Raw genomic sequence first — 86,328 nt, forward strand, 5'->3', positions numbered from 1 at the left:
TTTCGGAATACTTGGATAAATATCATTCGGTCTATATCAAAGGAGAGAACGAGCATACTGGCTCTGGAATCATAAAGGCATGGAAAACAGAAAATGGATATCGCTACGTTAAAGTTAAGGGTGAACCGGTTAACGTGAATTCAATCGAGAATCTATATGACATGCTCAGAGACGGAAGACCCGGAAAGTCGGTTCTCGTCCAAAGAACGATTGACTTGGCTACGATTGAAGGAAGGCCCTTCTCCATTCGCCTTATGCTGATGCGAGACGGGAAAGAAAAGTGGCAGCACGCGGGGATGCTGGCGAAAGTTGCAGGAGAAAACAGCGTAGTAACCAATGTTCGTCGCGGCGGAGGGTATGCCACCACAATTGATAATGCTTTAGCCAAATCATTAGGCTACGGTCACGATAGAATCGAGAGCGTAAAACGCGAGTTGATCGACGATGGTTTTAAACTGATTCGATATGCCACGAAAAGCGATTATCGTTCCCATGAGACGGGCATAGATTTCGGTATCGATCGCAAAGGAAAAATATGGGTTATTGAAGTGAACCTTGCGTATCCCTCATATGGATTGTTTAACAGATTAGAGGATAAAAAGTTTTACCGTAAGATCAAAAGTTTGGCGGCTGCCTACCGAAATAGATGAACGAAGTCCGGAAAAGGAACAATAAAAAGCTTTTGTCCTGCTTAGGGGCAAAAGCTTTTTATATTAATTCGCCCTATTTGCTTGCTATAAGACAAACACCTTGTTCGCTACCCTTCTAATCCGCATATGATACAGAACTTAAAGGAGAGTGAATATGAAGGCCATTGTAACCGGAGGAGCTGGTTTCATAGGCTCCCATCTCGTAGAAGCTCTTGTGCACCTAGGTATTCAAGTATCGGTTATGGACAATTTGGTATCCGGAGAGCAGCGCAGGATTCATCCGTCTGCCGCATTTAAGCGAATGGATATTCGAAGTAACGAGGCCAAAGAGCTTATTGTTCGTGAGAAGCCGGATGTTGTCTTTCACTTAGCTGCCCAAACGGATGTTCAGAAGTCGCTTCTCGATCCGAAATACGATGCGGATGTTAATGTTTGCGGTACGATCAACCTTCTTGAAGCCCTCCGCAAGACTGGGTGCGGGAAGCTAATCTTCGTCTCCACTTCCGCGGTATATGGAAATGTGCAAAGCGAACGCATATCGGAGAAGGACCCGGTCGCGCCCATTTCCTATTACGGCCTATCAAAGTGGTCAGGAGAGTCCTATATCCGCTTATTCTATCAGCTATACGACATTCCATATACCATCCTTCGTTTCAGCAACGTCTATGGGCCTGGACAAACGCCGAAAGGGGAAGGAGGCGTGATAGCTGTTTTTCTCGATCGGATTCATGCATGCAAATCCCTTAGCATTCATGGCGACGGCGAACAAACCCGGGATTTTATTTACGTGAAGGATGTCGTAGGGGCTATGCTTGCTGCTATTGAACGGGGGGACCAAGAAACCGCGCAAGTTAGCTCGTCGACCAAGACTTCAATCAACCATCTGGTATCCATACTGTCTCGTATTCATGGAGCGGATCTCGATGTTATCCATACACCGGCAAGAAGAGGCGACATCGCACACAGCTGCCTAGACAATAGAAAAGCTTCCCTGTTGTTGCATTGGCAGCCTCTCATAGATCTGCGGGACGGATTAACGGATACCTACGCTTATTGGAAAAAGTAAGATATCGCTAAAAAGGAGAAGTAGTCTATGAAGCTTCAAGAGCTCAAAGGAAAGTATGATGCCATTTTCAGTATCGGCGATCTTTGTCTTGCCTCCATTCAATTGAGACAAAACAACCTCAGACCGTTTGCCGGCGTTCTGGATTGGATGGGTTCGCCCATGCTGTCTTCAGTCAACCGGCTGTTGAAGTACCGGTTTTACGAGTTTATGGAATTTTCGAATTTACGTGTTATCGGTTATGCGGGGGATACCAACATCGCCGTATCAGACGATGCCTACCATATCGTGTCCAGTCACGATTTCATGGTGGGACCAAATACATTGACTCATTTGGGCAGTTATGCGGAGGTTAAGAAGAAGTTCGACCGCCGTATCCGTCGTTTTCTGGAGAAAGCCGATACTTGTCGGCGCATCCTTTTTGTCCGGACGGAAGGGGATTACGAGGATGTCGAGGCTCTTCAAACTGTCTTGCGCGGATTGGTAAGGCACGATTTTCGGGTGCTTGTCGTGAATCATACGGATGTTGGCGGGCTGGTTGAAGACAATTGGCCTCTGGACAAAGTCTGTGCCGTTCAGCTTCCTTCCATCAACAAATGGACCGATAACGATCATCTGTGGAGGAGAATATTCGAAGGGATTCAGCTCAGAAAATAACCATGTGGGGTGAAAAGAAATGTTCGAAGGGTCAGTCATCTTCGTGACCGGGGGAACCGGTTCATGGGGACAGGAATTGGTAAGGCAATTATTAAGTCAAAATCCGCAAAGAATTATCATCTTTTCGCGCAACGAGACCAGTCAGGTAAAAATGAAAAGAGAAATGGATGATCCTAGAATAAGCTTTTGCATCGGTGACGTTCGGGATCGCGAAGCGATGGTCGAAGCATGCCGCGGAGTGGATTACATTTTTCATTTAGCCGCTTTAAAGCACGTACCCATTTGTGAAGAACAGCCGTCCGAAGCGTTGAAAACGAATATAATCGGAACGCAAAATGTGATTGATGCCGCTATCGAGAACGGTGTCAAAAAAGTGGTCAACATTTCAACCGATAAGGCAGCGGACCCTGTCAATTTCTATGGCATGACGAAAGCGATCGGTGAAAAGCTGGTCGTCTACGCGAATCGCTCCCAGGTGAAGACGACGTTCATTAATGTAAGAGGCGGTAATATTCTTGGCTCGAACGGCAGCGTACTTAATCTGTTTATTGATCAATTGAACGCGAGAAGCCGGATCGGCATTACCGACAAGAAGATGGTCCGATTCTTTATGTCCGCACAGTCGGCATCCGAGCTCGTATTGACGGCCGCAAGAGAAGGGAAGGGCGGAGAAATATTCATCCCGATGCTGTCGGCATGCCGTATTCTGGACTTGGCGGAAGTTTTAATCGAAGCCTATGGCGCTGAGGATGCGGAAATCGTTGAAATTGGAAGCAGACCAGGAGAAAAGCTGAATGAGGTTCTGCTCTCCCAATATGAACGCCGCAATTCAGTCGTGTTGAACAACAAGTACTTCGTTGTTCTTCCGACAACCGAGATTCCGGCAATAAAGCAAGCTTATACTGCATTTCCTCCCGCACAAGCGGAATTGCACGGCGATAAGAAGTCTCTCATGACGAAAGCCGAAATCAAACAAATGCTGTTGGATGGCGGATTTATATTAGCAAAGGAGGGGAGTCAATGAAAATATTGCTTGCGACATATTGGCATATTCCGCATTTAGGCGGCGTGTGGACTTATATGGAGCAATTAAAAACAAAGCTGGAATCATTGGGACACGAGGTAGATTTACTTGGATATGGGGACGAGGCCGTCAGCTTTGTGCACTTTGTGAATACCAATCAGCAGATTCAAACCAATAAGCTGCTTCCCCTGCTTCAAACGATTTTAAATGAGAAAGATTACCCCATGATTCATAAAAATAGTCTCGTCAAATATACCGAATTCCGCCGTTATGCTTTTGAGCTCGCTGTCGCCTATTTGGGATTGGATTCCTATGACATCATTCATACGCAGGACGTCATTTCCACCGCATGCATCAACCGGATCAGACCAAGCAAGCCAGCCCTAGTCGCCTCTCTCCACGGATGCGTTGCCCATGATATCAGACTTCAGCTAAAGACCATACACAAATCCAATACTTCTCAGATGGCTCGGGAATATTTCGATCGTCAGGAATATATCGGCGCAACATCGGCGGAATATACGATTCTGGCAAATGAATGGATGAAAAATATATTGACCGATGAATTCAAGGTTCCCGGCGATAAATTGCAAGTCATTCATTATGGATATGATATTGAATCGTTTATGAAAAAAACGAAATTAAAATCCAAGGCGGTCCGTCCCCCCAATAAGAAAGTGATCCTCTATGCGGGGAGGCTGGTTGAGCTGAAAGGCATACAGTATTTGCTGGACGCACTCAAGCTGCTCAAGGATAAACGTAAGGATTGGGTGTGCTGGATTGTCGGAGACGGAAAACTGATGACGGAGCTACGCCTCCAAAGCAAGGTGCAGGGGCTTACAAATGAAGTCGTTTTTATGGGTAGACGGGACGATGTTCCCGCTCTTCTGTCACAAACCGATATCTTCGTCCTTCCAAGCCTTCACGATAATCAGCCTATGTCTATTATTGAAGCCCAACTCGCCGGAAAAGCTATCATCGCAAGCGAAGTAGGGGGGGTGCCGGAAATGGTAAAACATAGAGTTACCGGTTTATTAACGCCTGCAAGAGATTCGGAAAAGCTGATGAATCGTTTGCTCCAACTGTTGGAAAAGGACTCTCTCCGAAAAAAACTCGGTGACGAAGCCAAACAATGGGCTATGAATCATTGGTCGATGGATAGCTCGGTGGAGCGAATTCTGGATGTCTATCAAAATGCCATTACGGTGAGGAGCCGTCGTTCCGATGTTTGATAAGCTCATAAAAGCTGCCCGATTAAAAGCTGCATTACAAAGAGTTGCAAGTTACTTGAAAAAGAAGTTTAAACCGAAAAAGCATACCACTGAGGATCAAAACAAATCGGTGCCTGTCCATGTAGTTCAAGAATCCATTCAAGAACTCGTATCAGAAACCATTCCACAAGCTATTCCACAAGCCATTCCAAAAGTCCTTCGAGAACCCAATATACTGGATACTCCATATATTAACTTTCAACTTTGGACCAGGATTTCCAGCAATCTTCCTCCCGATTATATGCTCCCAAATCCCGAATCTGTCGATATTCTGTTCCCTAAGTCATCTGATTACTATAGGAGTCTGTTCACTATACCGTCCAACCATCAGCATGTGATGGTCGACGATCAGGTATGGAGACGGATCAAGGAAGCTCTGCCGAATGGTTATCAGATCCCTGACTCCAGATTGACATCAGATCTGAAATAGCGCGTATGGGTGTTTGGCGATTGTGGACGATTATTGGATTCCTTATTATTAACGGAAAGGCATTAGTATGAAGAGGAGGGTATGCATGAGAGCCCAGTCTCATAAGATGACGGTGTCGATCGACGAGCATACTTCGCATTTGATGCAATTAAGAGCGTTCTACAATCAACTGGATGAAGCAGGAATAACAATCGAAAAACTTTCCCGCGAGAAACGCGATGAATATCAACTGAAGGCAATTAACGTGACGCTCGAGCATATCTGGAACAATAATGCATTTTATCGAGCGGCACTTGAAGAAGCCGGATTTAAACAGCCGTCGATTGACAATCTCGGGCAATTGGCTTCCGTTCCGCTGTTGAAGAAAGACGTCATTCGCGGAGACAAATCGAAGCTGCTGTGCGTCGATCCTAAGGAGATCGGCCAGGTTCATCTCACAAGCGGAACATCCGGCAAGCCGATTTATACGTCTTACACGCTCGCTGACCAGTATGTTTACGATTTATTGCCTAAATATTTGGAGTTGTTTCCGGAGTCGGACAGCGATATCGCTGCGATTGCGCTTCCGTACGAATTTGCGCTTCCCGGTCTCGGTTTCCAACGATTGTTTCAATTCGCTTTCGGAACCGCGATTCTATCGCTTGGTAAAGGCGGATACATGGCGCCGATCGACAAATCGCTGGAGCTCATGAAGGAATATCAAGCGACCGTGCTTGTCACTACGCCTTCATATGCGGCGCTGTTGGCGGAAGAAAGCGGGCGGTTCGGCATCGAGCTTGGCCGGGATATTTGTCTGCGGAGAATAGTGCTTACCGGTGAAGGATGCTCCAACACCTTTCGCCAACGGTTGGAAAAATGGTGGGGGTGCGAAGTATCGTTCTTCTACGGATCGACAGAGTGCGGCGTTATAGCTGTCGAGTGCAAGGAGCATAAAGGTTATCACCTCATGGACGGTCATGTGAAAGTGGAAATCATAGATCCCCAGACAGAAGCCCCGCTTGGTTATAATGATACCGGCGAAATCGTCGTAACGACGCTGCTGCGCGAAGGAATGCCGATGGTGCGTTATCGGAGCGGTGACATCGGTTATTTGCAAAAATCTCAGTGCAGCTGTGGGATTACGATGGATGTATTGCATCTTCGAGGCAGAATGGAAAATATGCTGACCTTGGACGGCAATGAATACTCGCCGTTTTTATTAGAACATTTTCTGATGGAAATTCCGGAAGTGAGCTTATGGTATCACTTCATTGTGAATAACGACCGCTTGAAGATCGAAGCCGAGCCGTTTCGCACGGCATTAACCGATGAGCAATTGGCGGCTAAAGTTCGCAAGCATATGTTGGATCGCCTGGGAATCGATTGTGACGTTGAAATTAAACGCGCTTTGCCCCGTACTTTCGGCAAAGCCACCCGCATTTATATGCAATGACGAGCCGAGTTTTCCCTGTCGGCTCCCTGGCCAAGTTTGGGAACTTCATGCTGCCGATTTAAGTAAGAGGAGGTCCGTTATGGATGAAGTTTCAACCTCGGTAGCCCGATGGGCTGCAAAGGATCCGGAACGAGCCGCAGTTATAGACGAACATGCAACCCTTTCGTATGGAGTTCTGAATGAGCGCGCCAACCGTTGGGTTGGCGCTTTGCAGGCGGCCGGCGTTAGCCCAGGTGAAGGGATTCTGCTGATGCTTCCCAACCGTGTCGAGTTTATCGAAGTGTTGGTTGCAACGATACGAGCGGATGTCGTGCCGTATTTCATGAATTCTAATGTTACCTATTATATGGCCAATGAAGTTATCGATTTGGCGGCTGCCACGAGAGCTCGACTGTTGATTACAACTGGTGAATTCATGAGGGACTTGGCACTCCATAAGGAGGTTCCTTTCACGATATGGTGTGTAGATGAGGTTGATATCACCGCATACCCGAATACCGAAGCGCCCTTGACCAAGCGCGGTACCGACATGGTGTTCTTCACCTCGGGAACGACCGGAACTCCGAAAGGAATTATTGTCGCCAAATCCGTCTTTAATTTAAGATTGCCTATAAGCAGTCACATGATGGAACCGCGCCTTCATATGTTGATAAAACCGCTCTCTTTCCGGGGCAGTATGACGACAGCGTGCAACATCCTTCAAGAAGGCAATACAATCGTAGTAGCCAGGCAATCCATAGCAATTTGGATGAAACTGATTGAACGGTATAACATTTTTTTTATTAATCTGGGTCCGAGCGACCTCATGAGATGGTTGGATGATCTGGAACGGATCGGAGCCAAGTTTCCTTCGTCGGTGAAGCATATCATGACAATCGGCGAGCCGCTGACGAGCGCAATGAAATTGAGAATTAAAGAGCTGCCCATGCACTTGCAGGTTACCGATTTATACGGTACCAGCGAGTTAGGTGCGATTGCGATGATCAATGACAACGAATGGGCCAGCAAGGACGGTTCGTGTGGGCGGCCCGTCTTTTTCATCACTGTTAGGATTGTGGACGAGAATAATAGGGATCTGCCCGCCGAAGAGATTGGAGAAGTATGGGTCAAGACGCGCTACCGGATGAGGGCGTATTATGACGATCCGGACGCGACAAGCGAGGCTTGTGTAGACGATTTTATTAGGACCGGGGATATAGGTTTCCTCGACGAGCAAGGTTATTTGTATTTGTGCGGCCGGAAGCACGATATGATCAAGCGCAGCGGATTTCGGATCTTCCCCGGAGAAGTGGAGAACGTGCTACGGGAAGCTAGCGGTGTCGAGGATGCCGTTGTCATAGGCATCTATCATCTCGAACGAATACAGGAACCGATCGCTTTTATCCGCTTACGAGAACCAATGGATGCCGAAGCGGAAATGAAGAAAAGGCTTGAAATCCTTGCGTTCTGTGAAAGCCGTCTCGCTCGTTATAAAGTTCCTGCTGAGGTTTGGTTCGTTAATGAAATTCCACTGAATGCCGCGGGTAAGGCCGACCGCCTTGAGTTGGCTCGAAGATTGGTGCGGCCAAACGTAAACGGTTGACACACGTTAATCGTATAACGAGGGGAGAGTTATCTTGAATGTCTGAGACCCATATGGAGCAGGAGCGAAAATTTCAAAATTTGCTGATGCGTATCTCGAAATCACCTCTGTATAAAGAAAAATTGGCAGCGTACGACATAAGAAATATCCGATTGGATCAGATCATGTCGCTGCCGTTAACTTCGAAAGAGGAGCTTCGAAATGCCGGTTCCTTCGGCCACCTAGCTGTCGACATAAAGGAAACGGCTCAATACCACGAATCGTTCGGAACGACTGGAGAACCCTCCGCTGCTTGGTTTACCAAGGAAGACTTGGAAACCGGCGGAAAGCAGATGGGAGAATGCGGAGTACGATTAACCCCTAATGACATTGTACTCATTCGGTTTCCTTATGCGATGTCGCTTCCCGCGTTCCTGATGCAGCATGCTTCAAGGCAAGCCGGCTCAACTACCGTTCCGGCAAGCAGCCGCACAACGGTCACGCCTTACCCCCGGGTGCTGGAATTGATCAAGCGCCTTGGCGTCACCGTTATGGCTGGGCTTCCTCGGGAGATGGAGCTGTTGGCCGAGACAGCAAGGCTGCTTGGATTGGATATAAAATCGGATTTCCCTCATTTTCGAGCTATTTGTGCTGCCGGAGAATTGTTGAGCGAGCCTCGTCGGAAACATATCGAGCGGTTATGGGGCGTTCCCGTTTATAACCTATACGGTTCCACTGAAACCAGCAATATCGCTACCATGTGCGATCAGGGTGTCCTGCATGTCCTGGAACAAGATTTCATAATTGAAGTGTTGAATGAAGATGGTTCCGTACCTGCGGCCCAAGGGGATAGAGGATTCGCAGTATTAACGACGCTGACTCATCAAGCGTCTCCGTTGCTGCGATATTTCAACGAGGACATCATTACCATCGAACCCTGCCAATGTATATGCGGCCACAGCGGAGGCAGTCTGGTCCATTTCGGCCGGTTAAAGGAACGGATGCGATTCGGAGCGTTGGTATTAGACAGCAGCGATATTCAATTTGCCGTATACACATTATCTCCCGTGCCTGACGCTTGGAAGGTCATCGAGCAGGAGGACGGACTTCACTTCATTCTGGATTCGCATCGATCTTCGGAGTGGACCAAAAAGGATGTTACGGCCCATTTGTCTAAGCAGTTGGGCGTGCCTGTCACCGTAGAGTTCGCCGATGACGGCGTGCTGCTGAACCGCGCTGAGCTTGTTCAGAATGCCCCTTCGAAGAAGCCGGTTTATATCCAGAAACTCCAACCCAGTGTTAAGACGGCTTCCATCGATCTGCTGCGCGATTTGCTTGACCAAGGGCGCCGAAAAATGGCGGACCGCGATTTTCATGCAGCCCGGACATTGTTTGAGAAAGCAGTGGCATTAGATGCCAACAGCGCGGATGCGCATGCTTGGCTCGCTGCGGCTTATGGCCGATTAATTGAAGCGGGGATCATATTGGAGAAAATGAGACTGCTTCCGTTTCTGGAAAACGAGATTAAAGCGGCTCTTCGAATCGATTCGAAGCTTCCTTTTGCAAGAAGAATCAACGGGGCAAGATTGTTAAACACGCCCGATACACTTGGAGGGGACCCAGCTGCGGCTGCGAAGGAATTTCAATATTGTATTGAACAAGGGATGGATGAAGCTGATCTATGGGTGTCGCTCGGTGAGTGTTATATCAAGTTGGAGAATCCACAAAAGGCAAAGTATGCATTAAAGGAAGCATTAGCTCGTGAGCCCAAGCATGAACAAGCAAAAGAATTACTGGAGCAATTAGACGGCGGGCATTAAATATAATGAGCAAAGACCCTAAGCCGATGACCGGTCTAGGGCCTTTTATTTCTTCTGTGCATGAATTATTTGGGAGCTTTAAATGTCTTCATCAGGTGAACGAAATCATCTACCGCCGTCTTCATTTTTTCATTTGCATAATTCGTTCCCCCTTTAACCGCTTCCTCCAATTTCTTCGCGTCGATCGGAGTCGATATCGCGGATTCCTCCAGCGCAATCATCATTTTATCACCGACCTTTTTTGCTCCGTCTTTAACGGCATCGGCGAATATATGAACCAATTTGGAGGAGGGTTGAACCAATCCCTCTACAGCCCTCAACACTTGCTCACGCTCCCCCTTTATTACGGCAGTTGACAATTTCTCGGCAAGAATGGAAGACGGTTCAATAAATTCATCTACCGCCTCTATTATTTTTTCACTGGAATGATAAGCACTCTCTTTAACTGCATCTGCGAATTTTTCGGATAAGGCTGCGAACTCAAGTACTAGATGAACCTTAAATTTGGAAAACTCTTTCTTAAAATTCAGCATGCGCTTCACCTCCTCTCGTTGTAGGGGGATCTGCCGTTCACATCTTCTGACGGATAAGATCGTGGTACTTCGGATCCGTCGTTTGCTTTAACAGCCTGCTCCAGCAGATCTTGGCCTCTTGCAGCCGGTCAATGCGGTGGTATGCCTCACCAAGCTCATAGATCAGCTTCTCATACGTATCTCTGGAAATGCTGCCAGGGTTGCGAAGTTCCCCATCGATGAGGAAGAGATAATCTTCGATCGCCGTTTCTGTCCGGTGGAAAAACTGCTCCGGCAGCCGATAAGCGATGCTGCCGCGCAGCATTCTAATCCTGATGTCCGACGGTGCGGAGGCTACCGACTCGTCAAGGAGCTTCAGTCCACGGCTCGCCCATTGAAAACGTGTTATCGGACTTGATTCATCGCGTGCGATCAACGTCATAATGCTGCCGTGAAATGCAGCTGCAATCGGCTGGTCAGGAAAATCCTTACACAATTTCTCGAGCTTGCTGTCGGCTTTCCAAACAGCTTTCGTGTCCCCGCCAAGACCCTCATTATGCAGATCGATCGCCTCGGCTAACCGCCGCTCGAACACGGCCTGATTCGACTCGTTCAGGATCTGTTTCGATCCCTCATTTTCCTGCATTGACGATTTATTTGCCATACAGAAGCACCTTCCTTTGCCTTATGTTTTTCCAAGATCGTGCGGTTAGCTCTCTTTAGGCACGTGCTTTGCTGCTAGAGGGGTATCTGAGTTTGTTGGCACGCCTTTATCGTTAAGATTGTTCGGTTCAACCGGCCACACTTCGGATGAAGGGGGATTTTTCGCGTCAGTCGCTTTATCCGGCGTTGATTGCAACAGTGAAAGCAGCGATCCGCCTTTTCTATATGCTTTTACGATCGTTATAACCGTTGCGATAATAACAAACAACAAAATAAACACTGCAAAGGATATACCAAAAACGAACAATAACGTTTCAGTTTTGCTCGTTTCTTTCTTCTTCATTTTCATCTCTCCCTTAAGGTTCACAGTCGGAATGCCTATCATTTTGCGAAACTAGTTCCAAACTGCTTCACCTCCCAAAATTCGATAGCGTATTTCTCATTGTATGGTGAACAGGCATTTGAAGTGTTGGGCAACTGTAATGAACTGCTAAAGATGTATCTATAACCGCATAATTTGATGAACGTCTTATATAGGTTGTGACACAATATACCGATTCGGACAGAAGTTCCGCTTCTGTTTGTTTCAAAGAAGTATGCTCTGTAATAACATGTACAAGGGAAATACCTAAACGGCGGGGAGGTACACTTGTGAACGATATTCGTATCGAATCGTTGGATGAGGAAGAAATGATATGGAGGCAATTCATTCAGCTCGAACTAAACAAAATACGGCCGGATGATCCTGACAGCGAGCCAAGGACCGACCTTGTACTCGACCGGCCGCCGAACGCTTCCGATGAGGTTGCGAATGTCGAAGAAGGTACGCTTGCCGGATCACAAACTGCTCCGATTACGGAGTCATTAATGGATGAAGAAGAGATAAGCTGGCGGGAATTTATCCAGCATGAACTAAACAAAATACAGCTTAAGGACGCGGATAAATCACCGATTCATGCCATCGCTCCGGAGCTGGTTCAATTCGTTTTTCGTCATGCAGCGTCGTCCTTGCTTACTCGATTGAGGAAAGCTATAGAACCTTCGAAAGGCGAAACCTCAATCGAATCGAGACACGATAAGGAAGTTAAGAGAAATGCGGCCAAGCGAACTTCAATTATTGCCCCTCTGCCGTATAGGCCGAATAGAAGCAAGAAAAGTTCCGTGTCCGGTGAGTATGTGAGGAGGCGGAGGCGGAGTCGGAGTCGGAGAAAAGAAGCGGTGAGAGGGAGTGTCAAGCGAAGACCAAAACCTATTGTCAGGCGTGTAGTCCGAGATTTGAAGAAATCCGTGGCGAAGCCTAGCAACAAGAAGACCATTGTCCGCGGCAAGAGCAGCCGGACAAGACAGAAATCCATACCGTTGAAGCCTATCAAAAAGACTAGCAATAAGAAGATCATTGTCCGAGGCAAGAGCAGCCGGACAAGACAGACATTCATACCGGCGAAGCCTAGCAATAAGAAGATCATTGTCCGCGGCAAAAGCAAGAGTAGCGGAGCAAGACAGAAATCCACACCGGCGAAGCCTATCCTCTTCATCGGACGAACAGTTCATTGATCTAAATTCTGAGTTTTTTGCAGCATGCTAAATAATTCCGTCAGAAGGGAGCCTATTTCCATGAATGCCGGAAAGAATCACAAAATCGTTGACTGCACGATACGCGACGGCGGTCTTGTCAACAATTGGGATTTCAGCGTCGATTTCGTTCAGCACCTCTATAAATGCTTAAACGCAGCCGGTGTAGATTATATGGAGATCGGCTACAAAAACTCGCCCAAGCTGCTCAAAGGCTCCGAATCTTCCGGTCCTTGGCGCTTCCTGAAGGATGAGTTTCTGCAAGATGTGATCGAAGAGAAACAGACCACCAAGCTATCGGCATTGGTTGATATCGGTCGGGTTGACGTAAACGATATTCTTCCGCGCGAGAAAAGCTTGCTTGATCTGATCCGTGTCGCCTGCTATATCAAGGATGTCGATGAAGCGCTTGAATTGGTGCAATTGTTCCATGAGCGCGGCTACGAATCGACACTTAACATAATGGCGCTTTCCAATGTCAAAGAGAACCAGCTAATCGAAGCGTTCAAGATGATCTCGCACAGCGTCGTAGACGTTGTATATATCGTGGATTCTTACGGCAGTTTAGTGCCGAAGGACATCCAGTATTTGGTGAAGATGTTTCAGAAGCACCTTCCGGGTAAGCGTCTAGGTGCACATATGCACAACAACTTGCAGCTAGCCTTTGCCAACACGCTGGCAGCTGCGGACCACGGTGTTGAGCTGCTGGATTCTTCCGTATATGGCATGGGCCGTGCTGCAGGCAACTGTCCGACGGAATTGTTGGTTGGACTCTTGAAGAATTCAAATTACAGTCTTCGCCCCATCCTGGATATGATTGAGAAATATATGATTCCTCTTCGCGACATAGAAGAATGGGGTTACCTTATTCCGTATATGATCACAGGATTGCTCGATGAGCATCCTCGTTCCGCAATGGCATTTCGCAACTCACCTGATAGAGATATGGCTCTTCAATTCTATGACATGCTGAGCGTACCCGACGTTAAATCGTAATCGGATATTGGTCAGGCACCAGGCCCCTTGAATCGGAAAACGGAAACCCCTAGGTTTGCGAATCCGTACCAAGCGGGTCTTTATACGGCTTATCTTGAGGCTTAAATTGAAGGCGAAAATCTATCTTTTCTAACCTATAGGTATATGTTGTTGTTGTCCGATAGTTTCCAAACATATCATAATCCAAGCATACGGATTTGTTTTTATGGAGGGGATCGAATGACGAGAAAGGAAATCACGGACATCGACTCAGGGTTCGACTTCTTGCACAAGCTGCTATTCAATATATTGCTGATAACTGACGGGAGGACAACCGATATTCTTGAAACCTTGATGGACGAAACCGTGTCTCTTCAAGTAATCCGGCAGGAACGATTAAATGAAGAACAAACTGCTCATCTTGGCGAAGCTATAGACGCTCCTTACTATGTGAGAGAATCCATTCTGATAGGCTCCAAGAGTCAGTTCGTTATATCTCACAATATTGCTCTTGTATGTTCGGAATACTTACCGCCTCTTATGTTTGAAACGATTGTCGCCAAACAAGAAGGAATCGGGAAGACCATCAGTACTTTCGGACTGCAAACCTCTCGCAAGGTGGTCGATTCGGGATGGAGTAACGATACAGAAACCGTCGACTTATTTTACAAGCCGATGCAGCTTCGTTTTTCTCCTACTAAAAGCAGGATACCTTATAAAAAATACTCGATTGACTTTGGCTCTCAGCCAGGTATCTATTTACTCGAATATTTTAATCCGAACATGATTCTCCACCGTTGGAAACAAGTACGTAACGAAAATCAGCGATAAGCTGCAGGACTACAGACCGACCTTATGCATAGGAGGTATTCCATGACACGTATAGGTATGGCTTGTACCATATGCGGCAAGCATCAAGCCTTTTCATATGATCAAGTTACATGTATCTGCGGAGGTACCCTTCTCGTGCAATACGATATGGAGCTTGCTGCAAAAACAATGACGAAGCAGGCCATTCAAAGCCGCTCAGCCTCTATGTGGCGTTATAAAGAACTCTTGCCCGTTTCCTCACCCGAAGGAATCGTCACTCTTGGCGAAGGCTGGACTCCTCTAACTCGCATCAACATTCAGGAAATTGGACTGCCTATCAGTCATGTATGGATCAAAAGAGAGGAATTGAATCCGACCGGGAGTTTTAAGGCGAGGGGGATGTCAGTTGCCGTTTCCCTGCTTAAGGAACGCGGGGTACAGTGTGCGGCTATTTCTTCAAACGGTAATGCAGCGAGTGCCTTGGCCGCCTATGCTGGTTGTGCTGGCATCGAAGCTTTCGTATTCTTGCCTGAAGATTGCCCTCCGTTGATCGTGCATGAGTGCTTGTCCTATGGCGCACGTACCTTTCGCGTACAAGGATTAATTCAGGATGCAAGCCAGTGGGTAGAGGTTGGGAAACAATTGCGTGGGTGGTCATCTGTTGCAACATTGAAGGAGCCCGGTAGAGTCGAAGGTAAAAAAACAATGGGGTTCGAGCTGGCCGAGCAATGGGGCTGGAAGCTACCCAGTGTCATTATTTATCCAACGGGTGGCGGTTCAGGGCTTATCGGTATGTGGAAAGCATTTCATGAACTGAAGCAATTGGGAATGATATCCGATCCAATGCCGCGAATGGTAAGTGTCCAGGATGCAGGGTGTTCTCCTCTTGTCTCCGCCATGGGCAAACCTGTACCCGTTCTGGATGCTCCGGCCGCTACAGGTATGCGTGTTCCATGGCCACCGGATCTTGATCTGCTTGTACGTATCCTGAAAGAATCTGGTGGAACGGCTGTAGCTGTCAGACAAGTTGAAATTGACGAAGCCCAGCGTAATCTGGGTTATAGAGGTGTTTCCTCCTCTCCGGAGGGAGCCGCTACATTGGCGGGGCTTCTGAAGCTTTGTGAGGAAGGATGGATCAGACCGGATGATAGCGTGGTGCTTTTCAATACATGTCACGGGCTGAAATATGGGAAAAGCCTGGACTTAAAAGGCAATCCTTTACTTACGAATTTGAACGAATTATTTAATAAAAATTGTTAGGGAAGCTAGCGCTTGGCAGCGTTGGGAAGAACATCTCTATAAATGCATCGACGAAGCAAGCGTAGACTTACAATTTTTTCGATATACTGACCGCGCCCAACGTTAAATCGTAATCGGAAATAGGTCAGGCCTGAGACGCTAAAATAGATGACTTTTGGTAAAGCCAAAAGTCATCTTGTAATTAAATTGAAAGACAGGGGAGCGTCATCGGTTAGGCCGATTAACTTTCGGCTTTCTTGCTCCCCTTCTCGGCCTCCTTGGAGGCTTTCCGGACAGCTTTTTCGACCTTCTTGGCTGCCTCCTCGGCCTTCTTGGCCGCTTTCTCGGCTTCCTTCTCTGCTTTCTGGATGTCTTTCTTGGCCTGTTTTTTGGTATCCGCCGTTTCTTTTACAGAACTCATAGTATCACCTCCTCAAATCTGGATGAAGCTTCCGATCGCTGCGCAACATCCCTGGAGGGAAGCATTCCTTTGCAATGTATGCTTGTTCAAAATAAAATGTTATTGGTTTACTAGAAATCCATTGAACACCTATATTCGCAGCTCTATCCTGATGACGGATGGGAGGACAACCGATTTTCTAGAAACCTTGATGGACGAAACCATATCTCTCCAAGTCAGAGAATCATTCTGATAGGCACAAAGAGTCATCTCGTCATATCACACAATATTGCGCTTTTATGTTCGAAATACGTACCGCCCTCATGTTCAAAGCGATTGCCGCCACCGTCGACTTATTTCGCAAACAGATGCAACTTCGTTTTTCTCCTCCGACACCGTGACGGGAAGAATTGACACATAAATTGCATTTTCGACAGTTTCTGGTTGACGAATATTATCTATTGTTCATATAATGAATTATCCAAAAACAGGATAACAGCATAAATAACGCGAGGAAGCACCCGCAGACGTTTAACCGATGTCGGCCGTGCTTTCTCTTTTTTATGCCTTTTTATTAACTTTAGCGCGTCAGACAATCCTGATACTCCGCATTCTATTCATTTAACCGATGTGTGGCAGGCATTGCCGGTCGTGGGGCGCGCGAAGGCTCAAAAAGTACCTTGAATGCGGCAGTATTGTCGGACGTGAGGTACGAAGGCCAAAAAAGTACCTTGAATGCGGCAGTATTGTCGGACGTGAGGTGGCGAAGGCAAAAAAAGTACCTTGAATGCGGTGGTATTGCTGGATGTGGGTGCGAAGGCCAAAAAAGTACCTTGAATGCGGCGGTATTGTCGGACGTGAGGTACGAAGGCCAAAAAAGTGCCTTGAATGCGGTGGTATTGCTGGATGTGAGGTGCGAAGGCCAAAAAAGGGCCTTGAATGCGGCAGTATTGTCGGACGTGAGTTACGAAGGCCAAAAAAGTACCTTGAATGCGGCAAACATTGCCGGGTGGGAGGTATGAAGGCTAAAAAAGTGTCTTGAATGCGGCAGTATTGCTGGATGTGAGGCACGAAGGCCAAAAAAGTACCTTGAATGCGGCAGTATTGTCGGATGTGAGGCACGAAGGCCAAAAAAGTACCTTGAATGCGGTGGTATTGTCGGACGTGAGGTGGCGAAGGCCAAAAAAGTACCTTGAATGCGGCAGTATTGTCGGATGTGAGGTGGCGAAGGCCAAAAAAGTACCTTGAATGCGGCAGTATTGTCGGACGTGAGTTACGAAGGCCAAAAAAGTACCTTGAATGCGGTGGTATTGCTGGATGTGAGGTGCGAAGGCCAAAAAAGTACCTTGAATGCGGCAGTATTGCTGGATGTGAGGCACGAAGGCCCAAAAAGTGTTTTGAATCTATCAAATTCTAAATGAGCTAGGGGGAAGAATGATGAAAAAGGGTACAGTATTTATCCTTGTTATGGTAATGGTATTGCTTACGGTTGGACATGCAGGTGCGGCGACATCTTCTAAACCAGACGTTAAGTTTGTTATTGATGGAAAGGCATTTCAAACTCCAAAAGGTGAACCAGAGCCATATGTTAATAAGGATAAGCGGACAATGGTTTCTATTCGGTTCTTCTCAAGCGCGATCGGTATGGCCAGTAAGGACGTGAAGTGGAACAACAAGACTCAGACGGCTACCTTGAAACGGAATGGCACCGAAGCCACAATTATGCTTGGCAGCCCTATTATGAAGGTCAACGGAACGAGCGTAACAATGGACACGAAAGCGGAAATGAATGGCGGACGCCTATTCATTCCAGTTCGTTACGCAGCTATTGCTCTTGGAGTTTACTTCGAGTGGGATGGTGATCGGAAGGTTATTACGATTGATAGCAAGGAAGAGGTTGAGTCTATTCCAGCGTTTAAGTATGTGCTTCCGGGGGACGAGGTTTTTGATTATCCGAAGATTGAGGACATGATGAACATGTACTCGGCTAAACCGGATAAGAATAAGCTTTTATTTCGCTTTGGTCGAAATGGTGAGGATACGAATTACACGTTGAAAAATACACTTAATCCGAAAATCAATGAACAGATATTTAGTGTCACGAAAGTATTACTTGATGAAAATCACTTTGTGAATGCATTGTATAATGAAGCAGATGATACTTTCGGAGGAAGTGTATTTCTAACATTTGCTCGAAACGCTGCTTTTGCCCAAAGAGGTGGACATTACTTTAAGTTTAGCTTTGAGGAAGAAAAGCCGTACAATATGCGTGAGGATTGGAATTATGCAAAGTTCTCGGATAAGGTTTCAATTTCTTTGGAGCTAAGAGACTTATGGGAAGATGCAACACCTGGAGTTTGGTCGGTTCCGTTCTATGAGCACAAATTACGTTCTTCCCTCATTGCGATTTTCGGTGAAACGGAAGGGGTTCCAATCGGCGATTATGTAGTAGCTCATTATTTGAAAAAAAGAACTCAAGGCCAGGCAACCTACAAAGGAGTACATGAGTCAAAGCAATTCGGAAAAACACAAGTGGACTTTGCCGACGACGGAAGTAATGCAATTCTAAACTTTGAATTCTCGGGCAAATGGTGATCCGAATGAAAAAACAGTTCATACTCCTGATTATTGTTGCGATTCTGGCGGGGATTCTCCCCGCCTCAATTGTTCAGGCATATCCCGATGATCAAATAGAATTCATCGAATGGCTATCTAATAGAGGGGAACGCACAAGTAATAGCGGGTTACTCCCTGCAGAATATCAGACCTACAAAAAATATGGTCTAATTGTGTATGGAAAGCCGTGGGGAGAACTTTCAGATAGTAGTATTTGTTCAGATAAGCCTGGACAACAACATAGGTATCTTGGCTACGATATTAATAATAATTTCTATACAAATTCGTGTTTTCCTAAAGATTCACCCATCAATGGTGCTCCAGAAAGTTGGATAGAATATTTAAAACTATCAGGAGCAGATAAATCGTGGAGAGAACTAGAACCTTCTCAACGTACGTTTATGCGAACAGCAACGCTAACAGGAAATGGTGCGGAAAGTACAAATTACAACGTAAATTTTATTGCTAGTAAGATGGGCGGTTCGTACGATCAATACACTAAAGTGCAGAGTGGTTCAAAGTGGCGAACGAAAGGGAGCGTCTATATTGAGCATTATGGGGCTAATAAAAAGGTTTGGTATGCGTCCTTTGTTACTCCCGAGATGGTGGGAGACACTATTGTTAAAGGTGTAATAGAAACACCTGAAGACACCTATAGAATGACAAGAGGTGTTGACAGTTTAGAAATCCCTTATAAGGTAGTTGCAAGTGCCAACGTTGCTAATGCCGCGTATCTAACAGATATACTTACCTTACGTGCTAGTTCAGGAAATACTGATGCTTCGGTTGCACGAAAAGGAACAGTCACATTAAATGATCAGAAGTATCCTGTTAAGAGATCGGATCATCCTGAAAGTAACACAGATTTAGTCGTGTCGATTAAACTTAAAGGAAAAGCATTTATTGAAAATGTATTCAAAGAAAAGCAAGAGATTGATGTATTTAAGACTGTAACAGTCATCATAGAACCCAATAACGATGATCCAGCAATTAGAGCCACAGCAAAGACGACTCCCAACTCCGTCAAATATAATAACTCCGATGTCCGAGTAAAGCTTGATGTTACCGGTGAGCTGTATAATTACGATAACGCCAGTAACGTCCAGGAGTGGAAGTTTTATGCGAAAGAAAAAGATGACACCACGAATGCCACTCTCCAAAGCAAAACGATCTCTGGTAATGTACTTTCTCAGAAAACAAGCTTTAACTTTACGATTCCTAAGTCAAAATTGACCGGCTCCAATTACACGCAAGTCTATACCGTTACCGCTGTTGCCGTATTTAAAAAAGCTGTCGCAGGAAAGACGAGCCTACAAGCACCAGCAGAGGCAGCTACATATGTATACAAAGAAGCGACGCCTCCACCGCCCAAGGAACCTGATCCGAACATTCCGCCCGTAGCGGTCATTGGAGGGCCGACCGAGGTGGATGCCGGGTCACAATTTACATTGGATGGCTCAAGCTCTTATGATCCGGATGGAACAATTATCGATTACAAATGGGGCAGACCCAGTGGATGCGGGAATTCAGAAGATAAAAGGGAATTGCAGAAATTCGTTTGCAGTTATCCGGGAACTTACACTTTCGGGTTAACCGTTATAGATAACAAGGGGGCGGCATCGCGAGATACTTATCATACGGTGGTGGTGAAAGCACCTCTACCAAAAGCGTTTATAAAAGTGGATGGAACGCTGAAGCAAAATAGAAAGGTGGTTATTAATGGATCGAAGAGCTATGAACCGCCAGGGTATCCTATCAACAAATACGAATGGGATATCACTGCGGTTAGCGGAGGAACGCAGGCAGACGTTAAATTTGTCGGATCGGTAAATGATGTCAGTAAAGATGTGTTATTGAAGCAAGAAGGTACTTACCGAGTAAAACTGACGGTATGGAATCAATGGGGATCGGATACCGCAGAAAGAGTCATTACGATCAAACCCGATTTACCTCCTATTATGGAGTCTAGCAGCATTACACCTGTTTATCGTCAAAGCTATTACGAGAACAAAGCACTCATAGAACTAGAAGACTTCTCGTATTCCGGAGACGGAGACTATATTAACGCACGAACGGTCGCGGTTGCCTTCGATGCGAACAACGATGGGACATGTGCGAATGATGCTTATACGACTCTATCCAGCACGGCAGGTAAGAGATATGCGTATTTTGCATCGCAAGTTGGCAATTACTGCTTCAAGATTAGCGCGACGGAGACGTTCGGAGAACCGACGATTCCGCAATTCATCACACCTGCCGACTACCGTAGCGGTGTATCCGAGGTTAAGGTTAATGTAGATAATTATGCGCCGAGTACTTCTTTTGGAATACTCAGGAAGAAATTCGTTGATATCAATTTTAATCTTGGCGAAAGTAATTACGCCTCTCTCGATGAGTTAAAGACGAAAGTAAATACGCTTGTCTTGCCTGAGCTGGCAGCAAACGGGATTGATGCAAAGATAACCTACGGCGATGCCAGACCAGCTGCGTCGAAGTTGTTCTATTACTACACGATTAAAAATAATGAATATTACACAATCAAACCATACATCTATAATCCGGATACCGGAATAACGAAAGAGATTGATCAGAGACATGCTTCTGGGGTCGTCATGCCTGACGATACAATTATTTACTTAGACGCAACGGGGACACTACAAAAATACGATGTTGCGACCGGAACGAATACTAAGTTTTACACGCCTCCAGAACACTATATTTCTTCCTTTGCGATAAATAAGCTAGGCAACGTATTCTACACGAGTATGTGGGTTGTCGGGCATAGTGGGTATATGCAAGTAGGTGTTTTCATGTATGACCCAGTGACAAGAATAACGAAACAAATTCATCAAAGCAATGCTAACGGAAATGGTCTCTATGGCTACTCTAACCTGCAAGCAAATTTTAATGGAAATGTATCCGTTCAATATGCGGATTCCGGATCAATCTGGTATAAGACGCATGCAAATTTCTCTCCGACAGGGACTTTTCTTGGTGACTCTGACAATTATCCAAATGGAATATTTGGTACGGATGGATACCTTTACGGATCGGGTGGAGTATATGGTAAATTCAACGACACTTATAGTGGTACCGTATTAAATGTAACAAGTAGCAGATCCAAACCTTATATGTACTACAATGCGAGCTGGAAGCCTTTTTCGTGGGATACTCGAACTGCATCCGACTCAGGGTTAATGCGGTTAGACCTGACAACACGAGCAGAGGAACAGATCGACCCTAGTTATTCTCAGATTGCAGGCATGACATATGATGAAAAATTGTACTACCGAATGAACAATAAAATGTACGTTTATGATCCCGATAAAAATAGCAAAGAGTTTGTATTTAACACAAGTACTGATTCCGATATTGGCTACGCACCTCTAAATCTGTTACCGACAACTGATGTTGTCAATATGCCGCCATCGGACAAAAATTTGAAAAGTTTGACATGGCGAGATCCGACGAATAAGTTTTTTGTGGACATTACCAATAAGAATCGTGCGGACATGAGTTCACCGCAAACACAAAGCAGCATGCTGAAAGAACTGCTTGTAAATGACGTTTCCTACAATCTGCTTGGCTCTACGGCAAATGAGGCGCAAACTAATGCGCTTATCGCCCTGAATAATGGAAAAGGCAAGTACTACGACAATAGTGATCCAGATGCAGCCTTAACCAATTTCACGAACGATCTAATAACACGTGTTAACCAGGATGCAGTACTTGACCATTATCTTCTACTCGGGGAATCACTGGATTATATGACGAGTTACCTCGATCCGGAAGGTGATCCGGAACGGGATGCCAGATGGCGTTTCGACCATGATCCATCCGTCTTCGAGAACAATCAAGGATCGATAGATAACAACGGAGGCTTTATACCGGGAGCAATCATTACACCGCCGAAGGTAGGAAAGTACGAGGTTCAATATCAAGCTCAGGACAATCCGACGACGAATCCGAATTATTTCTCGTATAGGAAATGGAGCGAGGGGCCGGGGGATACGCTGACTTTCTATGTCCACCGTGCGCCGTTTGCCTTGTTCACGGCCAGTGCGAATCTAATCAGCAATCAATATCATGTGGCCATCCGGGAATATTCCTACGACCTAGATCATCAAACCGCGACGGGCAAAGGCATTGCTCAGAAAGTGTGGCGCTGGAAAAACATCAAAGATGCGGGCTGGACACTGGGGTTGCCTCCGACGATATTGGGCGAGAACGAACAATATGTCGTATCGCTCAAGGTTAAGGATGTGGAAGGCGCTTGGTCGGATGAGAACGTGCAGATCATCGGTTCAACCGGAAATCTGCCACCAGTCGCATTATTTACGGCTGAACCGGCGCGAATATCCCAAGCGGATAACTTAACGATTACGGACCTGTCCTACGATCCTAACAATGATCCCATCGTTGAACGCAAATGGGATGCGACTAAAGATGGCGTGCAGATCTATGCTGGGGCAACACCTCCAACGGCGAACCAACTTAAATCTGGAGCTACGGCTAAAGGTAAACTTGCGATTGGAACGTACACGCTATCGCTTCAAGTTAGGGACGAGCCTCCAGTCGGAGTCTCGATGTGGAGTAACATCTATAAGCAGGACATACGGATCTTAAACGTGCCTCCCGAAGCCATTATGCAGATTCCAAATGGGACAAAGGATAACCCGACGGTATTCTCTTCGAAAAGGCCTGTCTTCAGATGGGTGCAAACGGACGCGGATCCGGGTACGGTGTTCAAGAAATATCAAATCCAGATCATCAATGAATACAACAGTAATTTCATCGCGGATTCAGGTGAGTTGAATCAGAACACGTCTGCGACTACGGCAACCTGGACGATGACAACTGACCTTCCGACGGGGAAAAAGATGCAAATTAGAGTACGCGTAAACGACGGTATTGAGTGGTCGAATTGGTCGCCGAGGACGTGGTTTATGATCAATTCCCCGCCGATTGCGGACTTCGATTGGTCGCCTAAGCCATTGTGGGAAGGAGATCTCATTTCATTAATCAATCAGTCTACGGATCCAGATGGAGATATCCTCGCTTATCGTTGGGACATTACGGGGCCTAATGGTTATATGCGCACGAGTACCGATATCCATCCGACCCTACCGGATACGGCGAATCGTCCCGGTATCTATAACGTCACGCTAACGGCCAAGGATCCCAGCGGAGAATCGGCAACGATGACTAAACCCATTGTAGTCGGAGAGCTAATCTTGAATGGCAGGGTAAAGCATACGCCGCAGTGGGAGGAGAACCGATTGAATTGGAACTCCAAGAATCCTAAGAAAACCCGTGCGGAAAATGTTTTTTGGGCGGGAGAAGCTTTCGTGCTGGAAGCAACGGTAACGGATACGGGCACTTCCGAGACGCATGCGTTATCCGTTCATGCTATGGCTTCGATTGAGTTGCAGAAGAGCTTAATGGAAACGGCGCCGCGATCGGAGTTATGGACAGCGATGCTGCTTCAAGGGGATACGAACATCTCCTTCGAAGATTTGCCTAACGGTCCGTACGTGTTCGTGTTTACTGTTAATTACAGCAACGGAGTTACGAAGACGTCCGCCGTTCCGATTGAAATTCGCAATACGGTTGACGAGTATGTTCAAGTCCATCGAATTCAATAGCTTTATTTTCAGTAGAAAGGCGCCCGTTCTCTCGTGCAAGAGAGAGAAAGGGCGCTTTTTGTATCCAAGATCTGAAGTTATAGCGTCCAACGGAGAAGCAACCCCGACTGGGTCAGCCCGGATCCGAAACCGTATAAAGCCAATATTTGCCCCGAGACAAGCTTGCCTTCAGAGTAGGCGGCATCTAAGGCCAGAGGAATGGATGCTGCCGAAGTATTGCCATTACGGATAACGCTTTGCAAAGCTTTCTCTGAAGGCAGTTCCAGTCTTTCGCAAATGGCTTCAATCATCCTGAGGTTAGCGCTATGCGGGATAAACCAATCAAGTTCCTCAAGCGTTAATCCAGCTTTGCCAAGAAGATCCCTTACTCCGTCCGGAACGGTGGATAGTGCCCATTTGTACACTTCTCTCCCGTTTTGGACGATCTTGTTGTCCGCGTTGCAGTAAACCTGCATGCCGCCAGTACCATCCGTATTGGCATTTGAGGCAAGGAAAGCCCCGACGTCCGTGGCTTCGACTAATACGGCGCCTGCTCCATCGCCGAACAGGATACAAGTCGAACGATCGGTATAATCGGTTATTTTCGTTAAATTTTCCGCTCCGATCACCAGTACTTTGCGATATACTCCCGACAAAATGAATCCATTCGCTGCATGAAGCGCCGAAACGAAACCGGCGCATGCGGCGCTTAGGTCGAAGGCAAGGCATTTCGTTGCCCCGATGGCCTGTTGAACTTGCGAGGCGACGGAAGGGAAAGGCATATCCGGGGTCGAGGTCGCTATTATGATCGCATCGATTGTAGTTGCATCGACGGAGGGGAATCGGGCTAACATATCATGAACGGCGGCAATGGCCAGATGGCTTGTCGTCTGATCGGGATTCGTTTGATGACGCTGCTCGATTCCGGTTCGCCTAACAATCCACTCGTGGTTGGTATCGACCATTTTTTCCAGATCGGAATTCGTAATGACTTGTTCGGGTACATAACTTCCGATCGCTGTAATATGGGCTCTGGAATTCAATACGGCCCTATCCAAATGCGTGCTCATGTTGATTCCCTCCGTTTTTCATTTTTTTATATTTAGTATTAAGTATTAGTACCAGGTATTAATAACTTGATAGTAGTACCAATGAGCTAAGTTGTCAAGGGTTGGTGTCAGCATTGTTGAGAATGGAGAAACGGAAGATGAAGAAATTTCGAAAGGCGGCAATTGTAGCTACTGGAACTGTCCTTTTGGCTTCGTTGTCGGGCGCACGACAACGAAGCCAGGGCTCTGTCGATTCGCCGTGAGCAAATTATAGAACTTCCAGGTAGGAGTAGTGGATAGAGGGGCAGGCCAAGATTCGCAAATGTTAACCAATTAAATAAAGAGCGCTCCGCGAGGGGCGCCTTTAAATGTTGCATTATATACCACCGTATACCGAAATCATTTGCCTTGAATACGGTATGATCTCGGGGTTAGTCCAGTCACTCCTTTAAAAGTCTGATAAAAATGTCGCATACCCTGGAAGCCACAGGCTAGTGCTATCGTTTCGATGTTGTCATCCGATGAGAGAAGCAATTCCTTTGCTAGGACGATTCGTTTGGTGTTCACGTAATCGGTCACATTCATGCCAGTGAGTTGCTTGAAGACTCGCGAAAAGTGGGCGGAACTGATGCAAGCTTTGTCAGACATATCCGAGAGTCCGCCGCATCCGACAGGGTCGCGGTCAATGTCAAGCAAAGCGTTCCGGATCCATTGGGGACCGATTCCGGTGATAGGCGAGGACGTTTCTTTCGTGAACGGATGTCGGCTTAACTCTATCAATAATTGCTGCAATTGAAGCCGTTGCACATGACGATAACCGAGTTCTTTTGCTTTGTGTTCGCTAATCATTGCGTTGATTGCAGCTTCGAATTTTAGCCGGACCGGTTCGGATAAATCGATTTTATATTGTTTCTTTTTTCGTGCAATTTCAAAGCATCTGAGAGGTTCGTATCCATCGCCAAGCGAGTCCGTTTGGACGAAAGACGGCGCGAAAAATATAGCGGATGAAACGATAGGTTCGGCTGCTGAAGGAAATGCACGGTGAACAGTATTGCCAGGAATGAGGAAGAAGTCGCCCGGTCCTTTTTCGTATAAGGCGTTGTCGATAAAGAACAGGCCTTTACCCTCGTGAATGTACACCAGTTCAAACAAGTCGTGCAAGTGATCCGGAAGCTCATTCTCGGAGTAGCGAATACCTTTGAAGACTAAATCGAACGGAAAGATCGGATCGAGCAAAAACGTCTTACGAATCGGTTGCACGAGGTCAGCCTCCTAAACAGCATCTTTGCAACAATAATAACATCAAAATCGGATATAAAGCCGCAATTGTTTGACATATAAAACTTCCTATTTGATATGTAAAATAAGTTTCAATACGAGAGGCGAGGACTTCATTAGAATTGATGCCCACCGGCATTACTGGTCGATGTCTCGTAAGGATTACGGATGGATTACCCGGCAACTTCCGGTATTGTTTAGAGACTATTTACGCCAGCATATTTAAAAAAATTATGCTCAAATGCTAGGGAGACTTAAAAAATGAAAGGACTCTCAAAATATCTCAGTGGGATCTCCATCAAAAATAAACTCTTTACTACAAATATTTTGATCATTGTCATATCCGTTTCAACACTTGCTTTTTTCGCCAATCGTGTCTCACAGAACGTCATTATCAAGAAAGCGATGAATGATTCGTCGAGAGAACTTATTTTGATTGACAATAATTTAGGAACGTTAATATCGACAGTGGAGGATTATTCGAAAATATTGGCGACGGATTATAGATTGCAGAACGAACTGTACAACGATCTGTTGGCGCATAAAGACTTCTCTGAACAAGGAAAAGTTAAGGGATTGGATAGTTTATCCACGAAGAAGACATTCTCTGAAGTGATCAGTAACATCGTAGAGCCAAATACGAATATCAAAGGGGCAAGTATTCTCACTGCCAATCATCAATGGATCGATGTAGGAAACGCTGATAGCGAGTTTGTATCTAAAATATTCGGTAACAGTCCTACAAGCGATACACATTTCAATAGGCCCTTTTGGACAGGACTGATTAATTTCAAATTTATTTATGAAGGAGATGACAATGTTTTTGCCGTGTCTAAAACGGTGGTCCATAAAGATACCGGCAAAATCATAGGTTTGGTTGTTTTATATGTGAAGGAATCGGTTATTTCCTCTATTTACGAAAAGAAACCTAAATACAAGGGCGGCGAGTTTTTCATTCTCGATCGATACGGGAAGATCGTTTCCAGTCAAAATAAAGAAATATTGTATCGGGATTTCAACCAGGTAACCTCTATCTCGATTCCCGATTCGCAGGATGGGGATACCAGCTACATTAGAGATGTTGGGAGCCAAAAGATGCTGGTATCGATTAATCGTTATGAACCGTTGCAATGGTCGATTGTAAGTGTTGTACCGCTTGATGAAATAACCGTGGAGCGGAAAGAAATAAATAAATATATTATGCTTATCGGCATTATATGTTTACTGCTCGCGCTTATTTTCTCCTTCCTGCTCTCGCGTTCTATCACAAGGCCTATCTTCCAACTGTCCAAGACAATGAGACATGTTCGGAGTGGAATGTTGGACGTCAGAAGTTCGTACCAATCGAAGGATGAGATCGGATATTTAAGCGACGGCTTCAATAATTTAATGGACCGTATTGAAGCGCTGATGGCTGAGAATGTAGAGAAGCAGAGGACAAAGTCGGAAGTTGAGTTCAAATTGCTGCAATCCCAGGTTAAGCCTCATTTTTTGTACAATACGGTTGAAACGATCATATCGCTTATCAAGTTGGGTATGAGAACGGAAGCCATTGCTGCGGCGAAATATATGGCTGATTTTTATAAAATTTCGTTAAGCAAAGGCAACGATTTTATTTCGATAAAAGAAGAGATACAGTTAACGGAAAGTTATTTGGAAATCCAACAATTGCGGTATGTGGAATATATGGAATATACGATGGCTATCGATGATGAGATTCTGAAATGCTCCATCCCGAAGCTTACGCTGCAGCCGATCGTTGAAAATGCTATTTACCACGGATTGAAGCGAAAAACGGAAAAGGGTTTGCTGCGAATAACCGGAAGTCGTTGCGGTGATGACGTGATCATTGTCATTTGCGATAACGGTGTGGGGATGGAAGATGCGCAAATCAAGAGAATAGTATTGGAGTCCGACAGATCCCAGGAAAGCGTGAGCTTTGGAGCTAAAAGCGTTCATAATCGAATTCGGATGCTTTACGGAGACAGATACGGATTAAAGGCCGAAAGCATTCTAGGTTCTTATACTAAGGTTATGATCCGTCTGCCGTTCATGCAAACCCAGGAGGAATGACATGTACAAAGTACTGGTTGTGGACGATGAATATTATTTCAGACAAGCATTGAAAGTTACGCTGCCTTGGGAGGAGTTGGGTTTTCAAATCGCGGGTGAGGCGAAGAATGGAGAAGAAGCGCTTGCTCGAATGTCTGAAATTGAGCCAGACGTTGTCTTGGTAGATATCAATATGCCCATTATGGACGGTATGGAGTTTATTCAGAATGCCATTCGAAGTGAGCGAGACGCTAAATTTATCGTACTGACCGGACAAAGCGAATTTGCATATGCCAAACAGGCTGTGCAACTCGGAGTGTTTAATTACGTGCTTAAGCCGATAGACGAGAAGGAGCTTCAAGACTCTTTACTTGAAATAAAAGATCTGATCCAAAAGGAGCGATCCGTAAGGCTAGAGTTGAACACACTGAAAAAGCAGGCAAAAGAGAATATACCTGTTTTGAAGGATCGATTGCTAAATGAATGGCTGCAAGGCCCTAACGTCAAAATTCCCTCCTATACCACGGAAAGGTTACATTATTTGGGCATTCACTTGAAAGCCCTTAGCTATCTAGTAGTCGTAGTCGACATTGATTCAATAGAAAATTTTGTTTCCGAAGAGGACAAGCAGATTTACAAGTTAGCCGTTCAGGATATAGCTCAAGAATTTATTACGGTCGATTATCAGTTTACCAGCTGTTATGATACGAACGATCGGTTCGTGATGATTATTGGTACTGAAGAGGGACTTTGCGACAAAATGGAGTTGCTATGCGAATCAATTCGAAAATCGGTCCAAAAGAATTTAGCTTGCACGGTAACAATCGGTATCGGCAATAGGTATTTTGATCTTGAGTCGATAAGCGTTTCTTACAAAGAAGCGATCTATGCCCTGAGACATCGGTTCTTATTGGGAGGGAATCAGGTCATTTCTCATTCCATGATCTCTGAGTCAGGGATGAAAGCCAGTCTATTCTCCTTAGAAAGGAGAAGTAGTCTATTAATGTGTTTGCGGGTCGGGAATCTGTCCGAGACAGAGGGATGGATCACAGAATTTTTCCAGGACGCGATTTCCAAGAATGCCTCAATGGAAATGTTTCTTGTTTCTGGTCTTGAAATGGTGTCCACTTGTCTGGAATTTTTAGATGAAATGTCGCAAAGCTTTTACCGGATCTTCCAGGATACGGCACGACCGGATATTTTTCATATATTCCAAAATATGGACTCCTATAGCCAACTAGAGAGTTGGATTCGTTCCTTTATTCTGAAAGTGTTGGCTCATGTTCATGACAAGAAACAATCCAGGGCGGTCAAAGTGGTGGAAGAGGTAAAGTTGTATATTCAAGGCCATTACGGAAACGAGGAACTGCGAATCGAGGATATCGCAAAGAATGTGCATATGAATTACAATCACCTTTGCTATGTGTTCAAAAGGGAAACCTTCGTCACGATCAACGAATATTTGACCGAACTACGCATCACCAAAGCGAAGGAAATGCTCGACCAAGGCATACAAAGTGTTCAATACGTCGCGAGCCAGGTCGGTTACGCAGATGCTAATTATTTTAGCAAATGCTTTAAAAAGTACATAGGGGTCGCACCCAGCCAGTATATAAAAAATATCCAATAGCATAATCCCGTTAAACGGGGCTTGGAGACTCGTAATCTGAGAGGCTTCATGCGTCGTTTTTTAGTTGTGACCGACAATATTCCTTGCATACTGAGAATATTCTCTGTAATCGGAAAAGGAAAGTCCGTACTATTAAATCAAGGTTGAATACGCTTACAAAGCTGAAGTCTACCTTAAAAACAGTTACTTGATCAGGGAGGTCAATCAATGAAAAAGAAAGCGAAAGTATTAAGCGTTACATCAATGGCAGTCACAATGCTTCTTAGTTTAGCGGCTTGCGGATCGGATAACGACAATCCGTCGGCAAGCAATACGGCAAGCCCGACGGAACAGAGTTCAAGCAACACAGGGAACGGAGAGAAAGTGAAGCTTAGAATCGTAACGCTTACGACGGATGAAAATCGCAATAACATCATGGAGCAGTATATCAAACCCAACGTTGCCAAGGCGCTTCCGAATGTGGAAGTGGAATTCGAACCTGGCGGCGGCGGCGAAGACATGGCGAACAAATTGAAAACGTACAACTCTTCCGGTGATATGCCAGACGTATTCTGGGATGATGCGGGGTTCTTCATTCCGTTGAACAATACGGGCAGCATTATGGATTTGACCCCATACATTACCAAGGACGGATTCTTGGATAAGTACGACGTGCCCGGCGCGTTGAAGCATATCGACGGCAAGATTTACAGCTTGTCCTCCGGATCTGACACCTACTTTACGCCTGTTATCTTCTATCATAAAGATATGTTCGAGAAGGCGGGGGTGAAAGTTCCGACAACGTTCGACGAATTGCTCGAGGCATCGAAGAAACTTAACGCAAATGACATGGTGCCGGCGGTTACTCCTGGTAAGGGAGGCTGGGGACCGCAACTTTTCTTGCTTCAACAAATGGTTCAAATCGGCGACCCTCAAGCGATGGAAGACCTTGTGAGCAATAAAACGGACTTTAACAATCCGTCCGTTAAGGCCGGCGCATCCCGTATTGAGCAATTGGTTAAGGCGGACTTCTTCCCGAAAGGCATTGCCAATCTTGACTACGGTCCGGCCATGGAGATGTTTACCTCGAAGAAAGCGGCCATGCTGATGATGTTTACTTGGGAACTGCCGAATCTGGCGAAAGACGATACGGTTGATTTCTTCCCGTTCCCAAGCGCCAGCGATAAGTACGATTCTGCAAAACACGTACAGTACTGGGGTTCTCCTTTGAACGGATACGCGGTCAACGCGAAGACCAAACATCCGGAGGAGGCGGTCAAGCTAGCTGAATTCCTTGCGATGATGGATGCGAAATATTTTGAATCCAAAGGTGCGCCGGTGTCATTGAACACGGGCGATGCGGCGCCGGAGCCAGGTCCGCTTATGAAGAAATTCATTGACTGGTACAATCCTATTCCTACGAAAATTCCTTCTCTTGCACTAAACTCGTTGGACGCGAAGGTATCTGCAGAGTTGGGATCGCAAGGAGCAAGCTTGTTGACAGGCGAATATTCTACTGATCAATTTATTGAGGCGATGCAGAAGGTATGGAGTCAAAATACGTGGTTTAATCAATAAGAAATAGGCGTTTAATGGTGGAATAGCTCATGCCCCTCAATACCTTGGGGGCATGAGTATTAAATAAATGGTGGAGAGCGCTATGAACAAGTATTACAGTACCAAGATGTCCATATTCGTGTTTGCTGCACCGGCATTGCTGTTATTCACCGTTTTTTGCGTATATCCTCTGTTTCCGGAAATATGGATGAGCTTGCATAATCATGACGGCTTCCGAAATTTGGGGTTTGTCGGACTAGACAACTACAAGGATATGCTATCTTCTTCGTCATTCTGGCTTGCCCATAAGAATACGTACCTTATTGTTGGAATTTCGGTATTGATTGGGCTGCCTCTTTCCTTGATGCTGGCCCTGTTCATGGATGTACAGAATCCGAGGTTTCGGCGCATCTTCAAAACGTCGGCCATGTTTCCCGCCATTTTGTCGGTAACGGTCGTCTCGCAGATTTGGGTGTCCTTTTATGATCCTAACTGGGGACTATTCAATACTATTCTGAAATCAATTGGTCTTGAGTCCTGGACCCATTCATGGTTAACGGAACGTAAAACGGTGATGCCCAGTATCGGACTGAGCTTCCTATGGCAATACATTGGATTGAACGCCATGCTATTCTATGCGGGAATTAAGACCATTCCCAAAAATTACTATGAAGCGGCATTAATTGACGGTGCTAACTTTGTTCAAGTATGCATTCGAATTACGATTCCGTTGCTACAAGATATAACCAAATACGTATTGATCCTGTCCACGTTAGGTTCCATGGCCTTTTACGCGCAAGTCCGAGTTATGACTGCCGGAGGCCCAGGCGACACGTCTAGAACGGTCGTCTATCAAATGTATTACACAGCCTTTGGAACGTCTGAATTCGGTAAAGGAACGGCCATAGCGGTTATCTTTATCCTGGAATGCCTCTTGATCTCCTTTCTCATTCAGCGATTCGTTGCAAGAGAAAAATTAGAGTTCTAGGGGGAGAGTTATGAAAACTATAAGCCGCGTCTTTTGGCTTCTCATAAGTTGCACGTTTTTGTTTCCTTTATATTGGATGATCACGATGTCGTTTAAGTCTAAAGCCGAAGCTTATAGTAATCCGTACGGCATCCCTCATAATTGGGATTGGGGAAACTTCGGGGATGCGTTGTCACAGTATCATTTCTTTAAGTACCTCCAAAACAGCTTCATTTATACCATAGGAACGATAGTCGTTACGTTGGCGGCAGGCAGCATGCTCGCCTATTGCTTAAGCCGAATGCAGTGGCGATTTAGCGCGATGACGCTGTTTTATGTTTCCTTGGGTTTGATCGTTCCCATTGAAGTCGTCTTAATTCCACTATTTCAATTGGTGAAACTGTTGCATATCAAGGATAGCTACTTGGGTCTCGTTTTGCCGTATTCCGGGTTCGCGATCGCATCCTGCGTTCTGATGCTATACGCTTTTCTCCGTTCCCTGCCCAAAGAGCTGGAAGAAGCTGCGTGCATGGATGGCGCGAACGTATATCAAACATTCCAGAAAATCATTCTCCCGATTATCATGCCTGCGTTGGTGACGCAATGCGTTCTGCTTTTCATGCGTATTTGGAACGAGTTCCCGCTGGCCTTCGTCATTGCTTCCAAAGACGACTTCCGCCCGTTAACCGTCGGTTTGCTTGATTTTTTCGTTAGCGTCGGCGTTTCGGACTGGGGGCTTATCGGAGCATCCATGCTTCTATCGAGTTTACCAACGATCATCGTATATATGCTCGGAAATGAAAAAATTGAGAACGCGTTGACGGCAGGCGCTATTTTGAAGTGAACATTCAGTCAAGCTTGCGCATCTCGAATAATTCCAATCCACAAGGTGCACCCTATGGCATAGCGGATAACGCTTATCCATTCCTAATTTAAGGGGGCATTATACTCGTGCGTAAAGGAATGATTGTCACTTCCGTCCTATTGTCATCCGTGATCGCTTTGACGGGATGCATGGGAAAGACGGGAGATTTAGGTAACAAGAACATTCGACCTAATTCCGTCCGAGGTTACAATAACGTAACGGGTAACGGGATTAACAACAAAATGCGTTTTGCCAACGATCAAGACAATGCGCAGAACCGGATGTACGGGGAAAGGAAAATAAATAACAATGTGATCGGCATGCATGGGAATTCACGCATAGAGATGAGCGATAAAATCGCCGACAAGATCGCGGCGATACCAGGCATCTCCTCGGCTTACGTGATGATGACCGATCATAACGCCTATGTTGCCGTTAAGGAAGAAGACAAAGCGAATACGGGCCATTCCGCGGTAACGGATGCCGTGAAGGACAAGATCGCGGACCATGTCAAGTCGTTGTCGCCTTCGGTAGGGAACGTCTACGTCTCCGCCAATCCGGATTTTACCGGGCGGATGGAAGGTTATGCGCACGACGTAAAAGCAGGTCATCCGATTCAAGGTTTAATAGTCGAGTTCAACGCGCTTGTAGAGCGGATCTTCCCTGCTCACTCGGGCACGAGACACCGTTAATTCGGTTACCGATTGAACGAAAGCCGAGATCAAAGCAGCGACTTTGATCTCGGCTTTTTGCTGTCGAAATCCGCTGATCCATCCGCTATCCGGTTCAACGAATGCAGACTGCCGGCAACTTGCCATGGGTCGATTCTTTATTCTACCGAAGCAAGATAGGTTCGAAACACATTCGCATACAAATTGTCTGCGCTTTCATAGTTGAAATCGCCGGTATGTTGAAACAATGCAATTATCTTTACTTTTTTAACCGGACAATACAAAATGTATTTTACATTCACCGATCATAATGAAGCACTCTCTAGGAGGAAGGCAGATGCATAAGGTACTGATCGTCGATGACGAGATTTTCGTACGCAAAGGGTTAATTAACCTGCTTGATTGGTCGTCGCTGCAATTTGAGATATGCGGCGAAGCTGAGAACGGCGTTGAAGCATTGAACCTCATTAAGCAATTAACCCCGGATCTCGTGATCGTAGATATACGAATGCCTGTGCTTGATGGCCTGGAGCTCATCCGCCAAGTCAATGAACAGGGAGAGCATCAGCCGGTATTTATCATTTTAAGCGGGTATCCCGATTTTTCTTACGCGCAGCAAGCGTTCCGTTACAATGTGTCGGACTATATTCTGAAACCGGTCAATGAACAGGAGCTTACCTCTACCTTGAAGCATATCGCGGTTACGCTGAATCAGCAGCAGCTCCTATCGATGACAAGGGAAAAACCGCTTGTCGAGATGATCATCGAAAGCTTGATCCAGGCCGAACCCGACGAGCAGGTGATGACCCTCATTGCGAAAACGCTTGAGCTTCCCATCGCCTCCTCTTATATCTATATCATTGCTGAAGTACAGGATAAGCTGGCACATCATGAAGTAGACTACATGCCCCAATTACTAACGCTTCTCAAGCGGTATTACCGACTAGAAGAACAACCGCTTCTCATTCATGTACGCGAACACAATCAATATGGATTTATCGTCCCCGCGCAAAAGCATGAGGAGCGAATCGATGATCAGCGGATAGGCTGCATGAGGCTGCATCAATATCTGGAGAGAGGGCTTGCCACGAAAGTCGCTTTGTTCGCAGGCCATAAGGTCGATCACTTGGGTAAGATCGTTCATTCCCGAGTCAGCGCTGACGAATGCTTGAATTATCGTTTTGCCGCAGGCTTTAACGGCGTATTCATGGCAACGGTGCTGCTAGAGCTGCCCTTATACTATTTCGATGTTGATGAAGAACTGCACAGCAAGCTGATGTACGGGATTGAGAGCTATCACAAGGAAGGTTACACAAGCGGGATTGACGCCATTTTCACTGCTTTTCAGGAGCGGTATTTCGCTCCGGGCGCAGTTGCGAATACCGTACGTCGAATTATGATCGCGACGATCAATATGATCCGCCAACTGGCAGGAGATGAGAAGGAGCTGGCCTCCTTGGAGGAGTTGCTCAACTGGCAGACCAAATACCGTAATCTCGACCAGCTGAAGCAGGTATTCCTGAATTTCCTGGAGGAAGCTGCCGAGTATATTGCGGAGAAACGAGGAGAGAAAGGCGAAGGCAATATTGAAAAAGTGAAAAAATATATCGACGGCCACTATAGAGAAAACATCTATCTGAAGGGCATCGCCGCCGATTTCCAGATGAACCCGATCTATCTTGGACAGCTGTTCCGCAAAAAATACGGTATGTACTTCAATGAATACCTGCTCTCGCTGCGGATTGAAGAGGCCAAGCGGCTGCTGCGGCAAACCAAAAAGCGCATGTATGAGATCGCGGAGCAGGTCGGATTCCAGAACGCGGATTATTTTGCCGCACAATTTGAGAAGCTTGAGAAGATGACGCCTACCGAATATCGGAATCGGATGATCGAACAATGAGGAGGGCCGTCATGCTTACCTTTGGATTTAACAACTTGAAGCTGCGAAGCAAGCTCATTCTGATCTATGTCATCTGTGTGTTCTTGCCGATTGTGCTGACCAACGTGACGTTCTATCATGTAACAACAATCAACATTAAGAACCAGAAGACGGCCGATGCAGAAGAAGCGATTACGCTATTGCAATCCAAAATCGGAGCTTTGATTGACGATGCTGCAGGCATTGCTTATCTGTATTCGATTGACAGTCAGCTTAACAATCACCTGAATATCGAACATACATCGAATGAAAACTACGTAGCGTCGCTTAAGAGCATATCGAGTATATTCAATCGCGGTGAAATGGAAGACAAAACGATCAGCTCCATTACGATCATGAGCGATAATCCGACCATTCTAGCCTCGAGTCATATTATCAAACTCGAAGATGAAATACGAAACACGGACTGGTATCGACAAAGTAAAAATTACAGCCGTACATATCCCCATCTGTATGTGACGCACGACAGGATCAGCGTAATTCAAAAGCTGTCGGATCCACGTTATGAGGCTTACGAGAATGTGGTCAAAATCGACCTGAACACGAACTATATTAATCAGGTTATAAACTTGTCTGCCTTTACAGGCGATTTCTACCTGATCGATCCCGATGATCAAGCGCGCTATGGTCGTCTGGCGAACGGTCAACCCAGCGAGGGGATCACTGCTGACCAGACGCTGGCGCTCCATGATATTCCGAAACCCGACAAGCCGATCGTGATTACCAAGCCCTATCAATCGAGTCGTTATTTGGGAAACTGGAAAGTATACGGCGTTCTTGATGAAGAGAAAATCTTGTACGACGTCAGGCAATCCGGTCAGTTCATCCTGTGGTTCGCCGGGATTAACTTCCTGGTTCCGACAATTGTCATCCTCATACTCTCGCGTTCGATCCATTCGCGCATTCAGAATATTCTCCGGCACATGAAATCGATTAAGGGCAAAGACTTCGAACGAATTCCATATCATCGGGAACGAGATGAAGTAGGCGAGCTTGCCGTCGAATTCAATCGCATGAGCTCGCGGATCGAGAACTTAATCAATGATGTCTATGTGGTAGAAATTCAGAAGAAGGAGCTGGAGCTGCGGCAGAGACAAGCCCAGCTGCATGCGCTACATAGTCAGATCAACCCTCATTTCTTGTTTAATTCACTCGAGACGATCCGGATGCGTAGTCAGATGAAGGGTGAATCTCAGACAGCCAAGACGATTCAGAATATGGCGACAATCTTCCGGAAGTCTATCCTATGGAAGCGAAGTTTCGTGACGATTCGCGAGGAACTGGAGTTAATCGAGTGCTTCCTGGAAATACAGAAGTATCGGTTCGACAGCAAGCTCGAGTATCATATCGAGGTTGCTCAATCCGTCATGGACATTGAAATTCCTAAGATGGCATTCTTGCCCTTCGTGGAAAATGCGAGTATTCACGGCATCGAGAACATACCTGGCATTGGTTATATTACGATTCAAATTGCGCAAGAGCAGGATGAGATTGTGTTCATCATCTCGGACAATGGCGTGGGCATCGAACAAGAGAAGATCGATGAGCTTTACCGCTACTTCGAAGAAGATGCAGCCATGGGCGACTCCATAGGCATGAAAAATGTCATTACCCGTCTCAAAATCTGTTACGGTGAATCGTTCAGCTTCGCAATCGCCAGCGAACGACATAAAGGAACGCGGATTACGCTCCGGTTGCCGATCGTTCAAAAAAAAGAAGTATTCTAAGTCAAATCTCAACTATTCAAAGACGAATCTAAGGTTTGACATATAACAATGACAAGGCCTTTCTTCTATACTCAAGATGCTTAACAACTTAGGAAAGAGAAGGGGGATTTAACAGTGGTCAGAAAAAAGTGGCTGCTAACCAGCCTCGCCGTAGTCACGGCGGCAACACTCGTTCTAGCTGGTTGCTCGTCGAAAAAGGACGAAGGAGGAAAGAATGCAACCCCGGGTACTAACCCAAGTAATAGCACGACAACCGAAAGCAAGGCGCCAGAGGCAAACAAGGATCCGGTTACGTTCACGTACTACGGATTCGGAACGAACATTGACGTCCTTGCAAGCGAAACGACAATAGGCAAAATCCTTCGGGACCAAACAGGCGTCGATTGGAAAATGGAATATGTTGTCGGAGATACGAGCACCAAGGCTGGCGTCATGATTGCCGGCGGCAAATATCCCGACGTCATTTCTCCTGTGGACCAGCTTCCCAAGCTGTTGGATGCAGAGGCATTTATCCCGCTGAATGATCTGATCGAGAAATATGGCCCTAACATTAAGCGAGTGTACGGTCCTTATATGGACAAGATCACTAATGAGGATGGCAACATCTACATCCTTCCGTTCACAGCCAATATCGGGGGCTACTTGATGGATCCTGACGCGGGCAGCAACTTCTACATTCAACGCAGAGTGTTGAAAGAATTCGGCTACCCGCAAGTGAAAACGCTTGATCAATACATGGAACTCATCGAGAAGTATCAAGCGAAATATCCGACCGTAGACGGCAAAGACACGACTGGGTTCCTGACCTTCGCTGGCGAACCGGGTCAGTTCTATACGATCACCAACGCTCCGATGCACTTGGCCGGATATCCGAACGACGGCAACGTATTGGTCGATCTGGAGACTCATGAAGCCAAGCTCTATATGGGCACCGAATATGAGAAGAAATGGCTCCAAAAATTGAACGACATGTACCAGAAAGGCCTGGTCGATCCGGAATCCTTCACGGCGAACGGGGACCAATTCAAGGCAAAGCTGACTTCCGGCCGCGTGCTCGGTTTCGTCGGTTACATCTGGCAGATGGCTGATGCCATGAATAACCTGAAGACGGCCGGAAATGACGATCTTCGTTATGTATCGCTTCCGATCGTGTTCGACGAAAGTATTACCGATGCTTATATGGATCCTCCTTCCTTCGTTAACAATCGCGGGCTTGGCATTAGCGTAAGCGCTAAAGATCCTGTACGTATCATTCAATATTGGGACAACCTGCTCAAGGAAGAGAATCAGAAGCTTGTGATGTGGGGAGAGGAAGGCGTTACGTACTCCAAGAATGAACAAGGTCGGTTTGTCATGAGCAAAGAGCAATTGGTAAATCGCAACGACAATGACTTCAAACGCAAGTACGGCTTTGCTTACTTTGAATATGAATGGCCGCGTTACGGCGACAACTCGGTATACGAGGACGGCAATGCGCAGAAACCATTCAGCCAGCCTGAGGTAGCAGACGTCAATTATACGGATGGCGATCGTACACTACTTAAGGCTTACAATATCGATACCTTCTCCGGCTTCTTCGCGAAACCAGTGGAAAGACCATGGTATCCTGCGTGGAGCATCGAGAAGGCGGAAGGTTCTCCCGAACAGATCTTCAATCAGAAAGCCGGAGATCTTCAGCAGAAGTACTTTCCAAAGCTTGTGCTCTCCAAAGCGGGTCAGTTCGATTCCGTGTGGAATGATTACATGAAGGACTTCGGCAAGTTGAATGCTGCCGGCTTCGAAGCGTACATGACCGGCAAGGTGAAGGATCGTGTCGCAGGTAAATGGTAATCAGCGCAGCAAAATAGGAAATCTAGACGGGAAAAGTGAAGTCATTCACTTTTCCCATCTAAATTCTTAGGTCATACAAGATGATAGAGAAGGGAGACGAACCGAGTGGAGAAACATGCTGTGCAACTAACAGGATCAACTTCTGACGATTCGCGCCTAAGAGCTTTTTTTAGATCATTATCCAGACAAAAGATGTTGATGCTGATGTCTATCCCTTTTCTTGTATGGCTGATTGTATTCAAGTACGTTCCTCTCTGGGGATGGATGATCGCCTTCCAGAAATTTAGACTGAGTAAAGATATATTCGACCAGACCTGGGTTGGATGGGACAACTTCAAATTACTGTTCAAAGAAGAACAGTTTTACCTCGTCTTGCGCAATACGCTCGTCATGAGCTCGATTAATCTCGTACTCGGATTTATAACCGCGATTGTATTGGCTCTACTCCTGAATGAGCTCCGCAAAGTTTTCTTCAAGAGAATCGTACAGACGATCAGTTATTTGCCGCACTTTATCTCGTGGGTTGTTGCCGCGAATATCGTTCAGGCGGCGCTTGCGCCGGAAGGTATTGTCAATATTCTGCTGCTTAAATTACATCTGATCGATAAGCCGGTCTTGTGGATCGGCATCGGAGAATATTTCTGGGGTATTCTTGGCGTGACGGAAGTATGGAAGAACGTAGGCTGGAATACGATTATCTACCTGGCTGCCATTACGATGATTGACCCTACTCAGTATGAAGCAGCCGAGATGGACGGAGCGTCACGCCTTAGACGGATATGGCATATTACGCTGCCAAGCATGAAGCCCGTCATTGTCATCTTGCTCATCATGAATTTGGGCAATATCCTGGAGTCCGGATTCGAGCCGCAATACTTGCTTGGCAATGGCATGAATATCGAATATTCGGAAAATCTTGATATATTCGTGCTGAAATACGGTATACAGATGAATAACTTCGGCTTGGCGACAGCCGCCGGTATATTCAAGACCGTAGTCAGCTTCATCTTCCTTATCGCTGCCAATAACCTGGCTAAACGGCTTGGTGAGAGCAGATTGTACTAAATGAAAGGCGGCGATATGCCATGATAACCAGAACCTTTCGAAACTCTTCGATGAGCGATCGGATATTCGATATTTGCAATTACATCTTCATGAGCTTGCTGATTATCGTTACGTTGTATCCGTTCGTGAATATGTTCGCCTTGTCGTTCAACGATGCCAACGACTCGATTCGCGGCGATATCTACTTATGGCCGCGAGAATGGACGCTCAGTAACTATGAGTATGTATTCGGTCAAGCCGACATCTTCTTCGCCACATTCATCTCCGCGGCGCGGACGATCATCGGAACGATCTTATCCGTAATCTGCACGGCGATGCTGGCGTATACGATTAGCCGCCCGGAATACAAATTGAAGAAATTCATATCCATTAGCTTCATCTTCACGATGTACTTCAGCGGCGGCTTGATTCCCAACTATCTGCTCATTAAAGAGCTCAGCATGCTGAATAGCTTCTGGGTATACATCATTCCCGGCATCATCGGCGTGTTCAATATGATTGTCATTCGTTCCTTCATTGAAGGCTTGCCGGATAGTATTATGGAATCTGCCAAAATCGACGGAGCAGGAGACTTCACCACTTTCTTCCGCATCGTGCTTCCGCTGACCGTACCGGCTCTTGCCACCGTATCTCTGTTCGTGGCTGTCTATCAATGGAACTCCTGGTTCGACGTATTCCTGTACAATTCTTCGAGCCCTAAGTTAAGTACGCTGCAATATGAATTGATGAAGTTACTCGCCTCGTCCAACACGACAGCCGGAAGCGGCTCTGCAGCAGACCACTATGCTGCCGCATTGGGCGGCCATACGCAGATCGTTACGCCTACTTCGGTTCGCGCCACCATGACGATCGTGGCGAGCCTGCCGATTATTATGGTCTATCCGTTCCTGCAGAAGTACTTCGTCAAAGGTATGGTTGTAGGCGGAGTTAAGGGGTAAGACGGGAAGTATTGGAGGTGCTTCGATTCTCTCCTGGTGCCGTTTCGATACTTTAAGTATCGAGGCGGCATTTGCATTGTAGCGCTCGATGACGCTGCATCCGAATTACATCAGCAGTCTGTTCAAGAAAGAGACGGGCGACACGTTCGTCAATTACTTGCTAAGGTATTCAAGAAGTATACGGGCATGACCCCGAGCGCTTATCGGGAAGCGGAGCAGAAGTAGGAGGACAGAATGCGGATGCGAGAACCAATCTATGATTACGAGGACAAGTTAATGTACCGCTCTCCTGCACGGGAGTGGAATGAGGCGCTGCCGATCGGCAACGGTCGCCTGGGCGCGATGATCTTCGGCGATCCTGGCGCGGAGCGCTTGCAGTTGAACGAGGATTCCTTATGGTACGGAGGACCGAGGGATCGGCATAACCCCGATGCCCTGGCGCATCTGTCGGAGATACGGGAATTGATCCTCGAAGGCAAGCTGCGGGAGGCCGAGCGTCTCGCTTCGCTGGCGCTGACCGCCATTCCCGAGACGCAGCGCCATTACGTTCCGCTCGGCGATCTGTTCCTGAACTTCGAGCATGCGTCGGACATTACGGATTATGAGCGGCGGCTCGATCTATCGGAAGCGGTCGTACGTATCTCGTATACGGCGGGCGGGGTAACGTTCAGCCGCGAGCTGTTCGCGAGCTATCCGGACGGGGCGATCGCGATCCGGTTGACGGCGGACGTCCCCGGCCAACTATCGTTCACCGCCAGAATGGGTCGGGCGTATTTCCGTTATGTCGACCGTATTCACGCGGAGGACGGCAATACGATCGTGATGAGCGGCAACAGCGGCGGCGATGGCGTCCGATATTGCGGTGCGCTCGTCTGCAAGCAGGAGGGCGGGCAGTCGCGTACGATCGGGGAGCACCTCGTCGTCACGAATGCCGATGCCGTGCTGCTGATCGTGACGGCGGCGACGGATTATCGCGAGCCGGACCCGGAGGAGGCAGCTCTCGGCAATGCCAGGCGCGTCGCCGAGAAGCCGTACCCGGAGCTGCTCGCCGCGCATATCGCGGATTATCGGACGCTGTTCGACCGGACGAAGCTGCGGATCGGCCTAGAGCCGCGCTTGCGGGTTGAGGACACCTCGAAGCGCCTTGAAAGGTTACAGGCAGGGGGCGACGATCTGGGGGTCGCAGCGCTGTACTTCCATTACGGCAGGTACCTGCTGATTGCCTCCAGCCGGCCTGGATCATTGCCCGCGAACTTGCAGGGTATCTGGAACAAGGACATGCTGCCCGCATGGGACAGCAAATACACGATCAACATTAACGCGCAGATGAATTATTGGCACGCCGAGAGTTGTTATCTATCGGAGTGCCACCTCCCGCTCTTCGATCTTATCGAGCGCATGGTTCCGAACGGGCGCATCACCGCGCAGGCGATGTACGGGTGCCGGGGGAGCGCGGCTCATCACAACACGGACATCTGGGCGGACACGGCGCCGCAGGATCTATGGCTGCCGTCTACGTATTGGCCGCTTGGGCTCGCATGGTTGTCTCTCCACCTGTGGGAGCACTACCGGTTCGGGGGAGACAGGGACTTCCTGCAGCGGGTCTACCCGATGATGAAGGAGGCGGCGGTCTTCCTGCTCGATTACATGGTCGAGCTGCCTGGCGGAGAGCTGGTTACCTGTCCTTCCGTATCGCCGGAGAATACCTATCGGCTGCCGAACGGGGAGACGGGCGTGCTCTGTTACGGACCGTCCATGGACAGCCAGATCGCGCGCGAGCTGTTCCGGGCATGCGTGGCTGCGGGAGAGCTGCTGCAGACTGACGACGATTGGCTGGGCGAGCTGCGGCAAGCGATCGACAAGCTTCCGCCGCACCGTATCGGTCGTCATGGTCAATTGCAGGAATGGTTCGAGGACTACGAGGAGATCGAGCTCGGACATCGCCATATCTCGCATCTGTTCGCCTTGCACCCGGGCACCGAGATTACGCCCGACGAGACGCCCGAGCTGAGCGCCGCTGCGCGCCGCACGCTGGAGCGACGCCTCGCCCACGGTGGCGGCCATACCGGGTGGAGCCGAGCCTGGATCATTAACTTCTGGGCCAGACTGCAGGACGCGGAAGCCGCCTACGATAACGTAACGGCGCTCCTGACTCATTCGACGCTGCCGAATCTGCTCGATAACCATCCTCCGTTCCAGATCGACGGCAACTTCGGCGGAACGGCGGGCATTGCCGAGATGCTGCTGCAGAGCCATCGGGAGACGATTCATCTGCTACCGGCTCTTCCGAAGGCATGGCCGAACGGCGAGGTGCGGGGACTACGGGCGCGCGGCGGGGTTACGGTGGACATCGCGTGGAAGGAAGGACGTATTCATGAAGCAGTGTTGCGACCGGATCGCGCAGGGACGTACCGCATTCGCTGCGACCACTTCGCGCGATGGTCGGTTGAATGCGCGACCGGCGAGCGGAGTACGTATGAAGGGAACATGGTGTCGATCGACGGGGAGGCCGGCGTCTCGATCGTGCTTCGGGCTTGTCCGGAAGCGGAGCAAGACACACTGTACATACCTGAGAATAAGGAGCGAATGTCGTGAACAAGAAGAAGCAAGGGTACAACCCCTATCTGCCGTCTTGGGAGTACACTCCGGACGGAGAACCCTATGTATTCGGCGGACGCGTATACGTGTATGGCTCGCATGACCGTTTCAACGGACACGCGTACTGCTTGAACGATTACGTCTGTTGGTCGGCGCCCGAGGAGGATTTGACGGATTGGCGATACGAGGGCGTCATCTATCGGAAGACGGATGATCCGCTTAATCCGGATGGAAGCATGTGCCTGTACGCGCCGGACGTGACGGTCGGTCCGGACGGACGGTATTACCTGTACTACGTGCTGGACAAAGTTCCCGTCGTATCGGTCGCCGTCTGCGACGAACCGGCCGGCAAGTACGCGTTCTACGGCTATGTCAAGCATGCCGACGGCACCCGTCTGGGGGAACGGGAGGGGGACGAGCCGCAGTTCGATCCGGGCGTACTGACGGAAGGCGGCGTTACGTATTTGTATACCGGCTTCTGCGCGATCGGAGACTGGTCCAGAAGCGGCGCGTGGGCCACGACGCTCGGCCCGGATATGCTGACCATCGTGGCGGACCCGGTCGTCGTTGCGCCAAGCGAGCCTTACAGCCAGGGCAGCGGTTTCGAAGGGCATGCGTTCTTCGAAGCGCCTTCCATCCGGAAGCGGGGAGACACGTATTACTTGATCTACTCCTCGGTCGTCATGCACGAGCTCTGCTATGCGACGAGCCGATCGCCGACCCGGGATTTCGTCTATCGCGGCGTCATTGTCAGCAATAACGATCTCCATATCGACTCCTACAAGCCGGCGGGCAAGCCGATGTATTACGGCGGCAACAACCACGGCAGCATCGTGGAGATCGACGGGGTCTGGCATATCTTCTATCACCGGCACACGAACGGAACCAACTTCAGTCGGCAAGGCTGCCTCGAGCCGATCGGCTTCCTTGAGGACGGGACGATTCCCCAGACGGAGATGACCTCCTGCGGTCCGAACGGCGGGCCGCTGGAGGGACGCGGCGAGTATGCGGCCTATCTCGCCTGCAATCTGTTCTGCAAGGAAGAGGCGCTCTACACGGGGGCGCCGGGAGAATGGATGGACAGCCGTTTTCCGAAGATTACCCAAGACGGCAAGGACGGGGACGAGGAAATCGGGTATATTGCCAATATGCGAGACTCGGCCACGGCGGGCTATAAATATTTTCGGTGCTCCGGTATTCGTACGGTCAAGATTAAAGTGCGAGGATACTGCCGCGGCGCCTTCGAGGTCAGAACGTCGTGGAACGGTCCGGCGCTCGGCCGCATTTCCGTCGGCTTCACGAACGTGTGGAAGGAATACGCCGCCGATATCGTCATTCCGGACGGCATACAGGCATTATACTTCACGTATACGGGCGAGGGCGGAGCAGGGTTGGCATCCTTCGCTCTGGAATGATCTAATGCCTGAGGCCGAACGCGAGCGCTTGCTCCAAGGCTATTCCTACGTCACGCATTCGCCGAATACGATAGCGGCATGAGTGTTCGTGCCGCTATTCTTCACGCTATTATACGAGAACGTAGTTTTGTATTATCAAACAAATTTAGGGGTCGGTTTTTCGCGTCGAAGCGCGCTTTTCTCTCCACGAATCGATCGCCCATTTTCTCCGACCTCCGCACCACTAGAAAAACCCTTTCATATGATAAAGTTGACTGTATCCCTATACCTTGTAATCACACATTCCCGGGCAAGGAGGGGTGACAAACGTTGAAAGGCAGCGACCATAAAAGCAAATTCCTACTCACCAATCGGGAACGCGAAGTCTTTGAACTGTTAGTGCAGGATAAGACGACCCGCGACATTGCGCAGCAGTTGTTTATCAGCGAGAAAACGGTTCGCAACCACATCTCGAACGTGATGCAAAAGCTGAATGTCAAAGGTCGTTCGCAAGCGGTTGTCGAGCTTATTAAGCTCGGGGAGCTAAAGATTTAAAGCAGCTAGTGGCAACTTCATTGTCGCTGAAACATCGGCGCAAGCCTTCTTTTTCGCTACCGGTCGGGTTGCGGGGGAGAAGGCTTTTTGATGTTCGCTCGGTTGTGTCAATATTGTTACGGTGTGAGACATATCACAGATGGTAAACTTCGCCGGTATTATGATGTGCTTGATCAAGATGATACCGATGGAGGGAGTTAGTCATATGAAAAAATGGATGGCGTTAAGCGGGTTGTTATTGGCGGTAATGTTAATTGCTGCGGGTTGCGGAGGCAAGAACAAGGAGGAAGCCAGCTCGTCTCCGGCAACGGAAGCAGGAGCGGCGGGCGGAACGAAAGCGATCACGATCGATGCCACGAACTTCAAATTCGACCAGAATGAAATCAAGGTGAAGAAGGGCGAGGAAGTCAGCATCACGCTCAAAAATAGCCAAGGAAACCATGCCATCAAAATCGAAGGCTATGATAAAGAAGTCAAAGGGAATGCCACAGTTACTTTCGTCGCGGACAAATCGGGAGAATTCAAATTTATTTGTTCCGTGTTCTGCGGTAAAGGTCATAACGAGATGACCGGCAAGCTGATCGTGGAATAAACGTAAGAGATGAAGTCCCATCAACCCCCATCAATGGTTCGCCGTTGATGGGGGTTTTAGATGGCGGTGCTACCAATCGGAGATGCCTGTTCAATTGCCCGGGAGGAGCGGTCGGCAGGTGCTGTCGCTGCCCATGTAACAATTCGTCCACAAGTGGGGACGAAGTCCCGTGATAATTGTCACAGTGCGGAGCGTCGATTGTTCTTACAATGAAAACAACTTGAGATCAGGAGGAATCCGGAATGCGTGATGATCGGACGGCAGCGAAGCCGCAGGATACAAGCTCAGCGCCTGAAACGAAAGAGCAATCGCTTAAAGGGACTTTCGTGTCGGTATTGCTGCTGGGAGCCTTTTTGGCGCTTGTCTGGATCGGTATTTTCGTTTTATTTATCGCACGAGATTAGAAGGGGGAAGACGCATTATGCACATGCATAAATTGGAGAAAATGTGGCTCGGCATCGGAGTATCCATGCTGGCCGTATTCTTGGTCGTGCTTGGAGTCATGACATTCTCGCAGGGGATCGCACCGCCCAACGAGCACGTTCATCATATCGACCCTACGAAAGTGAACGAAACGGCGCCGTTCGACAAGCCCGAATTGAAGCAAATCGGAGACAACGAATACGAGGCGGTCATGGTCGCATACGCGTTCGGCTACGATCCAATGGAACCGATGGAGGTGCCGGCAGGCGCTACGGTCCACTTCAAAGTAACTTCGTCGGATGTCGTGCACGGGTTCGAAATTCCCGGTACGAACGTGAACGTTATGGTTACACCGGGCGAAGTGAGCCAAGTAACCCATACGTTCAACAAACCGGGCGAATATTTGATCCTATGCAACGAGTATTGCGGGATTGCCCATGAAATGATGAAAACCACCCTCGTGGTGAAATAGGAGGCCGCATCCCATGACTACGACTCAAACTAAACCATTCGACCGGAAGGACGGCCAACTGGTACTTGCCCATATTCTGTTTGCATTCGGAGCGCTCCTAATCGGAGGCATCGCAGGAATGCTGCAGGGGATGGTCAAAGGCGGCACGATCACTTTGCCGGCCAATATCGGGTATTACGAGCTGCTAACCGCGCATGGCGTATTGATGGCGCTCATCTTCACGACCTACTTTATCGTCGGATTCCTTTATTCGGGAGTTTCACAGACGTTAGGGGGCAAGTTGCTTCCCTTAACTAAGAAGCTTGGATGGATCGGATACGTCCTCATGTCCGTCGGGACGCTTATCGGCGTCGTCGTTATCCTACTAGGCAAAGCTAGCGTGCTCTATACGTTCTATGCGCCAATGAAAGCATCGCCGTATTTCTATATTGCTCTTGCTTTAGTCGTCATCGGCAGTTGGTTAAGCGGTTTTGGCATTTTCTATCAATACATTCAATGGAAGAAAAGCAACAAGGGAAAGTTGTCCCCGCTATTCGGTTATATGTCCGTAATCACCATGCTGTTGTGGCAGATTGCCACGATCGGGGTTGCGCTAGAAGTAGTGGTTCAGCTCATTCCATGGTCTTTCGGATGGGTGGAAACGGTTAACGTGGTGCTGAGCCGTACGTTATTCTGGTTTTTCGGTCACCCGCTTGTCTACTTCTGGCTGCTTCCGGCTTATATTTGCTGGTATGTCATCATTCCGAAAATTATCGGCGGCAAAATATTCAGCGACTCGCTTGCCCGTATGTCCTTCGTATTGTTCTTGTTGTTCTCGATTCCGGTTGGCTTCCACCATCAATTGATGGAGCCGGGCATTAGCCACTTCTGGAAATACCTGCAGGTCGTCCTGACTTTCATGGTCGTAATTCCGTCCCTGATGACGGCATTCTCCTTATTCGCGACCTTCGAGCTTAACGGAAGATCGAAAGGCGCTAAAGGGTTGTTCGGATGGGTAAAGGTGCTGCCATGGAAAGACGTCAGGTTCTTCGCTCCGTTCATGGGGATGTTGATCTTTATCCCGGCGGGCGCGGGCGGGTTAGTAAATGCCAGTAACCAAATGAACGCTGTCGTTCATAATACGCTTTGGGTTACCGGACACTTCCATCTTACGGTTGCGACAAGCGTCGCGCTTACGTTCTTCGGTATCGTTTACTGGCTTATTCCCGTCGTTACGGGGCGCGTGCTTACGCCGCGAATGAACCGGCTGGGCATTATTCAGACTTTAATCTGGTGCATTGGGATGTTCTTCATGTCGGGCTCGATGCACACCGTCGGCTTACTGGGTTCTCCTAGACGTACGGCATACAATACTTACGACGATCATCCGGACGCAGTTCTATGGATGCCGTATCATGTCGCAATGGCAATCGGGGGCATCATTCTGTTCGTCGGAGTCGTGCTGATCATCTACAATATCATTTCATTGATGCGCGCTCCGAAGGGGGAGACGGAGTATCCGATCGGCGAGGTGTCCGAAGGTTCCGAACCGACGCCGCGTTTCTTAGAAAATTGGAAGCTGTGGATTACGCTTACCGTCATCTTGATCGTAATCGCTTATTCGATTCCGATCATCGACTTGATCGGCAATACGACCCCGGGATCTCCGGGTTACGTAACCTGGTAATTCGAAACGGGATGGAGAGGGGATAAACCTTCTCCATCCCGTTTTTTTGCATAAGCCTGCCTAACGGAGCGTCGAACGCTAGCCGTGAGGCAGGCTTTCCGCGTTCCGATGGAGAACTAGAGCATTGTGTCTTATACTTGATTTCTAGATCACGATACATAGGAGGAATAAGGATGGACAAAGTCGCTTGCGTAACGGGCACGGATTACGGACTGGGGTTAGCGTTAACCGCCGGTTTGCTGAATAAAGGGTATAAGGTATTCGCGGGACGGTACAATACCGAGGACACCGTGGGATTAGCGGAATTAAAAGGCCGTTATGCGGATAAGCTCATGACCGTGCATATGGATGTATCCCAAGATAAGAGCGTACGGGCAGCAGCCGCTTGGATCGGCGAGCGGACGGGTAAGATCGATCTATTAATCAACAATGCTGCAAGGCTCGGCGATATTGAGAGCACGATCTATGACGAGCTGCAATTCCAAGAGATGCTCGATGTCTACAATGTGAACGCGATCGGCTCGCTACGGGTGACGCAGGCCCATCTGGAGCTCGTTCTCCGATCGGAAGGGAAAACGATTCTGAACATTTCGTCGGAAGCGGGCAGCATCGGTCAATGTTATCGGACGAATTGGTTTGCGTACAGCATGTCCAAGGCCGCGCTTAACATGCAGACGGCATTGCTCCGCAACCAGCTCCAGCCGCAAGGCGTGCATCTTCTGTCCGTTCATCCGGGATGGGTTCAGACTCATATGCAGGGTAAACTCGACGCGGATGCGACTTATACGCCGGAGCAGGCGGCAGCTCATATTCTGGCGCTGGCGGATGACCCTGAGCTTATCGGCCGCGATACGCAGGCTTACGTGGATTTGCTGGGGAATCCTCTTCCATGGTGATGGGATAACACAATAAAGCACAATAAAAAAGCTATCCGCGGGGATTTACAAGGATGCGGAAATGAACGAAAATGAAGTTCATAAACGCGCGTTCAGAGGAGAGTGCATTTTGCAACCCGTAGTCACCAACAGGGGTGAGCCCCATTCATATGGTTTTGAGCATTTATTGAACGATGATTCCCTGACCGAGCGCAAGCCGCTCCGGTTGTTGTTTTTGTTGTACAGACCGCACTGGAAGAAGCTTCTGCTGTCTATCCTGTTTTTCTTGATTAAGCATTCGCCGACCTATATTCTTCCGATCGTAACCGCGAATCTCATTAACATGGTGTCCAATCCTGACAAATACGGGATGGAGACGCTCTGGTGGAACATTATTATTTTATCGATCGTCATCATTCAGAACATACCGACGCAAGTGCTGCATATCGGCTATATGAGCAAAGCGATCCGATTCGTCGAAGCGGGACTGAGAAGCACGCTCGTTCGCAAGCTGCAGCGATTGTCCATGTCGGCGCACGGCGAGCTTGCCGCGGGCAAGCTCCAAGCTAAGGTGCTGCGCGACGTCGAGGCGATCGAGTTTCTGTCCAAACAATTCATGCTGTCGGTATTTCCGGCTATTCTTAGCGTTATCGTCGCCATATCCATTACGGCTTCGCGGAACTTGACGGTAATGGGCTTCTTCGCTCTCACGATCCCGACCGCGCTGTTCGTCATCTCCTTCTTCCGTAGGAAGATCAGGCGCTCGAATATGGAGTTTCGCAAACAGATCGAGACGATGTCCGGGCAAGTATCCGAGATGGTTGGAATGATGCCGGTCACGAGAGCCCACGGGCTTGAGCAAACCGAGATTAAGAAGATCGACAACACGTTAAGCAACTTGCGAACCAAGGGGTATAAGCTGGATATCGTCGAAGCTTATTTCGGATCTTCCGCATGGGTAACCTTTCAGCTGTTCCAGGTGTTATGTCTGGGGTTCACGGTCTGGCTAGCGATGAAGGGAAAAATTCCTGTCGGAGACGTTGTGCTATACCAATCGTTCTTCGGCATGATCTTGAACTCGATTACGCAGCTGATCAACGTCTACCCGAACATCGCCAAAGGCTTCGAGTCGATCTATTCGGTAACCGAGATTCTTCTCTCTAAGGATACGGAAGCCTATCAGGGGAAGAAAAAGGTCGAATCGGTGAAAGGAAGCTTCGATTTCGATAATATCCAATTCGGATATCCCAATTCGGAACGGCATATTTTGTCGAACTTCAGCCTCAACGTCAAAGCCGGCGAAAGTATTGCCTTAGTCGGAGCTTCGGGAGCTGGGAAGTCGACGGTGCTAAACCTGGTCATCGGGTTTAACCGTCCGCTGAAGGGACAGGTGAGAATCGACGGAATACCGATGGACGAGTTGGACATGACGGCTTATCGTAAGCATATCGCCGTCGTACATCAGAGTACGGTACTGTTCTCCGGCACGATTCGCGAGAATATTACATACGGCTTACCTACGGTCAGCGACCATCAGTTGGCGGAAGTTGTCCGCATGACCCATCTGGAAGACGTGATCGCGCAATTGCCGGAAGGGCTGGATACGCCGGTTGGCGAACACGGCGGAAAGTTATCGGGCGGACAACGGCAACGGATTGCCATTGCAAGGGCGTTAATACGCAACCCTAAAGTGATCTTGTTGGATGAAGCGACATCGGCTCTCGATAACGAATCAGAGTACCACGTCCAGCAAGCGATGCAAACATTGATCGAAGGGCGTACAACTTTTATCGTCGCCCATCGGTTATCCACGATTCGGGATGCCGACCGCATCGTCGTCATGAAACAAGGGCAATGCGTGGAGATCGGTACTTATGAGGAACTAATGGCGTTGAAGGGCGAGTTCTATCAATTGAAAATGTTACAGAATTAGAGGAATATGAGATTTCTCGTCGAACAAGTGAATTTAGGTAAATTATTCCTAATTGTTCCGAGGAGGAAAATTCGACATGTCTGACCAGGATTCGAATCAACCGAAATTACACAAAGCGGATATACAGGAACAAGGCGAGCTTCAAACGGCGGCTTCGGCTACCGAGAGATCGCCATTGCCGCCAGTGGCAGCTCCTGCAACCCCATCGTCCAATGCGGGAAATTCGACGCAGAGCTCTCCAGTGGGCGGGATCGATGTACAGAAGCTGTTAGCGTTATTGAAAAATCCATCATCGGCATTGAAGCTTCAGCCCCTTACGGAATGGATATACGGGGCGATCGGCGCCGGGGTAGGGGTCATCGGATTTTTCTTCTGGATTTGGTCCATCCAAGAGGAGCTTAAGAACGATTTCTTCGGGGCCATCGGCAATCTCGTTTTCTTAAGCCTGCTCGGCTTCACGACACCAGGCAAATATCTGGTCATTGGAATTTTCTCTATCGCCCTGTTGGTCGGCTCGCTAACGTTGGTCGGCAATTGGATCGGCGGAAGGAAAAGAAGCTGGATGGAGGCCATCACGTTCCAAGGGAGCACGCAGTTGCTGTTCGGGGCAGGTTGGATCGTCTCCGGCATCGTCGCGTTCTTATCCTTGCAATTGTCCATGCTGATCGGCGTCATCTTGTTGCTCATCAACTTGATCTTAGCCGTAACTCAAGCCGAAGACCTGCATGAAGTTAGCAGAGACCGCAGGTTTCTGTACATCGTCTATTCTATAGCGGCTTATATGTTCCTGCTGTTCCTGGTTTACAAGATCATCACATAATATAACAACAATTAAAGGCTGTACCGGTCCTTTGTCCTTTGAAGGAACCGGATACAGCCTTTATCTATGGGTACGGGCATGAACCTCTTAGCGATGAGGCAAGGAAACGAGAATAGTAGTACCCGACTCGGCGGAAGAATGGATGTGGAGAAGCCCTTTGTAAAATTGCACTCTTTCGTGAACGATAGCCAGCCCGAGACCGGAGTGACCGGCTTGCTTGGTCGTATAACCGGGAAGAATAATCATCATCTTGTCCTGCTCGGTCAATAACCTGCCCTGATTGCGGACTTCGATAGCCAGCTTTCCTTCGGCTATACAGATGGATAGATGGACCAGTCTTCGTTCTATCGGCAAAGTATCGCTCTCATCGAATGCATTGTCTACCAGATTGCCCATAATCTTAATGAGATCGATGGACTTGATCGAGGATTCGATATCGAGTAGATCGGGAATTTGATACGTAAAGTTTATGTTTCGCGTAATCGCCATTTCCATCTTCGCCTGAATGAAGGCAGCGAGCGCGGGCGTTGGATGCGAGACGATCGTGCTGACGGCATGCGCTTCTTTGACGAGATCGTCCATGTAACTTTTTAACTGCTCTAACTTGTTCATTTTTAACATGGAATACATAACTTGAACATGATTAAGGAAATCATGGCGTTGTCCGCGGATAGAAGTGAACATTTTGCCGATTTCCTCTACGTAGACGTCCTGGGTTTGGCGAACGGCTTCTTCTCGGATATTTAGCATCAGGCGAATCGTATAGAAGAAGGCCCCGAAGGAAGCTAACAACAAGAAGTAAATCAGGAAGTTGAAGGTCCTCTCGGAATAATAATGCTTGTCCTCAACCCCGATGACGAACAATACTCCAATCAAGAAGGTTTGGAAAAGCGTAAGAAGCAGTACTTCTTTCATCCGAGTTTGTTTGATATTTATTAAATATTGATATAATCGAAGGAAGAAGGCGAAGTTTCTTCTCTCTATGTATCGGGATAACCAGATTAGCAACAAGTCGACCGGAACAGAGACGGACAGGAGCCGGAGAAAATGTTCTTCGAACATCTCCTTCTGTGGGGCGAGACCATACGTCAACTGCATGAGCATTGCGGATAGCAATTCCGTCAGCATGATAAGTGTGACATAGGTGAGGAATACAATAAGTACTTTCTTAAAGCCGAAAGTCCGAAAAATGATATACAAGATGCTAAATGACAAAACTGTAGAGCTCAATAAATGGAGTTCCGTAGGGACATGCAAAATATCCAAGTCAATGATCAACGAATTGATTACGGAGAAAATAACGAGCTTCCAAATATGAGAGGAAGGCTTTAAGTTCCAGATAGAGAAAGTGAGCAAAATATGGATCAACGACTGGGGAATGGATAGCAGAACAACGATCTTGAAGTAATCCAATAGGATGTCCAAAGCTTTCCCCCTCCAGTTCATGTCGAATAAAGTCGAATTTATAGATATAATGTCATACTAACAATCAATATCTACTTTACTGGTTTTCCGAAGGCTATGGAATAGGGGAATTGGTAATTTTCATAAAGTTTACCTAAAGAGCTGATGAAAGTAGGGGGCTTTTATGTCAGGAAATGACAAAAATCCAAATGAACTAACGAAGCATGAGCAACTTCTTCAATATATCCGCGAGCTTCCTATCGGTACGAAAGTGCCAGTCCGCCAGATGGCGAAGGATCGGGGCGTATCCGAAGGGACCGCGTATCGAGCTCTTAAGGAAGCGGAGCAGCTTGGCTTGGTCAGTACGAAGGAGCGAATCGGAACCGTTCGGGTGGATAGAAAAAGAAGAAACCATCCGGAGCAATTAACGTTCGCGGAAGTGCTCGAGATCGTGCAGGGGAGTTTGCTTGGAGGAGAAGAAGGCTTGGAGAAGACGCTCCATAAATTCGTCATCGGCGCGATGGAGCTCGGCGAAATGATGGCCTATATCGACGCGGGGAGCTTATTAATTGTAGGTAACCGGGAAAATGCCCATAAAATCGCCTTAGAACAAGGCGCCGGAGTGCTCGTGACAGGAGGATTCGGAACTAGCGAGGAAGTAAAAGCGTTAGCGAACGAGCGCCAACTGCCCATCCTGACTTGCCGGCATGATACGTTTACGGTTGCTTCGATGATTAACCGGGCCATGTACGACCAGCTTATTAAACGTAAAATCATGATTATCGCCGATCTGCTCGAGCCGACGTCCCGCAATGGCTTGCTGAAACAATCGTCGGATGTTGCCGATTTCCTGAAGCTCAGTTCGGAGACGGGGAGCAGGAGATTCCCGGTAACGGACGAATGGAACAGGGTCGTAGGAATGATTACGTCCAAAGACGTCGCGGATTCCCCCACTAACCAGACGTTGGATAAGCTAATGACGCGGAGGCCGATGACCGTAACGATGAATACGCCCGTCGCTTCTGCAGCCCATCGGATGGTATCGGAAGGGATTGAACTGCTTCCCGTCGTTGATCGGCAACGCAAGCTAGTAGGAGCGATAAGCAGGGGAGAAGTGCTTCGGGCGATGCAATTCGCCAACCGTCCGGCTCATCTAGGGGAAACCTTCGATGCGCTCATGTGGGGTGGTTTCGCGGAACAGAGAGACGAAGAAAACCGGTTGTACTTTACCGGCTTGGCGACGCCGCAAATGTCAGGCCCGCTAGGCACGATCTCGGAAGGCGTTCTTACGTCGCTCATGCAGCAGGCGGCAAGCCGGGCAGTCGAGGATTTGCGGAAACGGGAGCATGTCCTGGACAATATGACCACTTATTTCTTGCGCACGGTTCCGGTGGACGCGAGCATATCTATCGTACCTCATATCATCGAGGCGAGCAGACGTTACGTGAAGGTGGAAGTTCAAGCGGTGCAGGACGGGGACGTCGTCGCGAAAGCGATGCTGACAGCCCAGACGATCGACCCGGCTTAGAATCGCGGATTATTGCGGCAATCGCGCGAAGTGCGAATGGTTGCGCAAGCCAGCGAACAAATTGAATAAGCCAAGCAATATAAACAAAGCGCCGATAACGACTTTAACCGATGAACCGGTGAAGAGGATCATCAGCAAGCCGGCGATAAAAATAAGCATCAGTCCCATGCAGATGTTCATGCGGGAAGCATACAATCCCCGTAACCGTCCGTCACTTGTGCGGCGGGAACGGAAACTATTGAGGGCGGATAAAAAACAAGTCACGATAATCAGGGCGCCGAACACCCATTCTAACGCGTCAACCATATAAGTAAGCAGCTCCTTTTGGTCCATCTTAACGCCCACTATTGTACCACAAACGAAGGGGAAAGCGCTTGTCAGGGGAGTCCGTTACTTGTTGAGATGCTTCTTCGCATCGACCCAGACTTGCAGCACGCCGTCCACGAGCAGCATCGTTCGGATCGTAACCTCGTAATCCTGGTCCTCTACTTGGTCATAAACCTTCTTGTTAAGCAGCTTTCTCGCGAATTCCGCATCCGAATTAATCGTATAAATACTCCGCCCGAGGAAGATATTCAAATCTTCCTTGAGCCTCCTCTTTAATTCTTTTTCCGTAATGATATCGAGGTTGTCGGAACCTCCTTGCTCGTGCCGGAAGATCGTAACGACGCTTCGGATAACATTCTCTTTGCGTACTTGCTGCGCGAGCTCCAAGTCCTTCTTCATCGTCTCAAGCTGATCCTTCAGCTCGAAGTTTCTATGAATCACTTCGTCCACGATATTGTTTTTTAGGGCATTGTATACCGCGCTGCCTACGATCATCCCGCACACGAAGAAGGCTGTTATCTGCATGAACCTCCGGAATCTCTCGAAGTTAGGCACCCGCATGATGGCACCTCACCCTCCGTTGCTGTGAAGCCACTGAATAAGCTCCACTCCGAGATGGGCGCCCAGAAAGGCGAATAGAATATAGCCGATTTGTTGCATGGCAGGGGAAAGGTACCCGACCATCACATGCGATTCGATGACCCGGATCGGGTCGATCGTCCCGCCGACCGCCGCGACGAGCGCCCATATTTTCAGATTTCCCGCAACTTGGAGCATTTTCTCCTTGGGTGGCGTCATCAGAAATACCGACCCCATCCCGGCGAGCAAAGCCCCTCCCAATACGACGCCGAACGCGATGAAGAAGCTGAATGCGGCTTTCGTAATAAAATCGTCCATAGCAATCCCTCCATCTTGGAGTGAACGAGCAGCGCCACTGGCGTCTGCGAAATTTCGCCTCTATCTTAAGTGTATGGGACTGGCCTATCTCCTTATGATACAATTCATAGACAAAGGTATTATTCGAATTATAGATTTAGCGGAAAAGAAGGGATAACCATGTGCGATTTCGTTCATCTTCACGTCCATAGCGAATACAGCTTGCTTGATGGCGCGGCTCGCATCAAGGAGATGGCGGCCAGGGCGGCCGAGCTTGGCATGTCATCGCTAGCCCTTACGGATCACGGCGTTATGTACGGCGCTATTCCTTTCTATAAAGCATGCTTAGAGCACGGAATCAAACCGATAATCGGCATGGAAGCCTACATCACGGCAGGCTCCAGACATGACAAGCAATCGCGCAAGGATCAACCGACTTATCACCTTACTTTGCTAGCCAAGAACGAGACGGGTTATCGGAACTTAATGAAATTGACCTCGATCGGGCACTTGGAAGGCTTCTATTATCGTCCGCGCATCGATTTCGAAGCGTTAACGGCACATGCCGAAGGGCTTATCTGTCTGAGCGGCTGCATGAGCAGCGAATTGTCCCGCCAGTTAATGGACGACAATGCGGACGCGGCGAAAGCGACTGCGATTCGTTATCGGGATTTGTTCGGCGACGATTATTACTTGGAAATTCAGGATCATGGGATTCTGGACCAGAAGAAGATTACGGCAGGCGTTCTCAAGCTATCCGAGGAGTTAGGCATTCCGTTAGCCGCAACGAACGATTCGCACTACATCTGCGAGGATGATAACTCCTTGCAAGACGTGCTTATGTGCATCGGAACCGGTAAGACGGTCGACGATCCGGACAGGTTCAAGATTACGACGAACCAACTGTTCCTTAAGAGCGGAGAAGAAATGTCCGCCTTGTTCCGCCATGTCCCGGAGGCGATAGCCAACACGGTGAAAATCGCGGATAGCTGCTCCCTAGAGCTTGAGTTCGGCAAACACATTTTGCCGGCGTTTAATCCGCTGCCGGAGGGGAATTCGGCTGCGCAATATTTGCGCGAGCTGTGCTTGGAAGGCTTGCGGGAGAGGTTCGAGGGGCAGCAGGAATGGCTGGATCCCGATTATCGCTTGAAAGCGGAGGAGCGACTGCGTTACGAGCTGCGCGTCATCGGCGAGATGGGGTTCGACGATTATTTTCTGATCGTGTGGGATTTCATCCGTTATGCGCATGAGCATGGCATCGTGACGGGGCCGGGACGCGGTTCCTCGGCGGGAAGCCTGGTTGCGTACGTATTGAAAATAACCGACGTAGATCCGCTTAAGCACAAGCTGCTATTCGAACGGTTTCTTAATCCGGAACGGGTCAGCATGCCCGATATCGATATCGACTTTAGCGACGAACGGCGCGACGAAGTTATTCGTTACGTCGTGGAGAAGTACGGATCGGAGCATGTCGCGCAGATCATCACATTCGGAACGTTGGCGGCTCGCGCGGCGGTGCGGGATGTGGGCCGGGTGCTCAATTTACCCTACGGTGAAGTGGATAAGACAGCCAAGCTCATTCCGGGCATGCCGGGCATGTCGATCGAGCGGGCGATGAAGGAAAACGCGGAATTCCGGGCATTGGCGGAAGGGACTTCCGGGGCGGCCGAGCTGATCGCGATGGCTCGGAGGGTAGAGGGGATGCCGCGCCATGCCTCTACCCATGCGGCAGGAGTCGTCATCTCCTCCGATCCGCTGACGGATTACGTTCCTCTTCAAGAAGGAACCGATGGCGTTCCGTTAACCCAATATTCGATGGAGAACCTAGAAGCCGTCGGGTTACTTAAAATGGATTTTCTCGGTTTGCGCACCTTGTCCATCATTGAGCGTTCATTGGCTTCCATTAAGGAGCAAACCGGACGCGAGTTACGGTGGGAGGAAGTTTCCTACGAAGACAGTGCGACTTATGAGCTCATGGGACGCGGAGAAACGACTGGGATTTTCCAGCTCGAATCTACGGGAATGCGCAGGGTGCTTAAGGAGATGAAGCCGTCCTCGTTCGAGGACATCGTCTCCGCGGTCGCGCTATACAGGCCGGGACCGATGGAGTTCATTCCGCAGTTCATTCGGGCGAAACACGGCTTGGTCGAAGTGGAATACCCGCATCCGAATCTCGAACCGATTCTATCGGATACGTACGGAATTATCGTCTATCAGGAGCAGATCATGCAGATTGCTTCTACGATGGCGGGATTTACATTGGGCGAAGCGGATTTGCTGCGGCGCGCGGTGAGCAAGAAGAAGCGGGAAGTACTAGATGAGCAACGAAAGTTTTTTGTCCGCGGTAGCTTGAAGATGGGGTATTCTGAAGCGGAATCTAACGGGGTGTACGACCTGATCGTTCGCTTCGCGGATTACGGCTTCTGCCGGGCGCATGCGGCGGCTTACGCGGTGTTGGCGTTCCAGACGGCGTACTTGAAAGCCCACTATCCGGTCGCGTTCATGGCCTCCATGCTGACGGCGGTCGTCGGCAACCAGCGCAAGACGGCGGAATACGTGGACGAGTGCCGGAGGATGGGTATCGAGGTGCTGAAGCCCGACGTAAACGAGAGCGGCGTTTTGTTTACTCCGTTATCGTCCGCTGCAAGCGAGTCGGGCAAGGAAGCGATTCGTTTCGGCCTTGCCGGTGTGAAGAATGTTGGCACTCAAGCGATCGACAGCATAATAAAGGAACGGCGGGAGAGCCCGTTCGAGAGCTTAAGCGATTTCTGCAGGCGCGTGGATTCGCGCGTGTGCAACAAGCGGGTCATCGAATCGCTCGTGCAAGCCGGCGCGCTCGAATCTCTACCGGGCCATCGGTCGCAGCAGCTTGCTGCGTTAGAGCCCACTATTGCGGCTGCGGCGTTATGGCGCAAGGAACGGGAAGAGCTGCAGATCGAGCTGTTCGACTTCGAGGAATCCCCCGATTGGAATGTGGATCTTCCTAACGTTCCGCCCTACACCCAGACGCAAATGCTGGAATTGGAAAGAGATTTGATGGGTTTATATTTGTCCGGACACCCACTGGACGCATTCGATGAGCTGATGGATGAACTGAAGTTCGACCGGTTGGTCGATATCGGGGAAATGGCGGACGGGGCGACCGTGTTTACGGCGGGAATGATCGTATCGCATAAGCCGTTCGTCACGCGTAAAGGGCAAGCGATGGCGTTCCTCGAAATCGAAGACCGGATTATGGGAGCGGAGCTTGTCGCCTTTCCAACGGTTTGGGCGAAAGCGGCATCCATCGTTAAGAAAGGTTCGCTTGTATTCGTTCGTGCGAAGGTGCAGCTCGGGGACGAAGATTACAAGCTTCTCGCGGACGATATATTACCGCTTGATAGCGCGGATCTGAATCAGCAGGTGGAGAGGTTGCGCCGAATAAGTCAACCGGCTCGTTCGAACGGCGGCTACGCGGGCAGAAGCGGGAGTTCGTCCGCAGCTACAGCACCCGTTGCCAGGACATCCAATGCGTACGGGACAAAGGCACCAGCTTCACCAAGCTTGGCGAGTGCACCAGCGAGTAGCGGGAAGGCCGAGCGGGTATATATCCGCATCGACGAACCGCATGAGCAACCGGCAACGCTTATCCGCCTAAAGCTATTGCTTAAGGCGCATCCTGGCGAGCTGGCTACCGTGCTGCGATATGAGCGGGAAAGACGTACCGTCGCGCTAAGCGACGAATACAAGGTCCATCCAGCGCCGGAGCTTGTATCCGAGATGGAGAAGCTACTAGGTGAGGGAAGCATTAAAGTAAAATAAAATAAAAGACAGGGTGCAAAGGCATGTTCAACAACCCTAGATGGAGAAACAGACGATGGCATTGATTCAGTGCGATTTTATATCGGAGACGCTCGGTATCTCCACTTCTATGAACGTCATTTTGCCGCAAGGGCAAATAAATAGACCGTTTCAGACCTTATACCTTCTTCATGGGCTTTCGGACGACCACACGGGTTGGTGCCGTCGGACCTCAATCGAGCGTTATGCGGATAATCAAGGCATCGCTGTCGTGATGCCTGCCGTGAACCGTAGCTTCTATGCCGATATGAGCCGCGGCGCGAAGTACTGGACTTTCATAAGCGAAGAGCTGCCGCGGTTGGCTCGCTCCTTCTTCCCCTTGTCCGATAGGCGCGAGGACAATTTCGTAGCCGGACTGTCCATGGGCGGATATGGCGCGATGAAACTGGCCTTATCGTTCCCCGATCGTTACGCCGCGGCCGCGAGCTTGTCCGGCTCCGTAGACATTAGCCGGCTAGCGGCCGAAGAATACGGCGGCGATATGTGGAATATATTCAGCGATCCCGCTAAGGTTTCGGGATCGTCTGCAGATTTGTTTGCGCTCGCTGATCTTGCGGCTCTTGCAGCAGGAGACGGGCTGGTACCGATGTTATATCAGTGCTGCGGAACGGAAGACTTCTTATATGAAGACAACGTCCGGTTTCGCGATCATTGCCGGCAGCTAGGGCTTCCGGTGACGTATGAGGAAGAGCATGGAAATCACGATTGGAGCTACTGGGATCATAAAATCGCGCGGGTGCTAGAATGGCTTCCGATAAAGCGCGATTAATGGCTTACGTTCCTCCGATCCGTGCGCGCTAGGGCAACTGACGTTGTTTGGTTGCTAGTCTTGCGGCATCTGTGCTATGATTTCCTTATTGCTTATTGAGGTTGTTCATTCGATTAATTCATCTATTCCAATGAATGTCTAAGAAACTGGGGGTACCGCTTCATGTGGACGGTCATCTACATCGCACCGACCGCTAAGATTGCCGAACGAATTCAGAAGCGTCTAACCGATGAAGGATTTCTCGTACAGGTACGCCCCATCAATCTTACTAAACCGCAGTATGAAATATTGGTGCCATCTGGCGAAGTGCGGGAAGTACAAGAGGTATTAGGCAGCATTCTGCATCTGTAATTCAGTACGATACCCAAAGCTTGACGGTCCCCATATATCGCTTGTGAGGTGTCGCAGTGTTCAAGGATCTATTTCAGAAGAAAAAATATGCCGTCGTTCCCTCGGAACGTACGAAGAGGGATATTCCCGAAGGCTTGATGAACCGTTGCCCGAAATGCGGTACGATTCAATTCAGCAAAGAGCTGGAGAAAAACCTTAAAGTTTGTTCGACATGCGGACATCATTTCCGCCTGAACGCCTGGGAGCGCATCGCGATGACGCTCGATGAGGGGCGTCTTTTTGAGATTGACGAAGATCTGATCTCCGAGGATCCGCTTCAATTCCCTGGTTACGCCGCGAAGCTGGAACAGCAGAAAGCAAGTTCCGGGTTGAAGGATGCGGTCATTACCGGAGAAGGCGAGATCGGTGGATTTGGCGTCGTGATCGGCGTCATGAGTTTTGATTTCTTCAGTGGCAGCATGGGCTCCGTCGTAGGCGAGAAAGTGACGCGCGCTATCGAGAAAGCTACGGAAAAACAGTTGCCGCTCGTCTTTTTCTCCACCTCGGGCGGAGCAAGGATGCAAGAGAGCATTCTAAGTCTGATGCAAATGGCCAAAACAAGCGCGGCGCTTGCGAAGTTCCAAGAACAAGGGGGCTTGTTTATCTCCGTGTTCACGGATCCGACCTTAGGCGGCGTATCGGCCAGTTTTGCTAGCTTAGGTGATTACATCTTAGCCGAACCGGGCGCTATCGTTGGTTTTGCCGGGCGTATCGTCATTGAACAGACGATTCGCCAGAAGCTGCCGGATAATTTCCAGACAGCTGAATTCAACTTGAAGCATGGCCAATTGGACAAAGTCGTGCATCGCAAAGAAATGAAAGCGATGCTGACTAAGTTGCTAGACATGCACGCGGGGAAAGGAGAGCCGGCCGATGTCCAGTGAACTGCCCTTTGAGAGGCCGCTCGCCGAATTACGCAAAAAAATAGACGAGCTCAAGCATTTCGGAGCCGAGAAGCAAATTGATTTCACGGATGAGATCGGAAGGCTCGAAGAACGCTACAAACAGCTTGAGACGGAGATCTACGATAATATGAGTGCGGCTCAGATTATGCACATGGCCCGCCATCATCAGCGTCCAACATCTCTGGATTACATAAATCTTGTATTTACCGATTTTATCGAGCTTCACGGAGACCGGGTATTTGCAGATGATCTAGCGATTGTTGGAGGGCTCGCCAAGCTTAACGGCATTCCTGTCACGGTAGTCGGTCACCAGCGAGGCAAGGATACGAAGGATAACATCCAGCGTTTCTTCGGCAGTCCTCATCCAGAGGGCTTCCGTAAGGCGTTGCGCTTCATGCAGCAAGCGAATAAATTCGGACGTCCGATCATTACGTTCATCGACACAAAGGGCGCTTATCCCGGCAATACGGCGGAAGAACGCAACCAATCGGAAGCGATCGCCCGCAATCTTCTGGAGATGGCAATCTTCGGTGTCCCGATCATCTGCGTCGTCATCGGAGAGGGCGGCAGCGGCGGCGCATTGGCGCTAGGCGTCGGCAACCGAGTGTTGATGCTGGAAAACGCGATCTATTCGGCGATTTCGCCTAACGGAGCCGCATCGATTCTGTGGAAGGACGCCTCCAAGGCGGACGAAGCAGCAGAAGCGATGAAAATCACCGCGAAGGATTTGCTCGAGTTCGGCATCATCGAAGATATTATTCCCGAGCCGCAAGGCGGGGCTCATCGCGATAAAGGAATGCAAGCCGACGCGATCAGGGAAGCCGTATGGCGCCATTTGCAGGAGTTGCTGCAGATGACACCGGATCAATTGAGGGAAGACCGGTACCAGAAGTTCCGTAAAGTCGGGCGTTTCGGTACCGCAGAGCTTGAATAGCTCTATATAAATGCGACCTTGGATAGATAAACGGAGGAAAAAGAAATCATGCGTAAAACAAAAATTGTGTGCACGATCGGTCCTGCCAGCGAGTCGTTGGAGAACATCAAGAAATTGATTACCGCTGGCATGAACGTCGCCCGTCTGAACTTCTCTCACGGGGACTTCGAAGAGCACGGAAACCGGATGAAAACGATTCGCCAAGCTTGCCAAGAATTGAACAAAACGGTTGCGATTTTGCTGGATACGAAAGGCCCCGAGATTCGCTTGGGCAAATTGAAGGAAGAGCCGATCGAGCTTGTTCAAGGCGAATTCATTACCTTGACGACGGAAGAAATCCTGGGCGATATCAACCGCGTTCCGATTACGTATAAGGAATTGCCAGGCGATATCAGCGTTGGTTCGACGATCCTCATCGACGATGGCTTGATCGGATTAACGGTCTTGGACATCCAAGGTACGGAAATCAAATGCCAAATCGTCAACAGCGGCCAAATTAAGAGCAAAAAAGGCGTTAACGTTCCGGGTGTTGCAATCTCCATGCCAGGACTTACAGAAAAAGATATCGGCGATATCAAGTTCGGAATCGAAATGGGCGTAGATTTCATTGCAGCGTCTTTCGTACGCCGCGCTAGCGACGTCCTCGAAATTCGTGAGCTTCTTGAGCGCCATGATGCTCGTTATATCCAAATCATCTCCAAAATCGAGAACCAACAAGGCGTTGACAACCTCGATGAAATTTTAGAAGTTTCCGACGGGCTAATGGTTGCTCGTGGAGACCTCGGCGTAGAAATTCCGGCTGAAGAAGTTCCTCTCGCTCAGAAGCTGATGATCGAGAAATGCAACCGTGTGGGCAAGCCGGTCATTACGGCTACGCAAATGCTAGATTCCATGCAACGTAATCCGCGCCCTACTCGCGCGGAAGCTTCCGACGTTGCGAACGCGATCTTCGACGGTACGGATGCCATCATGCTTTCCGGCGAGACGGCTGCTGGTAAATATCCAGAGGAGTCGGTGCTCACGATGTCGCGCATTGCGGAGCGCGCAGAGTCCGCGCTGCATTACCGTGAAATTTTCAAGAAACAAGCGAGAGCTCAACAAACTTCGGTAACGGAAGCGATCAGCCAAGCTGTGGCGAACTCCGCCTTGGATCTGGACGCGAGAGCGATCGTGACTTCAACGGAGAGCGGTTATACGGCTCGCATGATTTCGAAATACAAACCGAAATCTCCTATTATCGCGGTTACCCCTGTTGATCAAGTGCTTCGCCGTTTGCAACTCGTATGGGGCGTTGTACCGGTGAAAGGCGTGTCCGCGAAGACAACGGACGAAATGTTCGAAATCGCCGTTAAAGGCGCGTTGGAAACAGGCACCGTACGATTGGGAGATACGATCATTATTACCGCTGGCGTACCGGTAGGACGTTCCGGAACGACGAACCTGATCAAGATCCACAACGTTGGAGAATTGATCGCCAAAGGACAAGGAATCGGTTCGCAAAGCGCAACAGGCAAAATCGTAATCGCGAATTCTCCTGAAGAAGCTATCCGCAAGATGACGGCGGGAGCCATTCTCGTTGCGCCTTCGACGGACAAAGAATATATGCCTGCTTTCGAAAAAGCGGCGGCAGTGATTACGGAATGCGGCGGCATTACTTGCCATGCGGCCGTAGTAGGTCTTAATCTCGGCATCCCGGTAATCGTTGGCGTTAACGACGCGATTAAGTTATTGAAGGATGAAATGGAAGTTACTTTGTATGCAGAGCATGGCGTTATCTACTCCGGCCAAGCTAAAGTCATGTAAGTTCGTAACAATCGTATAGATGGATTCCCCGCAGCGTTGCTGTGGGGGATTTTTATATCCGGACGTCATTTATTGAATGACTTATGTAGGAAGGGGGGAACACGAAATGGGAAAATGGTTCTTATTTCCTCTGCGGGTAAGGTATCAGGAGACCGATCAGATGGGGGTCGTCTATCATGCGAACTATTTGAACTGGTTCGAGATCGGAAGAACGGAATGGGTACGACAAGCCGGAATAGCCTATAAAGAAATGGAAGGCCGGGGCTTGCTGCTGCCGGTCACGCATGTGGAGGCTTCATTTAAGCAGCCTGCGCTTTACGATGAATGGGTGACCGTGTGCACGCAGGTGGTCGAGATGACGAGCATCCGCGTACGCTTCGAGACTCGAGTGCTAAGCGGGGATATGACGGCAAGCTTGGGTCTTTGCTTTGAAGGGGATGAACCGCCGGGAGATCTGCTCGTCCAGGGGGGCACGAAACACGTTTGGGTGAATAAAGAATGGAAGCCGGTTCGTTTCGCGCGAGAGGCTCCGGACTGGTATGATAAGATGGTAAGCCTCGCGGGAGATGTTATGAAGTAAGGAATGCGGATGGAGGGAACGGATATGCAAAAGAAATTGTTGCCGGTGCTTGTCATCGCGATGCTTATCGAGATCTGGGGTATCTATATGATGGGACGCTGGATAGGCGGCTTCGCTACGTTCCTGCTAGTGATCGGGACGGCGATTCTCGGCGCATGGCTGATCAAGACGGAAGGTCGCAAAGTGTGGCAGCAAGCTCAAATGCAGATGCAGTCGGGTCAAGCTCCGGGCCATAAGCTATTGGAAGGGCTTTGCGTATTGGTCGGGGGGATCCTATTGATCGTACCGGGCTTTATTACGGATATTATCGGCATTACGATGGTCATCCCCTTGACTCGCCCGATCTATCGGCTGTTTCTGTATCGATGGCTTGAGCGTTTAATTCGCAGCGGTAAATTCACGATATCCCGCGGACCGAACCGCTGGTAGCCGATAATTTATCATTTTCCGCAGTTTATGACGCGAATGATGTTCATTTAACCTAACGTTAACGATTCGTTGATGTTTAGTTTACAAATGACCAACATAATGAAAGAGACAAGTCATAAGATGTGGAAAAAGTCGCTTACAGGATGAACAGGGGGAAGCCGAGTGTCTAGCGTCAAAAAGTACATTAACCGGGATTTAAGCTGGCTGGAGTTCAATAGACGTGTGCTTGAGGAAGCCGAGGATACGGGAACGCCGCTTCTGGAGCGGTTTCAGTTTCTATCTATCGTGCAGAGCAACCTGGACGAATTTATGAGCGTTAGAGTTGCAGGATTACAAGCTCAGAGCAAAGCGGGTTATTTGAAAACCGATTTTACGGGCTATACGCCTCAAGGTTTGATCAAAAGATTAATGAAACGGACAACACGGATGGTTCGCGAACAGTATCGGACCTATCGCGAGCTATTGAAGCTGCTTGCGAAGGAAGGCGTTGCGCTTACGACTTTCCGCGATCTGCATGAAGATCAGAAAGCTTTAATGACGGATTATTATAAGCGGATCATTTACCCGGTTCTAACGCCGATGGCTGTCGACCAAAGCCGTCCTTTTCCTTTATTGCATAGTAAGGAGCTCTATTTGGCCGTTGTCTTGAAAGAAGAAAACGAAAGCATTAATCAAGAGGACGAGGAACAAACATTTTGCGCGATCGTTCAAGTACCTTCGATTCTCGCGCGCACGGTTCTCGTTCCAGGACGCAAAAATAGCCGGAAACTCAGCTATCTTCTCTTGGAGGATCTGATTAAAGAGCATATCGGACTGCTATTTAGCGGTTATCGGACGGAAGCCGTTCATTCTTTTCGCGTGACGCGCAATTCGGATTTGACGCTGAACGAAGAAGGCGCGGAAGATCTTCTGCAGGAAATCGAGAAGGAGCTTCGTCGCCGCAGACGCGGATTGCCTGTAAGGCTTGAAGTGGAGAAAGGGATTCATTCGGATGCTCTGGAGCTATTAAGAGACGAACTAGAGCTGGAAGAGGACATGTTCGATGAAATCGACGGCCCTTTGGATTTAGGCTTTCTGTCTAAATTCGTAGGCATGTTGCCGAATTACGATCATCTCCGTTATCCGAAACACGAACCTGTCTATCCGGAGGAGTTCGACGAAACGGATGACATGTTATCCGTTCTCAGGGAGAAAGACGTTCTAGTCTATCATCCTTACGAATCGTTCGAGGTCGTGAATGATTTTATACTGGAGGCTGCCGCGGATCCCGACGTCCTTGCGATTAAAATGACGTTGTACCGGGTCAGCGTGAACTCCGTGCTTGTACAGGCGTTGGCAAGCGCCGCGGAATCGGGTAAGCAAGTGACCGTCGTCGTGGAAATCAAGGCGAGGTTCGACGAAGCGCGCAACATCGCGTGGGCTCGCCAATTGGAGAAAGCGGGATGCCACGTTGTATACGGCTTGGTAGGCTTAAAGACGCACGCTAAAATTACATTAGTCGTCCGAAGAGAAGCGGATTCGTTACGCAGATACGTACACGTGGGAACAGGGAATTACAACGAGAACACGGCACGCCTCTATACAGACGCGGGGTTATTTACGAGCCATCCGTCCATCGGAGCTGACGCTACCGCGCTTTTTAACGAAATGACCGGCTATTCGACTCCGCATCTGTGGTCTTCCTTCGCGGTTGCTCCGATCGGATTGAAGCCAAAGCTCTTTGAATTAATCGATCGGGAGATTGAACATGCGTTAGCCGGACGTCCGGCGCGTATCGTGGCTAAGATGAATTCTTTGTCTAATCAATCGATGATCGATAAGCTGTACGAAGCTTCGCAGGCGGGAGTCAAGATCGAACTGATCGTAAGGGGAGTATGCTGCTTGCGGCCCGGAGTGCAAGGCTTCAGCGAGAACATACGGGTCATTAGCATCGTGGACCGCTACCTGGAGCATGCGAGAATACTGTCTGTCGCCGGGGGCGGGAATGACGAGGTATATATTTCAAGCGCGGACTGGATGACGCGTAATTTAAGCCGCAGGGTGGAGCTCATGTGCCCCGTGTACGATCCGGGGTTGCGTCTCATGCTCATGAACGTGCTGCATATGAACCTGCAGGACAACGTAAAAGCGAGGGAATTGCAATCCACGGGCGCTTACTTGAGAGTGAAGAACGAGAACCCTCCGCTGCGCAGCCAATTCGAGACGGCGGATATTCCGCTCTGGAAATCGATTGCGGCAGCGTATGAATAAGGGACTGGGGAATTATCGAATCCGAACGGTGAGTTCGGGGGTAATTCCCCAATTTTTTTTAAGTTCCTTGGCGATGTTGTCGACTTCCATGCGCTCGACGGGCAATGGATGTTTGGCCTCCGCTAACAAGCGAAGCTTATTTCCCTTGACGGACAACTCCAAGGAGGTAATCGCTTGAGATTCGCTTCGATCCAAGGCGGCAGCAAGAAGTAACAAGGAGCCTAGTTTTGCGATCAATTTATCATCGCCCTCGGCGAGTATCATCCGATAAGGGGATAGCTTGCCTCTTAGTGGATTGGTTCCTCTATAGGAAGCGATGGCGGCCGTCAAAATCGTCTCCCGATGGGATAAACCGTTCCAGTGCGTGTGCAGCAGCATGTAGAAAGTATGATCCGCGCTATCGTTGAAGTCGATGACCGTTCCGATTCGAAATACACGTGCGGCGGCGTCCAACAAGCGACGGTATTCGGGTGGTATTTTCGCGCCGGGGGATAATTGATCGTATAAAGACAAAGCTAACTTGCTTACTTGCTCAAGATGTTCTTCCGGGGCAACGGGATACAAAGCAGTGAGATTGCGTATGCTTTCATTCAATACATAATCTTCCGAGTCCGTCTGCTGGTGGGAAAGACAGGTTTCGTAGAATAATCCGTCGCGTAATCCAGTGCCGCATACGACCAATCGGGAAGTTAACATTTGTTGCATGACGCCGAGAAGGATAGCCAATCCGGGCACGATCACGTCGCCGCGGTCTTTGGACAGTCCTGGCAGCTTGCGTCTCTTGTCGACGGGGATGGTGGACAATCGTTCTAGCGCCGAAGCAAGATCGGGGATCGACAGCTCGTATCCGTGCAGATGGGGAAAGGCATAATTCGATTCCCGTTGGTGAAGCTTGGCAAGCGCGCGGACCGTTCCTCCCAAACCGATGAGGGGAAGCCCGGGGTGGCTGGATATCCAGCCATGCGTGCGTAGCAAGCCGCGCACCTCGTTCTGGATTTCTGTCAGCAGGGATGCAGGTATGGTTCCGTTGCCCAACGCGTATTTCGCGGACGTATTGACGCATCCGATCGGGAAGGAAACCGCGGATACGACTTTTCTATTCTGCACGAGGGTAATTTCCGTACTCCCACCGCCGATGTCCACAACGAAACAATCGGCAAGGCTAAGGCTGCTTAACATCGCTTGGCTACCGATTCGGGCTTCGTCCTCGCCGCTTAATACTTCTATGGTTAATCCGGTTGTCTCTAAGAGCTGCCGAATGATCGCTTCCCGGTTCACGGCTTGCCGAATCGCAGCCGTCGCTACGGCGCGGATGTGATCGGCTCCGTGTTTGTGGCAAATCCGTTTGAAATGTCTAAGCACTTCGGCAAGCTCTTCAACGGCTTCGTCCGGCAAGGAACCGGATTTATCCAATCGTTGGCTGAGACGCGCAGGCCACCGGCCTTGGTCGACGACCCGGTATGCGCCGTTGTCCGATAGCTGGTAGACGGACAAACGGACGGTGTTGGAGCCGATATCGATGATTCCGGTAATTCGGTTTGTATGTACGAGCATGTTATAGACCTCCAGCTTAGCTTCATCCAACCATCTCGATGCTGTATAAAAAACTTAATAGTGAACTTGAGTTTCATTGTATCACAAAATAATCGATCGAATAATTAGAGGGATTAAGCAAATGACTAAGGTTACCAGAATTTAATAACATGTTCGAAAATTTAGGTTTTCAGGTTGAAAGAGGAATGACAATCCAAGAACGATTGCTTATGGTGCCGATAAAACATTTTAATGCCGCAATCGGTTCCATTCCCCTCTGAAATCGATTATCATTAAAAAAGGTCAAAAAATGCTAGGTTATTTGATGTTTTCGTTCATTATTGAGTCGGGAGAGCGTTTTGCTCTTGCGCAAACTTACGATGATGTCATTCGGCTGCTTGTTGAGACAAGCCGATGATCTGAATTTACCGGATAAAGGAGAGAGAAAATATGACAGCAACCAAAGGTCTTGAAGGGATCGTCGCGGCCAAATCGACGATCAGCTCCATTATCGACGGCGTCTTGACTTATCAAGGAATCAATATCGACGAGCTGGCAGAACAAGCGTCGTTCGAAGAGGTCGCCTACTTACTATGGCACGGCAAACTTCCAACCCAATCGGAGCTGGACGGTCTTATCTCAGACCTTAGTGAATATGCTGCCGTTCCGGCTGACGTAATCGCAGGTTTGCGATTGTACCCTAAAGGCAGCAACTCCATGGCTGCTTTGCGTACGTTGGTGTCCAGCCTAGCGCTGTTCGATAGCGAAGCCAACGACATGAGCAGAGAAGCTAACTACCGCAAGGCGGTTAAGTTGCAAGCTCAATTGCCAACCGTTGTCGCGGCGTTCGCCCGCATTCGCGAGGGCAAAGAACCAATCGCTCCGAAAAAAGGCGTAGGCGTTGCCCATAATTTCTTGTACATGCTAACAGGAGAAGAGCCTGCACAAGTCGCGATCGAAGCGATGGACAAAGCTCTTGTTCTTCATGCCGACCACGAGTTGAACGCTTCGACGTTCGCGGCTCGCGTAACGGTAGCTACGCTGTCCGATATTTACTCCGGCGTAACGTCTGCGATCGGTGCTTTGAAAGGCCCTCTGCACGGCGGTGCTAATGAAGCAGTTATGGTTATGCTCGACGAAATCGGCTCCGTTGCGAATGTAGAATCTTACATTCAGAAAAAGCTCGATAACAAAGAGAAAGTCATGGGCTTCGGCCATCGCGTCTACAAGAACGGCGACCCGCGCGCTAAGCATCTGATGCAAATGTCCCGCCAGCTCGGCGAGCTGAAAGGCGACATGACGCTTTATGAAATGTCCATCAAGATCGACGATCTCATAACAAGCCAAAAAGGATTAAAGCCGAATGTAGATTTCTACTCTGCATCTTGCTACACGATGCTCGGCATTCCTCGCGACCTGTTCACGCCGATCTTCGCCATCAGCCGGGTATCCGGTTGGACCGCGCACATTCTCGAACAGTACGAGGACAACCGTTTGATCCGTCCTCGCGCGGAGTATGTAGGTCCGGTAGACCAGCACTACGTGCCTATCGCCAATCGTGGCTAAATTAAATGCTGCTGCCGGCGGGTTGTCCCCTTTGCCAAGAGCAAGGGGGCAAGTCGCCGGTTCTTCGCGACAAATAAACGGAACACATTCAGGAGGAGAAACGAATAATGAAACTCGAAAAATTCGCAGCGCCGACTTCCGGCGAGAAAATCACGGTAACTAACGGAGTACTGAACGTCCCTAACAATCCAATTATCCCTTTCATCGAGGGCGACGGTACTGGCCGCGATATCTGGAAAGCTTCCAAACGCGTGCTTGATGCAGCGGTAGAAAAAGCTTACAAGGGCGAAAAACAAATCGCATGGTACGAAGTGTTCGCCGGCGAGAAAGCATTCAATGCTTACGGCGAGTGGTTGCCAGCCGATACGCTGACAGCGATCCGCGAGATGATCATCGCGATCAAAGGACCATTGACTACGCCAATCGGCGGCGGTATCCGTTCCCTGAACGTAGCGCTTCGCCAAGAGCTTGACCTATACGTTTGCTTGCGTCCAGTACGTTACTTCGACGGCGTACCTTCCCCGGTTAAACGTCCTGAGCTCGTAGACATGGTTATTTTCCGCGAAAATACGGAAGATATCTATGCGGGTATCGAGTACCAATCCGGTACGGAGCAAGTTAAGAAAGTGCTTGAGTTCCTGCAAAAGGAAATGGGCGTTAACAAAATCCGTTTCCCTGAAACTTCCGGTATCGGTATTAAGCCAGTTTCCGAGGACGGTTCCAAACGTCTTGTTCGCGCAGCGATCGAATACGCAATCAAACACGGCCGCAAATCCGTTACGCTCGTTCATAAAGGCAACATCATGAAATATACCGAAGGCGCGTTCAAAAACTGGGGTTACGAAGTGGCTGAACAAGAATTCGGAGACAAAGTATTCACATGGTCCGAATACGATAATATCAAAGCAGACAAAGGCGAAGAAGCAGCTAACGCAGCTCAGAAAGCCGCTCTTGATTCCGGCAAAATCCTAATCAAGGATGCGATTGCCGACATCGCGCTTCAACAAGTTCTGACTCGTCCAACCGACTTCGACGTTATCGCTACGTTGAACCTGAACGGCGACTACCTGTCCGATGCTTTGGCTGCTCAAGTCGGCGGAATCGGTATCGCTCCCGGAGCAAACATTAACTACTTGACTGGGCATGCTATCTTCGAAGCGACTCATGGTACTGCTCCTAAATACGCAGACAAAGACGTCGTGAACCCAGGTTCCGTTATCTTGTCCGGCGTTATGATGCTTGAGCACTTGGGCTGGTTGGAAGCTGCTGACCTGATCTACAAAGGCTTGGAAAAATCCATCAACAGCAAAGTCGTAACTTACGATTTCGCTCGCCTGATGGACGGTGCTACTGAAGTTAAATGTTCGGCGTTCGCGGACGAAATTATTAAAAACTTCTAGTTTTATTCCCCTCGCCGGGGAGGCTATTAACCCCTATGTCCCCGTCGCGGGGAGGGCTCAATCCCCCTAAGTCCCCCTTTCCAAGGGGGATTCCAAGGGCTGCTGCCCTCTGGACACCCGCCTTCGCGGAGAGAGTTACCAACGAGCGGTGGGATCGGGGCTTGTGCGGGGAGGCCGCAGAATATTCGGGAAGGGAATCGCCACTTCGTTGGCGAAACCCTTCCCGAATTTCGATAGCTGGCTGCGATGGCTTGTGGCTGACGAGCTGCTTCGCGCTCTCGCGGTTAGGAAAGTGCACGAGCTGGCTGCGCGCTCGGATTGGAGCGACTTTCGTGCTCCTACTAGTGAAAGGTCAAGGGATGAGCTGGCTTCGCGCTCGGGTTGGAGCAACTTTCGTGCTCCTACTAGTGAAAGGTCAAGGGATGAGCTGGCTGCGCGCTCGGGTTGGAGCGACTTTCGTGCTCCTACTAGTGAAGTGATGGGTTAAATACAAGGAGGGAATTCAAAGTGGCAATTAGACGTGCGAAAATTACGGTTGTAGGTGCTGGATTCACAGGTGCGACTACTGCGCTAATGTTGGCTCAGAAACAATTGGGAGACGTCGTTCTTCTCGATATCCCGCAACTGGAAAACCCGACTAAAGGCAAAGCGCTCGACATGATGGAATCGACTCCGGTTCAAGGAATCGACTCCAACATCGTGGGTACTTCCGACTATCAAGATTCCGCTAACTCCGACGTAGTCATCATCACAGCCGGTATTGCCCGCAAGCCGGGCATGAGCCGCGACGACCTCGTGAACACGAATGCTGGAATCGTGAAGTCGGTGTGCGAGAACATCAAAGCGACGAGCCCGAATGCTTACGTTATCCTCCTGTCCAACCCTGTTGACGCAATGACTTATGTAGCTAATAAAGCGTTAGGCTTCCCGAAAAATCGCGTAATCGGCCAATCCGGAGTTCTGGATACGGCTCGTTACAATACGTTCTTGGCACAAGCGTTGAACGTATCGGTTGAAGACGTACGCGGCGTCGTTCTTGGCGGCCACGGCGATGATATGGTCCCGCTCGTACGTTACACGACGATCGGCGGTATTCCTGTCGAAAAACTGCTTCCTAAAGAGCAAATCGATGCTATCGTAGCTCGTACTCGCGTAGGCGGCGGCGAAATCGTTAACTTGCTCGGTAACGGAAGCGCGTATTTTGCACCGGCTGCTTCGCTCGTACAAATGACGGAAGCGATTCTGAAAGACAAGAAACGCATTCTTCCGATTATCGCGTTGCTCGAAGGCGAATATGGCTATAACAACTTGTTCATGGGCGTTCTTGCTGTTCTGGGCGGCGACGGTATCGAAAGAATTATCGAGATCGAATTGACAGGCGAAGAGAAAGCGGCACTTGAGAAATCCGCTGAATCCGTTCGCAACGTCATCAAAATCGTCGAAAACGCATAATCGAAGATCAGTTTCGTTTTCAAGGGAGAGCCTTCGGGCTCTCTTTTTACGTATAAAGGTCGTTAATGCGAACAAATCGTGATGCTTTCGTGAAGGAATCAAATCGAAAGTATCGTTATGGTTTTGTTCAGCCGAATTTTTGTGTATACTGAGGTTGTCTTAGTTTGTTTGTTAACTATTGGAGGGAACGGAAAATGTTAAATGTCATGTTGTTTTTGCACATAGTAGGTGCGGTGGGAATGGGAATTTATGCGATTATGCCTTTTGTGGTCGGGAAATTCAAGCAGTTATCGGGAGCCGCGCAAGAGGGCTTGGCTAGCGGAATCATTACTAGCGGAAGATTCGGGCAATATTCTTTGGTTTTGCAATTGTTAACGGGCGGATATTTGATCTCGAACGCGGAGGGCGGAGCGAAATATACGGTAGCATGGATGGTTATCGTTATCGTCTTGTTCGTGATCATCGGTGCTTTGTCGGGTATCGTTCAAGCGCCTTTGAAGAGAATCGCGGCCGCAGCCGCTAAAGGCGAGAATGCTAGCTCGGACATTTCCCGGGTGCAAGTGCTTAGCACGATTCTGTTCGTGTTGTTCTTGGTAATCATTTGGTTCATGCAAGATCCGTCTTATCGCGTTGACTGAATAATCGTAATACGTGTAAACCCGATCGCGGATTATCGCGACCGGGTTTTTTTGCTTAATTTCGTCTAATCCGTCTGTGCTATAATTTTGAAATCGTTTCTACGAATGGTGGAGACCGATAACCGACATGACGAGGATTGGACATCTGAGAATATGAGAAATAAATTCATGAACGACATTATTGGAAGATACGATAACGGCATATGGATACGGATACTGGGATCGGCGTTAACGACAATCACGGGATTTATGATTCGTCCGTTTCTTGTTCTTTATTTGTACGAGCAGTTGGAAGGCTCTGTTATTCTGCCTATGATCATCGTCGGTTTACAACCGCTATGCGGATTGTTCGTTAGCTGGTTTGGCGGGAGCTGGAGCGACCGTTACGGCCGTAAACCTTTGATCCTTATCGCCTTAACGCTGCAAATGCTGTGTATGGTTGGCTATGTTTTCGCGGAAGACGTGTGGCAATACGCGTTAATTTCGATCATTAACGGAATAGGGTTCGCTTTGTATATGCCTGCAGCCAATGCCCAGATTACGGATATGGTAACGGAAGAGAAACGTGCCGAAGTGTTCGCTCTTATGCACACGGCGTTTAACGTCGGAGCTGCGGTGGGACCGGTGCTGGGCTTGCTCATGTTCGGCTGGAACCCGTCCGCGGTCTTTCTGTTGTCCGCGATAACGTTCGTGTTTTATGGTTTGCTTGTATGGTTTAAAATACCGGAATCCGCCCCGATGTTGCTAAGTTGGACGGAATCCGTTCAAGCTCCTCTTCAACTTTCGAGTAAACCTAAATTTTCCTGGGCCGAGCATAAAGTTCTGGTACTCATCACATTGCTGAGTTTGCCCGTAGGCTTGCTCTACGCTCAGGTAGAATCGACATTGCCGCTGCATTTGCAATCGAATTTCGAGAACTACCGGACCGTTCTGGCGTCTATCCTTACGTTTAACGGGATCATGGTCATAACGTTGCAAATCTGGATTGCGAGAAAAACCGAAGCGATCGCGTCGCACTTAATCATCGGAATTTCTTATGCGTTGTTTGCGATCGTCTCCATCGGATACGGTTACTCCAGTATCGTCGTGTGGTTGTTCGTTGCTGAGTTTGTTTTTACGATCGGAGAGATGATGTTCGGACCTCATATGCAGAAGGCAGTCTCGGTCATGGCACCGAAGGAGCAAAGGGGGTTTTACTTCTCCGTGTATGGTACAAGCCAACTGTTATCGCGCGGCTTAGGCCCGATCTTAGGCGGCTTACTGTTAAGTTGGAGTAATGGGGAAGTATTGTTCACGGTGTTGGCGGCGTTGATGCTCGTTGCAGGATATGCACAGGTTCGAGTTATCCGAAAATATAATTAACTGTAAATAAAATGGAAGAGGCGCCTAACTCGGCGTCTTATTTTTTTGCGGCAGGGTTGGAACAATTTACAAAGCAAGTACGTCTTAAGCATTGAGGTGATTAGGGTGGTCAATCGTTTTTTGTTTTTATTTCTATGCTGTTTAATCGTTATAGGAAGTGGGATAGCTTTGAAGCCTGAATCGGCTTATGCTTGTTCCTGTTCCTCGCCTACCGTGAGTGATGAAATTCAAATGAAAACCGCTATATTTTCCGGTAAGGCGACCAGAATAACACCCCCCGAACAGAAGGAAATCATGTCTAGCGGGGATCTCGTAAGCATAACGTTCGCTGTCGATCAAGTGTGGAAAGGAGAAGTTGAAAAATCAACGGTCGTTCACACGGCTCTTAGCTCGGCTAGTTGCGGGATTGAAAATTTCACTGTCGATGCGGAATACGTTGTGTATGCTTACGGTGAGCCCGATAAGCTCGAAACCAACATATGCGACAGAACGAAGCTTCTAGCTAATGCTGAAGAAGACTTAGCCGGGCTGGGGGTAAGTTATGAGCCCTTGCAGGTTCAAGATTCCTCTATAAGTCCTATCACGGACGCGAAAGAGAAGCCTAAAGGATATTATTTAATACCTATCGGCGGAGTAGTCGTTATACTGGCTTTTGCATTCATGGTATTTTCCTTTAGGAGGAAGTCTGATAATAGATAACGTTTGACTTGCACCTTTTAGAATTGACGTTGGATTCCCATTAAGTTAATCCAATGTCAAATCTAAAAGGTGTATTTTTCATTTTAAAACAATGAAAAACGTTAAAATATATGATACTATCTTTTTAATTCAAATAATGACAAAATTAGATAAAATGAGGCGGGTATGAAAGTACTTTCTAGGAGGCTAAGGTTATGTCGTCCATTCGCTTTAATCAGGGTCAAATAGAAGAAATAAATCGTACGCTTTCACAAAAAGAGGCACGACTCGTAAATTTAAGGAATGGATTCTCTAGTGCAGCGAATGGTGTGGACTTCGCGATCCGCGCACGTAGAAATATCCAAACTCGATTGCAGCGCTCTAATCAAACCTTGCAAGACCTGGAAGCGAAAATGAAGAAGCTCGATTATTTTGTAGCAGGAGCTGTAGAACGATATGACCGTACAGAAGTCCAATTGACCAAGCAAGCAGCAGCCATAAATGAAGTGAAGAAGAAGCAAGCTGAAGTAACCGCCCAAGGGATGGCAAAAGTGGGCACAGAGAAGACGACTACTAAATTAGCCGAGAAGAAGACAACGGATCCAGTGAAACAGATAGTTTCCGAAGCGGATAAAAAGAAAGCGGAAAGACTAGAAAAGCTGAAAAAATTGTATCCCAAAGTCTATAAGGTATACAATCCGCACGCAAAGGATTTAGTAGGAAAGATAACGAAAATCGATCAGAAAAAGTTTAGTAAAGCTTTAGAAGATTTCAAAAAAATATATGAAAAAAATAAAAAAACGTATGAAAAGATTTCTAAGGAAACCGGATTTCCGCCGGAATTGATCGCCGCCCTTCATTATAGGGAATCGACGGGAAATTTCAATAAATATTTGCAAAACGGAGATCCGTTAGGGAAACCGACTACGCATGTACCTAAGGGCTTGCTTTATTATACGTTTGAAGAATCTGCTGTGGCAGCCTTAACGGAAAGTAAATTCGTAAACTATCGCGATTTGTTCGAAATAGATGCGAATTGCAAAGATATTGCCGCAATGACGGCATTTGCCGAGTGTTATAACGGTTTGGGATATTATAACAAGAATAAAGTGAGTCCGTATGCGTACAGCGGAACGAATGTATATACCAAAGGGAAATATACGGACGATGGAGTTTATTCACCAAATGTTGTGGATGGGCAGCCGGGTGTTTACATACTATTAATGGCATTAATGCAGGGATAGGATTTCATTCATTAGGGGTGTTGGAAGTGAAGAAAGAGGGCAGAGGGCTCTTAGTAATCGTCATCGCGATCCTATTCCTTGCATCCGCATGCACAAGCAAAAATGACCCCAAAAGCCAAAACGATTCTCAGTCCGTATCTAACCCGCCAAGCGTCATGGGTACGGCTGAGAATAGCGGTTCACCGGAAACGAACGCAAGTGAAGCCAATCTTGCGGATGCTGATGCTGATCTAAATGCATGCAAGGCTGCTTTGGAGGATATGGGGCACTACTCGGAGAGCAATGGGAAAGTGGATTACAAATCAGAATATCGGATTTTTCCCCTTCTCCAATTTATAATGACTAAGAAGTCGATTCCAGCGAGTGATCCAGCGCAATCCGTGTACATGCAAGATAATCCGTTCTTTGTAACAAAGAATGAACGGTACGCCAATTCAATTATGCTGGCAACTATCCATTCCAAACGAAGCGCTGTATTGTTTAATGAGTGGGGATACACGCCGAATGAAGTGATGGATTATTATGCCCCCATGCGATTGGGTGACAACCCGGTTTTGCCTGCAACGGATAAAGGTCCGAATAATGGATTCATAGAAGTAAATAGAAAAACTTGGGATCACGAATTAGCGACATACACTGCACCTTGTCAGAAGGTGCTGAATTTGCCGCCTACGAAAACAGAACGTCCCATTTTGGAAAATGGACAGCATATGTATCCGTTTTTGGAAGAAATCGATTTTGTCACAGGTGTTCAAGGGATAGCTGCCGGATTAGCGGAAGATCAATATTTGTATGACCCTGAAGAGAAGATGATGCAAATCCCGATTCTGATTTACTGTCCGAATTGCCAAATAGATAAAGTCGTCATGGTTCAAGACGGGGCAGAATTAAAATTTGAACAACACGGTCAATACGAAAATTGGCAAGAGTGGTTCGGTAGCGAGTGGCATTTATTTACTTCGGATAAAATCAATATCGATTTAGAAACATTGGAGGAAGGCGATCTTTCTAAGATCCAATCCAACTTTCCGCCTTTTAATGGCGATCATCCAACAAGGGTTCAAGCTACGATTGATGGAGAAATAGTAGAATACTTCAATAAGTAGTCCAGTCTGATTCAAATGCCGGGATGTCGGACAAATAAAAGCCTTGAATTTTCAACGTAAGTTGAAATTCAGGGCTTTTATTAGTTGCCTTGGTCATTGATGAACTCTTAGTAGAGGAGATTAACTCATCTCTTCATCTTCGGCGAGCTCGTCAATCGTTCTCTCAAAACCGGGAGCCAAATGCGTAAGAAACCATTCGACCTCGGGCATGTCCAGTTTTCTGAGTTTCTCTTCGCTCTGACGGCGCGCGGTGGCGAATTCACGATTTCCCGCAGACATCTCGCTGATGCATTTGAGATAGGCATCGAGCAGGTCGGCGGCTTTCAACAATTGAGCCAACTCGGGATTCGCGGGTTTGCGGGCCAGTAGCGGGCGATAGGTTTCTTGAAGCTCCGTAGGTACTGTCGCAAGCAGTCTATCTGCCGCCAAAGCCTCGATTTCGCGAAAATTCGCAAGAATGCGAGGATTATGATGTTTGACGGGTGTCGGAATATCTCCCGTAAACACTTCTGTGGCATCATGGAATAAAGCATACGTGACAGCCTCGTCAGGATTGATGTCCCGCTTGAATATTTCCCGCGCAATACTGCCGAGAGCATGGGCGATCAGTGCCACATGATAGGAATGTTCAGCCACGTTCTCGGGCGTCGTATTGCGCATGAGGCTCCATCGTTCGATATATTGCAACCGATATAAATACGCCAAAAAATGATTTGCCATGAACTTGACTCCTTTTCTCCCACCGCTAATCTATTTCAGTCCAGTTCAAAAAGTCAGGTTATCAGCACCGAGAAGGTTGGAAGAAGCTAGGGAGTGAGGAGCGGAGCGTAGGCGAAACCTACGTGAGCACCGGAAGGCCCGGCTGAATCCAAGATTCGATGTCGAATATGCTACTTGTTTTAGCTTCGTGATCAAAAGATGACTTTTTGAACTACCTCTATATGCTATTATATAATGTATGAAGATCATCGAACAGAGAAAGGATGTAGCAGTTATTATGCCATCATCATTCGAACAAAGTATGTATCAACTTATCGTGGAGACGTCCACTAACCTTCCTGCGGATGTTCGCCGTAAGATTGCCGCGGCACGCGAGGCGGAGGACCGCGCTACCCGTGCGGGATTATCCTTATCTACAATTGCGCAAAATATCGAAATGGCGGAATGCAACGTCTCTCCCATTTGCCAAGATACAGGTATGCCGACTTTTGTCGTACACACCCCAGTTGGTGCTAACCAAATCGTGATGAAAAAAGAAATCAGAAACGCAATTGCCAGAGCGACGAAAGACGGCAAGCTTCGCACGAATTCCGTAGATTCGTTAACTGGATCGAATACGGGAGACAATCTGGGACCGGGCACTCCCGTTATTCACTTCGAACAATGGGAGCGCGATGAAGTAGACGTACGTCTCATTCTTAAAGGCGGCGGCTGCGAAAATAAAAATATCCAGTATAGCTTGCCTTGCGAAATCGATGGTTTAGGCAAAGCCGGCCGCGATCTCGATGGCATTCGCAAGTGCGTGCTTCACGCGGTCTATCAAGCGCAAGGACAAGGCTGCAGTGCTGGTTTTATCGGCGTAGGCATCGGAGGAGACCGTACGACAGGTTATGAATTGGCTAAGCAGCAACTATTCCGCCAAGTAGAAGACGTTAATCCGATTCCGGAGCTTCAGCAGCTTGAGGAATATATTATGGATAAAGCGAACCAGCTAGGCATCGGGACAATGGGCTTCGGCGGTAACGTGACGTTACTCGGATGCAAGGTTGGCGTGAATAACCGCTTGCCAGCCAGCTTCTTCGTCTCTGTCGCTTATAATTGCTGGGCATACCGTCGCCAAGGCGTCCTTCTGGATGGTTCATCTCACGAGATTAAAGAGTGGATTTACGAGGGCGGCTCGGCGGTGTCGATGGCCGATGCGCCAGTGGATACGACAGGTGATGGCGCTGAAGTGGCTGCCAAACCGAAGGAAATCGTGCTTCAGATGCCGTTGACGGAAGAGGATGTTCGCTCGTTGAAAGTAGGAGACGTCGTTATTTTGAACGGCGAAATGCATACCGGGCGGGACGCGTTACACAAGCATCTAATGGATCATGACGCGCCGATCGATCTGAATGGAGGAGTGATCTACCACTGTGGTCCGGTTATGCTTAAAGATGATGCGGGTTGGCACGTGAAGGCGGCTGGTCCGACGACGAGTATCCGGGAAGAGCCTTACCAAGGGGAGATCATGAAGAAATTCGGATTGCGCGCGGTGATCGGCAAAGGCGGCATGGGTCCCAAAACGTTAGCTGCGTTGCAAGAGCACGGCGGCGTCTATTTGAATGCTGTTGGGGGAGCCGCTCAGTATTATGCGGAGTGTATTAAAAACGTTAACGGCGTCGATTTCTCCGAATTCGGCATTCCGGAAGCGATGTGGCATCTGCAGGTTGAAGGTTTTGCGGCGATCGTAACGATGGATTCGCATGGCAACAGCTTGCACGCCGACGTAGATAAAGATTCCAAAGCGAAACTTGCCCAGTTTAAGGAACCGGTATTCGTATAAGAGATTTTACTCCGGAGCTTATCTTTACAGAGTAGTTGGAAGACTTAAAGGAGACATCGTCCGTCCATGACTAAATTCCGCTTGAAATTGACCGCCCTGTTCGTGATTATGATTGGTTTCTCCGTATTGGCAGCCGGACTGTTGATGGGCAATTCCTATCAGAAGAACCATCAAGCAGCCTTGCGTGAGCATATGATCCGAGAGCTGCATGTGCTGAACGCCGCTGCGCCTTGGCCTGATAAGGGGAGCGAGGCCGATCAGAGCACGTACTTGCAACAGCAGGCACAACGGTTCAAGGAAATCGCGGGAATGCGGGTAACCTATATTCGTCTGGATGGCAAAGTTATGGGGGATTCAGACCACGATCCCATTACGATGGACAACCATCTGAAGCGTGAGGAAGTCCAGCAAGCGTTAGCCAGTGGAACGGGAAGCAGCATAAGACAGAGTAGTACTTTGCAGCAAAATATGCTGTATGTCGCGATTACCGTGAAGTCGGATACCAACAGCGCTGAAAAAGGCATTATCCGTCTGGCGATGAGCTTAGGGGACGTCGAGGGCAGCCTGAACAAAATGTGGATGGCTTTGATATTCGGACTGTTCCTCTTATTCGCCGTCGCGGGAGTCGTCAGCTATCGAGTTGCGCTTAGCGTTACCCGTCCTCTGGAGCGCATGACATCCGCGGCCAAAAGAATGGCGAATATGGATTATGCCATTCGAGTGCCCGAGGGCGGACGGGATGAAGTGGGCGAGCTGGCTCGCGCGTTGAACGCGATGAGCGGAAGTCTGCAAGAGCAGCTGGATGAAATTCGGCAGAACGGTACCCGTCTGCAAAGCGTGTTGGACAACATGACAAGCGGAGTCGTCATGATAGCGCCCGATGGTCGAATTACGCTTTACAACCGCGAAGCGGAAACGTTGCTAGGCAGCACGGTACGGGAACGCGTCGGCAGAAGTTATGCGGAAATTCGCCAGCATTTCGAGCTCGTCGGACTCATTCGGGATGTGCTGGAAAATCCGGTTCCCGTTCATGAAGAGTTGACGGTTTACTATCCGGAGGAGAGATTGCTTGAGATTCACATCGTGCCGATGACGATGAATGGCGATGATAAGCAAGGCTTACTGCTCGTGCTGCAAGACGTCTCCGCGATTAGAAGGTTGGAACGGATGCGTAGCGAATTCGTCGCGAACGTGTCCCATGAATTGAAAACGCCCGTCGCCGCGGTGAAAGGGTTCGCGGAAACGTTGCTTTCCGGCGCGATGAACGATCCGGAAACGGCGAGGTCGTTCCTGACGATTATTCAGGACGAGAGCGATCGGCTGAATCGCCTGATCGGGGATATTCTTGAATTATCGAAGATCGAATCCAGACGTTCGACCTTGCAGTTTTCTCCAATCGACTTGCCGGTGTTCTTAGGCAGAATGTCTGAACTGCTGGCTGCGGAAGCCGCCAAAAAAGATATCGTGCTCGACGTTCAAACCGAAGAAGGCTTGTTCCTGGAAGCGGATGAGGATCGATTAGGCCAGATTATTATGAACTTGATGCAGAATGGCATCAACTACACGCCTGAAGGCGGTAGGGTTAAGGTTCGAGCGGAGATCGTCGTCGCGGACGACGGGGAAGACGAGAACGTTCGGATCACCGTGTCGGATACCGGTATCGGCATACCGAAGAAGGACATGCCGCGGATTTTCGAGCGCTTCTATCGGGTAGACAAGGCGAGATCGCGAAGCTCGGGTGGCACGGGCTTGGGCTTGTCTATCGTTAAACATTTAACCGAGCTGCATCATGGGACAATTAGAGTAGAAAGTACGGTCGGAGTAGGTTCGCAGTTTATTTTAGAGCTACCGCTGATCCAGCCGTAGATGGGAATTGCCTATTTTACGCTGCGTTAACAATTGCATGATGTTGCGTTTACAGTGGTATGATAAAACTAACATGAAGAGCCAAATAGGCAGGATTGCCTGCTGGACCGGAGGAACGCATGTCGGACAAAGTACTGATTATCGAAGATGAACCGACGCTTGCACGTTTAGTTACTTATAATCTCTCGCAAGAGGGTTACGAGACTGAAGTTGTCGGGAACGGTGCGGAAGGACTTCATAAGGCGATCCATGATCAATATGCCATTATTTTCCTTGATTTAATGCTACCGGGCATGAATGGATTTGAAGTGCTCCAGAAGCTGCGGCAGAATGGCGTTCGCACGCCAGTCATTATTCTGACAGCCAGAAATGCTGAAGAAGAAGTCGTGCAAGGGCTCAAGCTCGGCGCGGACGATTATATTACGAAGCCGTTCGGCGTAGCTGAGCTGCTGGCTCGTACTTCTGCCGTATTGCGGCGTTCGCGTAATGAAGACAACAAGCCAGAGAAAGCCTCGAGCGGGGATAAGGTTATCGCGATCGGGGATCTGCAAATTTTTCCGGACAAATACGAAGTATTCTCCAACGGCCAATGGATTACGCTGCGGCCCAAAGAATTCGAGGTACTGTTGTATTTAGCGGAACGGCCGGGTATCGTCATTACGCGAGACGATCTTATGAATGTTGTGTGGGGGTTCGACTATATCGGAGGACAGCGCACGGTCGACGTGCATGTAAGCTCCCTTCGGAAGAAACTCGAGCTCAACCAGCAAACCGTTCAAATCGACTCCATTCGTGGCGTCGGCTACAAACTATTCATTAATCGCAAAGCAACTACTCCTAATCGCTAAGGCTTCAGAATAACTTACCGTTTAGCGAATGCGATAATTAACTCGTCCAGCGATAGCTGGGCGTTTTTTTTATTTCTGGTCAGTAGAAGGGGACTTTCAGCAATTCATTGTCGCAAAATGTGACGATAGGAAGTGCGCGCAGAGTAACTCCTCGCTCATAGTCGCATAATACGACGATAGAGTGTGCGAGCAGAGTAACTCCTCGCTCATAGTCGCAAAATGTGACGATAGAGAGAGCGAGCAGAGTAACTCCTTGCTCATAGTCGCAATATGCGACGATAGAGAGAGCCGGCAGAGTAACTCTTCGCTCATTGTCGCAAAATGTGACGATAGGAAGTGCGCGCAGAGTGACTCCTCGCTCATAGTCGCATAATACGACGATAGAGTGTGCGAGCAGAGTAACTCCTCGCTCATAGTCGCATAATGTGACGATAGAGAGAGCGAGCAGAGTAACTCCTTGCTCATAGTCGCAATATGCGACGATAGAGAGAGCCGGCAGAGTAACTCTTCGCTCATTGTCGCAAAATGTGACGATAGGAAGTGCGCGCAGAGTGACTCCTCGCTCATAGTCGCATAATACGACGATAGAGTGTGCGAGCAGAGTAACTCCTCGCTCATAGTCGCATTATGCGACGATAGAAAGAGCCCGAAGTGTAACTCCTCGCTCATAGTCGCAAAATGCGACGATAGAGAGAGCCAGCAGAGTAACTCCTCACTCATAGTCGCAATATGCGACGATAGAGAGAGCCGGCAGAGTAACTCCTCACTCATAGTCGCAAAATGCGACGATCACTTGAGTCAATCCAGATATTTTTCTAGAGATTAGGAAACTACCTTTGAAAGAAATGCTTTATTTAGTCT

General features: G+C 48.6%; 70 protein-coding genes and 1 pseudogene (1 of these 71 cut by a window edge). 59 read left to right on the plus strand and 12 right to left on the minus strand.

Annotated elements, in window-relative coordinates; all coding sequences use genetic code 11:
• The 9 genes from L3D05_RS20775 to L3D05_RS20815 all read left to right on the plus strand — a co-directional run.
• Positions 1–650, plus strand: the 3' portion of a protein-coding gene (locus L3D05_RS20775; protein ID WP_239618249.1) for a YheC/YheD family protein. 109 nt of this gene lie to the left of the window's left edge; 650 of the gene's 759 nt are visible here — the last part of the coding sequence; its start codon lies off the left edge, out of view; its stop codon occupies positions 648–650.
• A gap of 154 nt (positions 651–804) precedes the next feature.
• Entirely contained in the window at positions 805–1,716 is a 912-nt protein-coding gene (locus L3D05_RS20780; protein ID WP_239618250.1) for an NAD-dependent epimerase/dehydratase family protein, read from the plus strand.
• Between the two features lie 27 nt (positions 1,717–1,743).
• A complete protein-coding gene (locus L3D05_RS20785; RefSeq protein WP_239618251.1) occupies positions 1,744–2,370 on the plus strand; it encodes a DUF1796 family putative cysteine peptidase in 627 nt (208 codons plus the stop codon).
• Between the two features lie 19 nt (positions 2,371–2,389).
• Positions 2,390–3,394, plus strand: a complete 1,005-nt coding sequence (locus tag L3D05_RS20790) for an SDR family NAD(P)-dependent oxidoreductase (protein ID WP_239618252.1) — start codon at positions 2,390–2,392, stop codon at positions 3,392–3,394.
• Positions 3,391–4,626 (plus strand): glycosyltransferase family 4 protein, encoded by a 1,236-nt coding sequence (locus L3D05_RS20795; protein ID WP_239618253.1) that lies wholly within the window; start codon positions 3,391–3,393, stop codon positions 4,624–4,626. The genes L3D05_RS20790 and L3D05_RS20795 overlap by 4 nt, the downstream gene beginning before the upstream one ends.
• Complete coding sequence (locus L3D05_RS20800) at positions 4,619–5,095, plus strand: hypothetical protein (protein WP_239618254.1); 477 nt, start codon at positions 4,619–4,621, stop codon at positions 5,093–5,095. The genes L3D05_RS20795 and L3D05_RS20800 overlap by 8 nt, the downstream gene beginning before the upstream one ends.
• Positions 5,096–5,180: 85 nt before the next feature.
• Positions 5,181–6,527: a phenylacetate--CoA ligase family protein gene (locus L3D05_RS20805; protein ID WP_239618255.1), complete on the plus strand. Its 1,347-nt coding sequence runs from the start codon at positions 5,181–5,183 to the stop codon at positions 6,525–6,527.
• Between the two features lie 79 nt (positions 6,528–6,606).
• Positions 6,607–8,109, plus strand: coding sequence for a class I adenylate-forming enzyme family protein (locus L3D05_RS20810; RefSeq protein ID WP_239618256.1), 1,503 nt, complete (start codon positions 6,607–6,609; stop codon positions 8,107–8,109).
• A 38-nt stretch (positions 8,110–8,147) separates the two neighbouring features.
• Positions 8,148–9,908 carry an AMP-binding protein gene (locus L3D05_RS20815; RefSeq protein ID WP_239618257.1) on the plus strand — a complete coding sequence of 587 codons (1,761 nt, stop codon included), beginning with the start codon at positions 8,148–8,150 and terminating at the stop codon, positions 9,906–9,908.
• Positions 9,909–9,973: 65 nt separating this feature from the next.
• Here L3D05_RS20815 and L3D05_RS20820 read toward each other — a convergent pair whose 3' ends face one another.
• From L3D05_RS20820 to L3D05_RS20830, 3 genes are read right to left on the minus strand one after another with little or no spacing between them, the layout of a single operon-like run.
• Positions 9,974–10,441 (minus strand): hypothetical protein, encoded by a 468-nt coding sequence (locus tag L3D05_RS20820; RefSeq protein WP_239618258.1) that lies wholly within the window; start codon positions 10,439–10,441, stop codon positions 9,974–9,976.
• A 37-nt stretch (positions 10,442–10,478) separates the two neighbouring features.
• Positions 10,479–11,084, minus strand: a complete 606-nt coding sequence (locus L3D05_RS20825; protein WP_239618259.1) for a hypothetical protein — start codon at positions 11,082–11,084, stop codon at positions 10,479–10,481.
• Between the two features lie 45 nt (positions 11,085–11,129).
• Complete coding sequence (locus L3D05_RS20830; RefSeq protein WP_239618260.1) at positions 11,130–11,426, minus strand: hypothetical protein; 297 nt, start codon at positions 11,424–11,426, stop codon at positions 11,130–11,132.
• 308 nt (positions 11,427–11,734) lie between these two features.
• Here L3D05_RS20830 and L3D05_RS20835 point away from each other — a divergent pair, with 308 nt between their 5' ends.
• From L3D05_RS20835 to L3D05_RS20850, 4 genes are all read left to right on the plus strand, one after another.
• Positions 11,735–12,637 carry a hypothetical protein gene (locus L3D05_RS20835; protein WP_239618261.1) on the plus strand — a complete coding sequence of 301 codons (903 nt, stop codon included), beginning with the start codon at positions 11,735–11,737 and terminating at the stop codon, positions 12,635–12,637.
• Positions 12,638–12,697: 60 nt separating this feature from the next.
• Complete coding sequence (locus L3D05_RS20840) at positions 12,698–13,651, plus strand: aldolase catalytic domain-containing protein (RefSeq protein ID WP_239618262.1); 954 nt, start codon at positions 12,698–12,700, stop codon at positions 13,649–13,651.
• 219 nt (positions 13,652–13,870) lie between these two features.
• Positions 13,871–14,461 (plus strand): 4-hydroxybenzoate synthetase, encoded by a 591-nt coding sequence (locus L3D05_RS20845; protein WP_239618263.1) that lies wholly within the window; start codon positions 13,871–13,873, stop codon positions 14,459–14,461.
• A 42-nt stretch (positions 14,462–14,503) separates the two neighbouring features.
• On the plus strand, positions 14,504–15,700 hold the full coding sequence (locus L3D05_RS20850) for a threonine synthase (RefSeq protein WP_239618264.1): 1,197 nt from the start codon (positions 14,504–14,506) through the stop codon (positions 15,698–15,700).
• A 220-nt stretch (positions 15,701–15,920) separates the two neighbouring features.
• Here L3D05_RS20850 and L3D05_RS20855 read toward each other — a convergent pair whose 3' ends face one another.
• A complete protein-coding gene (locus L3D05_RS20855; RefSeq protein ID WP_239618265.1) occupies positions 15,921–16,100 on the minus strand; it encodes a hypothetical protein in 180 nt (59 codons plus the stop codon).
• Between the two features lie 1,416 nt (positions 16,101–17,516).
• On the opposite strand from L3D05_RS20855, the gene L3D05_RS20860 reads away from it, so the two are divergent.
• From L3D05_RS20860 to L3D05_RS20865, 3 genes and pseudogenes are all read left to right on the plus strand, one after another.
• Positions 17,517–18,674, plus strand: a complete 1,158-nt coding sequence (locus L3D05_RS20860; protein WP_239618266.1) for a copper amine oxidase N-terminal domain-containing protein — start codon at positions 17,517–17,519, stop codon at positions 18,672–18,674.
• A gap of 5 nt (positions 18,675–18,679) precedes the next feature.
• Positions 18,680–19,273: pseudogene (locus tag L3D05_RS26795) on the plus strand (hypothetical protein); the annotation flags it as partial.
• A gap of 294 nt (positions 19,274–19,567) precedes the next feature.
• Positions 19,568–24,340: a PKD domain-containing protein gene (locus L3D05_RS20865; protein ID WP_239618267.1), complete on the plus strand. Its 4,773-nt coding sequence runs from the start codon at positions 19,568–19,570 to the stop codon at positions 24,338–24,340.
• Between the two features lie 77 nt (positions 24,341–24,417).
• Here the strand turns inward: L3D05_RS20865 and L3D05_RS20870 are convergent, their stop codons facing one another.
• Both L3D05_RS20870 and L3D05_RS20875 read right to left on the minus strand, forming a co-directional pair.
• Positions 24,418–25,389 (minus strand): ketoacyl-ACP synthase III, encoded by a 972-nt coding sequence (locus tag L3D05_RS20870; RefSeq protein WP_239618268.1) that lies wholly within the window; start codon positions 25,387–25,389, stop codon positions 24,418–24,420.
• A gap of 378 nt (positions 25,390–25,767) precedes the next feature.
• A complete protein-coding gene (locus L3D05_RS20875; protein WP_239618269.1) occupies positions 25,768–26,628 on the minus strand; it encodes an AraC family transcriptional regulator in 861 nt (286 codons plus the stop codon).
• A 450-nt stretch (positions 26,629–27,078) separates the two neighbouring features.
• On the opposite strand from L3D05_RS20875, the gene L3D05_RS20885 reads away from it, so the two are divergent.
• The 21 genes from L3D05_RS20885 (at position 27,079) to L3D05_RS20985 (ending at position 53,194) form a co-directional block, all read left to right on the plus strand.
• Entirely contained in the window at positions 27,079–28,719 is a 1,641-nt protein-coding gene (locus tag L3D05_RS20885; RefSeq protein ID WP_239618270.1) for a sensor histidine kinase, read from the plus strand.
• A 1-nt stretch (position 28,720) separates the two neighbouring features.
• Complete coding sequence (locus tag L3D05_RS20890) at positions 28,721–30,328, plus strand: response regulator (protein ID WP_239618271.1); 1,608 nt, start codon at positions 28,721–28,723, stop codon at positions 30,326–30,328.
• Between the two features lie 207 nt (positions 30,329–30,535).
• Positions 30,536–31,885 (plus strand): ABC transporter substrate-binding protein, encoded by a 1,350-nt coding sequence (locus L3D05_RS20895; protein WP_239618272.1) that lies wholly within the window; start codon positions 30,536–30,538, stop codon positions 31,883–31,885.
• Positions 31,886–31,967: 82 nt separating this feature from the next.
• Complete coding sequence (locus L3D05_RS20900) at positions 31,968–32,852, plus strand: carbohydrate ABC transporter permease (RefSeq protein ID WP_239618273.1); 885 nt, start codon at positions 31,968–31,970, stop codon at positions 32,850–32,852.
• Between the two features lie 85 nt (positions 32,853–32,937).
• Positions 32,938–33,675: a carbohydrate ABC transporter permease gene (locus tag L3D05_RS20905; RefSeq protein ID WP_239618274.1), complete on the plus strand. Its 738-nt coding sequence runs from the start codon at positions 32,938–32,940 to the stop codon at positions 33,673–33,675.
• Positions 33,676–33,782: 107 nt separating this feature from the next.
• Positions 33,783–34,388: a YhcN/YlaJ family sporulation lipoprotein gene (locus L3D05_RS20910; protein WP_239618275.1), complete on the plus strand. Its 606-nt coding sequence runs from the start codon at positions 33,783–33,785 to the stop codon at positions 34,386–34,388.
• A 316-nt stretch (positions 34,389–34,704) separates the two neighbouring features.
• A complete protein-coding gene (locus L3D05_RS20915) occupies positions 34,705–36,267 on the plus strand; it encodes a response regulator (protein ID WP_239618276.1) in 1,563 nt (520 codons plus the stop codon).
• Between the two features lie 11 nt (positions 36,268–36,278).
• Entirely contained in the window at positions 36,279–38,033 is a 1,755-nt protein-coding gene (locus L3D05_RS20920; protein WP_239618277.1) for a sensor histidine kinase, read from the plus strand.
• 114 nt (positions 38,034–38,147) lie between these two features.
• A complete protein-coding gene (locus tag L3D05_RS20925; RefSeq protein ID WP_239618278.1) occupies positions 38,148–39,863 on the plus strand; it encodes an extracellular solute-binding protein in 1,716 nt (571 codons plus the stop codon).
• Positions 39,864–40,055: 192 nt separating this feature from the next.
• The gene (locus L3D05_RS20930) at positions 40,056–40,928 is read left to right on the plus strand and encodes an ABC transporter permease (protein WP_239618317.1); all 873 of its coding nucleotides are present in this window, start codon (positions 40,056–40,058) and stop codon (positions 40,926–40,928) included.
• 20 nt (positions 40,929–40,948) lie between these two features.
• Positions 40,949–41,866, plus strand: coding sequence for a carbohydrate ABC transporter permease (locus L3D05_RS20935; protein WP_239618279.1), 918 nt, complete (start codon positions 40,949–40,951; stop codon positions 41,864–41,866).
• Positions 41,867–42,106: 240 nt separating this feature from the next.
• Entirely contained in the window at positions 42,107–44,461 is a 2,355-nt protein-coding gene (locus L3D05_RS20940) for a glycoside hydrolase family 95 protein (protein ID WP_239618280.1), read from the plus strand.
• Entirely contained in the window at positions 44,458–45,879 is a 1,422-nt protein-coding gene (locus L3D05_RS20945; RefSeq protein WP_239618281.1) for a family 43 glycosylhydrolase, read from the plus strand. The genes L3D05_RS20940 and L3D05_RS20945 overlap by 4 nt, the downstream gene beginning before the upstream one ends.
• 309 nt (positions 45,880–46,188) lie before the next feature.
• On the plus strand, positions 46,189–46,413 hold the full coding sequence (locus L3D05_RS20950; RefSeq protein WP_019422432.1) for a helix-turn-helix domain-containing protein: 225 nt from the start codon (positions 46,189–46,191) through the stop codon (positions 46,411–46,413).
• Positions 46,414–46,618: 205 nt separating this feature from the next.
• Positions 46,619–47,005: a cupredoxin domain-containing protein gene (locus tag L3D05_RS20955; protein WP_239618282.1), complete on the plus strand. Its 387-nt coding sequence runs from the start codon at positions 46,619–46,621 to the stop codon at positions 47,003–47,005.
• A gap of 242 nt (positions 47,006–47,247) precedes the next feature.
• A complete protein-coding gene (locus tag L3D05_RS20960; RefSeq protein ID WP_239618283.1) occupies positions 47,248–47,409 on the plus strand; it encodes a cytochrome c oxidase subunit 2A in 162 nt (53 codons plus the stop codon).
• A 17-nt stretch (positions 47,410–47,426) separates the two neighbouring features.
• On the plus strand, positions 47,427–47,900 hold the full coding sequence (locus L3D05_RS20965) for a cytochrome c oxidase subunit II (RefSeq protein ID WP_239618284.1): 474 nt from the start codon (positions 47,427–47,429) through the stop codon (positions 47,898–47,900).
• Between the two features lie 13 nt (positions 47,901–47,913).
• Entirely contained in the window at positions 47,914–49,566 is a 1,653-nt protein-coding gene (locus tag L3D05_RS20970; protein WP_239618285.1) for a b(o/a)3-type cytochrome-c oxidase subunit 1, read from the plus strand.
• A 173-nt stretch (positions 49,567–49,739) separates the two neighbouring features.
• The gene (locus L3D05_RS20975; protein WP_239618286.1) at positions 49,740–50,462 is read left to right on the plus strand and encodes an SDR family NAD(P)-dependent oxidoreductase; all 723 of its coding nucleotides are present in this window, start codon (positions 49,740–49,742) and stop codon (positions 50,460–50,462) included.
• A 109-nt stretch (positions 50,463–50,571) separates the two neighbouring features.
• Positions 50,572–52,374 (plus strand): ABC transporter ATP-binding protein, encoded by a 1,803-nt coding sequence (locus L3D05_RS20980; RefSeq protein ID WP_239618287.1) that lies wholly within the window; start codon positions 50,572–50,574, stop codon positions 52,372–52,374.
• A gap of 76 nt (positions 52,375–52,450) precedes the next feature.
• Positions 52,451–53,194 (plus strand): hypothetical protein, encoded by a 744-nt coding sequence (locus tag L3D05_RS20985; RefSeq protein ID WP_239618288.1) that lies wholly within the window; start codon positions 52,451–52,453, stop codon positions 53,192–53,194.
• An 87-nt stretch (positions 53,195–53,281) separates the two neighbouring features.
• On the opposite strand, the gene L3D05_RS20990 is transcribed toward L3D05_RS20985, so the two are convergent.
• Complete coding sequence (locus tag L3D05_RS20990) at positions 53,282–54,619, minus strand: sensor histidine kinase (protein ID WP_239618289.1); 1,338 nt, start codon at positions 54,617–54,619, stop codon at positions 53,282–53,284.
• 163 nt (positions 54,620–54,782) lie between these two features.
• Between L3D05_RS20990 and L3D05_RS20995 the strand changes: the two genes are divergently transcribed.
• Complete coding sequence (locus tag L3D05_RS20995; RefSeq protein WP_239618290.1) at positions 54,783–56,126, plus strand: DRTGG domain-containing protein; 1,344 nt, start codon at positions 54,783–54,785, stop codon at positions 56,124–56,126.
• A 9-nt stretch (positions 56,127–56,135) separates the two neighbouring features.
• Here L3D05_RS20995 and L3D05_RS21000 read toward each other — a convergent pair whose 3' ends face one another.
• From L3D05_RS21000 to L3D05_RS21010, 3 genes are read right to left on the minus strand one after another with little or no spacing between them, the layout of a single operon-like run.
• On the minus strand, positions 56,136–56,459 hold the full coding sequence (locus L3D05_RS21000; RefSeq protein WP_239618291.1) for a YtpI family protein: 324 nt from the start codon (positions 56,457–56,459) through the stop codon (positions 56,136–56,138).
• Between the two features lie 57 nt (positions 56,460–56,516).
• Entirely contained in the window at positions 56,517–56,978 is a 462-nt protein-coding gene (locus L3D05_RS21005) for a sporulation membrane protein YtrI (protein WP_239618292.1), read from the minus strand.
• Between the two features lie 45 nt (positions 56,979–57,023).
• Positions 57,024–57,350 (minus strand): YtrH family sporulation protein, encoded by a 327-nt coding sequence (locus L3D05_RS21010; RefSeq protein ID WP_239618293.1) that lies wholly within the window; start codon positions 57,348–57,350, stop codon positions 57,024–57,026.
• A gap of 159 nt (positions 57,351–57,509) precedes the next feature.
• Between L3D05_RS21010 and L3D05_RS21015 the strand changes: the two genes are divergently transcribed.
• From L3D05_RS21015 to ppk1, 9 genes are all read left to right on the plus strand, one after another.
• Entirely contained in the window at positions 57,510–61,130 is a 3,621-nt protein-coding gene (locus tag L3D05_RS21015; protein WP_239618294.1) for a DNA polymerase III subunit alpha, read from the plus strand.
• Between the two features lie 55 nt (positions 61,131–61,185).
• Positions 61,186–61,938, plus strand: a complete 753-nt coding sequence (locus tag L3D05_RS21020) for an alpha/beta hydrolase (protein WP_239618295.1) — start codon at positions 61,186–61,188, stop codon at positions 61,936–61,938.
• A gap of 162 nt (positions 61,939–62,100) precedes the next feature.
• Positions 62,101–62,289 carry a glutamate decarboxylase gene (locus L3D05_RS21025; RefSeq protein WP_135151778.1) on the plus strand — a complete coding sequence of 63 codons (189 nt, stop codon included), beginning with the start codon at positions 62,101–62,103 and terminating at the stop codon, positions 62,287–62,289.
• A gap of 56 nt (positions 62,290–62,345) precedes the next feature.
• On the plus strand, positions 62,346–63,212 hold the full coding sequence (accD, locus tag L3D05_RS21030; protein ID WP_239618296.1) for an acetyl-CoA carboxylase, carboxyltransferase subunit beta: 867 nt from the start codon (positions 62,346–62,348) through the stop codon (positions 63,210–63,212).
• Positions 63,202–64,167 carry an acetyl-CoA carboxylase carboxyltransferase subunit alpha gene (locus L3D05_RS21035; protein WP_239618297.1) on the plus strand — a complete coding sequence of 322 codons (966 nt, stop codon included), beginning with the start codon at positions 63,202–63,204 and terminating at the stop codon, positions 64,165–64,167. Before accD ends, L3D05_RS21035 begins: the two co-directional genes overlap by 11 nt.
• A 48-nt stretch (positions 64,168–64,215) precedes the next feature.
• Positions 64,216–65,970: a pyruvate kinase gene (gene pyk, locus L3D05_RS21040; RefSeq protein WP_239618298.1), complete on the plus strand. Its 1,755-nt coding sequence runs from the start codon at positions 64,216–64,218 to the stop codon at positions 65,968–65,970.
• A gap of 106 nt (positions 65,971–66,076) precedes the next feature.
• Positions 66,077–66,550 carry an acyl-CoA thioesterase gene (locus tag L3D05_RS21045; protein ID WP_239618299.1) on the plus strand — a complete coding sequence of 158 codons (474 nt, stop codon included), beginning with the start codon at positions 66,077–66,079 and terminating at the stop codon, positions 66,548–66,550.
• 24 nt (positions 66,551–66,574) lie between these two features.
• A complete protein-coding gene (locus L3D05_RS21050; protein WP_239618300.1) occupies positions 66,575–66,979 on the plus strand; it encodes an FxsA family protein in 405 nt (134 codons plus the stop codon).
• Between the two features lie 162 nt (positions 66,980–67,141).
• Positions 67,142–69,229 carry a polyphosphate kinase 1 gene (gene ppk1 / locus L3D05_RS21055; RefSeq protein WP_239618301.1) on the plus strand — a complete coding sequence of 696 codons (2,088 nt, stop codon included), beginning with the start codon at positions 67,142–67,144 and terminating at the stop codon, positions 69,227–69,229.
• Positions 69,230–69,241: 12 nt separating this feature from the next.
• On the opposite strand, the gene L3D05_RS21060 is transcribed toward ppk1, so the two are convergent.
• Positions 69,242–70,783 (minus strand): Ppx/GppA phosphatase family protein, encoded by a 1,542-nt coding sequence (locus L3D05_RS21060; protein ID WP_239618302.1) that lies wholly within the window; start codon positions 70,781–70,783, stop codon positions 69,242–69,244.
• A gap of 429 nt (positions 70,784–71,212) precedes the next feature.
• On the opposite strand from L3D05_RS21060, the gene citZ reads away from it, so the two are divergent.
• The 9 genes from citZ to L3D05_RS21105 all read left to right on the plus strand — a co-directional run bounded on the left by citZ (position 71,213) and on the right by L3D05_RS21105 (position 80,208).
• Positions 71,213–72,328, plus strand: coding sequence for a citrate synthase (gene citZ / locus L3D05_RS21065; RefSeq protein WP_239618303.1), 1,116 nt, complete (start codon positions 71,213–71,215; stop codon positions 72,326–72,328).
• A gap of 107 nt (positions 72,329–72,435) precedes the next feature.
• Positions 72,436–73,728, plus strand: coding sequence for an NADP-dependent isocitrate dehydrogenase (icd, locus tag L3D05_RS21070; protein WP_239618304.1), 1,293 nt, complete (start codon positions 72,436–72,438; stop codon positions 73,726–73,728).
• Positions 73,729–73,763: 35 nt separating this feature from the next.
• A complete protein-coding gene (locus L3D05_RS21075; protein ID WP_239618305.1) occupies positions 73,764–74,207 on the plus strand; it encodes a hypothetical protein in 444 nt (147 codons plus the stop codon).
• Positions 74,208–74,235: 28 nt separating this feature from the next.
• On the plus strand, positions 74,236–75,180 hold the full coding sequence (gene mdh, locus L3D05_RS21080; RefSeq protein ID WP_239618306.1) for a malate dehydrogenase: 945 nt from the start codon (positions 74,236–74,238) through the stop codon (positions 75,178–75,180).
• 194 nt (positions 75,181–75,374) lie between these two features.
• Positions 75,375–75,818, plus strand: a complete 444-nt coding sequence (locus tag L3D05_RS21085; protein ID WP_239618307.1) for a DUF2269 family protein — start codon at positions 75,375–75,377, stop codon at positions 75,816–75,818.
• A 168-nt stretch (positions 75,819–75,986) separates the two neighbouring features.
• The gene (locus L3D05_RS21090) at positions 75,987–77,180 is read left to right on the plus strand and encodes an MDR family MFS transporter (RefSeq protein WP_239618308.1); all 1,194 of its coding nucleotides are present in this window, start codon (positions 75,987–75,989) and stop codon (positions 77,178–77,180) included.
• 294 nt (positions 77,181–77,474) lie between these two features.
• Entirely contained in the window at positions 77,475–77,879 is a 405-nt protein-coding gene (locus tag L3D05_RS21095; protein WP_239618309.1) for a hypothetical protein, read from the plus strand.
• 194 nt (positions 77,880–78,073) lie between these two features.
• A complete protein-coding gene (locus tag L3D05_RS21100; protein ID WP_239618310.1) occupies positions 78,074–79,102 on the plus strand; it encodes a hypothetical protein in 1,029 nt (342 codons plus the stop codon).
• Between the two features lie 26 nt (positions 79,103–79,128).
• Positions 79,129–80,208: a hypothetical protein gene (locus L3D05_RS21105; RefSeq protein ID WP_239618311.1), complete on the plus strand. Its 1,080-nt coding sequence runs from the start codon at positions 79,129–79,131 to the stop codon at positions 80,206–80,208.
• Between the two features lie 120 nt (positions 80,209–80,328).
• Here L3D05_RS21105 and yfbR read toward each other — a convergent pair whose 3' ends face one another.
• Positions 80,329–80,928 carry a 5'-deoxynucleotidase gene (yfbR, locus tag L3D05_RS21110; protein ID WP_239618312.1) on the minus strand — a complete coding sequence of 200 codons (600 nt, stop codon included), beginning with the start codon at positions 80,926–80,928 and terminating at the stop codon, positions 80,329–80,331.
• 277 nt (positions 80,929–81,205) lie between these two features.
• On the opposite strand from yfbR, the gene L3D05_RS21115 reads away from it, so the two are divergent.
• The 3 genes from L3D05_RS21115 (at position 81,206) to L3D05_RS21125 (ending at position 85,467) form a co-directional block, all read left to right on the plus strand.
• Positions 81,206–82,753, plus strand: a complete 1,548-nt coding sequence (locus L3D05_RS21115; protein WP_239618313.1) for a fumarate hydratase — start codon at positions 81,206–81,208, stop codon at positions 82,751–82,753.
• A 66-nt stretch (positions 82,754–82,819) separates the two neighbouring features.
• Positions 82,820–84,619 carry a two-component system histidine kinase PnpS gene (pnpS, locus tag L3D05_RS21120; protein WP_239618314.1) on the plus strand — a complete coding sequence of 600 codons (1,800 nt, stop codon included), beginning with the start codon at positions 82,820–82,822 and terminating at the stop codon, positions 84,617–84,619.
• Positions 84,620–84,738: 119 nt separating this feature from the next.
• Positions 84,739–85,467 (plus strand): response regulator transcription factor, encoded by a 729-nt coding sequence (locus L3D05_RS21125; protein ID WP_239618315.1) that lies wholly within the window; start codon positions 84,739–84,741, stop codon positions 85,465–85,467.
• Positions 85,468–86,328: the final 861 nt, after the last annotated feature.

It is taken from the genome of Cohnella mopanensis, assembly GCF_022352055.1.
Lineage (GTDB): Bacteria > Bacillota > Bacilli > Paenibacillales > Paenibacillaceae > Cohnella > Cohnella mopanensis.

Bases quoted from the DNA above. Each gene is read 5' to 3' on its own strand.
- L3D05_RS20970 (WP_239618285.1), top strand. From the start codon at position 47,914: ATGACTACGACTCAAACTAAACCATTCGACCGGAAGGACGGCCAACTG.
- L3D05_RS21025 (WP_135151778.1), top strand. From the start codon at position 62,101: ATGTGGACGGTCATCTACATCGCACCGACCGCTAAGATTGCCGAACGA.
- L3D05_RS20985 (WP_239618288.1), top strand. From the start codon at position 52,451: ATGTCTGACCAGGATTCGAATCAACCGAAATTACACAAAGCGGATATA.
- L3D05_RS20785 (WP_239618251.1), top strand. From the start codon at position 1,744: ATGAAGCTTCAAGAGCTCAAAGGAAAGTATGATGCCATTTTCAGTATC.
- L3D05_RS20965 (WP_239618284.1), top strand. From the start codon at position 47,427: ATGCACATGCATAAATTGGAGAAAATGTGGCTCGGCATCGGAGTATCC.
- yfbR (WP_239618312.1), bottom strand. From the start codon at position 80,928: ATGGCAAATCATTTTTTGGCGTATTTATATCGGTTGCAATATATCGAA.
- L3D05_RS21060 (WP_239618302.1), bottom strand. From the start codon at position 70,783: ATGCTCGTACATACAAACCGAATTACCGGAATCATCGATATCGGCTCC.
- citZ (WP_239618303.1), top strand. From the start codon at position 71,213: ATGACAGCAACCAAAGGTCTTGAAGGGATCGTCGCGGCCAAATCGACG.
- L3D05_RS21035 (WP_239618297.1), top strand. From the start codon at position 63,202: ATGTCCAGTGAACTGCCCTTTGAGAGGCCGCTCGCCGAATTACGCAAA.
- icd (WP_239618304.1), top strand. From the start codon at position 72,436: ATGAAACTCGAAAAATTCGCAGCGCCGACTTCCGGCGAGAAAATCACG.
- L3D05_RS20905 (WP_239618274.1), top strand. From the start codon at position 32,938: ATGTCGTTTAAGTCTAAAGCCGAAGCTTATAGTAATCCGTACGGCATC.
- L3D05_RS20895 (WP_239618272.1), top strand. From the start codon at position 30,536: ATGAAAAAGAAAGCGAAAGTATTAAGCGTTACATCAATGGCAGTCACA.
- L3D05_RS20830 (WP_239618260.1), bottom strand. From the start codon at position 11,426: ATGAAGAAGAAAGAAACGAGCAAAACTGAAACGTTATTGTTCGTTTTT.
- L3D05_RS20860 (WP_239618266.1), top strand. From the start codon at position 17,517: ATGAAAAAGGGTACAGTATTTATCCTTGTTATGGTAATGGTATTGCTT.
- L3D05_RS20940 (WP_239618280.1), top strand. From the start codon at position 42,107: ATGCGAGAACCAATCTATGATTACGAGGACAAGTTAATGTACCGCTCT.
- L3D05_RS21000 (WP_239618291.1), bottom strand. From the start codon at position 56,459: ATGGACCAAAAGGAGCTGCTTACTTATATGGTTGACGCGTTAGAATGG.
- L3D05_RS20805 (WP_239618255.1), top strand. From the start codon at position 5,181: ATGAGAGCCCAGTCTCATAAGATGACGGTGTCGATCGACGAGCATACT.
- L3D05_RS20795 (WP_239618253.1), top strand. From the start codon at position 3,391: ATGAAAATATTGCTTGCGACATATTGGCATATTCCGCATTTAGGCGGC.
- L3D05_RS20780 (WP_239618250.1), top strand. From the start codon at position 805: ATGAAGGCCATTGTAACCGGAGGAGCTGGTTTCATAGGCTCCCATCTC.
- L3D05_RS21005 (WP_239618292.1), bottom strand. From the start codon at position 56,978: ATGCAGATAACAGCCTTCTTCGTGTGCGGGATGATCGTAGGCAGCGCG.
- L3D05_RS20815 (WP_239618257.1), top strand. From the start codon at position 8,148: ATGTCTGAGACCCATATGGAGCAGGAGCGAAAATTTCAAAATTTGCTG.
- L3D05_RS20900 (WP_239618273.1), top strand. From the start codon at position 31,968: ATGAACAAGTATTACAGTACCAAGATGTCCATATTCGTGTTTGCTGCA.
- L3D05_RS20855 (WP_239618265.1), bottom strand. From the start codon at position 16,100: ATGAGTTCTGTAAAAGAAACGGCGGATACCAAAAAACAGGCCAAGAAA.
- L3D05_RS21010 (WP_239618293.1), bottom strand. From the start codon at position 57,350: ATGGACGATTTTATTACGAAAGCCGCATTCAGCTTCTTCATCGCGTTC.
- L3D05_RS20845 (WP_239618263.1), top strand. From the start codon at position 13,871: ATGACGAGAAAGGAAATCACGGACATCGACTCAGGGTTCGACTTCTTG.
- pnpS (WP_239618314.1), top strand. From the start codon at position 82,820: ATGACTAAATTCCGCTTGAAATTGACCGCCCTGTTCGTGATTATGATT.
- L3D05_RS20960 (WP_239618283.1), top strand. From the start codon at position 47,248: ATGCGTGATGATCGGACGGCAGCGAAGCCGCAGGATACAAGCTCAGCG.
- L3D05_RS20930 (WP_239618317.1), top strand. From the start codon at position 40,056: ATGTTGATGCTGATGTCTATCCCTTTTCTTGTATGGCTGATTGTATTC.
- L3D05_RS20995 (WP_239618290.1), top strand. From the start codon at position 54,783: ATGTCAGGAAATGACAAAAATCCAAATGAACTAACGAAGCATGAGCAA.
- L3D05_RS21125 (WP_239618315.1), top strand. From the start codon at position 84,739: ATGTCGGACAAAGTACTGATTATCGAAGATGAACCGACGCTTGCACGT.
- L3D05_RS20870 (WP_239618268.1), bottom strand. From the start codon at position 25,389: ATGAGCACGCATTTGGATAGGGCCGTATTGAATTCCAGAGCCCATATT.
- L3D05_RS20790 (WP_239618252.1), top strand. From the start codon at position 2,390: ATGTTCGAAGGGTCAGTCATCTTCGTGACCGGGGGAACCGGTTCATGG.
- pyk (WP_239618298.1), top strand. From the start codon at position 64,216: ATGCGTAAAACAAAAATTGTGTGCACGATCGGTCCTGCCAGCGAGTCG.
- L3D05_RS20800 (WP_239618254.1), top strand. From the start codon at position 4,619: ATGTTTGATAAGCTCATAAAAGCTGCCCGATTAAAAGCTGCATTACAA.
- L3D05_RS21085 (WP_239618307.1), top strand. From the start codon at position 75,375: ATGTTAAATGTCATGTTGTTTTTGCACATAGTAGGTGCGGTGGGAATG.
- L3D05_RS20920 (WP_239618277.1), top strand. From the start codon at position 36,279: ATGCTTACCTTTGGATTTAACAACTTGAAGCTGCGAAGCAAGCTCATT.
- L3D05_RS20935 (WP_239618279.1), top strand. From the start codon at position 40,949: ATGATAACCAGAACCTTTCGAAACTCTTCGATGAGCGATCGGATATTC.
- L3D05_RS20955 (WP_239618282.1), top strand. From the start codon at position 46,619: ATGAAAAAATGGATGGCGTTAAGCGGGTTGTTATTGGCGGTAATGTTA.
- L3D05_RS21050 (WP_239618300.1), top strand. From the start codon at position 66,575: ATGCAAAAGAAATTGTTGCCGGTGCTTGTCATCGCGATGCTTATCGAG.
- L3D05_RS21115 (WP_239618313.1), top strand. From the start codon at position 81,206: ATGCCATCATCATTCGAACAAAGTATGTATCAACTTATCGTGGAGACG.
- L3D05_RS21020 (WP_239618295.1), top strand. From the start codon at position 61,186: ATGGCATTGATTCAGTGCGATTTTATATCGGAGACGCTCGGTATCTCC.
- L3D05_RS20890 (WP_239618271.1), top strand. From the start codon at position 28,721: ATGTACAAAGTACTGGTTGTGGACGATGAATATTATTTCAGACAAGCA.
- L3D05_RS21075 (WP_239618305.1), top strand. From the start codon at position 73,764: ATGTCCCCGTCGCGGGGAGGGCTCAATCCCCCTAAGTCCCCCTTTCCA.
- L3D05_RS20825 (WP_239618259.1), bottom strand. From the start codon at position 11,084: ATGGCAAATAAATCGTCAATGCAGGAAAATGAGGGATCGAAACAGATC.
- L3D05_RS20850 (WP_239618264.1), top strand. From the start codon at position 14,504: ATGACACGTATAGGTATGGCTTGTACCATATGCGGCAAGCATCAAGCC.
- L3D05_RS20840 (WP_239618262.1), top strand. From the start codon at position 12,698: ATGAATGCCGGAAAGAATCACAAAATCGTTGACTGCACGATACGCGAC.
- L3D05_RS21015 (WP_239618294.1), top strand. From the start codon at position 57,510: ATGTGCGATTTCGTTCATCTTCACGTCCATAGCGAATACAGCTTGCTT.
- L3D05_RS21100 (WP_239618310.1), top strand. From the start codon at position 78,074: ATGTCGTCCATTCGCTTTAATCAGGGTCAAATAGAAGAAATAAATCGT.
- L3D05_RS21045 (WP_239618299.1), top strand. From the start codon at position 66,077: ATGGGAAAATGGTTCTTATTTCCTCTGCGGGTAAGGTATCAGGAGACC.
- L3D05_RS20915 (WP_239618276.1), top strand. From the start codon at position 34,705: ATGCATAAGGTACTGATCGTCGATGACGAGATTTTCGTACGCAAAGGG.
- L3D05_RS20810 (WP_239618256.1), top strand. From the start codon at position 6,607: ATGGATGAAGTTTCAACCTCGGTAGCCCGATGGGCTGCAAAGGATCCG.
- L3D05_RS20975 (WP_239618286.1), top strand. From the start codon at position 49,740: ATGGACAAAGTCGCTTGCGTAACGGGCACGGATTACGGACTGGGGTTA.
- L3D05_RS20820 (WP_239618258.1), bottom strand. From the start codon at position 10,441: ATGCTGAATTTTAAGAAAGAGTTTTCCAAATTTAAGGTTCATCTAGTA.
- L3D05_RS21090 (WP_239618308.1), top strand. From the start codon at position 75,987: ATGAACGACATTATTGGAAGATACGATAACGGCATATGGATACGGATA.
- L3D05_RS21095 (WP_239618309.1), top strand. From the start codon at position 77,475: ATGTCTAGCGGGGATCTCGTAAGCATAACGTTCGCTGTCGATCAAGTG.